Raw genomic sequence first — 81,815 nt, 5'->3', positions numbered from 1 at the left:
AATCTGCTAGGTAACAATATATTCACCTCGCGCTCACCCTTGTTAGTAGTTAAAAATTAAGTAATTACGGAAGTATTCCCAATGGAAAATAAAAAGAAATCCACAATTCAGATTAAAATAATCGCAGAAGAACATCCAGACGGGTGGGTGGCTTACCCCCTCGGTATTGAAGGTGTTGTTATTGGCGACGGTAATACTAAAGAAGAAGCTATAAATGACCTGCTCTCCGCAATTAAATTTCACATGGAAACATTCGGAGAGCAGACTTTGGGAATATTTGAGGATCCAATTATTAGCGCTTCGGTTGAGGAGGTCACTGTCCCTGTATAATGCCTAAATTCCCCGTTGATGCCCCTAAACGTCGTGTTTTGAAAGCGCTGGAATTGCTCGGTTTTCAGATTGTAAGAGAAGCCGAGCATATTGCGCTTGCAAGAAACAACTCTGATGGCAGCAAAACCACAATGACAATCCCTAATCATAGCGCCGTTAAATCCTCAACCCTTCAAACTATTTGTACAAAAGCCGGTATTAAAAGGGATGATTTTTTAACTGCATACGAGCGCTCAAAATAGGTCGCTACTTCCTCGGTCTGCCCCTCTTTTTCATTATCGCCCTTGTTGGTGGTGAAGCTCACTTTTGCAAATGGGCTAGTTTCGATATAGTCTTCATTTGCCAACCAGTTGAAGAATACCTTGACTACGCGCCCGTAGGAAGCGATAGAGGCGGGGGAGAGGTCTTTACCGCAATTGTTATTCGTGCGCTCGATGATGCCCCAACGTTCCGGTTGGTGGCTACGCAAGTACGTTACAAATTCGGTGGCATGCTCGATAGACACGTTTACCGGGTGTGAGCCGCTGGAATCGTAATACCCAGTGTGCTTATACCACCAAAGGAACTTGTTAGATTTATCTTCGTAATCGTGGAGGGTCTTTTCGGATAGCCCGTTGGCGCGGCAAAAATCTAGCCAACGGGTAATCATCCCGGCAAAAGGGCAAGCCTTTACGCGGTGTAATTTCGTAGTATCAGTGGTTTTAGGTTGCATTTTTCCCCCTGAAAATCAGTGGGAAGGGATGCGTTCTGACCTTTGCAATGGGCTTGGATGGGTCGCCAGAGAATCGAACTCTGAACCCACTGATTAAGAGTCAGTTGCTCTGCCAATTGAGCTAGCGACCCAAGCGAGATATATAGTAGCATATTCCGCCATACTCGTCAACCCTTTTCCCAGGGATTATGCGTTTGAAAATAGCTGCCCCCTCTAATGACCTTACAGTGAACCTGAAATTATTTTAAATTGATACACTTGCTGTATCTCGATACGAGAAGTTTGAGCTAAACGCATAATCCCTGGTCCTTGTCCCATATGGCGTTGACGTAGTCAAATATGCGTGTTATTATTAATGTTGTATAAACCTGCTGGCTTTGAATACCCGCAAGTTTATTCTTTTTTGATTTGAACAACTTATTTACTAGTTTACCCTCTCCTAACCTTTGCTATAGCTTTGGTCCGCGGAAGGGTATCTTGGCTTTAGATAATATCTTTTGAAGTTAAAAATTAGTCAGAGTACCAACTCGTGGTAGAGAAGTTACTCCGGCACGAAACGGTAAATTATCAGATTAATTAACCGTTATGCCAATACTATTAACTATCAGCAAATATTTGCCGAAAGGAGTTTTACTATTAGCAAAAATCTTCGCGTGAACGAGCGTATCCGCGTACCCGAAGTTCGCGTTATTGATGAAAATGGAGAGCAAGCCGGAATTATGCGTACCCGTGACGCGCTAAGCATGGCACGCCAACGAAATTTCGATCTGGTAGAAGTTGCCCCTAACGCTCAACCTCCTGTATGCCGTCTGCTTGATTATGGTAAATATCGATATGAACAGACCAAAAAAGAGCGCGATGCCCGCAAAACCCAGAAAGTTATTACTGTAAAAGAGATCAGGCTTGAGCCTAAAATAGCAGAGCATGACCTTAAAGTAAAAGCTCGCCTAGCGCGGGGCTTCCTTGAAGATGGTGATAAGGTTAAGATTACGGTGCGGTTCAGAGGGCGTGAATTGGCGCATACCGACATAGGTCAGGATTTGCTGGAACAGCTTATTGAAATGCTAAAAGACATTTCTATTCTGGATCAGTCGCCTCGAATGGAAGGAAAATCCCTTACCATGATTATGTCTAAGGCAACCAAATCAGAGAAGCCCGCTCGCCCAGAAGGCACTGCGCGTCCGGCTAGTGAAGCGGGAACTCCTCCCACTTCCACCGCTCCAGCAAATGTCCCGGCACAAACGCCACCGACCATTCTTAAATAAGAAGTTAAATTTAATACCACAGGGAACAGCGTTGGTTTTCCCTGTGGTATGATTTTGTCAGGTGTATATTTCGCTTTAGCCTACTTTGTTTTTTCCCAGAAATTATTGAGGGTTTCAATGAGGCGTTCCGGTATTTCCTGCATGGGGAAATGCCCACACTTTTGTAGTTCCGCATAATGCGAGCAGGGAGTCATCTCCACGAAGGGTTTTACAAACATCGGGGGGGCTACTTGATCGTATTTTCCTGACACATATAGGGTAGGAGAAGTGATTGCCGGACAGACTTCTTTGAATTTTACGGTGTAGCCGCTCCAAAGAGTTTTCTCAAGCGTTCGGTTATCGCTGCATATTACATCGTTCATCACCAGTTCAGCTTCCCGCTCCGGTAATGGTTGATAAGTATAACGGCGCACCGCAAATTTTCTAACACGTTTGTAACGCCGTAAAAGAGGTTTTACCGCTATAATCAGCCAAACCATCACCCAGCTAATCCACTTGAAGATAAAGTGAATCCAGTTGTGAGGGTCATAGTACGCCCCACCAATGACCACCAGTTCGCTGATTCGGTCGGGATAACGTGCTGCAAAACGCATCGCTACCACTCCACCCCAGCTATGACCTACTAGCCTTATCCGTTGCAACTTCAAATGATCCAGCAACGCCAGCAAATCTCCCATGTAGCGTTCAATGCTAAAGTCGGCGCGGCGCGATTCTATCTTGCTATCGAACTGTGAAATACCGAAACCGGGCGCATCATAGGCAAGACAGGTTATTCCTTGCTGGCAATAGTTTTCAAAAAGGGACAGCCAATCATCTTGGCTACCTGCCCAACCATGCACAAAAACAATGGGAGTAGCAGAGGCATCCCCTTTAAACAAGCGGTAGCGTATGTTCACGCCTGCACGCCGGAAAGTTTTAACTTCTATTTCGTCCCAGCACAATTACTGCCCCCAACACTCCAGACACTAGACCTAACCAGAAACCTTGAGTAAAATTGTTGTTTTTTGGAGCTTTATATACACGGTAATGGCGCATATATTAGCTCCTCTTGGTAAAAAGGGCGGAAACTGCGCCACGCAATGCCGCCAACAAGGACGCAAGTCGTACCATTGGAGATACTACACCCTCACCAACGTAAATAGCCGTACCACGCGCCGTATCGGCGGCTTCATTGACTTTATCAATTAGCGGGCTAACTTTATCACGGGTGAGGTTGTTAAGCACCTGTATCAAAGCAGCTAGGATTGCCACAAGCGCAGTAACAGCGATTAGTAAGCCGCATGCGAATATCGACATCATACTTAAGGATACATAGGAAAGTTTTCGCAGAAAATCGGTATCAACCCAAATTAACACCGCGACGAGAGCTGCAATTAATACTACTACCGCGATGCCGCTAAATATCGCGACTTTTTTCATTTAGAGAATGCTCCTTGTGATTTCGTTTTCACTTTTTATTGAGGCTTTACTTTACGAGCAGATTCAAATTTGCTAAAAAATAACGAGCTTAGTATAGCATAATTTGTATTGGATTGTGGAGGCGTAAGCTCAAATAAGCAGGGCTGTTGCAAGAAAGGAATTGTCCCCTATAAAAACTTTTTAATAGGGGGTTTGACAAAGAAATAGGTTCGGATTGGTAGGGGCGCAACGCGATGCGCCCTCGTTCAACTCCTCTTCCTTACACATAATTCGGGATTCCATCAATCTGAGGTAGATATAGTGCAGAGGCTTTCACACCGCAATCCTGAAAACCTGTATAATAAGCTTGTCGAAATAATGTGGAAAAGATAGAGTAGGCTAAAATATTAGCTCTTATAATCAATTCTAGCGAATACTTGTGAGATAAAATGGCAAAACTTAAAGATAGCGCAAAGGCGCCGGACAAAAAGAAGTCGCGGCGGGGTTGGTTTTTATTATTATTTGTAGCTTCGGCGTTGGTTGTAGTCTGGCTAAAACGGCGCAATGCTAAAACGCAGCAGCCTGAAAAACCAATAGAAGCCCCTCCTCAAACAACTTTTAAGCCAAAAAAGGATATACCAGAAATAGAAGAAGCGGAATAGTTGACCGCTGAACAGGATTAATTAAAAAAAGCCCCCTCTCAAAACGAGAAGGGGCATTTTTATAACTACTTTTTCACGGTAGAGTTGTACTCATCCAATTGTTCATTGGACTTTTTGGCAGCATCATCCAGCAATTGCTTGGTAGTGCCGCCTTTGGTCAGCAGTTGATCCATCGCAGCCTCGATATTTTGGCGAGTTGAGATGAAAGTGCCGAAAATTGCGCCAGCGGTCGGGAAACCGGAAGGCGAAGCCCGCAACTGGTCAACCGCAATCTGGAATTGCGGGTATTTAGCCAGCGTGTCCTTCATATCCTGTACATTGTAAGCAGCTTTGCGTATAGGATAGTATCCGGTATTGGCAGACCAATATGCTTGAGTTTCAGGCTGGGAAGTCCATTTAACAAAATCCCAAGCGGCTTCCTGCTGCTCTTTGCTACCTTGGTCGGTAATCCACAGTGAAGCTCCACCGATAATTACGCCACCGGTTGCACCTGTAGGGCGTGGCAAATAGGCAACCCCAACATCTACGCCTTTTCCGGCAGTTTGAGCGCTACTGAGGTAACCGCGTAGGTTAGCGATGCTGTTAAAGGTAATTGCGGATTCACCAGTTACAAAGGAGGAGTCGCGAGCGGTACTATTTGCGCCGCCATCACGTCCAAAATATTTGGCAGGAGCTTCATCTAACAACTTCTTCAGGAAGTTAGGCCAGTTGGCGCCGGTATCGGTGTTGAAAATGAGTTTGGAGCTACGAGTTTCACGTCCGTTATTAGGATCGGCGAAAAGGGCATTCTGAATCGCCAATTCTTGTTCGAACAACCAGCTATAGGCGGTAAAGCCCGCGCCATACTGGGTTACTTTGCCGCTGCTATCCTTTTTGGTGAGTTTCTTAGCAGCATCAAACACTTCATCGTAAGTCCAGATGCGTTTTTCAGTATCTAGCCCGGCTTCCTTGAAAGCAGCCTTGTTGAAGTACATTACCGGGGAAGAAGTGTTGAAAGGCATCGAATAGAGCTTGCCTCCAACGGTATAGTAGTTGCGAACTGCCGGTTCAATGTCGCTGACAACATCCAACTTATCGCGGTCAATAAAATCTTGCACCGGTAGCACGCGCTTGGAGTCAATCATACGCTGAGTACCGATGTCGTAAATCTGCACTACGCTGGGCAAACTGCCGCCCGCTTGTGAAGTATTGAACTTGTTTAGGGTAGCATCGTAATCAGGTTGTTGAATTGCTTCAACGTAATATTTGCTCTGGCTGGTGTTATATTTGTTAACAGTTTGCTGTACAACGTTACCCAATGCGCCAGTCAAACCAAACCACAAGGTTATTTTTAGCGAACCGGCAGGTTGCGCTACGGGCGGGATAGGAGTAATGGTGGGAGCAGGAGCAGCGGCAGCGGTTGTCGCACCAGCCGCAGTGGTGGCGGCAGCGGTCGTTGCAGCCGCAGTAGTAGCGCCAGCCGCAGTGGTGGTGGTAGCAGCGGTTGTTGCACCAGCCGCAGTAGTAGCCGCAGCGGTAGTGGCTGCTTTGGTGGTAGCAGCAGTAGTAGCAGGGACGGGAGTCGCGGTATTGTCACCGCAAGCCACCAGCATAGCAGCCAACATAATGATGACCATCGCCAGCGAAATCAATTTCCATGATTTACTGATTTTCAAAACCTTCTCTCCTTCTTGTATAAAATAACTTCAACGACAACCAACACGCCTATGCCGGATAAACTCAGGCGTATTACCCTTTAAGCGCACCGGCGGTCAAGCCCCGCACTAATTGGCGTTGACCGAAAACGAGCAATAGCAGTGTTGGTAACATCACGATAATTGTTGCCGCCATTTGTAAATTGAATACTGCAATTTCGGAAGATCTGAAAACCGTAATGCCGACCTGAGTGGTACGCCATTCAGGGGCATCTATTACTAATAGGGGCCAGTAATATTGGTTCCAGGTATTCAAAAACGCATAAACCGCCAGAGTTCCCAGTGCAGGGCGCGATAATGGCAGCAATATAGACCATAGATAACGAGTACGCCCACACCCATCTATAATAGCGGCTTCGTAGAGGTCACGCGGTATTGTCATAAAATACTGACGCATCAGGAAAATACCAAAGCCAGTTGACAGAAACGGCACAACCAAGCCTTGATAACTATCTTTCCAGCCCCAGTTTGAAATAGTCAAATAGTTGGTAATAATTGTAGATTCCCAAGGTATCATCAAAGTACCGAGGATAATAAAAAAGAAAATGTTCTTGCCCGGAAAATTAAGGGTTGCCAGCGCGTAAGCTGCCAGCGATGAAGTAAAAAGTTGTCCAAGTGTAACCAGAAGTGACACCACAAAAGAGTTGAGAATCCAGCGACCAAGATTTTTTTCTATTTTAAAGGCATCCCCGAACGCCGAGAAGTCTAATTTACTGAAATCTGGCAATAATGTTGGTGCAATTGTGGGTCCCTGCAATGCCAACGAAAAAGAAAAAAACAGCGGAAACAGCACAATCAATGAAGCTGCTACCAGCAAAATATAGGTAGCCACTTTCTTGATTAGGCGGATTGCCTGAAATGAGCCGTAGTATGAATCTGTTTTAACTAGACCGGTTTGTGCGCTCATTGATAATGCACCTTCCTGTCCAACGATTTGAACTGAATAAATGTCAGCACGAGTAAGACCACGAACAGCACCACCGATAGCGCGGAGGCAAAGCCGTAGCGGTTATCTTTCCAGAAGGCAGTAAAAATAGTGTAAACCAGTACGTTGGTAGTGCCATCGGGACCTTCATTACCTACTAATACGTTAAATTGGGTGAACGCTTGGAAACTGGAGATAACCGAAATGACAAACAGGAAAAGCAACGTAGGGGTTAATAATGGCAGCGTAATAAATCGAAAAGCCTTCCAACCACCTGCGCCATCTATGAGACCGCTTTCGTATAAATCCTGCGGGATTGCCTGAATGCCGGAAAGGGTAATGATAAAGTTAAAACCGAGCGAAGTCCAAATGGTCATAAAAGCTACTGCAGGTAACGCAGTTAGCGCATCGTTAAGCAAAGTGGTAGATTTGATTTGAAGTAAATCAATTAGCCATTGGGTTACTTTTACGTTTGGGCTATAGATTAAAGACCAAATAACCGCTGCACTGGCTACAGAAATCGCCACGCTGCTGGTAAAAATCGTACGGAAAACGCCGATTATCTGCACTTTAGCGGTTGCCAGCACCGCTAACGCCAGCGAAGCAATAATCCCAAGCGGTACTACCATAATGGTAAAAATAATAGTAGTCCAAATGCTACGTAAGTATTCGGATCGTCCACTATCGTCTAGGTTCAAGATGCGTGAATAGTATTTTACATCGTTAAATTTAACCGGGTCGCCTTTAGCATCGGTAATAAAAAAGCTAAGGTAGATCGCCCGGAAAAATGGAATATATGTAAAAGCTATAAATATTATCAAAGCAGGCAACATGTAAAGCAATGCCCAAGCAAACTCAATCCGGCGATTTCGCGCTACATTGCGTTTTTCTTCAGGAGTACGCTTAGGCACAATCATTACAGGCTCACCAATTGCGTTAGCCAATGACCCTTTTTCATACGCCTCAGTAGAAGTTTCCTGTTTTACACTCATTGAGGGTATCCCTTTTATTGATTACAATACGCCCAGATAAATAATTTTGAGAAAAGAATAAAAATTATCGCTCTAAGCTAAAGAATACTAGACTCTTCATGTAAAGAGCGGATTAAGGAGTTTTTAAAAAGATTTTAACATCTTGTTAGCATTCAGGAGCGAGGTGGAAAATCGTAGGAATAATCCAGTCTCACCAACGCTGCATGTATCCAGCTTTCCTCATGTTCATTGGCAATATGTAGCCAGTAAATACTACCCAACAATTCCGGACCGATTACATACCCATCGAATTGAAATCTGTTTCCTCGTTGAGCAGTTCGTAATACTGTCCCTTGCTCCATAGAAGGCGATTTGCGGATATTTGCCAACTCCACATTTATCATTCCGCTTCCAAGCTCTGCTCTGATAAAAGTAGCCACAACTTCTGTTTCAAAAACAGGCTTATTGGCAAATAACTCATTTTGGAAAAAAGATTCGAACTCTTTTTCAACATCAAAATTAGGCAACATAGCTGCCTGGGGTGGCGGCAATTCTTCGGGATGCGTAAGCGCGTGATTAAAAAACAAGGCGCGATCATCATCACCTATCATTGATGGTATTTCACCAGAAGGAGCTATTTCGTAATCAGCTTGTTCAAAATCCGCTTCTGTAACCTCATCTTGCTGCGGTTCTTGATAGAAATCTGCAAAAGTGAAGGGCTTCAAAGGTTCTTCGGGAGTATATGCTGGCATTTGGACTATATCATGCAGAACTGTTTCGGGTTCTATCTCAGAACTAGAAGAACTCTCTTTAGCCGGTATGAATTCTGACTCACCTATAAATAAATCGTTTAGCTCAAAGCTATGTTCCGTTGGAATCGCAGTTGGAATATCATCCATCCAAACTGGTAGTGGCTTTACTTCAGGCTCAGTAGCTATTTCTACATTATTCTGACCTGAATTAACGAGAGCTTGTAATAGATGCGCCCATGGAAAGCCTGCACCGGGGTCGGCGGCACGCTCTAGCCTGTCTAAATGAGAATGCCCGATAATATGCTGCTCATCGGCAAGTATGTTCCATTGAGCCAACAATTGGCGGTGTAATTCCAATGCCGCTTCATACTGTTCTTGAGTGAGTGGTTCCCCACTATAGCCCTCATATTCAATCGAAATGGTTATGGAATTCAGATTTACGCCCTCTCTTAACGCTTCAGTAACCCAATCAAGGGTAATATCATAATCTTGCACTATACCGTTAGCCCAAGCAGTATCTTCAACTGCCACAAATTGCCAGATACGCCCATCCCGTCCCACACCGTAGTGTGCCGAAACTGGGTAATTACCTAAATCGCCGTTAAAATACCGAAACGTATCTTCCAATGTCCCCTGCATGGTATGCTCAACTATAGCTACCGGATGCTGCTGTCCGCGCCCCTTCCAAAAATTCTTTACCGGATATAATTCAATGGAAATAGCAGTTGTTTGCATACTCTCCCTTAATTAGTGAATTCTATTTCTATAGATTTATGTATATGATTTGATTGCTGCGCGTTATTAGTGATGATTCCTAAAAAAGATTATAGCTTAAATTCCGAAAATTATCATAATCATAGCTAAAAGCATGCTTTTATGCAATCGTCAGGTTTGAAATTTGAAATATATAAATATATCGGCAACATTGCGCCTTGAAGCTCAAACTGTTAAAATCCTTCCTGTTTTGAGGCTTGCAGCAAATTTCAGAAAGCAGTGCTGGTTGGATAAAAACCTAAAACCCCTAACTTATAAAAGAATATTACTCACCAACCCATGGTTTGAACGTACACTGGGTTTGCTGGTATTTGCCGGATATATCTTGTGGCTGGCGCTACCAACCCGAATACCGGCTATTACACTTTTTGGGTTGGCGTTGGCGGGAGTAGCAGCGGCGATATATGCTAAACAACCTGCAAGAGCGAGAGAATGGGCTAAAATCCTTTTAAAGCCTAAAAACCTGTTGCTTGGCTTGATTTTAATAGTGGCGGTTGGAGTCAGATTGCCCGGTATCTCCCAGAGTTTGCCCTACCTCGATAACCCAGATGAGCCTACAACCGTAACTGCCGCAATCAAGATGCTGCAAACGGGTGATTTGAATCCGCATTTCTTTCGCTGGCCCAGCCTACCATTTTACACCCAATTTATTCTATCTTTACCTCAATTCCTGTCAGGGGTCGGTAGTGGGGCTTTTACAGGATTGAACCAAATTGTGCCGGATAATTTTTATCTGGCGGGGCGGCTTTTATCGGCTACGCTTGGTATTGCTACGGTGGGCTTAATCTATCTAATCGGGCGCATCGTCTATTCCTCGGCAGCAGGTTTGACCGCAGCTTTTATTCTGGCAATTATTCCACTACATAGCGAAAACTCACGCTATGTTACGCCCGATATTATGGTGGGCTTTTTTGCTACCCTGACTTTGTTGTTTGCAGCTTTGATTTACAAGACTGGACAGCTAAAGTGGTATTTATGGGCGGGGGTTGCGTCCGGTTTGACTATTGGCACAAAATACAATGTGGCAATAGTGCTGATAACAGTAGTTCTGGCGCATTTCCTGAGCGAGAAACGCAAGGGAATAGGCTTTGTCAGGCTTGGCGCAACAATAGGGTTAGCGTTGGGTGTATTCATCCTAACTACCCCCTTTCTAGCGCTGGATTTGAGCGGGTTCTTGAATGAAATGGCTTTCCAAGTGCGCCATTACACGCTAGAGGGACACGGCGCAAACTTTACGGGAGAGAGTTGGAAAGCCTACCTATCCTATATATTCAACGAGGCGTTTGTATATCAGGGTGTAGTGGCTTTGGGCGGTGGAATCCTGCTGGCGTTGATACGGCAGAGTCGCGCTGACTGGTTGATTTTATCACTCCCTGCAACAGGTTATTTCTTTTTCTCATCGGCATTGGTACACTTTCCCCGAAACCTGATTCCGTTATTGCCATCAATGGCGCTGCTTGCCGCTGAATTTATTCTGTGGCTGACAGTGCAAGGTTTCAAGCTGTTTCAGGGCAAAATGCGCGATAGCAATAGCCGGTTAGTAATAAAAACCTTTATTGTGGTAATATTAACTCTGGGATTTTTCTTCTTTGGCATACGAAATAGTATTTTAACAACGCGCTATAATTTGCAGCCCGATACAAGAATTCAAGCGGGAGCATGGATTACCCAAAACCTCCCGGTTGGCGCAAAATTGCGGCTAGAGCCTTTTACGCCATATCTTTCGCCTGAGCGTTTTCAGGGCGTTACCGAGCAACGTCCTATCGGCGGGAGAGGTCTGGAATGGTATCAGCAACAGGGCTACGATTACCTAGTAGCCAGTAGCTATGAATATAAAGAGCTTATTGCAACCGACCCGCAGGCTGCTTTGAACTACAGCGCAATTTTCCAAGAAGCGCAACTGGTAAAAGAATTTCCGGGGGATAGCGCAGAACGCCCCGGTCCGACAATCAGGATTTATAAGGTGAGATAATACCGAATGTTCAGTTTATCCTTCTCAGGTTCTGGTAGTGCAACTATTGGCGCGGATGTTAGCCCAATCATTCCCGACACTGAAGACAAGTTTATAATGGTAGTGGTTCCTACCTACAATGAAGCCGAAAATTTACCCTCTCTGCTAAAAGTTTTATTTGGCTTGGGCTTAAACCTACGAGTTCTGATTGTAGATGATAACTCGCCCGATGGAACAGGGCAGTTAGCAGCCCAATTAGCAGTGGATGATTACCCCGGCAAACTTGAGGTGCTTAAACGACCCGGCAAAATGGGCTTGGGGTCGGCTTATATCACTGGTTTCAAGCATGCCTTGAGTAGAGGGGCTAGTTTCATCGTTGAGATGGACGCAGATTTCTCGCATGACCCAAAGATACTCAAAGAATTTGCGCGGGTTATAAAGAAAGCCGATGTCACGGTCGGTTCTCGCTATGTAGCGGGCGGCTCAATTGATGAGCGTTGGAAACTTATCAGACGCATAATTAGCAAGGGCGGCTCAATATATGCGCGGGCGGTTCTGCGCTTGAAAGTGCATGATACTACCGCCGGGTTCAAAATGTTCCGTGCGGAGGTCTTGCGAAAATTGCCTCTGGAAAAAGTGCGCTCGAATGGCTATGCTTTTCAGGTTGAAATGGCTTATCTCTGCCAGAAATATGGCTTCAAAGTAGTGGAAGTCCCGATACATTTTAACGACCGAGAGTTAGGCAAATCCAAAATGAGCGCAAAAATAGCTTTAGAGGCTGCTTGGAGAGTCTGGCAAATAAAATTCCGCTATTAAGCATTTGCACTTTCTTTACATCTAACCGACGTTATTAACAAATATTCCGTGCTAAAATTACTTATTAGGTTATGCAAAATAACCTGGTAATTTTTCACGTTTTAAAATGTTGTTAAGGCAGGGGGGGAAATGTCTGCCATTTATCATAATTCCACAGCGTCGCGTCAGCAAGGGCATAAACAAAAACGAATTTTAATTGTTGAAGACGACCCTAGAATTGTGGATTACGTCTCAATCTATTGCCAATCCGAAGGCTATGAAGTTACGCATGCGCGGGATGGAGTAGAAGCGCTCGAATTATTTAAGCAGGTACAACCGGATTTTGTGCTGCTTGATTTGATGCTACCTCGTATGGATGGATTGGAAGTTTGCCGCCAGATTCGCATCACCAGCGAAGTGCCTATAATTATGGTTACAGCGCGTATAGATGAGGTTGATAAATTGTTAGGGCTTGAAACAGGGGCGGACGATTATCTGACCAAACCTTTTAGTCCGCGCGAGTTGATGGCGCGTATCAGGGTAATATTCCGGCGGTTGGAGAAAAGCCCTAAAGATGAGGTTGTCAATATTGAAACTGAAAAAACGCTTAATCTCGGAAGGCTTTTCATAAATTTTGATACCCGCGAAGTAGCTATTGATAATAAGATAATACCTTCGCTAACCAATAAAGAATTTGAATTACTAACTACGCTGGCGCAACAACCCGGTCGCGTCTTTACCAAAACTGAACTGGAAGAAGCGCTTTACGATTGTGATTCTTTGGTTGCCTCGCGAGCAATAGGGGTACATATATCAAATTTACGGGCAAAATTGCCAAATTCGCATTTGGTAGAAACGATACACGGTGTAGGTTATAAACTTTCGCGTGAGGCGGTGTAGTGCATGCGACTATCCCTGAATGTAAAAATCATCTTGAGTATGACCGGTATGGTTTTCCTTACATCTTTGGCTTGCTCAGTAGTTTTCCTTATAATTATAAATAATCAAACTCGTGAGTTTGAATCACGGCTCGAAAAGGTGATGTCCCAAACAGCTACCCCACCACCCGCTACCGATATAATTGATAAGCTCAAAACTATTATTAGTAACCCTGAGCTTACGGCGGAGGCGCAATTAGCGCAGGTGCGGCAAAGCATTCGTAGTCCACAGGTGGATCAGGATAGAATCCGGCAGGCGGCAGCCGATAGCGGTTGGCCCATCCAGTCGGGGGGGTTAGTTGTGTCAAACAACCAAAATCAGAATCCAAACACGGGAGTTGCGTATAAAATCAGAGATGATAGCCTTCCGGGCTATGTTACCAGCCCTATGTATAATTCAATTATGATTGCCTCTGGAATTTCCGCCCTGTTTGCAATTGTGCTTGGCTTTTTGCTTTCGCGCACTGTAATTAGTCCACTTCGCAAACTCGAACAAGCCAGCGAACGCATAGCGGATGGCAATTATAACCTACTAATAACACCTGAAGGCAAGGACGACTTAGGGAGGTTGGCAGCCAGTTTTAACAAAATGAGTAAAGCTTTGCGCTTGACTCAGCAAAAGCGTAAAGACCTAGTTGCAGATTTATCCCACGAATTGCGTACTCCTTTGAGTAGTGTGCAGGGCTATACTGAAGTTTTGCGGGATGGACTTGTTACCGATTCAGTCAGAAGAAACAATATTTATGACCATATATTGCTGGAAGTACAGCACATGTCGTCAATGGTCAACTCGATGCGCGAATGGATTAATAACGAGCAGTCATTGGAAACGGTCAGACCGGAAGAATTTGAAGTAGAACCTGAGTTACAACTCATTATAAATCGCTTCCGGCATGCGGCGAAAGAAAAAAACATCAGTCTTAGCCTCGATGTAATCCAACCTTCACCCCATGTGTATGCTAACCCCGAAGCCTTAAGCCATATCTTGAGTAATCTGATTGATAACTCATTGCGATACACTCCGGTAGGAGGGGAAATCCGAATCGAAGTCAAAGAATTGACAAAAGAACGACAGGTTTATTTTGAGGTACGCGATAACGGTTGCGGTATTGCTCATGAACACCAGCCATTCGTGTTTGAGCGGTTTTATAGGGTGGATAAGAGCCGCGATCGGGGAACAGGCGGAACAGGATTAGGGCTGGCAATCACGCGAGATGCCATTCAGGCGATGGGAGGCGAAATCCGCTTGGAAAGTGAAATCGGTCAGGGAACGCGGGTAATGTTCAAATTACCCTCTATACCCGTATCGCATGCTATCGCGGTTTAAGCTAATAGCGGATAACCTCTAGCTAGGAGCGCAACTTCAGCCCTCCCTACTTGCTACAAACGCAAATATTCATGGAAGCGTATTCAAGCAGAATAATTTGGCAAAAAGACTACGTGAATAATTTCAAATTATTTGCCCTTTTTTGCATGATGGATGTGATATACTTTATTGCGTTAATTACCATAATGTTATATTTTTATAGTTAAGTGGTGATAAACTACTATTCTCCTGACATGCCTATAGTGCGGCACGAAAGGGTGAATTGAGTTCTAATCATATGTTTTAGCATTTTGGTTCGGTTTATATATCTATGCCTCTCAAGGGAGTTGTTCGCAATCGATATCAGATACTAGAAGAAATCGGGCGGGGCGGTTTCGGGATTGCTTATCGCGCCCGCGATTTATTGGTAAATCGAGATGTGGTAGTAAAACAACTACATGAACAATTCTCCGCCGATGAGTCGAACCCCAAAGCGCGTCGCCTGTTTGAAACAGAATGGCAAGCGCTTGCCAGTCTTAGCGAACATCCCAACATTGTACATTTAACCGATTTGCTGCGTGACGAAAACGCTTATGTTATGCAATTTATTAGCGGCGGCAACTTGACCGAGCTAATCAAGAGCAAAAGTAAGCTTCCGCTATTGCAATCTGTTATCCTAATGGCAGAAGTATGTAATGGTCTTACCGCTGCTCACCGTCTCAGGATTGTGCATCGTGACGTGAAGCCCAGCAATATCCTGCTAACTTTCGATGGACATGCCAAGATAAGCGATTTCGGGATAGCCCACCAACCCCATGAAGGGCGCGAAGCCGATCTAACGGTTAGCGGCTCGAATTTGGGTACAATAAACTATATGGCTCCAGAACAAGCACGTGGAGATAATCGCATTACCCCTGCTGCCGATATTTATTCGGTTGGGGCAACCCTATACGCTGCTATAACTGGACGCTATTATCTGCCCTTCCGCGCCGTCAAAAGCGATTTTGACTACGATACGATGGCTTACAACTTCAAGCTCGTGCGCGAGCGTACTCCCGACAAACCAAGCAAATATAATTCCTACTGTCCGCCCATGCTAAATGCAGTGGTACTAAGATGCCTTGAAAAAGAACCAAAAGAACGCTATAGCAGCGCCGATGATGTGAGTACAGCCTTAAACAGGGTGCGTACCTTGCTTGAAAATGAGCGAGATAAAGCCTACGCTGAAGCTGAAGCTGCTTTCAATATTGGCAAATGGCTTGTCGCCATAAAAGCTTATGATAGAGTGTTGTCTATCGAAGATGCCTACCTTGAAGCTGTAGAACATCGAGAATTCGCGCAAAAATGGCTTAGTCCAGATGATGAAGAACTGGCGTATCCGGTAAAAGAACCTGATACCAGCAACCCTCCCTCCCAATCAAAACCCGCTATTTCGGATAGGGCAAAGGTGGCTGTAATTAACGCCGCATCACAGCAACCCGCGGATAAACCTATTGGAGCAGAGTTCTCCCGAAATGGGTCTGCTGCCGACTACGGGAATTTACCCCACTATGCTAACGCTCACTATCTGAACTCACAACGCGAACTAAACCCAACTCCAAACTCACAAATTTTATCCGGTAATGTTGAGCAAGGTTACGAGAATTTAGGGGGAAATGGCGCTGCAAATAATAGGATACCAACAGGGGAATTCGGTAAGGACGGCTATGCTAACCAGAACTCGCAAATTCCAGAAACCTTTGTACAAGAACATCCCTTAGAAAAAGATATTCCTACAATCTTGCCCCCCTATAAACCCAAATTGCAAATACAATGGGCGTTACTCGGTATAATTGCGATTTTTATTTTGGGCGCTGTGTTGGTCATTTCTGGCTTTTTCATTATCAACGGACAGAGCAATAACAAAACTGTGATTGCTTCAACAGCGGCGATTGCTACAAATACTGTTGGCGTGAGTTCTACTGCTCTGTCAGATATTCCGACCGTTACGCCAAATATAGAGGCGACTGCCGCGTTTTTTGCAGCATTAACAGCCACCGCTCAGCCCACAGCTACGCCACTTTCAACCGCTACGGCATTACCCCCAACTGCTACTGCCGAGCCAAAAATTCCGGTAGTGGTTAAATCGTTATTGGCAAAAAGTTATAGCGGTGGTTTGAACGGTACAAATATAGATACTTTCGAGCCAAGCGATACCCTGTACTTCATAATGCAAATCAGCGATGGCAAACCCGGTGAAGAATTGACACTGGAATTCAGGGTGCGTGGCGTGAACCAAGCTTTCCTAACAGATAAAACCAAACTTACGCAATCAGACGGAATTATCTCTTTTGCCAAGCCTTTGACTTATATTTTACCTGCTAATTATGATTTAGTGATAAAATTTAACGATAAAATCGTAACAGGTCCGATTCCTTTCAAAATAGTTGCCAAAGCTACCACTGCTGCGCCGACTACTACTACCGTTGTGCGAACTACTGCGATTGTCACTACCACTACGGTTGCCGCAACCACCGTTGTGACAACCACTCCTCCGGTTAGCGCCACGCCCTCTCCAACTACCGCCGTTGCCACCACCAGCGGGACTACCCCTGCCGCAACTACCGCTGCGCCTACCACAACAGTTGCGACTACTACAACTCCATCGCCAGCCACCTCTACTCCTTAACATGCCACCTATAAGCAGCAACGCGGATTTACAGGCGTGCGCTAACCGCTGGCTAAATTTGCTGTTAGGTAAGAGCATATCCGGCAGAATTCACCCTCTCTCGCAATTATCACCCTTAAAGAGACAGAAGCGGTTGCCGCAAGAGGCTGATAGAAACGACTCTGCCCATGTAGTGTTGGCGCAAATCGCACGGCGCGTGTTAGGGATTGCGTTGGAAGGCTATGAGCCTGAAGAAGTTTACCCGCTCGAATGTCTTAAAATTGCGAAGGCTTGCCCAGAAGAAATTGCGCTAGAGATAACGCAATTAAAGCCGCCGCTTTTAAATGCTAAGAGTCTCGCGAATCTACAAATGGAGAAAGCAGGAGAATCGAAGCGCAAACGGGCAGGGTCTTTTTATACGCCTCTGGCGCTGGCAGCTTATATTACCGAACAAACCATGCAGGATGCGCCGGTTGGGGCGATTATAGACCCGGCTTGCGGGGGTGGGGTGTTTTTGCTAACGGCTCTGGATAAGCTGTGCGAGTTAGAATCCTGTACAGCCCCCCATAAACTGGCGGAAAAGCTTTATGGACTGGATTTAAACCCCGATGCTGCCGACCTTGCCCGGCTTACCTTATTTATGCGTCTGTACGAACTGGAAGGGCAACAATCCCTCGAAACCCTGCTTATGTTAGCACACCATATTAGGAGCGGAAACGCGATAATTTCTGACTCGCCGGAGAAACTGAAAAACCTTGACCTTTTTGATAATCCCGGCGATGGCGCATATCTGGCAAGCTTAATGCCTTTCAATTGGCGTGAGGAATGGCTGGAAGTATTCGAGCAAGGCGGTTTTGCGGTTGCGCTTGGAAACCCGCCCTATATCGGTTTTAACGATTACAGCGGCGTTGAAAAAGCCTATTTCAATTACGCTTACCCGCAAGCGTATAACCTGAAAGCCGATATGCTCTATTACTTTTTATGTCGCGGTATTGATATTCTCAAAGCGGGTGGGCGTTTGGGCTTTATTACTGCCCGATTCTGGCAAGAAGCGGCTTTTGGGGCGCGTTTGCGAGAATGGCTGGCGCAAAGCGTGACGGTAATAAAGCTGGAAGATATGCGAGGGCAACGTCTTTTCAGCGAGGCAGAGGTGGATAATTGCCTGCTATTTCTGGAAAAGAAACCGCCCGCTCCTGCACATGAGCTTACCTATTGCGTGGGTGAAAATGAAAAGATGGTGGAGCAACGCAAACTCGGCAGCGCTCCTTGGGCATGGTTGCGCCGGATGCCACAGGAAGAAATGCTTTTGGCAAAAATTCGGGAGCAATCCGTTTTGCTAGAGCATGTTGCTGAGTGTCGCACCGGAGTGCAAACCGGACTGGATGCGGCTTTTATGGTTACGGCTGAAATTGCGCGTGGGTTAGAGGCAGAAGTGGTCAAACCTGCCATAAAGAACGGGCAGATTGTGCCACCCGGTATAGTGGAATGGAATGACGACCTGTTTTTGATATATCTTGAAGCGGGAGTGAGCCTACTAGATTACCCTGCTACTGCCTCCTATCTTATGCAATTCCGGCAGCAACTTGAGCAACGGTTGCGTTATCGCCAACCCTTCCCTTGGTATGAATTGCAATGGGCGAGGACTTGCGCTCTCTTTGAAGCCTCTGCCAAGTTGATAACGCCCTACAAAGCCCCTCGAAATCGCTTTGCGCTGGACACTCGCCAATTCTATTTCAGCACCGATGTGATTTCAGTAGTATTTAATGACGCGGCGAAAGAGGGAATCGCGCCGAAAGGGTTGCTATTTGAGCAAGCAGCGGCGCATTTTCTGAATACGTCCCTATCCACATGGCAATTTCGGAGTTATAGCAAACAGGTGGGCGGTGGGCAGTATGATTATTACGCCAACCCCGTTAAAAAATTAGCACTACCGTTCCCTGAAAGGTTCAAGCAATTCCCGCAGCTTTTCGAGGCTAAGCTTGATACAAGCACAACCGCCGAAATAAGCTATGCCCTTTATGAACTAACGCCCTCTGAAATCGAGACGATAGAGCAAATGCTCTAGCAGTTTGTCGGTACTAATAGCCCCGCTTAAACCCGCTTCCTGTGGGCTTTTCTGAATTTGAGGATAGTTCGCCAGCAGTATCAGCTTTTCACAAAAGGAGAAGAATTATTGACTATAAGAAGTATCTAGGGTAAAATGGAAGTATAAATTTACTGATTAGTAAGTAAATTTAAGAGAAAGGCGGTTTAAAGATGGCACGAACTGATAAGAATTTTGGGGAACGAAAAGCAGAGATTGTGCAAGCTGCTACCCAAGCCTTTGTAAAAAATGGGTATGAGGGTACGAGTAACCGGCTAATAGCGGAGGAAATGAAGCAAAAGGGCGGGAATTTTAGCCCTCAGCTAATTTACCACTATTTTGAAAGCAAGGAAGCTCTTTTTACTGCTGTTATGCAGCAAGCTGCCGGATTGGAAGACGTGGGAACCCACATTCGCGCCTCAATGCACCTGCCGCCTGAGCAATTCTTGCAGGTGGTAGCCAGTATCTACATGAATTTGATGCGAGACCGAGTGATTGCCAGTCTATTCCAGATAAATCTTACAGAGGGCTTCAAAAAACCTGAAATTACCCAGTTGGTGGCGCATGTTATAGTTTCTGCCTTTGTAATCCCTACTAATGACTATCTCTATGCAATGATGGAGCAAGGAAAGTTGCGGCGCTGCCATACCGGAGTAATCCTGACGCAATTTTTTGGTACGATGACGAGCTTGATGTTACCAATTGTTAGAGAATCCCAAAGAATTACACCCAATGAACCCTTGCATCGGGATCAATTTATCAAGGAAATGATTTCAAACCTTCTTTTTGGATTAAGTCCTGATAGAAAGTAATTCAGTCAAACCATGTACCGTGTGCTGCGGCAATGCCTAATCCGCTGGCAACACTGGCGAAAGCGTCTTGAAAACGTAGCGTGCGCCGTCCAAATTTCCTTTCCAGCAACTTTTGTACCGCCGGGATATTGCTACTACCGCCAGTTCGCAACACCGCCTGTATTTGCTCAGGCTTGATTCCGGCTTGTGTCAGCGTTTCATCAATACAATGTTCAATTTTTTTCAAATATCCGGTGATTATGGTTTCAAAGTTGATACGGCTGAGATATTCATCAATAGCAATTGCCTCCTCAAAGAAGGTGATACGGGTTTCCCATTCGCTCGAAAGTATAACTTTAGCTCGTTCAATTTCCTGATAAAGGGCAAAGCCGTAGTTTTTGCGTATCAGGCAATCCAACGCCTTTATCTGTTTACGTCCGTCAGTCATTCGGCTTATATCCTCCAGAAAAGCGTAAATGCGCTTGACCTGAAGGTTAGGAATTGTGTACCAATGTCGTAGCATACCGAAGATATAGCTAGGCAAACGTAAGCGCTGCTCACTCCAAAGCGCGTTCTCTCCGAAATATTTAAACAGGCGTTGCTCCATTATTTCTTCGTCCAGCGTATTACCGCCGATTACGCGCCCGCTGGTAGCCAAAATATCATCACGCCTGTTCCCCTCGTTTATACGCTCAGGGTTAACCCGAATAACAGTAGTATCGAGCGTGCCGCCGCCAAAATCGAAGACCAGCACAAATTCTTCCTGTTGTGCCATATCTTTCTCATAATGCAGGGCTGCTGCTACCGGCTCATATTGGAAATGGATTTCTTTAAATCCGGCAAGCTCTGCGCCCTTGCGTAAACGCTCCTGCGCGATTTCGTCACCTATGCCATCCGGTGAAAAGAAAACCGGGCGACCCAATACCACCCCATCTATCGCTTGTCCGTTATAGCTATCGGCACGTTTTTTTAACTCTCCTAGAAAGAGCGCCACTAATTCCTCAATGCTCATGAATTTACCCCAGATTTCAGTCCCAGAGTAAAATTCATCACCCAGAAAAGATTTGATGGACTGAAAAAAACGTCCCGGTATTCCGGCATCAACTTCAATTACAATAGACTCGGTTACTTCACCCATTACCGAAACATAGCTCTTGAAGGTTTCGCCTGTATTGACCATTGATTTGACTACTTCACGCCCAACGTTATCTTTAAAATAGGCATCGCTGGCTTCACGCCCAATCAACTGTCTGCCATCCCGCCCGATGTAAATTAAGGTGTTGATAATATCGGCGCGTTCATGCCTTTGCTCAACCGGTATTGTAATAATCCGCTTTTCGGCTTCGGAAAAGAGTGAAATGGTGGAGTTGCTGGTGCCAAAGTCCAGACCGTATAACATAAAATTTCCTTCCGGTGGGATGTTTGGTTTGCTAGTTATAGCATAGAAAAGGGTAGGCGAGATGTCAATCTTGAGTAAGATAGCAGTTAGAAATATAGTAGGCAAAACAAAAGCTCAAACCTATAGAAATTTACAAAGGGGGGATAGCCTTCTGCCAAAATTTGTACAGGTTCGAGCCAAATATTTCGAGAAAGAGCTAGACTCTATCTTTTACCATAGTACGCATGCACTGAGTGCAAACATTATGCCTGACCGGTGCGGTATCACCCTTTAGCTGAAGGGTCTTTACCTGTATATTTGGTCGCCACATGCGATTAGTTTTTCGGTTTGAGTGGCTAACATTATGCCCGAAACCGGGTATCTTACCACATACATCACATTTGCCGGACAATTGCGAATTACCCCCTTTACGAATCAATTTTTTTGCTGTATCATAAAGCCCGGATTCGACCCTTGACGGGTTGTCAGGGTTGACAGAAAATTTAGTTTATCACATCCTGCTCTGTTTAGCAAACTACTTAGCCTCATATGGAACTTTGCTTGAGTCAGGGACTCCTTGTAAAATCGAATATACTGAGTATAGCGCTTAGTACCTTGATTAAATTTGAGCTGAATAATTTATGAAGAACAAATCAGGGTTGGAGAGCTTTGGGGCGGCGACAGGACAAACACCACCAGCGCCGACGTTAGATAATCTTGGGAAAGTTGAGATTTCACCCGAAGCCATCGCAACGGTAGCCGCCAATGCGGTTATGGAAAAAGGTTATGGTGTTGTTGGCATAGCTGCGCCACGCCTAAAGAATGGACGCGCCGAAATGTTACCAACCCCTCGTTCTAAAGACGGCATTTTGGTAAGAATTGAGAATAATGAAATCATTATTGACCTCTTTGTTATCATACAATATGGCATCCGTATCAGCGAAGTAGCCCATAACATTATGCAAAATGTTAAATTCGAGGTCGAAAGCCACTTGGGTATGGCTGTATCCCAAGTAAATGTAAATGTGCAAGGCTTGCACAAGGAGTAAAATGCTGCTTTTTGGAGGAAAAGCGTTTGGACAGCGATAACACAACCACTGTAGAATCCAGGATTGCAGCACACCCCACGCATCTCTGGAATGGTTCAAATTTAAAAGATGCGCTTTTAGCCTCTAGTACATGGCTTAAAGAACATACTGATGCCATTAACGCGCTTAATGTTTTCCCTGTTCCAGATGGGGATACCGGAACAAATATGACTCGTACTATGGAAGCGGCAGTCGCTGAGATAGAACTTATTGCGGATGGCACAGCCGAATATGTAACTAAACGCCTTAGCTATGGTGCGCTGATGGGCGCTCGCGGTAATAGCGGGGTCATCCTGAGTCAGATTATTCGTGGGCTGGCAGATGGGATGGTTGGGAAGGATACCATTACCGCTCACGACTTTGCACACGCGCTGATAAAAGCAAAAGATATGGCTTACAAAGCGGTTATGAAGCCGGTGGAAGGTACAATGTTAACAGTTGTACGCGAAGCTTCAGAAGCGGCTACCAAAGCTGCCGATTTCAAGAATGATTTTTTGTATGTGCTTTCCGAAACGGTTGCTGCCGCCAAAGCCTCTGTACAACGTACCCCCCAACTACTGGCGACCTTGCGAGAAGCGGGGGTGGTGGATGCCGGGGGTCATGGTCTTTTCGTTATACTCGAAGGTTTCCTCAAACACTTGCGAGGCGAAAAACTGATAAAGACCGAACTCAGTGAAGTTGAAAAAGCCAAGCCACAATTTGCTGTCAATTCCGAAGAAGAACATGAAATGGATGAGTACGGATATTGTACAAACTTCATGTTATACGCAGAAAAGCCGATTGTTTTTGAAGAAGTACGCGATAAAATTGCTGCAATGGGCAATAGCGCTGTAATCGTGGGCGATGAAACAATGGTCAAGGTGCATATTCACACTGAAAATCCGGGAACAATTATTTCATTTGCTACTTCGCTTGGCTCATTAGGTCAGATTAAGCTGGACAATATGAGTCTTCAACACGAAGAAGCTTTTCTCAAGAATAAAGACGCAAAGCAGGAAAATGGGGTTGTACATACTGATGAATTTGTTGAACCTACTGGTTCTATTTCTATTGTAAGTGTAGTTCCCGGCGCGGGCTTGGTAGAAGTATTCCGTGCGCTCGGTACAAACGCTGTAGTTCACGGTGGGCAAACCATGAATCCTAGTACGCAAGAGATGTTAAAGGCAGTGGATAGCTTGCCAACCGATGAGGTTATTATTCTACCTAATAACAAAAATATCGTCATGGTAGCAAATCAGGTTCGTAACCTATCGAAAAAGAAAGTTGCTGTAGTACCTTCTGCGACTTTGCCGCAGGGAATATCTGCGCTTAACCGGTTTAATGCAGTGGATTCGCTTGAAGATAATGTTGAATCTATGATTTCCAGCTTGAAAGAAGTTCAAACCGGTGAGGTAACTCGTGCTGTTCGCACCGCTACCATCAACGGCATTCAAGTTAATGAGGGTCAGTGGATTGGTCTTCTAAATGACGAATTGAGCATAGCCGCCGAAAGCAAGGAAGAAACCGTATGGGGCTTACTCCTTCAAATGGAAGCCAGCCGATACGAGTTATTAACTTTTTATTTCGGAAGGGATGTCAGTAATGCTGAGGCAGAAATATTTCAAGTTCAGGTAGAAGCACGCTTTCCAAACCAGTCGGTTCAGATGGTTCCGGGAGGGCAGCCTCATTATCATTATATTATATCGGCTGAATAGCTCAGAACTAATGAGCGTTAGCTTACTATGGTAGAAAAATAGAGGAATACACCTCATAATTTACTACCGGATAACAAAAAGAGGTAACCAGAAACCTATGCCGGGCGTTAGAATCGTCACCGATAGTACCTGCGACTTGCCACCAGAATTGGCGCAACAATACGGCATACACGTAGTCCCAATCCAGATTCATATCAATGATGATGATTATCTGGATGGAGTAGATTTAAGTGTCGAAGAATTTCATCGCCGCTTGGCTACTTGGCCTTCAAACCTTCCCTTGCCGACAACCACCCATACCCGGCAGGAAGTTTTTGAGGATTTGTACAAGCAAATTCTTAAAGAAGGTGAAAGCGTCATTTCAATACATCATTCCGCAAAACTGGGAGGTACTTTTGCCTCAGCGGTAGCGGCTAAGAACAGTATTTTGGCGCCTACAACCCAAATTGCCGTGATAGATTCACTTACTGCCAGCTTCGGTTTAGGCATCATTGCTATCGAAGCCGCCAAACGCGCCCGCAAAGGGGCGCATCATGTCGAACTGGTGCGGTTAATTAACCGCATGATTTACCAGACTCATGTAATCTTCTTTACAGATACCCTGACTCATATCACTGCTGGAGGTCGTATCGGAAAGGCTCAAGCAGCGCTAGGAGCAACACCTTCCAATAATTTCCGTCCTCTTTTGCGTCTTGAAGATGGTTTGATTGTGCCATTTGAGCGCACTCGCACCCGCACTAAAGCCATTGAAGGACTTTGCGAGTTTATAGAAGATTTTCCGCACATTGATGAAATGGCGATTATGCATAGCAATAGCGCCAGCGATGTTGATGCTTTATTAACGCGCATTGCTCCGGTTTTCCCAAGAGAAAAAGTCTTCGTGGGGCTGTTTAGCCCGGTGCTTGCTACTCATCTGGGTCCGGGTGCAATGGGTGTAACCGTTTACGAAGGCGGCATCTTCTAACCTCTTTAATAAGTTATATATTTAGGTAGCCTTAATTTATTTGAGGCTACTTATGCTATAATGCGCCTAACTCACTCGCTATCCGCTATAAATCGAGCATAGAATAAAATAAAAAAGTGGAAAAGAGAGGAATATTTCCAGATGGGTCAAATGGTAAAAATCGTTACAGATAGCACATCGGACATGAGCCAAGAAGAAGCAGCAAAGTACGGCATTACAGTAGTTCCCCTTACTGTAAACATGGATGATGCAATTTATCGTGATGGTATAGATATATTACCCCCCGAATTTTACAAACGATTGCCGAATCTTAGCAAAATGCCCACAACTAGCCAACCTCCTGTGGGGTTGTTCCAGCAAACCTTCGAAAAACTAACTGCTGATGGTTCTCAGGTAATATCTTTGCATATCTCCGGTGACCTCAGCGGAACTTTCAACAGCGCTAGTTTGGCAGCACAAAGTTTTGCGCCCGGACAGGTGACGGTTATAGATACACGTTGGGTAACGGCGGCGCTGGCATTACCTGTGATTAAGGCGGCTGAGTTGGCGCGTATCGGTAAGGATGCACCCGAAATCATTCAAGTAATAAAAGATACACTCCCCTACATAAACCTTCTCGCAGTAGCCGATACTCTCGAATATCTCAAAAAAGGGGGGCGCATCGGTGGGTTAGCTGCTCTGGCAGGTACAATTCTGAGCGTAAAACCGCTTTTTACGATTCGCAATGGTAAGGTTGACCGTTTTGAAAATGTACGAACCAAGAGAAAGGCTTTAGAAAGAATAGCCGAAGTGGTAAAAACCCAGTGGGGTCCGCTAGAGCGCTTGGCTATATTGCATGCCGATAGCCCGGATGAAGCGGGCGAGTTGGCTTCTATGTTAGCTTCAGTTTTTCCTCTAAAGGATATTTATATTTCAATGATTGGTCCCGTCGTAGGAACTTATGCCGGTCCTAAAACTTTGGGTATTTGCGCCGAACGCAAGGCAATCTAAATCCTGTGTAAATAATAGAGGAGTTCGAGGTTATCGCACTCCTTTTTAAGTTTTTGTTCCTACGCATTTGGATAACAGTTCCAACATTATGAATCCACTTTATTGCTGCTATACTCCCTTGTTTGCCCGATGTCCACTTATTTCACCTACGCGGCAGATTATTTCCTTATAAACTAATAAAGCCCTACCATCTACGGTAGGGGCTTTACAGTGTTTCTATAGAGTTTATAGAAACTGTGTAAAGGGTGACGGCCATGCTCGCCATCCCTTTTTCTTTGGTTGGAATTAGTCGTTTATGATTGACTATGTAATACTGCTTGAAAAAGGATTAATTTCAGTTTGGCAATTGCTTCAATTAGCCTTTAGGTCTTAGTCTTAGCTCAAATGAAGCGACTGTTAAACTCTAGATTTAGCTCGGTAAGTATATCTTCCAACTTCTCTTGGGTGAGTAGCCCTAGCGAGACAAACACCTGCCCAATCTTTTCTTTAATACCAGATTTGGTCAGATACTTCTGGAATTTTAGAGCGGTAGCAAGTTGTTCTTCATTTATATAATTATGCGTCAGTAGGTAAGTACCAAGTCGCGGGAGGTCATCTTTATCAATGCCCTTGACCCATTTATTTAAAATCGCTGAATTTTTAAGCATGCCTTCAAGTTCTAGGCACCGAAAGTACACTTTATTGTAAAATATTCTAGCAGTTTGGTTTTCTGGGTTCTTCACCAGCAATTGCTTAAGATAATCTTTAGCAGCGAAAGGGTTGGAAGCTAAATAAGCTAGAGCGAACAAAGCAGTTTCATTTTCAGGCTCTATCTCATATACCTGTTCAAAACAAGCGTGGGCGCTTTCCCTATCACCCATTCGCGCTTTAGCTAAGCCATGTTTCAATAAGGTATTTATTGCTGTTTTATGGTCAATTTCTACAACTTTATACATATGCTGCCTTTCTTTCTTTTTTTCTTAGAAAGGTTTGCCCTTCTGCTTATAGATTAACAGCTTAATATTAAGTAATAATTGCAGTAATATTGCAATAACATTACAATTTGTTCTAAAGTTGGTGATATACTCAGAAAAATTATAGTTAGCTTAAGAAATGGTTACAAAATGTATTCATGCAAATTGGCATCTAAATTGTTGGTTGGCATTATGCTTTCCATACTCTTAATAGCGTGTGGAGATAACTCCCCAACTGTTTCTAAAGGCAAAACAACTCCTTTCGGCACTCCTGATGCAGCCGCGCAAGCTACAATTATTGCTGCATTAGCCGCTACTGAGGCAGCCCAACCGACTATTCCAATTGAGTTCTCCCAATCAAACGAGGATGAGGTTGCGCCAACTCCTACCCCTGCCCCTTCACCCTCATTAAACGGGAAAATCCCCGCTTTTAACAATATACTTGCGCCGGTATCACCGCTTTCCAAAGCTATAAGTATTGGGCAATTGTCCGGTGTACCGGGCGGTATTACCGCTGCTGCCTTATCTAATGACCGCAACTGGTTGGCGTTTTCGAGTCGCTTCCAAATCTGGTTAATGGAATTAGCAAGCGGTAAATTCCAGATATATTACATAAACGCCTCTGACCCGGAGGAGCGGGGCGCCGCTTCTATGAGTTGGTCGGCAGACGGGCGAAAATTTGTGGCGGGCGGGTTTCACGGTATTACCAATATGTGGCGTTGGGATAGTATTGACAATCGTTTGCGTCCCGGCGCAGCTAGGTTAAGACCGGATGCCTCATCGGTTAACTTCGGAGAGCAAGTAGAAGTGCGCTTTTCCCCCGATGGTAAATACATTGCCGGATTAGGAAACGAAGGTACACTGGTTATTTGGGATAGCGAATATTACACTCAGCAATATAGCTTTAACGCCGATTATGCTGGATTCTTTGCTTGGTCGCCCGATGGCAAGCTAATTGCAGACGAGTATTTAAAAGTGCATCAATTGGCAAATGGGCTTAGTTATAATGCTGTTGGGGCGGTGCGAGTTACAAGCGAAAAACCGCAAGGGGTGGCATGGTCGGCGGATGGCAAAATGCTGGCTGTTACCGCTGAAGATTTCAAAATGGCTCGTTTTGAAGCTCCGACCCAAACCTCTTTATCGATTAGTAAATTATTGGGAAAAGCGCAATATGAAGATTCTCTAAGTATTCCGCGTGACCAAATAAAGCTAGGCAAACGTGTTGCTTTTTCGCCCGATTCAAAATGGCTTGCTACCGCGAATGTGCCATCATCGGGGAAAATCAGTTTATGGAACGCAATAACCGGGCAATTTTTATTCGAGATAAATACCGGCAACAAGCCGATAAATGCGCTGTCATGGGGTAGTTTGGGGGTACTGATAGCAGGCGGCGATGATGGCTCCTTGCGTTTTTGGCAGATAGCTTAGAGAAAATACAAAATCCCTGAATAGAAAAATTAAAAGCCCGGAAGCGATTTAAATAATTCCTCCGGGCTTTCAGATATAAGCTAATTTTTTATGGCTGGAGAATATAAGTCGGTGTTAGTGATGATGTCAAAGCTATTATCCTTGCTATAATCTTTGCCCAACACTATCACCACATCCGGACCGGTGTAACCCTTAACAGGAGGTTCTCTCTGCGTTATCGGTACAGTCGGGAAGATGTTTCGCAAGGCTTTCAAACTGGCAACGCCTTTTCCGTTTGTATAATCCACAATCTCCGTAAAGAGTTGTGAAGTAGCCCATTGTGGCTCCAAAACCGTAAGACCCTGCCCCTTCAAAAGAGTTGTGGCAGTAACGCCCGGCTTTGATAAACCGGTAGCATTTTGTACTTGTAAGGTCAAATTTTCACGTTTAATCTCAGGATACAGAAGTGCAGTGCGAACCCATGCCTGAATCGCCTTGTAATTTCCTTCACCTTCAATCGGTTCTAGGTAATAAATACTCGGGTCTGAATTCGAGTCGGTCAAGTAATTAGTATTACTCAGCACCATTGGCACAAAAAACACATTGCTGGTTTGGCTAGAGCCTTCAGAGGAACGGAAGTAACTTGCCAATGCAGTAACCCTATCAAAACTGAGGCTGGTGCGTATTTTCCCCTGCAAAGCGTCCATAATCGGCAAGGCTTTAAGCAAAATATCAGGTTTTGTAACTTTATCCTTTACAGCCTGAATAACATTCATCTGCCGTTTGCTGCGCCCAAAATCGTTACCGTCTTGCAAAGAGTGACGGCTACGCGAATATTCAATTGCGCGTTCACCGTTCAAAGTTTGCCAGCCCGCATCAAAATGAATGTGCATATAACCGGGGTCAATGTTTGGGTCATCATTTCGAGGATATTCGTAATCATCGAAGGTCTTTTCGACATTTAGATAAACGCCGCCAATAGCATTTATGAATTGTCTAAAACCGTCAAAACTCACGACTGCCCAGTAGTCAACCGGAACACCAGTAATACTTTCAATAATATCTTTGGTGAGAATAGAAGCCGCATCTACCCGTGAATTAAGGTTCTCAGGATTATAGCGATAGCGGTTGGAAAGACTCTTGGTATCGTTAGTTTCCATTACATAGGAAAAAGCTGAGTTGATTTTGCCCCAATAACCTACTTTCGCGCCGCCATAAGGTACGAAAACCCACAAATCCCGTGGAATACTGACCATTGTGACCGCTTTTTTCGCAGGGTCAAATATTACCTGAAGTATTGTATCTGTGAGGTAGCCGCCATCATGACCGCCACCGCCATAGCCAAGCAGCATAAGGCTTATTTTTTCGCCACGCCTTATTTTCTGGACAATAGGGTCAGCAGGTTCTGGAGTAGCAGTAGGTACTATGGCTACTGTTGTCTGTACGGAAGAAGTGGTTAATGGAATTGCTGTGCTTGGTTGGAAACTTGAAGGAGTGGAGGTAGTATTCAAAAGAGAAGCTTCATCCCGACCACCAAAAGTATCATCCTTAAAGCTATTAAAACGAGTAAAGCCATAAATACCGATACCCAATAACACAATTAGGAGAGAACCTGCTATCCATACCCAGATAGACAAACCTTTCTTGCGGGCTTCATTTTTGTCAGGCAAGCTAGGATTTTTTTTCATTTTCTTTAAAATCGCTCTTCATTCTGGCTAATAATTAGTTCTATTTTAGCCTATAAAACTTGATAAACCATATTTGTGTTCTTTTTCCCGTACCTAATATGGCTTCGCTGCCAGTATCCAGTGTAAGCTACATTCCTAAATAATAATATAATATAGTAGCATGAGTTACACTTTATTGCATACAAATTTGGGAAATATTACTATAATTAAACCTATGTGTAACAAAAATAATTGGAGACTTATCAGAAGCGGGCATAACTCTGGCGCGTGGAATATGGCGTTGGATGAGGCTTTGCTCGAAAGCTATCTTGCCCAACATTTGAATAATGAGAAACCGTTGCCGATTATCAGGTTTTATAGCTGGCAACCAGCTTGTCTCACGTTGGGCTACGCTCAACGCGCCGAGCGTGAGGTGGATTTTGATGGTTGCAAAAACCTTTCGGTTGATTGGGTCAGAAGACCAACGGGAGGACGCGCAATTCTACATGAAAGCAGCGAGTTAACCTATAGCGTAATCGCAGCCGGAGATGAACCCGAAATCTTAGGCGGAATTCTTGAGTCATATCGTCGGATTAGCGCTGCTTTATTAGTAGGGTTGAAAAATCTAGGGATTGAAGCCAGCCTTGCCGGAAAAGAAAATGCTAAAGTAGTTGCCAATACCGCCGCTTGTTTTGACGCGCCAAGCGCCTATGAGGTGACCTATCAGGGGCGAAAAGTAATCGGCAGCGCACAAGCCCGCCGTGGCAATGTTATGCTACAGCAAGGCACAATATTGGTTTCAGTTGATATGGAAAGGCTCTTTACTGCCTTGAAGCCTCCTCCTAGATTAAATAGAGCAGAAGCAATAGAACAGGTTGGCGCAAGATTGTGTAGCATCAGCCAGATATTAGGTTATGAAATTGCTTTTGAGGAAATCGAAAGGACATTTATAAGCGGGTTTGCGGAAGGGTTGGGGGTAAATCTGCTGGAAGATACAGTTACCCCATCTGAAAATGAGCTTGCTGCAAGGCTGCTAACCGAGAAATACAACAATCTAACTTGGAATATGACCCGTCAACGACCTGCGCCCATTTTTCATTAATCATACCTTTACTTATCTAGCGTTGACGCTTCAACGACCTGATGTTAACATGCTATAAAAGTAATGTATATACAAATTCGCTCATTAGAAAGTTATAACACCACTGCTATGGATAATTCAACCGAAAAGCGGCAAACACAAGTTAATTCTAAAATTGGAAGCGAAGAGCAGAATCGGTTAAAACCCCCCTCAGGTTCAAAACAAAGCTCTCCACCTGCACCACCCGTTTTACGCTATATAATGCTAGGCTTACTTGCCTTAAGTGTAGGAGCGGGTAGTATTTTTGCATTTGTCCACCAAAATTCTGCAAATCCATCAAATGTGGCTTCTACCAGTCAAAGTTGTACCGACCCGGTAGAAGAAAACCGTTTGAGACAAGCGCTTCGTCAGAACCCTAATGATTTTGTTAATCAGATGGATTGGGGTACTTATAATCAAGATTGCAAATTGGATTATGCCGCCGCAATATCGGCTTTTGAACTATCGGTTACTATTGCTAATACTTCTACCGACAAGGTTTCTGCCGATGATCGCCACGTAGCCTATATCAGTCTCGGCACCGCTTACCTCCAAACCCAGAGACTAAAACAAGCCGAACAAGCTTTTCGTAGTGTTCTGAGTGATGATGGAAATAATGTGTCGGCATTGATATGGTTGGGTACAACTCTATATCTTAATGACCCACCACAGGCGGCAGTGGCATATCTGGAAAAGGTATTAACCCTCTCGCCTAATACTGAAGCTTCTAAATTGGCGCAGACTATGATTGATGATATTAAACAGGGTAAAGTTCGTGCTAAGCCGAGTCCAACTGTGACCAAATAATAGCTTCATTTAGACTTTTTTGGTAGTACGAATATAAAAGGTGAAATATGACCAGCGAACGTTTAAGTCGGGTACGTGAGTATCTGTCACAAAATAATGGTAATTTTGAGGCTGCCTTTGTAACTAAGCCGGAAAATCGGGCATATCTGAGCGGGTTTACCGGCAGTTACGGCTTCTTGCTAATTACTGCTACAGAAGCAATATTATTTACCGACGGGCGTTATACCGAACAGGCAACTGCTCAAGCGCAAGGCTGGAATGTAATCCGTATTCAACGCCCTTATGAAGAAAATGTAGCGGTTGAAATCAAACGGCTAGGAATTGAACGTATGGGGTTTGAGGCAGAACATTTAACCTTTGCGGAATACAAAAACTGGACTGATATATTACCCGGCATTAATTGGATACCAACTATCGGTGATATTTCCAAATTGCGGCGTTGCAAAGACCCGCAAGAGGTGGCGTTAATTAAAAGGGCGGTGGCAATTGCCGATGATGCTTTTGAGCATATTCTAGGCTTTATCAAGCCGGGTATAACCGAACGTGATGTGGCTATCGAACTGGAATTTACAATGCGCCGATTGGGTGCAGAGCGCAACGCCTTTGACACAATCGTAGCAAGTGGTTGGCGTAGCTCTCTACCGCATGGTCGTGCCAGCGAGAAGGCTATTCAGAAGGGCGAATTTGTCACTATTGATTTTGGAGCGCATTTTCAGGGCTATAATTCGGATATTACCCGTACTGTCTTTGTTGGTGAACCCGACTCGCGCCAGCGTGAAATTTACAATCTGGTGCTTTCGGCACAATTGGCAGGAGTTGAAGCGGTAAAACCGGGCGCAATATGCAAAGAGGTGGATGGTGTTTCGCGCCGGATATTCGAGAAAGCCGGAGAACTGGATTATTTCTTGCACAGCCTCGGTCATAGTCTAGGTCGGGAAGTACATGAAGCGCCTTTCCTGTCCATGCTAGATACTACGCCCCTCGAACCGGGAATGATAGTAACGGTTGAGCCGGGATTGTATTATAGCAATTGGGGCGGCGTTAGAATCGAAGATGATTTGCTGGTTACAGCAACGGGCGCAGATGTATTGCCGCGCTCTCCCAAAGAATTAATTTGCCTGTAACCGCAATTCTTGGCTTTATTTCGCTATGGAGTGTACTATATATGCGCTCGCACAAATACGATATGCCTAAAGTTTTCCCTATTTCTTTTGAGAATAAATCTGGCGCATTAGCAATTCAAGCTACCCATTTAGAAAATCTGAAAGACTATTTGCGCTTTCTAGGTTTGAATAAAACCGCGCCTGTCATTGTTCTGGTGGGAGGGGCAGGCAAGATGGAGCCTGCACAGTACGAAACCCAAAAGCGTTTTTTTTCAGAGGCGCTGGTGGAACTGGCTGAGCGATTAGGGGCAGTGGTAATTGATGGTGCTACCGATGCGGGCGTAATACGATTAATGGGAAATGCCAGAGCAGAACGAAACGCCTCATTTCCGTTGCTCGGAGTAGTCCCTGAAAAACTTGCTTATATTCCCGGCACAATACGTCCAGAATACACCACAGACCTTGAGCAAAACCACACTCATTTTTTGCTGATTCCCGGTTCAAATTGGGGTGACGAAATCCCATGGATGTCACAAGCGGCTATACAAATTTCTGCGAAGTTTCCAAGCCTCACAATTCTGATTAATGGCGGAGAGGTTGCTTATCGCGATGTAGCGCAAAGTGTAGAATCTGGGCGACATGTGGCAGTGGTACAAGGCAGTGGACGAACCGCCGATGTACTTGCTAGAACAATCGACGGAGAGCAATTGGAAGAAAGGGCAACAAAATTAGTGCAGAGTGGCTTGCTATTCAAGGTGAATTTATACGACAATAGGGATGTGGTTCTCCGGCGATTATTAAGTCATTATAAGCAGGAGTAATAAAATGGCAGAGAAAAAACCAAAAAATACAAGGTCAAGCGCTGAGAAACTCCTAGAACTTATCGAACAGTTAGAACTGACTCCCTTGCATAAAAATATTTTACGAGACCGTTGGCTTGACCAAGTTAATTATATGAGCCGGGAAGCAAGAAATACTAAGAAACGCTATAACGATTTCAGAATTTTCATCATAATCGGTAGCGCAATTGTTGCTACTCTCGTTAGCTTGAATACACAGGCGAGTGTATTTCCAGAGTGGGCTAAATATGTGCTAACTATTGTTACCGTTACTATTAGTTTAATGGTAACAATCGCCAGCGGCATTGACCAGTTCTTCAAATTTGGGGATAACTGGAGACATAATCGTCGTTTTTCTGAATTGCTTAAAATAGAGGGTTGGGAATTTGTTAGTCTTATCGGACCCTATTCAAAATTTAAAGACCACGATAGCGCTTTTCCGAAATTTTCTGAAAATGTGGAAGCTATCTTGCGTGCTGATGTAGATGAATTTGCGAAGCAAGGAGCCACCGATAAGAATGACCCCGCGCCAGTACCTACAGACGAAGTGCCGACAGAGGTTATTATTCAGCCGCCGCTACCGAAGTCTGTGCCGATTGTTTTTCCGGGTTCACAAAATGTTGTAGTGCCTAAAGTTATTCCGCCAGTTACTGTAGCTCCCAAAGTTATACAGCCTGTAGCCGCTCCTAGGGTTGCAAGCCCAACTCCTGTGCCACAAACGCCGCGTGTTATACCACCTGTAAACAACACAGAGGGGAAATAAATAGCAAACTAAAAGCAGTTAAGGTTTGGTTTTTTGAAATAGCTGTACAAATTCATTTTGCCAGATAATTTCGGAAGGGTAAAAACCGTAAGTTTGCGACGAAACCCAACGATAGATAAAGGCGTAATCATAAACGGTATTTGAAGTCGCCTGTTGTACCTGTTGCAAATCACTATAAATGCTGCGGTATGGCGTGTAAAATTTCACTCCAGATGGGTTGCCTAACAAACCCGGCAACGCATGTAAAGCTAGGTTTTTAGCCTTTGGGTCTTCCGGCAATAGCACCTTAGCTCCGGGTGGCAGTAGTATTGCCGCTCCTATGTAGCGTCCGCTCGGTTTCAAACGAACTAGCATTTGTTCGTTAAAGTCTTTCACCACTTCCAACCTGCCGTTTGCTCCATAAAAAGCGGGTAAGGCTTTTTTTGCCGCTTCAGTTAGCGCTGCTTTATGGATTACCGCAAATTTAACGCCCAAACCCTCTAGCATATCTATACTGCCGTCAGCGGGGAAATCGTTTAACTCATTTAGCATACGGCTATAGCCAGTGGGTAAAATATTGGCGCTGCCGTTGAGTAGGGGACGTTTAAGTTCTAACCCATAAACGAGGTAATCAGGGCGCGTGTTGACAGAATTAGAACCGCTCAAGGGAAGGTCAACCATCAAGGCATCAAGCGGAACTATCAAATTAGCCTCCGGCGCATTCGCAAACCATTTATATAGTTCAGGCGCATTTTCGTTCAAGCCAACTGTTATGGGAGGGCGTGAAAAGGGCCAACCGGGTGCAAAAAAATCTACTGTCACAAGCGATATTGCTATAAGCCCTACCAAAACGGGCGCAACTACTTTACTATTCCACTTTAATCGTTGTAAAGCGGCAACTCCATATCCGGCGCACACTGCCAAGCCTAACATCAGCAACTGAGCAAATCGGAAAGGCACACGCAATGAATCAAAGCCCGGCACTATCTGGTATAGCCAACTGTATGGTAGCGTAATATCGGTAGGATTTTGCCCATAGTTATCAAGGTTCAAAGCAGGTCCAAATGTAAGTAGCAAACCAGCCAACGCTACCAGCGCAAAAGCCCATCGTGCGCCGCCTTGCTTTCTTGCTAAGGCTAAGCCCAAAACTGCTAACGCTAACACCGACAAGCCCGGATACATTGCGCGTTCGGCGCTGGTTTGAAGGTTAAAAATGCCGCGCTCTATAGAGCGGTATTGCCAGCTTTGCGGATTGGTTTGTAAAAGACTCTGTGGGGCTGCGCTCCAATAGCGTGCTTCTTGCAAACTGCGTTTAAACTCATATTTCTGCTGGTTTTCCAGAAAGGGCAACACGAAAGGCAACACTGCCGCCAGAATAACAACGGCAATTCCAGCCAGCGATAGCAATTGAACAGCCAGTTTCTTATACTCAGGTGCGGCTTTTTTAGAATGGCTTCGCGCTATTTTAGCCAACAAATACCCAACTAGACCACTCTTAAAGCCAAAGTGATATAACAGGTAAATACTGAACATTATTGCTGCAAAAAAAGCCAGATAACCTGCCACCAAGATTTGCAGCCAGAAAAAGAGGGCGAATAAGCTAAGGTTGACAAAAGCTCGTCGGCTAAACGGGGATTTTTCAAGATAAAGCAGCAAGAAATAGAGGGCAAATATCATCCATTGCTGAGAAGTTATGCCAACATGTGCATAATGCGACATATGCCATGGAGAGAAAGCGTAAATCAAGCCTGCTACCAAACCGGCAGCTTTACTTCCGGTTAGCTTTACTACCACCAACCACATTGAAAACCCGCTCAAAACATAGGCTGCCAGAATCAAAAAATTAAACGCTAGTATCGGATTATTGGTTAGCCAAACCAACGGCGCAACCAATAGCGCGTTTCCGGTCAATAATTCATCCAAAGCAATGGCATTTGCCGCTGGATACAGCGCGTTAGTTTGATATAAATTGAGGGGATTATGCAAAAGATTGTTGGCAATAGCGCTGATGCGGTAGGTTGAATCTGCCGGGTCGCCGAGGTCAAAAAGAGTATTGGTAAGGTTGGTTGGCAATGGAAACAACTGAATGCAAGAAGTCACCAGAAAAAAACAAAATGAAAGCCAATTTGAATATCTTTTCAAAAAACGCTGCAACTTAGTTTTATCCAGTGTAGGTTCAATTGATGGGCTTAACCCAATCTCAGACCGCTTTTCTTCTTTGCTTTCTCTCAACTTCGCCCTGTTCCCTTTTCAATAGCTTTGGCTTTAGCCCTTTTCTACGGTAGGAGGCTAAAATAAGTGACGCTACCAAAATCAAAAAAGTTAAAATGCTTATCAAATTTCCGGCAACTCTTATCGCAGAATCTTGAAGCTTGATAGTAATTCGGTTTGTACCGTTTGGTATGTCCAGCGTTACCAGCGAGGTTTTGGCAGTTGGCTGTAACACATATTCACGCCCTTGCTCATCCACTGCTTTCCACCAATTATCATACCAGAAAAGCGGTATCGTTACGTTTGCAGGGGTTGAGGAAACCGCAGTCAAAAGGTAAGTATCGGAAGATTTAGACTCCCATTTAAGATTCTCATTTTGCCCGGTTACACGCTTATCATTAAAAGTCGGTTCAATATAGCGCGTCACGGCATTTATATCTACCAACTTGGAGGGTAGGTACATAATATCGCCCTTGTTTACCTGTTCGGTCAAAGCTTTCAGGCTGATAGAGCCATCAAAGGTAGGCGACCAATAGGCTACATTGAAATTATTAAAACAGCCATATGCCATCAAAGCTATAATAATAATCCCGCCCATACTTCGTGCAATTAGAGCTTGCCTTTTCTCTTGCTTATCGGCTAATTGTCGTGTAACTAACGCTGCAATGAGAGGTGAAGCGAATGCAGCAGCGGGTGATAGCAGCCGTGAAGTAAATTGAACTGAGCTAAAAAGTTGAAAGCTATCCCAGAAAAAAGAAGAGGAGGGCAACTGGAAGAAAAATGTTATCGCCAATAGCCCCAGTAAAATTCCCGCATTAAAACGCACTATTTTAGGAGTGCGTAAGGTTAACAAAAGAATAAAGCCACACAGCGCAAGTAAATAATGCAAAGTACCTAACAAAGCATAATTGGTCATGTTTGGAAATAGGGGTCGCCAAAGTGCCAGATTCTCAGGCAAACGGGCGTAAAAATCCCTGCCTTGTCCGGTGTAAGCCAACCCTGCTATACCTTTTTCGAGGAAAGCAGAAAGCAGAAAAAATGCGCTTAAACCAAAAGCTAATGCGCCAGCTAATACTAAATTGCCGATTAAAAGAAGAGGCTTGAATGGGTTTGCGGAAAAGCGGCATGCAAATATCAAACAAACAAGATAAATAAGCGTGAGCGGTATTGCCAATAATAATTGCGGCAAATTGCTAAGCGCAAGGGCAGCGCCAAATATGCCAGTACAAACGGCGTGACTGCGCTTCTCAGGAGATTGCACCGTTGCGCCAAGTTGCCAGAAAAACCAAGGAAACAACGCTCCGGCATAGCTATTACTTAGACCGCCGCCTTCATAAATGTATGCAATATTAAAGGGGAAATAGCCAAATGCAACCCCTGCCACTAAGGCAGCGCGTCTATCTCCAAGCAAAGAAGCAGCCCAGAAATAACTACCGAACATCCCAAAAACCAGTGTCGCATGTTGGGTAAACATTACCGCGCTATTGAAGCTCATGCCCTGTAGATGGAAAAGCTCCGGTAGGTAGCGTGCCAACGGCGGGTAAAAATTAAAAGTAGCATTACCAAGCCCCCATGAAAAACTGGAAGCCCAACGTGGGTATAGATTCCCCATTCTCATTAGTCGGTCAAGTTCATTTATCCAATAGAGATGATAATTTGGAATATCATCGCTACGGGGTAATTGCCCTTGCCACAACCCCCACGCTGTCCCTGCCGAAATACTAATTAGAAATGCGAGGTTTGGGGCATGCTGCCTGAAACCGTTTTTCCAACCTAAAACAAGAGATAGTAAACCTGCTGTTATCAGCAAAGACAAGGTGAAAGGAGCCAGCGTCATACCGTAGAAAACCAGCATGATACCGGCAATTTGCGTTAATATCAGCCATTCAGCTTTTTTATTTCCGGCAATCAGGTAAACAATCAAAGGAATCGCCACACCCCAAACAATTCCGGCTACGTTTACCGCATTCCATTCTGGCGCAATTATTCTCAATATTACCAGGCAAGCCAAACCCAAAACTGCCCCGATATATCGCCAGCGTTTCTCTTGAAAATGAGTAAATAGTAGGAAGAGCAAAAGCGGTATTAATGCGCTCCCAAACCACCATGCCAACGGAGGCAAAACCACCCCAAATCGTCCCGGCACAGGCTTTACATATACTTGACTGATAGCCAACCCTAGAGAGCGCGGGTCGCCTTTGGGCTGGAAAAGCTCTGCTGTAATATAAAGTTTGTTTGCGGTAAGGTTTAATGCCGGAGCCGCGCCCGAAGTTTCAAAGGTCAGGCGACCATTTTTATCGGGTGGGTAACTGGCTTTTTCCGCCGAAAATGAAAATGATTCTCCTGCACCGTTGGTAGAAATTTCAGAAAGTGGGCTGGAGTTATCCGGGCGAGGGGCAACCCCTACAACTCCGATTCTGCTGGGAAAGCCTACATCCGGGATTCTTAATTGAGCAGCGCTATCAATAGTCCAGCGAAAAGCGAAAAAATCGTTTTTTTCACGCTCACCAAACCCGCTGCGAATATTCCAGTTATCGTCTTGAGAACCTATCTCAACCTTATAGGTGAAGGGCAATTGGTGAAAAATGAACAGCAGAAACAGACTTGAAAGAAATATTATTACGCTTTGTTGGAATAATCCCGGACGTTTCAACCTAAGCTCCTGTCGAAAATGGCTTATCTGTTTGGCAGATTATACCAGACTACTCCATACCGATAAAATTGATAAAATATTGTTCAGCGGTGATAGACAATATGGAAGAATATTTGTATAGTTGATTACCTTTTAGATGTAAAATATCTGACAGCATAACGTGGATATTAAAATTATTGGGGAAAAGGAGTTCTAGCCAGACATGAGTAATCTTCATGAAACCTTCAAAAAATCATATTCCGATATATTACCAAATCAGGCTGCACAACTCATTAAAGAGTCTAATCCATTGATAGTGGATGTAAGAGAACCTAATGAATATGCGGATGGGCATATAAAAGATAGCGTATTAATCCCACTGGGTCAGCTTGAGATTCGCATCGCCGAACTTGGCGCAAAAGAACGCGAAATTCTTCTTGTTTGCCAAAGCGGTGGTCGGAGCGGTTACGCTGCCGGTATGTTATCGGCGCAAGGTTTTACCCATTTATCAAATCTTGTCGGCGGTATTATGGCATGGGTACGCGAAGGGCTACCACTTTATAAATAGAATTTGTTGCAGGATTTGAAAGCAGGTTCATAATGGGGGCATTGCCACCACTATATGCAAAATGGCTCAAGGAAATAATTACCGATGAAATAGAAGGTGAAAAACCTACTACCTGTGATAATTGTGCAATGTGTTCGGGAAGTAGCAGAGCCCAAGCTAAAGAAACAATCGGCTTCTACAACCCGCTAACCAAATGCTGTACCTATTTACCCGAATTGCCCAATTTTCTAGTTGGGCGAATCTTGCTTGACTCCGCTCCTCCAGCCGACTTCGGCAAGCAAGGAGTGGAAGCCCGTATCGAAGCAAAAGAAGCCATAACCCCGTTTGGTGTAGGCAAACCCGATAAATACACAAAACAGTATAGAGATAACCCGAAAGATTTCGGGCAGAACCTTGAAATGCGCTGCCCCCATTACATTGTAGAGGGTGGTTTGTGTGGTTTATGGACTAACCGGAACTCGGTTTGTACCACTTGGTTCTGCAAGCACCAACGCGGTCAGGTAGCGCGTGAGTTCTGGAAAGCTATGCACGAGTTCTTAAATGTAATCGAGACAACCGTTGTACACTGGTGTGTATTGCAACTTGACCCCGGTATCGAGTCGTTGGCTTATCTTTTTCCGCTTTCCTATGATAGTTTTTTACCACCCAGAAACACAATCGAACCGGAAGTGTATCAACAAGCATGGGGTACATGGTTAGGGCGCGAAAAAGAATTTTATATTGAATGTGCGCGACTGGTTGAAACCCTGAGTTGGCAACAAATAGCGGAAGCCGGTGGAGTAAAACTTGAAGCTTATCGCCGCTTGCTGGAAGCCGCTAATTTAAAACGCAACACTAAAACCTTACCGATTGCACTTTACAAAGCGAAATTCAAAGTAATAGAGCAACTAGAAGCCTCTATTATAGTTAGCGGTTATAGTCCCCTCGACCCGATTAATATGCCTGTTGCTTTATACGATACATTAGATTATTTTGACGGCAAACCGATTGAAAAAACGCTGGAACAAATAAAGCACGAAAAAAATCTCAAGCTCAATGAGGGTCTGGTACAAAAATTATTGGACTTTGGGATTCTGACAGAGAAAGACCCTGAGAAAGATACCCCCTACAACTCCTCATTTGGAGAGCTTTAAGCCTGCAATAATGCAAGCAAGCCAATAATTTGTAGAGGGTTTACCTCACTATCACGGTGATAGTGATGGAAATGACATGTGGACTTATGAAAAAACGGGTATAGCACTGAACAGGATGATTATGAACATCAAGCGATTTAAAGCGGCGGGATTGAATTGTGTTGAAGTATCGCCATTATTTGAGCGAGCAGATATGCCTATCGTGGTGATTTTGCATGGATGGGGCGAATGGGGCGAAACTTATTCTCTATATACCCCCTTGATTAATAGCCTTGAATATCGTTTTGTATTTCCATGCGCCCCGTTTAAAGTTCCCGGCGCGTTATTTAGCTGGTTCAACCTTAAATACGATGGGTTCTTTCTCTCAAATTTGGCGACACAAGTTGCTAATGCTCGTCCCTATGTCAATGCTTTGCTGGATGAACTCAAAGTGCGTTATAACTTACCCGCAAATCGTATAGCGCTGGGCGGTTTTAGTGTTGGTGCGATGGCAGCTTTAGATGCTGGTATTCGTTACCCGGATAAATTGGCAGGGCTTTTTTCTCTGAGCGGTTTTATGGTAGCCGATACCTCGTTCGACTCATCCAATATTCTGAATCTCGATAATTATTATGCAAATGACCGAGGCACGTTAGGAAAAGACCTTCGGGATTTTGCAGATAGCAACACGCCCACGTTGATTGCACATGGTATTTATGATTTTATGATACCGCCTCAAGCGGGACGTGCCGTATATAAACAGCTAAAAGCTGCCGGTATTCCGACCCAACTTTATGAATTTATCGGAAGTCACCAGTTTACCATTGATGAGTTTGTAACGCTGAATTATTTTCTGAAAAATGCTTTTAATGCTGCCCTACCGCAAGAAATCCCGGTAAAATAAAGCCGCGCATTCCTGATTTAGATTTCGTATAATGTTTTAGTAATTTTATTAATTAGGAAGCGTTTGCTACATTTTGCCTTTACAAAAATGCTATAATTCTCAGTATGCTTGTAAAAGCTATTAAAATAGATAACCTATATAGAGGAGAATATATAATAGATGCCTACTATAAATGAAGAAATTGTGCTAAAAGCGCTTAGTACCGTCCAAGAGCCTGAATTGGGCGGTGATTTGGTGAGCCGGAAGATGATACGTAACCTCAAAATCGAGGGGAACAATATCACCTTTACCATTATGCTTACCACCCCTGCTTGCCCTTTGAAGGGTGTTATGGAAAAACAAAGTACCGATGCCATTCGTAGTATGGTTCCCGGAGCAGGCGCTATAAAGATAAACTTTGACGCAGATGTTCGGATGGGTCGCCAGAACCCCAATGGTCAACAGGAACAGTTGTTGCCTAATGTCAAGAATATTATTGCAATATCGAGTGGTAAGGGTGGCGTTGGTAAATCTACGGTGAGCGTAAACCTTGCCGTTGCTTTGGCTCAGGATGGCGCGAGAGTCGGTTTGCTTGATGCCGACATCTACGGACCTAATATTCCCATGATGATGGGTAGCAGCGAAAAGCCAAAACAAGTTTCAGCTGATAAAATCGGCGCAATTGAAGCGTATGGCGTAAAAATGATGTCAATCGGCTTTCTTGTACCACCGGGCAGCAGTATGATTTGGCGCGGACCAATGGTTCACGGTGCTTTGCAACAATTAATGCGTGATGTGGAATGGGGTACGCTTGATTATTTTATCGTGGATATGCCGCCCGGAACCGGAGATGCCCAATTGACTATGACCCAATCGGTGCAACTGAGCGGTGCAGTAATTGTCAGCACTCCTCAAGACGTAGCGTTGGGTGATGCAGTGCGTGGAATTGCGATGTTCCAGCAAATGCACGTGCCAATTCTGGGTATTGTTGAAAATATGAGCTATTTCAACTGTCCTCATTGTGGTATGCGTACCGAGATTTTTGATCACGGCAAGGCTGAAATAGAGTCGAAAAAACGCAACATCCCATTTTTGGGTAACATCCCGCTTGATACCGGTATTCGAATCGGTGGCGATAACGGTGTTCCGATAGTAGTTTCTGAGCCTGATTCAGCAGTAGCGCAAGCCTTCAAGAACGCAGCGCGACAAATGGCAGCCCGTATTTCGGTATTGGCAACTCGCACCTTGCCTGTTATCAAGGGCTAATTCTAAACGCTGGTAATATTTGGCATAACATTTCCCAAAAAGCTTGGTAGTTTGAGAAAGGAACCTACAATGTCGCAGGTATTCAGCGCGTTTGTTGTGAACAAAACAGATGCCGGTTTTAGCTCAGGTTTGCAAGAAGTATCTACTGATCAGCTATCGCAGGGCGAGGTATTGGTTAAAGTAGCTTACTCTTGTGTGAATTATAAAGATGGGCTTGCTGCCAGCGAGAATGGCAAAGTTGTACGCAAGTTTCCAATGATTCCCGGCATTGATCTTTCTGGTACAGTAGTAGAATCCTCAGACCCTAACTTCAAAGCGGGAGATGAAATTATCGCAACCAGTTACGATATTGGGGTGGCACACGATGGCGGCTTTGGGCAATATGCCAGAATCCCCGCAAAATGGTTAGTTCCCTTGCCAAAAGGATTGAGCCTGAAAGAAGCTATGATGCTTGGTACTGCCGGGTTTACCGCCGGAATGGCAATTCACATGCTGCAATTGACCGGGATTAAGCCCGAAAGTGGCGCGGTTCTAGTTACGGGCGCAACGGGTGGAGTCGGTAGTATTGGGGTAAATATACTGGCAGGATTAGGTTATACTGTAGCTGCCAGCACCGGTAAGGAAACTGAACATGCCTACCTAAAGAGCTTGGGCGCTTCTGAAATTATCAGTCGCGCCGAGGCATCGGCAGAAAGTAACCGCCCAATGGAAAAAGAGCGGTGGTCAGGTGGCATTGATAATGTAGGCGGTAGTACACTTGCTTATTTGGCGCGAACTACCAAAGCTTTTGGCTCAATTGCAGCTTGTGGCAATACCGGGGGTATTGCGCTAAATACTACCGTATTCCCCTTTATCTTGCGTGGAGTAAATTTGCTAGGCATAAACTCGGCTGAATGTCCGATGGGGTGGCGGCGTGAGGTATGGGAGAAACTTGCAGGAGAATGGAAACCTGCCAAGCTTTCCGAAATTGCTTTTGATGCTAATTTGGATGAGCTACCGGGTATTTTGGAAAAAATACTTAAAGCGCAGACCAGAGGGCGAGCAGTAATCAGCCTCTGGTAAATACCCTATATCCTAAAGGAATAAGAGAAAAGGGCGCAAGAAAAGCGCCTTTTTTCATGCTTTGGGCTTGTCCTTTCCCAAATCAATCATTCTTCAAATATTTTGGGCGCAGTTTTACCAATCGCAGCAGTCAAGGCACGGGTTGGGTCAAGCACCCATGGACCATCGGGACTGAGTTGAATAATAAGGGTTTCCCCCGGTCTAGCAACAAGGTCACGCTCACCGTCAAAGGCTAGAGTCATTTGTTGCTCAATCACCAAAGGATAATCATCTCCCAGATTAAACCTTTGCACCCTGCTTACACTAACTTTAGAGAAAATACCGGGTGTTATGGGTGCTAACACTTCTTTGCCAGGACCTATAGAGATATGCAACCCAAAGGTATCGGTGGTGAATACCGGATGAATCGCTCCGCCGATTGCTGATAGACCTATACTCCATGGTTGCGCTCTCGTCAGCAATAATTCCCGCAAGTTTACACTATCCCAGACAGCCCTTGCCCCGATAAAGCTATCAATTGTAAGAGCGAGGTCAATGAGAGCAAGGTCTATTACCTGCCCCTCTTTCTTTACTAACAAAACCTTTGAACGCCAGCATGCCTCATCCCGGTTGATAACCCCACATGCCAGCAACCCGGCAGCAAAACCAGCGGTTGTACCTTCCTGAAATTCGGGGAAGACATTGTTCGTTCCGGTAGAAATCGGTAACAATGGCGCTTTGGAGCCACAACCTTTGAAAACCGCTCGATTTGTACCGTCACCCCCAAGTGTGATGATGCAATTCACGCCATCTTCGACCATTTTTGCAGCCGCTCTGGTTGAATCTTCCTGTTTGCCGGTAACGTAAACATCTACCACTTTGCCTATCAGCGCTGTACTACCTAAAGTGTTCAAGGCTTCCATGCATAAACCGCGTGGCTCAGGCATGAATAGCACCTCTTCTACCCCTGCCGCTTCCAAACCACGCAATAACCGGCGAACAATTGCCACTTTCTCCTGATTACTTACTACCCACGCTTCTGCAACGATACGGCGAATATCTTTGCCCGAAGAAGGGTTAGCAATGATGCCTACTTTGGTCATAGCCTCTCCGCGATATATCCTGTCATTGTGGCGGGCTGTTCCATCGGCGCAGCATGTCCGCATTCGGCAAGAAGCTGAAGTTTTGAACTCGTTATTCCGAATACTGCACTTCTGCTATACGACCTTGTTTTTCAGGAGAATAGGATGTCAGGTTGCTCAAGCTTCAACTTTACATCCTTGAGAAAAGCAGCCGCAGGTGCGCCATCAATCAAACGATGATCGAAGGTAAGGCTGAGCCACATGAGCTTGCGCGTGGCAAGCAGCCCGTTTATTACACCTGCGCGGTCAGCTATCCGACCAACACCAAGCACAGCCGCTTGAGGCGGATTAATAATCGGGGTGAAAATATCTATGTCATAACCGCCTAAGTTCGTTATTGAAAAAGAGCCGCTTTTGCTGTCTTCCACCGCCAAATTTCCAGAACGGGCAAGCTCAGAAAGGCGCTCAATTTCTCCGTTTATTTGTTTTGCCGATAGTTTCCCGGCATTCTTGATAACCGGAACCATCAGCCCTTTATCGGTGTCCATTGCGATACTAAGATTAATTGTGCTGTAGAGATGAATTTCATCGCCGTCCAATGTGGCGTTAAGGTAGGGGTGAGCAGGCAAGCTCAGTGCAACTGCTTTGGCTATCAGCGCAGTGTAGCCGAATGTTTCTCCCTTGCTCTTATAGTATTCCCTTATCTGCACCAGTTCGGTAACATCGCATTCGTTGGTTAGGGTTAGTTGCGCCAGTTCTTTCATACTGTGACTCATGCGTTCGCCGATTATACGCCGCAAGCCCGCGTATGGCACTACTTCTTCGCCGGATGATTGTGAAGCCTCAAACGCGGCTAGATACCGCCGCACTTCTTCTTCACCAATGCGTTTTACACCGCTACCCACAAAAGCCGCTACTTGCTCAAGGGTAATTCGATTATCGCGAATCAAGCGTTTGGCAATAGGCGAGGCAGAAGCCTCACTCGCGCCGGATGCCGCATGTGTGGGCGTTGCGCTTTGTGCAGGAGGGACTGTCGTTCGGTTTAGCTTCTCCCATTCAGCAACAGTTCCTAGAATTGCCAGAAGCGCACCCGGTGAGACTACCTGCCCGACTGGGGCTTTTATTTCAAGAAGAACCCCGTCATAGGGCGACTCCACTTCAAAACTAACCTTTTCTACAATCAACTCAACCAGCAAATCACCTGTTTTTACCGTTGCGCCGGGTTTTTTAAACCAGTTTGAAACGGCTGCTTCATTGGCATCGCTGTTTGCAGACCAATCCTCTAGTTTTACTTCAAGTGGCATCTAAGTTTCCCTCTTAACAGTTCCTGTCAAACCAAAATAAGTAGTAAGCGAGGCGAACCTCGCCCACATACTGAGCAGAGAATTGACAGTTGAGCCTAAAGTTGTACCAGCGAACGGGCGGCAGCCGCGATTTTCTCGGCGTTGGGCAGCACAAACTGCTCTAACGGGCGGCTGTAAGGAATCGGCACATCTGGTACAGCCAATCGTTTAATGGGCGCATCCAGATAATCAAGCGCGTTTTCCACTACGCGAGCGCAGATTTCACCGCTCATCCCGAAGCTCAAATAGTCCTCGTCCACAATCAACAAGCGGTGCGTTTTCTTGACCGATTCGATAATGGTAGCGTCATCCAGCGGAACGAGTGTGCGTAGGTCAATAACTTCCGCGCTGATACCTTCTTGCTCCAATTGTTTTGCCGCAGCCATCGCCCGATGAACCATAATGCCAAGCGTTACAATCGTAACCTGTTCACCGCTGCGTTTGATGGCGGCTTTCCCGAAGGGAATGGTGTATGACTCTTCAGGAACATGGGTTATTGCTTCTGGGAGTGGTGTCATCCAGCCCAAGCCCATAACCCCTTTGTGCATAAAATACATCACCGGATTGTCATCCCGAATGGCGCTAATCATCAAACCTTTGGCATCGTAGGCATTAGAAGGCACCACGATTTTAAGACCCGGTATATGGGCAAATAGCCCGTACAAAACCTGTGAATGTTGCGCTGCATCGCTATAGCCTCCGCCATAGGCAGTGGTTAGCACCACCGGGATTTTTAAAGTTCCGCCCGACATATAGATGTTTTTCGCCATATGGTTGTAAATCTGATCCATACAGACACCGAAAAAGTCCACAAACATTAGCTCTACAACCGGGCGCAACCCTTCTAAAGCTGCACCGGTAGCCGCGCCGATAAAGGCGGTTTCGGAAATAGGCGTATCCATCACCCGTTCCGCTCCAAATTGAGTAAACAGGTCGGCAGTACCACCGAAAATACCGCCATAAACCCCTACGTCTTCGCCCATCACAAATACGCGCGAGTCTCGCTCCATCTCCTGCGCAATACCTTCGGCTATTGCTTTGTGGGTGGTGAGCAATCTTTCAGTCTGAGTAGCTGTCATTGGTGTTTTCTCCCCTCTCAAACTATACAAATACGTGCTTAAGCGCATCTTCTGGCTTGGGGTAGGGACTCTGTCGGGCAAACTCGATTGCCTCCGCCACTTCCTGCGCCACCGCATTATTAATTGCCTCACGTTCGGAACTGCTCAAGATGCCTTGCTGTTCCAACGATTCACCCAACTTTTTGATTGGGTCGTTTTCACGCAAGCGCCCAACTTCGTTTTTATCGCGATATAGTTCGGGGTCGCCTTGGAAATGCCCCAGATAGCGATCTACTTTCACTTCCAGTAAACTGGGACCTTCGCCGCGTCTTGCTCGCGCTATCGCTTCTCCCGCTGCTTCATATATCGCCAGCACATCATTTTCTCTTACTTCAATGCCGGGGATACCGTAAGAGGCTGCCCTGTCGGCATTATTATCAATTGCGGTGGATTTGGCTTTGGGAACAGAAATGGCGTAGGCATTATCTTCACAAACAAATATTACCGGTAATTTCCAGAGAGCAGCTAGATTGAGAGACTCATGAAAAGAACCCTGATTAGCAGTGCCGTCACCAAAAAAGCTGACTGCCACCCAGTCTTTGCCCAATTTTTTGGCTGCCAATGCAGCCCCACAAGCAACAGGCAAACCAGCGCCGATAATACCGCTACAACCGAATTTTTTCTCAGAATCAAAAAGATGCATATGACCGCCCTTGCCGTGTCCTAAGCCGGTTTCTTTACCGAATATTTCGGCAGTCATTTTCTTTATATCAACGCCTTTAGCCAGAGCAATGTGATGAGCGCGGTGTGGACCAGTAACGGTGTCTTCATCACGGAGGTGCGTACAAACACCTACTGCGGCAGCTTCCTGACCGGCAGCCAAGTGCATTTCACCCGGAACCGTTCCGGCAGCAATGTCAAAAACAGGGGTTTTACCTTCCCAGTAAACGTTTACCATAACTTCTTCAAAATTGCGAATTAACGCCATTTTGCGATAAAGGTTTACAAGCGTTTTGTTGTCCAGGTTCGCCATCGAATCCTCCTGTCAACGGACATATTAAGCTATTCAGAATAGAGTATTTGGGTTAATTTGTGGTGTATAACGTTAAGAGGATTATAGATTGAATCCAACCATAACAATCTATACAATCATCTAACTAACATAAAACTTGCTAACAATTAGTGAGTATCAGACAAAGACTAAACAACATACTATGGTTTCAAGAAAACATTTAAGATTCTTCGGGAATAACTCGACTGAAAAATTGTTCGGAGTTGGGGTCTGCTGGGAAGAAGCTAATCGCTTGTAGAGTATTATACTGTTCAAAGCGGGTTACCACCAAGCGAATCTTAATTGATTCGGCGTTCTGAATTGAACCCATCCCTGCGAGCATTGTCCATTCGTATCCGAGATAACGTTCGCAAAGGTCAGGATGCGCCTCTTCCCACATCCGGGAAAATTGAGGTAAAAGACGCATGTCTGAAATTAAATTGGCATAATCATTATCAAGCTCAAAGCCAATGGTATTGCGTTGAAAATGCGCTACCTGTACTCTGGAAAATGTCTCCCAATCGACAAAACGCTCCTTGAAATTGTGCATAGGGTCAAACAGCAATCTTAATAAATTGCGGCGACGTGCCGGAATACTTTCGAGGGGAGTTCCAAAAGCGCTGGTTATGGCTCTGTTCCATTTCACGATATTCCAAACTTGATTTACCAGCAATGCCGGATAGGGCAGCATTTTGTTCAGATAGGCTTCTACCACTTTATACAAACGTGCCATTTCATTGCTGGTGAGGGACTGAGGTATTGGGGCAAACCCCGCTGCTATAAGCAGAAGATTAATTTCATTATTGCTGAGTTCAAGCCCTTTTCTGGCGATATTTAACAGAGTGTCACGAGAAGGTGAGCGATTACCTCGCTCAATTTCACCGTAATAATTATGTGCAATGTCGCTGGCACGTGCTACTTCTTCCTGAGAGCGGTTTTGCCTGAACCGCAGTTGGCGCAACAATTTGGCAAGCGCATTGCTTTTATTATCGAAAGTGTTATTCATCTTTTCTCTTGCTGGCTAACAATATGTTAGCATTATTGTAGCTTGCATTTGGATAATTGCAATACTTATGGTAAGATTAATTAAAATTCAAGCATTACCACTGTAACGATATAAAAATGGGTAAACTGGTCACGCTAGATGGCAAAAATGGAATAAAACCTGAAACCGAAGCGGTTATAATAAACTGGTTTGTGCGTCCGGGGCGCAAAGTTGAAAAACACCAACTGCTGGCTGAGGTTATGGTTGAAAAGGTCAGTATCGAAATTCGCGCCGAGTTGACCGGGATTCTCGAATCTATTATTGCGGCAGAAGGAACTATTGTAACGCCGGGTATGACCCTTGCCATAATTGAACCTGTCGAAAACTTGGAAAAACCCAATGCCGAAGGTTCTTTGCCGCTTGAAGCTACTAAACCCCGAACGCTTTCTATACTACCTGCTCTATATGTGGTATCTTCTCCGGCTGCGAGGAAACTAGCGCGTGAATTGGGGTTAGATTTATCCGAGATAGCGCATTCTCTTGCGCCGGGAAATCGCCTTAATGAGGCAGCCGTCCGCCGCTATTTGCAAATATTAACTCGGCAAAACCTCGATAATGAAGTTCCTTCACGGAGGCAGGCTCAATCCAGTTTACGCCGTCTTATCAGGAATAGAGTCTCAAGAGCAGGGCAACTCACTGCTCCCGCTACCATTACCACGCGCTTGTCGGTAAATTTTACTCTGGCGTGGCTCTATAATTTAAATATATCAGGGGTCAATCGAAAAACATCTTTGTTGGCTCTGGTTATTCGTGCCACTGCTCTAGCTTTACATAAGTTTCCAATATTTAACGCGAGCCTCGAAAATAGCGAAGTAATTTATTATCTTGATCATAATATAAGCCTGATGTATTCAGCCGAAGATGGTTTAGCTTTGCCGGTAATAAAACAGGCTGGTTTGCAATCTCTGACTGATTTATCAGATATGGCTGAGAATTTGAAAACTAGAGCATGTCAAGGAAATCTGACATTAAAAGATACGCTTGGTGGAACTTTTACTATTTGCGATTTGGGAGATTATGCTATTGACAGTTTTACCCCTATACTAAATCTTCCGCAATCGGCTGTATTAGGTATTGGCTGTATATACAGTTTATCTAGTACAACATTTTATCCAGCTGGTACTTACCAGATTCTTGAAGAGTGGGAAGATAATCGTCATATTGGTTGGGGTCTGACATTGAGTTTAACCTTTGACCATAGGCTTAGCGATGGTCCCAACGCTGCCGCTTTTCTCAAAACTATCCGCGATTATCTTGAAACCCCTGATACCTTGCGTTAATGCTCCCCTATTCTGGTAACTGTTGGGCAATCAAATCCGGTCAATGTAGTTTCGCCACACAACTTCTCGGGTAGCACGGCAAATCCCAACAACTTACCGTCGGAATTTTTACCAAAATTTAACTTGACAATGTTTATAGACTAGATTATCTTTATTATGTAATCTGAAACGGGTTACAAAAACTGAAAATTGCTCTTATCCAGAGAGGTGGAGGGTATGAGGCCCTGTGAAGCCCGGCAACCCGCGCAATGTAAGCGTAAGGTGCCAATTCCGGCGCTATCTGTTCTGCAGGTGGTCGCAAGATAAGGGAGTCCTGTTCAAAAAGCGTGTGAACGCAGAGAGAATAATGGAATTTCCGAACCCCTTATCTAAACTTGATAAGTGGGTTTTTTAATACCACACGCTATTAAGTTTTACTTATCAATTGAATTGAAGCGCATGCTCTAGGTGCTATTCTATTAGTGCTGTAAAACAAAGCCCTGTAGGTCTTTGCGCCTAGGTGGGGTCTAGTTTAGTATTGCCAGAAAAATGATTAGCAACTAATTCATTAGAAAAGACTCTCAGGAGGAGTTATGGCTAAGTCTGAAAAATGGAAACGAGTAGAAACTGCCCTGTCCGGCGGGCAACCTGATCGCGTACCCTATGCTTTCTGGAAGCACTTCCCGGTTATTGACAAGAATCCCGATGAACTGGTCAAGGCAACAGCCGAATTTCATCGTAAATTCGAGCAAGATTTTGTAAAGGTAATGTTCCGCAGTTCCTTTACCACTGAGGATTGGGGCTTTCGCCCTAACGGTTATCACCCTACCGCTGGTAATTTACTGATTACCGATTATGTTATCAAAACGCCTCAAGATTGGCGGCGGCTTGAATTGCTTGACCCCACACAGGGTACTTTGGGAGAGCAACTTATCGTGTTGCGGAAATTGGCGAAGGAATTAGACGGCGATGCCCCGATTCTTTCCACCGTTTTTTCACCTTCAATGATTGGTCTCAAGTTGGCAGGGGAAGAAGGCTTAGCTGAGCATCTAAAAGCTGACCCGGAAGCGGTAAAAGCTGGACTTTCCGCGATTGCTGAAACGGTTCTTAAATTTGGCGAGGCTACTTTGAAAAATGGGGCGGATGGTCTCTTTTATGCTATCCAAGAACCGGGACGCATTTTAACAGCGGGTGATGGTCAACCTAATCTGGGCGACCTTTTTGACCGCCCTGTGTTGGAAAAGCTCTTCCCATCAACCGGGTTTTTCTTCTTGCACGCGCATGGCGAGACTATTGCTTTTGAAGAGATTGTGAATTATTCCTACCATGCGCTGAACTGGCATGATCGTGGGGGTGGTCCTTCTTTGAAAGAAGCTCGCCGTTTTACCAATAAGACGTTAGCTGGTGGACTTAACAACCGCGAAACTTTACCCAATGGAACTCCGGCGGATGTTGCTGCTGAAGTAACTGATGCGGTTAATCAGTTAGAGGGTAGAGGATTGTTGTTGACTCCCGGTTGTGGCTTCCCGGTGAACGCTCCAGAAGATAATTTGTTGGCTGTTAAAGAGACCATACAGGGTCGGTTAGCCCTAGCTTAAGAGGAGACATTTATTTTTATGTTCAAGAAAAGTTTTAGTACCAAAACCCCCCGCCGCTATGCTTTAGCATTGATTGGGTTACTGCTTGCCGCATTGCTGGCAGCTTGCGGTGATGCTACCGCCACTACTACTTCGAGCGGTAAAACTACCGTATCCGGTACTACTGCTGCTGCAACAACTGGCGCAACTACTGCATCCGGTACTACTACCGCTGCTGCTACTACCTCGGCTAATTCTCAGCTTATCATCGGTACGCTGGTAGAACTGGCTGACCTTAACCCGCTGACAACTCTGGCAGACCATTTCCCAGAGCATGTGCCACAAACGCTTCTGTTCGATGGGCTTACTCAGTTTTTGCCTGACAGCACTATCGGTCCGCGCCTTGCCAGTAGCTGGGAAATTAGCAAGGACGGTAAGGAATATACCTTTAAGCTAAACCCCAAAGCCACTTGGTGGGACGGTAAGCCTGTGACTGCGGATGATGTTAAATTCACTTATGACTCCTTGATAGATGCCAATACCGGCAGCAGCAACGAAGGGGCTGAAGCGGTAGTATCTACAACCGTTATTGATGCACAGACTGTCAAAATTACCTTGAGCCAATCTGACCCCACTTTCCTTTCGAGAGGTTGCTCTCGTGGGATTGTGCCACAGCATATTTTGAAAGGTCAGGATTTGAACAAAACTGATTTTGGACGCAAGCCGGTAGGTAGTGGACCTTACAAGTTGGTTTCGTGGCAACAAGGCAGCAGCTATGTGCTGGAAGCTAATACCAATTACTTCTTGGGTGCGCCAAACATAGGCAAGGTGATTATTAAAATCCTGCCTAACCAAAATGTGTTGTTAACACAACTCAGAAGCGGTGAGATTAATTACGCTCCGGTAACGCCCCGTGACCTGAAGACAATTGAAAGTATTCCCGGCTCTAAAGTTCTGGAAAATCCAACTCCACGCTTTTATGACATTGCCCCGAATCACCAGAATTTCTTCCTGCAAGATGTGAAAGTGCGTCAGGCAATATTGTTCGCGATTGACCGTCAGGGCATTGTAGATAAGGTGCTGCTGGGTCATGGGGTGGTAATTGACTCAAACGCAACTCCGGCTTCTTGGGCTTATAATCCAGATGCGCCCAAACATCCCTACGACCCTACCAAAGCTAAGCAACTGCTAACCCAAGCGGGATTTACCGCCGGTTCGGATGGCATACTGGTAAAAGACGGCAAGCCCTTTAAGATTTCATTCTTGGTCAATACATACGACACTGCCTTGATACAGGCGTTGACAGTGGCTCAGCAAAATCTCAAGGATATAGGGATTGACCTGACCGTCAGTCCGGTTGATGCCGCCGTTTTCTCTGCCAAACGCAAAGCTAAAGAATTCGATGGTCTTAGCCGCGCTTGGAACCCGGTTTATGACCCTGACCAATACGCCGCGTTGGTTAAAACCGGCAATTTCTATGGCTATAGCAACCCTGAAGCCGACCGTCTTGCAGCAGCAGCCCTTAACACTACCGACCAAGCAGCCCGCAAGAAGCTCTACTATGATTTGCAGGTAGTGCTGGACAACGATGTATCCAAGCTTTGGCTCTACAGCGAAAACGAACTGCACGCCTTTAACGTGAACCTGACCGGACCTAAAACCCACCCGGTTAACATTTTCTGGAATCTGCGGGAGTGGCAGATTCAGAAATAAGTCAATTGCCTGAAATGGCAAAGGTTTGATAACAGATTAGACAAGCGGGGAGTCTTTGCTCAATCCTGAAAAGGAAAGAATACTGGCTTTCTCGCTTGTTTATAAGCAATGCTAGGTGAGAGAACTTCCGCCAGCTTAATATTAGGAATTGAAATGTTTCTATTCACCGTTAAACGTTTTTTCTATGCAGCTTTAACTCTAGCTGTTTTGGCAATAGTGGTCTTTTTTGCCCTAAGAATAGCGCCCGGTGGTCCGGTGGCATTTCTTATGGGACCAGATCAATCCAATCGTGAGCGGGAAGCGGCTATTGCTAAAAATCTTGGGCTGGATCAGCCGCTACTAATACAACTTTGGCGTTGGTTGGGTAATATGGCAAAGGGAGATTTCGGCTATTCCTACTTCCACCGACAGGATACATTGGCAGTTATCTCCGAGCGGTTTCCCGCTACGCTAGAACTGGCGCTGGTTTGTTTTACTCTTGCAATTGTATTAGGGGTTGGCGCGGGTGCGCTTGCGGCGTACTTTTCAGGAAGCATTTTTGACAAATTTGTCTCTAATACTGCTCTGATTATTTTGGCTGTACCAAGTGTATGGATGGGTTTATTGCTAATCGTAATTTTTGCCGCCACTTTGAAAATATTGCCCTCAGCAGGTCAGGAAACTTTGGGCAATTCCGGCAACATTTTGGATCACCTCGCTCACTTGATACTTCCGTCTCTCAGCCTAAGTTCTGGCTATATCGCTACTTTTGCCCTTAACACCCGTGAAGTGGTGGCAGAAACTCTTTCGGCAGACTATATCCGTACCGCTAGAGCAAAGGGCTTGAGTGAAAGTTGGGTGGTATTTCGGCACGCTATTCGCAATGCCCTGATACCCATAATCAGCCTAGGTGGAATGGCGCTGCCGGATTTGCTGGGAGGTTCAGCAGTGGTGGAAGCGGTGTTTGCTTGGCCCGGAATAGGGCAACTTATGGTGGATAGCTTCGGGCGGCGCGATTATCCGGTAGTGCTGGCAATAAGCATGCTAGTAGCGGTTACTGTGCTGTTTTGTAGCTGGTTATCCGATGTTTTGTATCATCTAGCCGACCCAAGGATTAAGTATGGTTGAAATTGACGAAAGAAATGAAAGCCTTGCCCCACTGGTGCGAGTTTTACCGGGGGGCGCTAAAGCGGTTAAAAATCGGCTATTACTTACAAACCGACTGCTAAAACGCCGTATTTCTATCCCGGTTATTTTAGGGTTACTGTGGTTTGTGTTACTCCTAACGGGTCCATTGTTTATTCGCATTGACCCCAACCGAATTGACTTATATCGTTTTGTAGAGCCTCCTAGTTTCAACGCGCTGCTTGGAACCGATGAAAATGGGCGGGATGTTTTAGCGCGGGTGCTGGCGGGTGCGCGAGTTTCGCTAATAATAGGTTTCAGTTCGGCAGCTATTTCCCTATTACTCGGTACTGCTTTTGGCAGTTTGGCGGGCTATCTAGGCGGGTGGCTGGATAACCTAATAATGCGTTTTGTAGATTTCAGCTTGGCAGTGCCAACTATAATAATCATACTTTTGGTGGCGGCTGTGTACGGCGCAGGAGAATTCCAGCTTATTCTAACCATTGGGCTTACCGGTTGGATGCCCGTTGCCCGATTGGCGCGTGGTCAGGTACGTGAGCTAAAAGAGATGCTTTGGGTAGAAGCCAGCCAATCGATAGGCGCTTCTGCTTCACGGATTTTGATTCGCGGTATAATGCCTGCGCTCGGTCCGGTGTTATTTATCGCGGGTGTTTCTGAGCTAAGAAGAGCGGTAATCTTGGAAGCAACTGCCAGTTTTTTGGGAGCGGGAATCCTATTACCCAATGCGAGTTGGGGGAACATGTTGACTAGCGCCCAAGTTTATTTGCTGACTGCGCCATGGCTGGCGTTAGCTCCCGGCTTTGCTTTGAGTATCACGCTATTGGTAGTAGGCAATTTCCGCGCGGTGGTGGCTGCTCCCCGTCTTAAAAAGAAAGAAAGAGTTGCCTAAAATTTTGCTACTTATGCAAATACTATAAACGAATTTTCAATACAAGAAGATGAAACTTGGTGCGGTGTCCGCATCGGGCAGAGCAAACTTAACAATAACTGTCACATTTTTGTGGCAGTCTTTTTTTTGTCAAATAACCGTTTAAGAAAAAGCTAAAATTTCCTTGTTGACAATTTGGAATCAATTGGTATGCTTATAATTAATATATAAACCCGTATCTCAAGCCTTAGAAAAAGAGGGGTAGTTGGCTTTGAGTAGTGGTCCCTATGAACCAACAGTGCAGTTTTCCCTTGAAAACCATGCTGGAGAATCTTTTAATTTTAGTTTGATGGAGCGGTTGCAAGCGCTGGCTAATGCCTCACTTATTATTTCCAGCGAATTAGATCTTACCACGGTTTTACAGCGTATTGCTGATACAGCCCGTGAATTTGCTAATGCCAAATATACTGCTTTGGGAATTGTCAATGAGCAGGGCGTTATAACCTCATTTATTACCAGCGGGATTCCTCAACAAGACCGGGAAAATATAGGACAGCCCCCGCGTGGGCATGGCTTGCTAGGTGTGTTGATTAAGCAGGGCAAACCTATTCGAGTGCGCGATATGGCATTAGACCCGCGCCGGAGCGGTTTCCCTCCCAAACACCCTGTTATGACCAGTTTGCTAGGCGTACCCGTTTCTATTAATGATAGGGTAGTCGGCGACCTTTACATGACCGATAAGCAGGATGCAACTGAGTTTACCTCAGAGGATGAATGGTGGTTGACTCTGTTTGCTCGTCAGGCAGCGGTGGCATTGATTAATGCCAGATTGTACAACACGGTTGAGATGGCGCATAAACGTGCTGAAATGCTCGCGGAGATGGCAGATATACTTAATCGTACTATTGACCCAGAGGAACTTTTTGGTCAAATTACGGGAGCGGCTTGCCGATTACTCGAATTGCCCGCCGCCGCTCTTTATGTATTTGAAGAAAAACATAATCGCTTCAACTTGAAAGCGCAAGTTGGGTTGAACCCAGAAACCTGCGTTCATACTTTTCAAGCAACGGAAAATTCGCCTGCTGCTAAATTGCTAGAGGCTGACGAGACAATTAGCTTGCATGAAAAAGCCGATCTCGAACACCTACAGCCTTTTCTTGATGGTGTAAAGCCCCACGCCATGCTAATTGCTCCTATTCGGCAATACGGTAAAATCAGCGGTGTGCTGGAAGTGTATTCCGCCACTGCTCGTGGATTTAGTCTTGAAGATAAAGCGTTGCTGGCAACCTTTGCCACCAAAGCGGGTCTGGCTCTGGAAAAAGCGCAGCTATACCGGGAGAAGGAAAGATTCCTATCTATGACGGCGCACGACCTACGCGCCCCGCTGTCTGCCATCAAGATGAGCGCGGGGTTGCTTGAAACTAGCTTGCCTCCCGACCTATCTCCTGCCCTTCTACGTTTGGTTGCGAATATTCGCCGTAATAGTGAGCGGTTGAATAATTTGCTTAGCGACTTGCTCGATGCTACCCGCCTTGAACAGGGTAGTATTCAGTTGCGGTTGGAGCCTTTGGAGGTGGTAGAAGCGGTGGCGGCAACCGCCCATACTTTGACCCCGCTTTTTGAAGAACGCTCTCAAAAGTTCAGCCTTGTAAAACCTGATCAGGAATATTGGGTGAAGGCTGACCGCCGCCGCCTTGAGCAGATTATGGTAAATTTACTTACCAACGCCATAAAATATACCTCAAATAGCGGTAATGTTACGGTGGGAATCTTAGTAGAAGAAAACTGGATTATTATTGAGGTCAAAGATAGCGGTAATGGTATCCCTGAAGAGGAGATGACGCATATTTTTGACCGTTTCTATCGTCGCCCCATCCATGAACAGAACGACACTACCAGCGGAACTGGGCTAGGGCTACCGATTGCTCGTTCGTTGGTAGAGTTACATGGTGGTCATATCTGGGTGGAGAGTGAAGTAGGTGTTGGAACTAGCTTTTTTGTGAAGCTACCGCGCTACATCCGCGAATAATCCCTCTGGTTTAAACGGAGTAAAAGCTAAATCAATTGCAGGATTGTAATTCGAATATTGCCAATTCTGGACGTGAGCCGAAGCGTAGCGGCCAATGTGTCACTCCTACTCCTCTGCCGGTGTACAGGCGATTGCCGTTTACATTGTACCAACCGGTAGGATAAAGCGAGTGGTGTTTGCCGGTGGAATAGCGCAGCCAATTCAGTTTGCGGTGTAGTGGTAGTGGGTTAAGCTGCCCACCATGTGTATGACCGGATAAAACAATTTCGGAGTAGTTTTCAGGCATGCGCCGGATATAGTTGGGATTGTGCGAGAGTGTTACCAGCGGCTTTGCTCCTTCAGGAAGATATTTTTTAGCTCTAATTGGTTCTGGCACGCCTTTCAAAATATCATCTAGTCCGATAAAGTATTGTGGGATACCCTGCCTTTCCATGCAGAAATCCTCGTTAATCAGAATTCGGATGCCCAACTGCTCGAAATGCGCTAGGTTTTTGTCAGGGTCGCGGCGATTGCCAAAATAATCGTGATTGCCCCAGATACCCACAATCGGAATCCCGGATGCCGCCAATTTGCCAAAAAGTTCATCGCAAACAGGCTTCCATTTTCCCCGATCCATATAATCTCCACCCAGAAGAATCAAATCGGGCTTCGCGGCAATAACCCGGTCAAAGGCGGCTCTAACCGGCTCATAAGAAGGTTTATAGCCCAGATGTAAATCACTCATCCACGCAAAGCGAAAGCCCTGCCATGCTTGCGGTAAGTTATGAATTTCGACTCGGTGATTGGTTACTTCAAGCCATTTACGCTCAAACATACGAGCATATAATAGCGCGGTTATTCCAGAAATTGCGCTTGCTATCGCAACGGCTTTGTTCAACTTCAATGTTACTTTGACGTTAGAGTGGTTATTCTCGGTTTTGATGAACATATCTTGGCAATCTATATCCTTGCGCTATTGTTTTTATCGCCTTTATAAGTATAACAGGTCGGGGAAGTATGCTTTTCCTTATTCGTAACTATTCACCCCTAACCCTTTAAGGGGGAAAAGAGAGTGAACACCAACCCCTTTTTGTCCTTGCTGTGCAGCTACCCTAAAATTAATGAATAACCTGTCTTACTACTTCCTCCAGCGTTGCCAAATTGTAGGGTTTTTTAAGTACGTCCACAAAGCCATAGTCCCCGTATTTTGCCAGCACCGGGTCGTTTGAATAACCGCTTGAGACAATTGCCTTTACTGATGGGTCTAGTTGCAGCAGCTTTTCGATAGTTTCCAGACCACCCATGCCGCCCGGTATGGTCAAGTCCAATATTACCAGTGTAAAGGGCTGCTTCCTATTTTTAGCTTCCCTGTATTTCTCAAGCGCTTCTTGCCCGTCCGCAGCTTCTTCAACCTCGAAACCTATCCTTTTCAGAGCTTTTGCCGATATCCGAAGCAGCATTTTTTCATCGTCCATCAACAACACTCGCCCTTTGACAAACGAGTGGGTCTGTTGTTTTTGCAGCGGTGGCGGTACTTCCTCATTTCCTACCGCCGGCAAATAAATGCTCACCCTCGTACCTCGTCCCCACTCGCTTTCTATTGTTATAGCTCCTCCATGTTTTTTTATGATTGAGTAAGCTATTGCTAAACCCAAACCACTGCCCAATGGTTTGGTGGTGTAATAAGGGTCAAATACCCGATTCAAATCTTCCGGCTTGATGCCGCTTCCCTCATCTTGAATAGTTATATGCACATAGTTACCGGGTTTTAAGTCAAATGTTTCGGTTTCATCCAAACTGACATTGAGGGCTTCTATGTTTATATTTCCGCCTTTAGGCATAGCATACATGGAATTTAAGGTTATATTTTGAAGCACTTGGCTGAGTTGGGTTCGGTCAACTTCCACCATCCACAGGTGAGGTGATAACTTGAAAATGCATTTCGTAGTGGAGCCACCCGTTAAAAACTGAACTGTATCAAGGATAATTTCGTGCAATTTGGCTTTTTCCCGTATGGGTGCGCCACCCTGAGCAAAGGTTAGTAATTGAGATACCAGCCCCGCTGCTCTAAAGGTGGCTGCTTCGGCTTCGGCTAAGGTTTGTTCAAGTATTTCTTGAGTCTCCAATTGGATTTTGGCAAGGGAGATACTACCCAGAATAGCAGTTAGGATATTGTTAAAATCGTGGGCGATTCTTCCAGCCAGCACTCCTAAAGACTCAAGGTTTTTAGCTTTGAGTTTCTCATCTGCCAAAGCCTCCTCTATTTTCCGCCGTTCGGTTATATCACGAGTTACAGAGATGATATTGAGCAGTTGACCAGTAACCGGATCGGTTATGGCCTGAGAGCTATTTTCCACCCAAATGTACTCGCCGTTTTTACAGCGGGCGCGACAGGTTATGAAAGACTTGTTATTTTGCTCTAACCGATTTGCCCGATTTTTTTGAAGAGCCTCCAGATCGTCCGGGTGAATATGTTCGTTGTAGTGATGCCCAATTAATTCTTCCGGCGTGAAACCTATTATTCTTTGGCAGGCAGGTGAGATATACTCGAAAACTCTTTCAGGTGACAGCATGCTAATCATATCGATGCTATTCTCGGCAAGGATGCGAAAACGTTCTTCGCTCTGACGCAAAGCTTCCACCGCATTTTTGCGTGCGCTGATGTCGTGAATTACGACACAAATCTGTTCCTGACCATTTTTATCCCGGTAAATACTGGTAGCATCCTCACACAGCAGCCTAGTTCCATTCTTATGAATGAAAACGGTTTCCCGCTGAATCTTACCAAAAATCTGCAATTGCTCATGGTCGCGCTGTATTTGTTCCGCACTCCGTTCAACCACACCGTCCCGACCCAACGCTATGATTTCTTGCTCTTCGTATCCCAACATCTGACAAACCGCCGGATTAGCCGCCAATATGCTACCATCTGCCTCCGCCAATAACACACCATAAAGATTGTTGTCATACAGAGAGTGGTAACGCTCCTCGCTCTCATAGATTGCCCGTGCAACTACATATTTTTCTGTTATGTCGCTAAAAGAAGCGACCACACCCCGTAAAGTGGTTCCGTCCGTCTGGTACAAAGGCTCGCTGTTTATCAAAATCCATTTCATCGTATCATCAGACCCGCGCAAGCCCATTATAATTTCTCTACAGGCTTTTCCGGTCTGCAAAGTTATCATCGCTGGGTGAGTTTCTCCCGGAAAAGGAGTGCCATCTTCGTGGAGAGCTTGCCAGCTGGAGTCAAAGGAGGTACGCCCTGTTATATGCGCCGTTAGAATACCCAATATACGTTCCGCGCTTGGATTAGAGGCTAGGATTGTGCCATCCAGACCGTGCAACACTACTATGGTATTAAACAGGCTCAGGTATAGTTCTTTAGTCTCTTGAAGTTTCTCCTCAGTCCTCTTGCGCTCCGCAATCTCGGTTGCAAGTGCCGCAGTACGCTTCTCCACCCGCATTTCCAATTCTTGATTCCAGCGCTGCATTTGTTCTTCAGCTTGTTTCTGCGCCGTTATATCTTGGAAATAAACCGAAATCCCTCCGTCTGATGGGTAAACTCTAACCTTTACCCACCGCTGAATGAAATTAGAATAGATTTCAAAACTAACTGTAACCTGCTCGGTTATAGCTTGTCGTAAAAGTTGGTAAGACAGAGAACCAATTGTTTGCGAAAATATATCCCAGATTTTTTTGCCGAGTAGTTCTTCCCGGCGCATATTCCATAGTTCTTCTGTTTTGCGATTCACATAAATGAACTTCTCATCCGCATCGAGGGCATAGAAAGCATCGCTGATACTCTCAAGAATCGAGGAATTACGAAAGTAGTATTCTTGTAACTTGCGCTGGTAGATTTGAAGGCTGGTTTGAACAGAGAGTTGGAGACTTTCGGGGGTAAGCGTATCTTTAACCAGATAATCATACGCCCCATATTTCATGCACTCGGTGGAAACATTCTCGTTACCTTGTCCGTTGAAGACTATTATTGGGCAGGGTAGTTCCCGCACCCGTTCGGACAAAGCTTTCAGAAATTCCAAGCCTGTCATATCAGGAAGTCGGAACTCCAACAGAATTAAGTCGGGCTGCCCGGTTAGACAAAGCTCAAGCCCGGTTTTTCCATGTTCGCTTTCTTCAAACAGGTAGGTGCGGTTGCGGTCTTGGCTCAAATAACCCTTTACGATAGCTCTATCTTCTGAAGAGTTCTCGATGATTAGAATTTTGCAAGAGTCACTCAGAACATCAGCGTCCATATTGCCTCCGGGGGAAACTTTATAGCATAATGTTTGCAGCAAGTTTAGTATTAATGGCTCCACCTCTTATATTGTTATTTTACAACATTAATTAAAATTATATCACGGGATATGGTTTTTCTTGTGATCTATTTAACAATGTGTCACAAATACCAGAAAACGGGTACAATTTATTTCGCAAGAAGAGTTCAAATCACTGCCCGGTGGTAGCCCGAATAGAACCCTCACTTGTACGGGTTGCTAGGGGTAATATTACAAGCTGTTTTTTCCCTTTCATAATCAAAGAAAGCTGGATATGCCTCGTAGAAATTCTAAAGAATACCAAAGAGAAGGTACGCCTCGCTCTCGCATGCGTTACAAGGCGTGGCAGCAAACCCATCTTACGATGTGGTTCAACGAACGCCTTGAAGTTCTCAGGAAAGAGGCAATAGAGGCTCTTTGTGCGGCACATTCTATAAAAGAGGGGGTGCTTCCCGCTGAATTTGCGGAAGAATTGGAGTCCCTCGAACAAAAAGCGGGCGCAACCGCTGGTCTGGAAGTTGAGATTTTTCAGTCAAGCGTATATGGTTGCTCCGCTTGTGCAAGCTATGCGGCTGCATCTGCTTGGGAGAACGAACCGACACGCTGCGAAGAAATCGCGCAACGTATTTTAGCCGAACTAGGCGAGTATCCTGCTGAGAAGTAGCGGTCTTTTGAGTAAATAAAAAAGATTTAAACAGGGGAAAGATTAAATTCGGCAATAGTAATTTATCATGAAAGAATGAACCGCTTTGCCAACTACAAGAGCGTAAGAATTGATAGGTTTCAGTTTGTCGATTCATTTGGCGATAGCAACGTTTTGCTTTCCCATATAAATATAAACAAGAAGGAGGCAACAAAGTGGTTATTGCTGATTTACAAGTATTACCGAATCCACTAACGAATGACCCATCTGCGCCTTATGCTTTTGTGGACAAAGCTATTGCGGTGATAGAGCAATCAGGACTCAAATATCAGGTAGGTCCGTTGGGAACGTGGGTACAGGGAGAGCTTGAAGCAGTGCTGGCATTAGTTCCGGCAATGACAAAAGCTATGCGTCTCGCCGGAGCAAGCAAAGTGATTACAATAATCAAAATCGCCGACAGCGGAGAGGAAAGCGAAAACCCACTGGCATACATGGACAAATGGCTTGGTAAAGACTAATCGCCCATGATTTGCTGCCATCATTGCCCAGTTAAGGGAGTGCCTAGTAATGCAGAGGTAGCACGCTATAATAGATTTTTGCTATTGTTAAGCAGCCTCAGATGTTTGGCAAAATTAAAATTCACCTCTTCCAAGATAGGCACTCCCCAGTTAATAACCTGTTGACAAACTCTGGAAATGGTGTTAATATAATTTCGTCGGGAGGAGGGCAGTCAGCAAACTCAAGGTTTCTGAATGCTCTTCTTTTTTTCATACGATTTTACTTGCAATTAATCAACCCCCTGCACCCATAATTAGAATCAAGCCAAATAATGATGGTTGTTTGCTATATATGGGAGTCCTTTAATGCCAAAATAGCTCTGAAAATTGTAAAAGTCAGAAACTTCCCCCTTTTTGTTTTTGAAAGGGGGGAAGCATTTTCAACGCCATTATAGCAGAGAATTTAAACGTTCCTGTAATTTAATGGCTCGTTCCTGCGCGGCGGCAAGTTTTTCGCGTTCTTTCTCGACAACCGGCGCGGGGGCGCGATCCACAAAGTTAGAATTTGAAAGCATTGCAAGGCTTTTCTCTGTTTCGCGCCGAGCATCTTCGATTTCTTTGGAGAGACGCGACCGTTCCTGTTCAAGGTCAAGCAACCCGCTCAGTGGCAAGTACACAGTTGCTGCAACGGTGACAAGCGCCATTGCTTGAGAGGGAGCAATAGGTAACTGGTCAACGATTTGCAGGTTGGCGGCATCTATTCCGGCAAGGCGAACAAGCGTGTCTTTTTCAGACTCGAATAGCGCCAGTTCTTCGGGTTTTGTCAACACGATGGCTGGTACACGTTTGCTCTCAACCTTTGCTTCCACCTTAGCATTCCGCACCGCTCGGATGACTTCTTGCAATTCTTCAAACGAGCGCACCGAGTCAGCGTCTTTTTCAAGTGCTGCCGGCCATTCGGCAATTATCAACGCCTCGCCAAAGTGCGGCAGGTTTTGCCACAATTCTTCGGTAACGAAAGGCATAAAGGGATGTAGCAAACGCAAAGAGCGTTCCAATACGCCAACTAATACCTTTTGCACCGCCAGTTTTTCTTCGGGGTTGCCACTGCTCAGGCGAATTTTGCAACTTTCGATGTACCAATCGCAAAATTCGCTCCACAGGAAGTCATAGATTAATCTGCCAGCCTCACCCAATTGATAGGTTTCCATTAAGCGATTCACATCTTGCGCTAGAAGGCTGTAGCGGCTAATCACCCAGCGATCTGCCAGTGGCATTCCCGGCGTAAGCTGTAAATCTTCATCTTGTACCGGAGGCATTTCCGCCTCTAGGTTCATAGTTATGAAGCGGGTAGCGTTCCAGATTTTATTGGCAAAGTTGCGACTGTCCACAATTCTGCTAAAGGAAAGCTTGGTATCCACCCCCGGTGTGCTGCTGGTAAGTAGGGTAAAGCGCAGCGCATCCGAGCCGTATTTATCAATAGTTTCGAGCGGGTCAATGGTATTGCCTTTGCTTTTGCTCATCTTCTCGCCTTTTTCATCGCGCACCAAGCCATGCAAATAGACGGTATGGAAAGGCGGTTCGCCCATTGCATAGATTCCCAACATTATCATACGCGCCACCCAGAAGAAGATAATGTCGTAGCCGGTTTCCATAACTGCGCCGGGATAAAAATAGGCTAAATCTTCGGTCTGGTCGGGCCAACCTAGCGTACTAAATGTCCACAACCCACTGCTGAACCAAGTATCCAGCACATCGGCATCTTGGGTAACTTTATCGCTGCTACAATGCTCACAAGCCTTTAAAGAATCGTTAGCAGTACAGGTTTGTTTGCCGCAATTTCCGCAGTACCAAACCGGGATTCGATGCCCCCAGAAAAGTTGGCGCGAGATATTCCAGTCGTGGATATTTTCAAGCCATTGGGTATAAACTTTGGTGAAACGCTCCGGCACAAATTTCACACGCCCATCCAACGCCGCCTGTAAGGCTGGTTCGGAAAGCGGTTGAATTTTAAGCCACCATTGCATCCGCACTAGCGGCTCAATCGGCACGTCCGCTTTTTCGCTGTAAGGCACAGAGTGGCGATAGGGTTCGGTTTTCACCAGATAGCCCTGTTCTTCAAGGTTTTTTACCACTTGCTTGCGTGCCGCAAAACGCTCTAACCCTTGATATTGTCCGCCATTCTCATTGATTGTAGCGTCCAGATTCATTATGGTGATGACCGGCAGATTATGACGCTGCCCGATTTCAAAGTCGAGCGGGTCATGACCGGGCGTAACTTTCACTGCACCTGTGCCGAACTCCTTATCCACACCCTCATCTGCGACAATCGGGATTTCGCGGTTCATGAGCGGTAGCATTAGCATTTTGCCATGCAGGTCTTTGTAACGTTCGTCTTCGGGATGTACTGCTACCGCTGTATCGCCAAGCATAGTTTCTGGGCGAGTGGTTGCCACAATCACATAACGCTCAGGCGCATCCTTCACCGGATAGCGGATGTGCCACAGAAAGCCTTCTTCCTCAATCATGTTCACTTCAAGGTCGCTGACCACCGTTTGCGAACCGGGACACCAGTTCACGATGCGCTCAGCCTGATAGATTAAGCCTTCGTCATACATTTTCTTGAAAATGGTACGCACCGCACGTTGAGGACCTTCATCCATCGTAAAGCATTTGCGAGTCCAATCGCAACTTGCTCCTAACACACGCAATTGGTTGACAATCACATCGCGATATTCATCCATCCATTGCCACATACGTTTCAGGAAAGCTTCTCTACCGATTTCATTTTTGCTCTTTTTAAATTCCTTCCGCACCTGTTTTTCTAACACCGTTTCGGCGCTGATTCCGGCGTGGTCGCTACCGGGCAGCCACAGCACAGAATCGCCGTTCATGCGTCGCCACCGCACTAGCGCATCTTCCACACCCACAAACATAGCGTGTCCCTGATGTAATGCGCCTGTCACGTTGGGAGGTGGCATGATTATTACGTAGGGGTTGCGATTTGCATCAATTTTAGGAGTAAACCAGCCGTTTTCTTCCCAGAATTTATAAAGCCGCTCTTCGGTAGTTTTAGGGTCATAGGCTTTTGGCATTTCTTTTTTGTTAGTATCCGTCATTGTAATTTCCTCTCATCTCTATGTAATCACAAAAAGCCTATAAAATAAAAATTCCCTTTCGTCTCCGTAAGGACGAAAGGGCAAAAGCCTTGCGTGGTACCACCCTACCTTCAGCAAGCCGAAAAGGCTGCTCTCAGCGCAGATATAACGGTCCTTACCCGCTACCCCCTACTTAGAAAATTTCAAGGGCAGAACTCCCAGGCTACGTTTGGTTCTCCTATTGCCTGTAAGGGCTTTCAGCCTCTGACCCTCACTCTCTAAAGGTAGTTAGAACTTACTCTTCCTGTTCCCAGTTTATAATATATACAGCTAACCGAATAAAATTGTATCAATAAATGCTATAAATGTCAAGCAAGTTAAAAGTTTGCACAGGGCTTTTCAGAGAATAATATTTTTGACATTCAAGAAATCCATCCGGGCTAAGACAGCATTGTTAATAGCACAGCCAGTACAATAGGTACTTACCCTCTTCTGGTCAAACAGGGAGCTTCTTTTAAGGTCACATTGAAAAGCCCTAACAAGGTGAGAAGTGCCTAGTAATGCAGTAGATAAAAATTAGTATGCGACATATCACGCTTAGAGCTTTCCGAATCGAAAATCATGTTGTATAATAATCAAAACTTTGACTAGGGCGAGTGATTTATAATTGTGAAAATAAGAGGAATCGGTGATACAACCGCGCGAGCTTAGTAGCGATACAAGTCCATCCGCGCGCCACTTCGGGAGAATGCTCGAAAGGCGCTGGCGAGATGGCTTTTTTCTATGTGTGGGTCTTGACCCCGAATACTCCCAAATGCCCGCTTTTCTCAAGCAAGGTACAGAAGAGGAAGCGATTGAGGAAAGCTATTATGCTTTCTGCCGCGCTATTGTAGAGGCTACTGCCGAATCGGTGTGCGCTTTCAAGCCTAATTTGGCTTTCTTTGAACAGATAGGTCCGCCCGGATTAAAGGCTTTGAAGCGGTTGGGCGACTACCTGCGTAGCCGCTTTCCTGAGATTCCATTGATTTTGGATGCCAAAAGAGGCGATATAGCTAGTACCAACAAAGGCTATGTCGCCTCTCTTTTCGATTATTTCGGAGGAGATGCGGTGACGGTGCAGCCCTATCTGGGCGGCGATGCGCTCGCACCATATCTGGAACGCGCCGAAAAGGGCGTGTTCATACTATGCCGAACATCCAACCCCGGTTCTGCCGAGTTGCAGATGTTGTCGGTTGGGGCTGAGGGTACACCACTCTATTTGAAAGTGGCGCAACTTGCCGCCAATGATTGGAATCATAATCGTAATGTGGGGCTGGTGGCGGGTGCAACTTACCCTGCTGAACTGGCGCAAATTCGAGCGATTGCGCCAGATGTGCCTTTGCTGGTGCCGGGAGTGGGGGCGCAGGGGGGCGACCTTGACGCAGTTTTGAAGTACGGGCGCGACTCTCAAGGCTATGGTCTGATAATTAACAGTAGCCGGGGCATTATTTACGCCGGAAAAGATGAAACTTTCGCCGAAGCTGCCAAGCTTGCCGCAGGCAAACTAGCTGAGGACATTAAAGCGAGGATAGACTAATGCACGATTACCCAATTGACCTGTCGGTGGCTGAAATTACGTCCGCTGAATATAATCGTTTGGCAGACCTATATTTTGAAATCGGGGCGGTCAAGTTTGGCGCTTTCAAGCTGAAACAGCATGAAACCGACCCAACCGCGCCTCTTTCGCCAATTTACCTGAACCTGCGGATTTTACGCAGCTACCCTAGCGTAATGTCCTACACTTGCGCTTTGTTGGATAAGATTTGTTGCCGCCTGAATTTCGACTTATACGCCGATATTCCCACTGCCGTAACGCCGTTGGTGGCGGTGCTGGCTTATACCACCTCGCGCCCGATGATTTCGCCTCGCAAGGATACCAAAGGCTATGGGCTTGGTGTAGAGATTGACGGTGATTTCAAGGCGGGGCAAACCGCGCTCTTGATTGATGATGTTGTTTCGTTGGCTTACAGCAAGTTTGAGGCGATTGAGAAATTGGAGCATGCCGGGTTGATAGTACACGACCTTTTGATGGTGGTTGACCGCCAGCAGGGCGGCGTACAGGCGTTGGAAGAAAAAGGCTACCGTACTCATACTGTAATCAATTTGTCGCAGTTGCTGGAGCGTTATTTGGAAACTGGCAAAATTGACCGAGCGCGTTACGATGAGGTGCGCCGTTACGTGGGGTTGTAAAACGCATGCTAAAATTGCCATCCTTTGCTGACCCGCACGTTCATTTGCGTGAACCGGGCAGCACCGATAAGGAAGATTTCTATACCGGCACCTGTGCCGCGTTGGCGGGCGGCTATACTGCCCTGCTAGACATGCCCAATAACCTCGTTCCCACCACCACTGAGGCGGCGTTAGAGGAGAAAATAGGGCTGGCAAGGGCGAAAATCGTGTGTGATGTGGGCTTTAATTTCGGGGCAACTCCCGAAAATGGGTCTGAGTATCCTCGAATCGTCCAGCGAGTGGCGGGGCTGAAAGCGTATTTTGGACACACACATGGAAATATTATTTTTGAGGGATTGCCGGCTATGCTGGCTATTTTTTTAAACTGGTATCCGGCAGAGCGTTACCCTCATAAGCCGATTATGATACATGCTGAGGGCGCGACTGTGGCGGCGGTTATTGGGCTGGCGACGCTTTATAACCGGCGTATCCATATTTGCCACCTTAGCAAAAAGCCGGAATTGGAAGTAATCCGGGCGGCTAAAGAAAAGGGCATTGCCATTACCTGTGAGGTTGCGCCCCACCACCTGTTTTTGACGGAGCATGCGGCTGCGCCCGATAAGCTCGGCGCTTATGCCCGGATGAGTCCGGCTTTGCAAACGGAAGAAGATGTACGCGCCTTGTGGCAAGGTCTGGCGGATGGCTCAATTGATATGCTCGCTACCGACCATGCGCCTCACACTCGCGCCGAAAAAAATAGCAGCAAACCGCCCTTTGGCGTGCCGGGTTTGGAAACCACCTTCGGGCTGATGTACCGCGAGGTGGCGGAAGGACGCGCCGGATTTGACCTTGCCCGCTTGGTGGAATTGTTGGCAATTGCGCCGCGCCGCGTTTTCGGACTGCCAGAAGGCGAGGGCGAGGTGGAAATTGATGAGACTGATAAATACGAATTTTCGAATGAGGGACTATATACAAAGTGTGGCTGGACTCCTTTCGTTGGTATGAAAGGACAGGGGCGCGTGCGGCGGGTTTGGCTGCGTGGGCAACTGGTCTTTGAGGATGGGAAGGTGCTGGCTGCGCCGGGGAGCGCAAATGTATTAAGTTTTGAGGGGTGAGTTTCCTGACAGATGCGGGGGATGTTCGCCCGAATGCAATTTCCGGCTTTCTGCTTAGGGGAATTGCATAACTCATCATAAAATTAAGGGGGTAGTATGCTAACATACGAGGAACGAAGCAAGCTATTTACTGTAGCAGAACCTATAAACGGTGTTTTAACCGGAAAAGCGGTGCTTTCAGTTGAGCAATTCAGTCGCACCGACCTTGACCGTTTTTTTGAAGAAGCCGACTGGATGAAGCGTATTAAAGAGCAGAACGGCTCAACCGATATTTTGCGCGGCAAAATCTTGGTCAATTTGTTTTATGAAGCCAGCACCCGCACTGACTCTAGTTTTAGCATTGCTATGAAGCGTTTGGGGGGTGAGGTTCACAACATCGTAGGGGTGCAGTTCAGCTCGGTTTCAAAGGGCGAGACTCTTTCCGATACCGTGCGGGTGCTGTCCGGGTATGCCGACCTTATTGTGTTGCGCCACCACCAGAAAGGCGCAGCCGCAGAGGCAGCCTTAGCAATTTATAAAGAGCGCACTAAGCAAGGCTTACCTAATATTCCATTGATAAACGCGGGTGATGGTGTGGGTGAGCATCCTTCTCAGGCGTTGCTGGATACCTACACTATCAACCAGAAATGTGGCGGTCTTGACGACCTGACGGTGGGTTTGGTGGGAGACCTGAAACATGGGCGCACCGTCCATTCGTTGGCAAAGCTGTTAAGCCTATACCGCAATGTCAAGCTTATATTTGTATCACCTGAATCTTTGAATATGCCAGAAGAACTGGTAGAGGAACTGAAGGCGAAGGGCGTTCAGATGAGTGTCGCTAAAGACATCAATGAGGTGGCTAATCAGGCAGACGTGTGGTACATTACTCGCGTACAGAAGGAACGCTTCGAGAGCGAGGAAGCCTATCAGGCGGTGAGCGGCTCTTACCGTGTCACGCTGGATACGGTGGCAAGTATGAAGCCCACTGCCATAATCATGCACCCGTTGCCGCGTGTCGGCGAAATTGACGAAGCGGTGGATGAATTGCCGCAAGCAGTTTATTTCGAGCAAGCTTCCAACGGCATGTATGTGCGTATGGCGTTGTTGTCCGGCGTACTGGGCAAGTGGTAAAGTAAAACGCGACGGGGGCAAGTAGCTAACTTGTCCCTTGTTCTCAAGGTTGGCTATGACACAGAAAATTTACGAGCCGCATCATCCTACTCGGAACAGCGGCTTTGTTATAATTGCAGTTTTTTCTCTGTTTATATTACTTTCTGTAGCATTTTTGGTACTCAGTACCATGAATCCGGGGTGGTCGGTTTGGCTTATTGTAGAACTGGTGATGGTGGCATTGTGGCTACTAATCCTGAAACTGCTTGCCAACGCCTTGAAAAATGAACCGCGCCGGGTTATTCTGGATGAAGCTAAACTGTGGGTTGAAACTGAAGATGGTAAGCGCGAACTGGAAATCCCTTTTGACAAAATTACGGCAGTCAATGAAGGGAAAGCTTTTATCGTGAATACAGACGACCCACAGCTTGAGAAATTCAAGACGTGGTATCGTGGGCTGGTAATTGATTGGCGCGAAGGCGAGACGGAAGTGCGTAGCGTGCTGGACGAGCGCAACACTCGCGAGTTCGATGAACTTATGGACGAGGTGTTTGCCCGTTCGCCCGAAGGTACTCAAGGTGAACGCTTTTACGAAAGATAGTTAGAACCTTCATATAAAACTGAAAAAAGAGCAATATAGATGAAAACAAATTCAACCTATAACATCGGTTTGAGCTATGACGAAAATTACGAGCGCGGACCGGAGTTTGCCGGAAAACTGCCCGTTCTGGCAGAAATCAATCGGGGGTTGCCAGCTTATAGCTTTTTCGGCAAAAAGCTCAACTCGCCGTTGGGCGTTCCGGCGGGTCCGTTGCTCAATTCTGCCTATATCAAACTGTACGCTGATTTAGGTTTTGATGTGCTGACCTATAAAACGGTGCGAACGCTGCGTATCCCTGTTCATCCTTTTCCCAACGTGCTGGCGGTAGCCACTTCGCCGGAACAAATGATGCCGCGTGGAGCTAAACCGGAACTGACCTGCCTTCCTGATGATAGCAGCCCGCTTGAACAGCTTAGTATTACCAACTCGTTTGGGATGCCAAGCCGCGACCCGCAAACATGGCAAGAGGATGTGGCGAAAGCTCGCGCTGCTATTCACGAAGGGCAAATGTTGGTGGTGAGCGTGGTTGGCACTGTTAAAGTGGGCGGAACGCTGCAAGAACTGGCGGAAGATTTTGCGCTGGCGGGAGAGTGGGCGAAACAGGCGGGCGCAGAAGCGGTGGAGGCGAATTTCAGTTGTCCGAACGTACAGAGCGGCGAAGGAAGTTTATACCAAAGTCCCGAAGCGGTGGGGCTAATCGCGGCGGCGATGCGGAAAAGGCTCGGAAGTACCCCATTAATCCTGAAGATGGGCTTTTTGGGCGATGACAACCTAACTCGTGAGGTGGTTTCGGCAGCGGTACGCGGTGGCGCAAACGCTTTGGCGGCTATCAATACTATTCCGGCAAATGTGCGTACTTCTGAAGGTGTTCAGGCTCTACCCGGTAATGGTCGCTTGTCCAGCGGAATTTGCGGGGCAGCAATCAAATCGGCAGGGCAGGCAATGGTAAAACGCTTGCTGGAAACCAGACGCGCGTTAGGCATTTCTTCAAGCGACCTTGCACTTATCGGGGTGGGTGGGGTAATGACTGCGCCCGATGCGTTGGAATATTTGGAACTGGGCGTGGATGGGGTGCAGAGCGGAACAGGGGCGATGTGGAATCCTTATCTGGCGCAAGAGTTCAAGCAATTCTATGCGAAGGTGGATTCCACCGTTTCTGCTAGGTAAACCAGATACCCCGCTTGCTCAAGGGTATTCACAATGTTGCGACCCTCTTCTTTGCTGCCAACTAGCGCATAGAGGGTGGGTCCGCTGCCTGAAACACGTACGAACTCTGCTCCGGCATTGACCATTGCGTTACGGTAATAATCTATTTCGGGAAACAGGTCATATACCAACCGTTCAAAACTATTGAATAATAACGATTCGGATAGAGGCTTTTCCGCCCGTATGGATTTTACCAGTTCGCGGGTGATTTGCCCTCCGCTGAAGTCGTTACGCGCCAAGCTACGATAGAGGGTGGCGGTTTTGTTAGCGGGTAAATTTACTTCCGGGTAAAGTAAAACCATCCAATATTTGCCTAACGGCGGTAAAGGGGTTAGTTTCTCGCCGCGCCCTTCCACCAGCGCAGTACCGCCTTTGATAAAGAATGGTACATCGCTGCCTAACCTCGCCGACATCTCCTCCAGTTTTTCCGCGCTAAGCCCTAGATTCCAGAACCAATTTATGGCGAAAAGCGCGGTAGCGGCATCGCTGCTGCCACCGCCCAAACCTGCGGCAACCGGAATAGCTTTTTCGAGATAAAGGCTCACGCCGCGTTTTTCTCCGAATGGCACCAACTCATGCAGCATGTTGGCAGCACGCCACACCAGATTGGTTTCGTCCACCAATTCGGGCAAATTACAATCGAACTCAATGTCGGCTGAGGGCGCAAGGTATAAGGTATCTGCCAGCGAAACGGTTTGCATAACCGAAGCCAAGTCATGAAATCCATCTAGGCGTTTGCTCAGGATTTCAAGGGAAAGATTTAGCTTGGCGTAAGCTGGAAAACTCTGCCTTTCCGGGTTGTCAGGATTTGCAGCAGCAATAGTTGGTGTATTTGCTTCGGCGTTTTCCGAAGCTTCAGTTTTAATAATTTCGCTCATTCTCGCCAAATATTCAAGGTGTCGCGCTTTTCTTCTTCGCTTTCCATTACTTCGATAAAGAAAATCTGGTTCCAAGGAAACATTATAACTTTTGCCCGTTTATCAATAAAGGTGACAGGGCGGTTATCCATTTTGCGTGGGTTGGAGATAGAGACGAAAGAATCTTTGGGGTCAGGGAGCTTATCCATTTCGCCTACAATCGCATCCTGATTTAGTACATGTAAAATTACTATAGCCACAACTACTCTCCGTATTTTTATAGATGCAAGGCATCCGGTTTATTTGAACGGATTATTTAGCATCCGGTTTAAATAACACTTTTAGAATGGCATTGCCCATTCGGATTTCATCGCCATCTTTTAGCATGCTAGGTTGTCCTCGCATCAGTACTTGCCTATTGATAAAGGTGCGGTTTGTACTACCGAGGTCGGTAAGAAAGGGGATACCCTCGCGAAAAGTAATACAAGCGTGCCGCCGCGATACCCCTAATTCTAAAGCATCATCAGGGCTAAGGTCAATATCAGGGGTTTCACCCGAAATTGCATCGCTTCTGCCGATGATAATATTAGAACGGTCGGGGCATTCCATACGCCTTCCGGTATTTAATACCACAAGCTTTAAATCCTTGCGTATCGGACCAGTAGCCACAGTAGGTGGCGTTACTAGAGGCATCTGCTCAGAAACAACGGGCATACTAAAGTTAGAAGGTGGAATATTGGCAGTGGTAAATTTACCTTCGCGGGAAGGGTCGTGACTTGAGTTAGCATCTTCTTCCAGATTGGTTAAGTCAATGCCACAATCGTTACAAAAAAGAGTGCCTTCTATTTGTTTTATTCCACAGTTTGGACAGATAATCATTAATATGACCTTTTTTCTCGCTTTAGCTAGGCTTCCTAATCTTCAAAAAGTCCGGTTAGACCTCTTGTCCCGTATTTTATCCGTTTTTTCCCTTCGGGGGTAGCGGAGCCACGGATTTCCAGATTATTCAATTCTTGCTCTACTTGTGAAGCCAGCAATGATTCACCCATATTTAGAAGCTTGGTACCAACTGCTGCCAACTTTTTTTTCCCGTTTTCAATATCGCCACTGCTCAAATCTTGCCATGCTTTAGCCTGAAGCTTGAAAGTAGTGATTTTTTCCAAAATGCTTTTAACTTCCGGATTAATCGGGGAACTATGTGCAGGGTCCGTTATGGTTATACCTATCGGAAGTTTTAAATGTGCTGTATTTTTTTGAGCTTCAATCGGGGTATATTGTACTGAGAAATCCCCTATATGAAAAACTCCTATCGGACAATTAGGCAATAGTAACTCTATTAACACTTTATATTCGTGTTTGTAGCGCATTACCCCTAATTTGAAATTCGATTCGCCTTTATTATTACCGGGAATAACTTCCATTTCGCTGATATTTGGCACTATTTTATAGGCATTTCTAACTTTTACGCCTTGCACAGCTTGAAATTTCAGGGTGGCATTATTGGTAAGAGTAGCGCGGAACTGCGTGATTTTCTGAAGGAATATTTTGGCAATCTGGTCGGAGTTATTAATAAATTCGGATGAACTGGCGGTCTTTGCAGCCACCGTTTCGAGCAAATCCTCATTCCAGTCTGTTCCAATGCCCATTGGGTGTATGCTAATATTATTACGCGCCGCTTCCATACCTAGATAGACACATTGCTCGGAGTCTCCATAGGTTTGCCCATCGGTAAAAAGCACTAGATGGTTTAATTCGGTAAAATTTGTGGCGCGTTTCATTTCCATAATGCCCAGATTAAGACCTTGCGCCAATTCAGTGCCGCCTTTTGCCTCAATAGAGTCAATCAACATTTTAATGTTTTCGCGGCTATCAACTCGTTGGCTATTTACCACCACCGTAGCTCTATCATTGAAGCTAATCAGGCTGAAAAAGTCTTCGTTGGCAAGTTGGTCAACCACATGTTTAGCGGCTGATTTCAAGGCAAATAGCTTTTCCCCACGCATCGAACTGCTCTGGTCTATTACCAAACAAATATTGAGAGGAATATTTCCGCTATTTGATAAATGCTCAAGGGTGGTGAGCGTGAAAAGCAGGTAAATAACTTTCTCTACTTTAGAAGCAGAGAAAGCCTGCTGTGAGGGCATATAATCAAGCGTGATAGGTTCATACCCCGGATTAACCGTTATTAGACGCTCGATGCTGTCTTCCTTTAATTTATCTTTATTATCGAGCGGAACTAAATTGCGTTCGCTCATAGCATAAGCCTCACCGGGTTACAGTTTGACAACAATAACACTAACGTTATCCTCACCGCCCGCAGAATTAGCAGAATTAATAAGTTCTTGGCATATGGCAGCCGGCTCATCGTATTTATTGAGGATATATGAGATTGACATGTCAGGTAGCATATCCCATAAACCATCAGAACACAATAGCAAGTGGGTATATTCAGAAATCCGAAAGAAATCGGTATCGGCTAACATTTCTAACCGTTGTCCTAATGAACGGTACAGCACGCTACGCTGTGGACTTTCCAACGCTTCCTGAACAGTAAGTGCGCCCGCTTCTACCAAACGCGCTACCAGTGAATGATCTTTAGTTATTTGCTGCAATTGCTGTGTTTCTTTGTTCACGCCGTACAATCGGCTATCACCAATATGCCCTACATAAGCCATTGAACCTAAAATTATAATACAGGTCAGGGTTGTTCCCATGTTATGGTGATTTTCCTGTCCTTGCTCAATTATTAGTTGATTGGCGCTTTCTATCAGGCGTACAAGTATTTCGCCCGGAGTTTCACTGGTTGCACCCGGTCTTAAGCCGGATAAAGCCCGTAAATAAAAGTCATTAACTACACCTTTCGAGGTAGTTCGTATCGCTAAATTACTGGCAACCTCGCCGTTTTCATGCCCGCCCATTCCATCAGCAACCGCAAAAAAGCCGAATAATTGCTCCGGCATATTTTCGCTTGCAGGAATAACACCCATAAAAACGCTCAAACTATCCTCGTTGTTGTCGCGAATCATGCCAACATGAGAAGCAAAAGCTGCCTCAATTTGTTGGCATTTAACCTTTTGAGGAATCAATGAGCTAACGCCGTTAACCGTTACATCAACAGATTTTGTCTCATATTGAGAAAAATCCATTGAGGAAAGTGGTTGTGTAGCCATATCAGGGTCAGGTCTTGTAAGTTCTTCGGTTGACGCTTCTAAGGATGGGTTTTCCTTTTCAGTCGGAACTACCGCGCCAGTTTCTTTACGAGTTTTACTACGGCTGCTTTTTCTTTTTTTCTTTTCGCCAGAACTAGTCATATCTTTATTAAACAAACTCATGTTCTCCAGCAACTATATTGCGATGGCATACAACCGGTTATCGAGAGAACCGATGTAAAGAGTATCATTAGTAATGGCAGGCGAGCATACAATCGCGTTACCAGTTGGATAGAACCATTTGGCATGTCCTTTATCAGCATCCAGCGCATAAATATTGCCGTCTGCCGCCCCGAAAAAAACAAGCCCATTTGCTACTCGCGGAGAGCTTACTATTTGGCTTTCGGTGTTAAAAGCCCATATTTTAGCGCCACGTTTAGCATCATAGCAGTACAGCATACCATCTCCTGAACCAAAATAAATTTTCCCATTGTGAAAAATAGGAGATGAACGGATTGGTTTACTTGTTTTTGCTTTCCACACCAGAAAACCGTTTTGGCTATCAATACAATAAAAATTGCAGTCATCCGAACCGATATATACATACCCGTCTGCAACCGCCGGTGTACTCACAATACTGTTCAAAGTATCGAACTTCCAGTTGATGTTGCCACGAGAAATTTCCAATGAGTAAAGCTTACGGTCTTCACTACCTATATAGATACAGCCATTGGCTATTGTAGGCGAGCTACGAACCCTGCCTAAAGTGCGCTGTTTCCATAGAGCTTTGCCTCCTCGAATGTCAACCCCATAGACATGGTTGTCATCTGAGCCAAAGAACACATAGGCTTGGTAGAGTCGTGGTGAACTGCGAATCGGTCCTTGCGCTTGGAAATCCCACATTTGCTGCCCTTTTTGGATTTCGAGCGCATAGAGCTTGTGATCCTCACTGCCTACAATTAGCAATTGAGTTATACCGGGAATTTCCGCTATGCAGGGGCTACTGCTGATTCCGGCGCCGGTAGGAGTTTTCCATAAAAATGAGCCGTTTTTCGCATCAAGGGCGTAAATGTTGGTGTCATAACAGCCAACAAAAATCGAGTTGCCATATACTAGCGGAGTTGAGCGGATTTCTTCTTCTAACTTGAAATCCCACAGTAATTTGGCTTGAGGCAAATACTCTGGAACAGTAAGAATCCCGTCTTTAGCAGATGCCTGTCCGGGTCGTGCTACAGGAACCATTCTTGTGCCATCAGGTCCGATATTCGGGCGTATTGTCGGATTGGTGCCGGATGTTGGCATAGCGGTGGGTTTGATTTCAGCAATCTGCGGCACATCTAAGTTAAGCGCATGTGTTCCATGGCTAGTAGCTTCTACAAGCCCGTTTATTTTGTACTGAAACCTTAAGAGCGCAGCCTTCATTTCCTCAACATTCTTCCAGCGGTCATTTATAGAAAACTCCAACGCTTTCATTACAATCGCTTCCATCTCAGGCGAGACTTTAGGATTAAGCGTTTTAGGCATGCGCTCATGGAAAGTAAAAGGAATTTCTAGGCGAGGGTCATTATTGGTAAGAAGGTGGTGCATGGTAGCGCCAAGCGCATAAATATCACCGGCAGGTTGCCCTATACCCTTGTATTGTTCGGGAGGTGAATAGCCTTCTGTGCCTATCATAGTCCCTTTTTTGTCATCCAAAAAGACTTTGGCAATACCGAAGTCAATCAACATCAAACGCCCATCACTATTAAGCATCACGTTTGAAGGTTTCATATCGCGGAAAATGATAGGACCGGGCTTTTGATTGTGTAAATAGCTAAGAACTTCGCAAAGCTTTATAGACCATTCTAGCACATCACGTTCGTCTAGCGGAGCTTGGGCAGTTTCGAGGATGGACTCAAGATTTTTACCATCCACATATTCTAGCACTAGAAAGAAGCGGTCATTATCTCCGAAGAAGTCATAAATTTTGGGAATCGAAGCGTGGTTGAGCTTGGCAAGAATATTGGCTTCCATTTCAAAACGCTGCATTTTATCGCGCCTTGCCGCCGGGTCGGTGGACATATCAAACATTTCTTTGATGGCGCATACCCTTACAGTTTGAGTAAACCGCATATCACGAGCGCGGTAAACGGTACTCATACCGCCATACCCAATTACTTGCTCTATTTCGTAGCGACCCTGTAAAACATGCGCACGCGGCATCGTGCTATTTGTGCCTAAACTATTGCGTAACGAATCCAACTGAGATGTCTGGTCGTCTCGCGGCTTAGCATCTTTGCCTAGTTGCCCGGTTCCTATTTTCTTTAATAATTTATTAGGTTGCACTTGTGCTGCTCTCTCTGATTAGCAACGCGGCTGGGGTATCCAAATAGTTTGAAGTGAGCGTTATACCCTCAGTCAATTTCTATGACCTAATTGAAGATATTTAACGTAACTTATGTTTAATCAGGATACTGGTTAGTCTTGGTATTAGCTGTTCTTGATTATAAAAGAGATACTAATTCAATGCAATATATATCGGAAGTACGAGCTTGCATGAAATTATTTGTCTGGTCTTTTAGAGTTTCCAAATGGTGTTATGTACGCTGGTTTCGACCCCACAGTAGGTACAACGGTCTCGCTCTAAGCCGGTAGAGTTAGCTTCTGTTTCGGTACGTGAGATTAACAGCCTATGACATTTATAGCAAAATGTATTGCCTCCGGCTGTATTATCGCTATTTATTGTCACGCCTGAAGTAGCCAACTGGATTTTTTGTTGCTCCACATTATGAAGATATACATACTTCAAACCGTTTTCTTCTGCCAGTGATTTAATATAATACAAGATGGCGGGGTTTCCATCGCCGGCAAGTGACAAATGCCAAGGGGTGGTTTCACCCAATGCCTGCTTGATCCATGCTGCAATAGTTTTCATTTCGGTAGCAGAATCATTTATTCCGGGAACAATCTTAGTATTTATTTCCACATGCACTTTGAATTTATGTTGTGCTTGGCTGGCATTTTCTAGAATTTGCTGGAATTGGGTTTGTCCGCTGAATACCTGAAAAGTTTCTTCGTTAAACGAATTTATTTCCAACAAAATGCCATCAAGGTAATCCCCGATATTGTTCAGCACTTCTGTAGTAAAATAGCCGTTTGTAACAATCGCAGTGAACATGCCGTTAGCTTTAACGAGCCGCATTGCATCGTAAAGAAATTCGTACCACATACTTGGCTCGTTATAAGCAAATACCACCCCTCGGCAGTGTTGCTCGATACTGAACTTAACGATTTTTTCTACGGGTAATACCCTGATATTACCGGCTGGGAAATCATCTGTATGTGCTACCTCGCCCACTTTGGGGTAATTTAACCCGTAACCGCCCACTGAGAAAACTTTTGTGCCGGGGAAAAAATGGTACAAATATTTGCGTTCTACCCGTTCAAGGTCGGCATGGCTAATAATTCCATAGTTCAGGGCGATGAGGTTTCCTGCACGGTTGGTACGTACTTTGCATACGCCGCTTTGCCCTTCTAACAGTTCGCAGCCTATTCCGCAAACTTTGCAACGTACAGCCCCGGAAGAAGTCGCCTCAAATAAAGGCACAGGCTTAATAGCGGTATCGGGTATATTTCCGCCAATCTGATTATTCTCGGTCACAAGCGCCTGCTTTTTAAACTGAATACCAAGAAATAATAAAACCAATTTTATAGCACTATTAAAATTAGTATATCACAGATACTTCTTATTTGTCAGTACAAACCAACAGGGCAGTAGGGAAAATGCGTGTAGCTAAAACTTCTCGCATCTATTTTCAAAAGCATTTTCCCCTGAGATAAGAAGTTCTTGCCTTGATTTTTCTAAAAAAAATCTGGCTTCTCCAATTGCTCAATAACCCATCGGCACCACTCGGCATATTCGCGTTCATAACTAATACCTCGCGCAAGGCTCAGGTATTTCCCAAACAAAGGGCTACTTTTACTGCGTTGTTCCTTTACCAAGTTTTCCTCTCCCCAAATGTATAACTGCTCATATTGAGCTAGTTGCTGACGATGGCGGAGTTCTTCTTGCTTGAATAGTTCAATTGCCTTTCCGGGATCGGCTAACCATATACAATAAGCTTTTAGTATCAATTCATCTCGCACCGGCGTTGATTCAGCCGGAGTAGTTACCCAATTCCGTAAAACCTCTAAGCCTGCTGACGTAATATGATACAGTTTCTTATGAGGTCGGTCTTGTTGCTCGATTACCTCGAAAGTTACGAAACCTTCGCTTTCCAATCGAGTAAGTTCAGGGTATATCTGGCTATGCTTGGCGCTCCAGAAATATCCAACCTGTTGTTTCATTAGTTGCGCCAAGTCATAGCCCGTTCGAGGTTCATATGCCAGCATTCCCAATAAGGCGTAGCCTAAATTTGTCATTTTTTTATACCTATGTATTAATTTACATATGAAAATATTGACATATTATATATTATGTTATAACATACATATGTAAGATAGTATATATT

68 protein-coding genes, 1 tRNA gene, 1 riboswitch and 1 other annotated feature are annotated in these 81,815 nt (G+C 45.5%); of the genes, 39 read left to right on the top strand and 30 right to left on the bottom strand.

Annotated features, from left to right (window positions below):
* Positions 1-81 precede the first annotated feature (81 nt).
* Positions 82-330 (top strand): hypothetical protein, encoded by a 249-nt coding sequence (locus tag WCK19_RS09890; RefSeq protein ID WP_342397208.1) that lies wholly within the window; start codon positions 82-84, stop codon positions 328-330.
* A 172-nt stretch (positions 331-502) separates the two neighbouring features.
* On the opposite strand, the gene WCK19_RS09885 is transcribed toward WCK19_RS09890, so the two are convergent.
* Entirely contained in the window at positions 503-1,042 is a 540-nt protein-coding gene (locus WCK19_RS09885) for a hypothetical protein (protein ID WP_342397207.1), read from the bottom strand.
* Positions 1,043-1,100: 58 nt separating this feature from the next.
* A tRNA-Lys gene (locus tag WCK19_RS09880) sits at positions 1,101-1,173 on the bottom strand.
* Positions 1,174-1,695: 522 nt separating this feature from the next.
* On the opposite strand from WCK19_RS09880, the gene infC reads away from it, so the two are divergent.
* Positions 1,696-2,307 (top strand): translation initiation factor IF-3, encoded by a 612-nt coding sequence (gene infC / locus WCK19_RS09875; RefSeq protein ID WP_342397206.1) that lies wholly within the window; start codon positions 1,696-1,698, stop codon positions 2,305-2,307.
* An 80-nt stretch (positions 2,308-2,387) separates the two neighbouring features.
* Here the strand turns inward: infC and WCK19_RS09870 are convergent, their stop codons facing one another.
* Together WCK19_RS09870 and WCK19_RS09865 are read right to left on the bottom strand one after the other, a co-directional pair.
* A complete protein-coding gene (locus tag WCK19_RS09870; protein ID WP_342397205.1) occupies positions 2,388-3,248 on the bottom strand; it encodes an alpha/beta hydrolase in 861 nt (286 codons plus the stop codon).
* A gap of 97 nt (positions 3,249-3,345) precedes the next feature.
* Positions 3,346-3,726, bottom strand: coding sequence for a hypothetical protein (locus WCK19_RS09865; RefSeq protein WP_342397204.1), 381 nt, complete (start codon positions 3,724-3,726; stop codon positions 3,346-3,348).
* Positions 3,727-4,154: 428 nt separating this feature from the next.
* Here WCK19_RS09865 and WCK19_RS09860 point away from each other — a divergent pair, with 428 nt between their 5' ends.
* The gene (locus tag WCK19_RS09860) at positions 4,155-4,367 is read left to right on the top strand and encodes a hypothetical protein (RefSeq protein WP_342397203.1); all 213 of its coding nucleotides are present in this window, start codon (positions 4,155-4,157) and stop codon (positions 4,365-4,367) included.
* A 65-nt stretch (positions 4,368-4,432) separates the two neighbouring features.
* Here WCK19_RS09860 and WCK19_RS09855 read toward each other — a convergent pair whose 3' ends face one another.
* The 4 genes from WCK19_RS09855 to WCK19_RS09840 all read right to left on the bottom strand — a co-directional run bounded on the left by WCK19_RS09855 (position 4,433) and on the right by WCK19_RS09840 (position 9,444).
* Positions 4,433-6,022 (bottom strand): ABC transporter substrate-binding protein, encoded by a 1,590-nt coding sequence (locus tag WCK19_RS09855; protein WP_342397202.1) that lies wholly within the window; start codon positions 6,020-6,022, stop codon positions 4,433-4,435.
* Positions 6,023-6,095: 73 nt separating this feature from the next.
* The gene (locus WCK19_RS09850) at positions 6,096-6,968 is read right to left on the bottom strand and encodes a carbohydrate ABC transporter permease (RefSeq protein WP_342397201.1); all 873 of its coding nucleotides are present in this window, start codon (positions 6,966-6,968) and stop codon (positions 6,096-6,098) included.
* A complete protein-coding gene (locus WCK19_RS09845) occupies positions 6,965-7,978 on the bottom strand; it encodes a sugar ABC transporter permease (protein ID WP_342397200.1) in 1,014 nt (337 codons plus the stop codon). The genes WCK19_RS09850 and WCK19_RS09845 overlap by 4 nt, the downstream gene beginning before the upstream one ends.
* Positions 7,979-8,130: 152 nt before the next feature.
* Positions 8,131-9,444: a peptidoglycan recognition family protein gene (locus WCK19_RS09840; RefSeq protein ID WP_342397199.1), complete on the bottom strand. Its 1,314-nt coding sequence runs from the start codon at positions 9,442-9,444 to the stop codon at positions 8,131-8,133.
* 265 nt (positions 9,445-9,709) lie between these two features.
* On the opposite strand from WCK19_RS09840, the gene WCK19_RS09835 reads away from it, so the two are divergent.
* The 7 genes from WCK19_RS09835 to WCK19_RS09805 all read left to right on the top strand — a co-directional run bounded on the left by WCK19_RS09835 (position 9,710) and on the right by WCK19_RS09805 (position 20,015).
* Positions 9,710-11,455: a glycosyltransferase family 39 protein gene (locus WCK19_RS09835; protein ID WP_342397198.1), complete on the top strand. Its 1,746-nt coding sequence runs from the start codon at positions 9,710-9,712 to the stop codon at positions 11,453-11,455.
* 6 nt (positions 11,456-11,461) lie between these two features.
* Entirely contained in the window at positions 11,462-12,250 is a 789-nt protein-coding gene (locus WCK19_RS09830; protein ID WP_342397197.1) for a polyprenol monophosphomannose synthase, read from the top strand.
* Between the two features lie 129 nt (positions 12,251-12,379).
* A complete protein-coding gene (locus WCK19_RS09825; protein WP_342397196.1) occupies positions 12,380-13,129 on the top strand; it encodes a response regulator transcription factor in 750 nt (249 codons plus the stop codon).
* A 3-nt stretch (positions 13,130-13,132) separates the two neighbouring features.
* Positions 13,133-14,494, top strand: a complete 1,362-nt coding sequence (locus WCK19_RS09820) for a HAMP domain-containing sensor histidine kinase (RefSeq protein WP_342397195.1) — start codon at positions 13,133-13,135, stop codon at positions 14,492-14,494.
* A gap of 310 nt (positions 14,495-14,804) precedes the next feature.
* Complete coding sequence (locus tag WCK19_RS09815; RefSeq protein WP_342397194.1) at positions 14,805-17,141, top strand: serine/threonine-protein kinase; 2,337 nt, start codon at positions 14,805-14,807, stop codon at positions 17,139-17,141.
* A gap of 133 nt (positions 17,142-17,274) precedes the next feature.
* Positions 17,275-19,185 carry an N-6 DNA methylase gene (locus WCK19_RS09810; protein ID WP_342397193.1) on the top strand — a complete coding sequence of 637 codons (1,911 nt, stop codon included), beginning with the start codon at positions 17,275-17,277 and terminating at the stop codon, positions 19,183-19,185.
* Positions 19,186-19,376: 191 nt separating this feature from the next.
* Positions 19,377-20,015 (top strand): TetR/AcrR family transcriptional regulator, encoded by a 639-nt coding sequence (locus WCK19_RS09805; RefSeq protein ID WP_342397192.1) that lies wholly within the window; start codon positions 19,377-19,379, stop codon positions 20,013-20,015.
* Position 20,016: 1 nt separating this feature from the next.
* Here the strand turns inward: WCK19_RS09805 and WCK19_RS09800 are convergent, their stop codons facing one another.
* Both WCK19_RS09800 and rpmB read right to left on the bottom strand, forming a co-directional pair.
* Positions 20,017-21,498 carry an Hsp70 family protein gene (locus tag WCK19_RS09800; RefSeq protein WP_342397191.1) on the bottom strand — a complete coding sequence of 494 codons (1,482 nt, stop codon included), beginning with the start codon at positions 21,496-21,498 and terminating at the stop codon, positions 20,017-20,019.
* Positions 21,499-21,589: 91 nt separating this feature from the next.
* The gene (rpmB, locus tag WCK19_RS09795) at positions 21,590-21,784 is read right to left on the bottom strand and encodes a 50S ribosomal protein L28 (protein WP_341469218.1); all 195 of its coding nucleotides are present in this window, start codon (positions 21,782-21,784) and stop codon (positions 21,590-21,592) included.
* Between the two features lie 229 nt (positions 21,785-22,013).
* On the opposite strand from rpmB, the gene WCK19_RS09790 reads away from it, so the two are divergent.
* The 4 genes from WCK19_RS09790 to WCK19_RS09775 all read left to right on the top strand — a co-directional run bounded on the left by WCK19_RS09790 (position 22,014) and on the right by WCK19_RS09775 (position 26,108).
* Positions 22,014-22,421 (top strand): Asp23/Gls24 family envelope stress response protein, encoded by a 408-nt coding sequence (locus WCK19_RS09790; RefSeq protein WP_342397190.1) that lies wholly within the window; start codon positions 22,014-22,016, stop codon positions 22,419-22,421.
* 26 nt (positions 22,422-22,447) lie between these two features.
* Complete coding sequence (locus WCK19_RS09785; protein ID WP_342397189.1) at positions 22,448-24,154, top strand: DAK2 domain-containing protein; 1,707 nt, start codon at positions 22,448-22,450, stop codon at positions 24,152-24,154.
* Between the two features lie 97 nt (positions 24,155-24,251).
* The gene (locus tag WCK19_RS09780) at positions 24,252-25,118 is read left to right on the top strand and encodes a DegV family protein (RefSeq protein WP_342397188.1); all 867 of its coding nucleotides are present in this window, start codon (positions 24,252-24,254) and stop codon (positions 25,116-25,118) included.
* Between the two features lie 141 nt (positions 25,119-25,259).
* Positions 25,260-26,108: a DegV family protein gene (locus WCK19_RS09775; protein WP_342397187.1), complete on the top strand. Its 849-nt coding sequence runs from the start codon at positions 25,260-25,262 to the stop codon at positions 26,106-26,108.
* A gap of 380 nt (positions 26,109-26,488) precedes the next feature.
* Here WCK19_RS09775 and WCK19_RS09770 read toward each other — a convergent pair whose 3' ends face one another.
* Positions 26,489-27,043 carry a hypothetical protein gene (locus tag WCK19_RS09770; protein ID WP_342397186.1) on the bottom strand — a complete coding sequence of 185 codons (555 nt, stop codon included), beginning with the start codon at positions 27,041-27,043 and terminating at the stop codon, positions 26,489-26,491.
* A gap of 168 nt (positions 27,044-27,211) precedes the next feature.
* On the opposite strand from WCK19_RS09770, the gene WCK19_RS09765 reads away from it, so the two are divergent.
* A complete protein-coding gene (locus WCK19_RS09765; protein ID WP_342397185.1) occupies positions 27,212-28,489 on the top strand; it encodes a hypothetical protein in 1,278 nt (425 codons plus the stop codon).
* Between the two features lie 80 nt (positions 28,490-28,569).
* On the opposite strand, the gene WCK19_RS09760 is transcribed toward WCK19_RS09765, so the two are convergent.
* Positions 28,570-30,156, bottom strand: coding sequence for an LCP family protein (locus WCK19_RS09760; RefSeq protein WP_342397184.1), 1,587 nt, complete (start codon positions 30,154-30,156; stop codon positions 28,570-28,572).
* 214 nt (positions 30,157-30,370) lie between these two features.
* Here WCK19_RS09760 and WCK19_RS09755 point away from each other — a divergent pair, with 214 nt between their 5' ends.
* From WCK19_RS09755 to WCK19_RS09735, 5 genes are all read left to right on the top strand, one after another.
* A complete protein-coding gene (locus tag WCK19_RS09755; protein WP_342397183.1) occupies positions 30,371-31,237 on the top strand; it encodes a biotin/lipoate A/B protein ligase family protein in 867 nt (288 codons plus the stop codon).
* A 63-nt stretch (positions 31,238-31,300) separates the two neighbouring features.
* On the top strand, positions 31,301-32,062 hold the full coding sequence (locus WCK19_RS09750) for a hypothetical protein (RefSeq protein WP_342397182.1): 762 nt from the start codon (positions 31,301-31,303) through the stop codon (positions 32,060-32,062).
* A gap of 47 nt (positions 32,063-32,109) precedes the next feature.
* On the top strand, positions 32,110-33,186 hold the full coding sequence (locus tag WCK19_RS09745) for a Xaa-Pro peptidase family protein (RefSeq protein WP_342397181.1): 1,077 nt from the start codon (positions 32,110-32,112) through the stop codon (positions 33,184-33,186).
* A gap of 41 nt (positions 33,187-33,227) precedes the next feature.
* The gene (locus tag WCK19_RS09740; RefSeq protein ID WP_342397180.1) at positions 33,228-33,986 is read left to right on the top strand and encodes a hypothetical protein; all 759 of its coding nucleotides are present in this window, start codon (positions 33,228-33,230) and stop codon (positions 33,984-33,986) included.
* Between the two features lie 4 nt (positions 33,987-33,990).
* Positions 33,991-34,767 carry a DUF4231 domain-containing protein gene (locus WCK19_RS09735; RefSeq protein WP_342397179.1) on the top strand — a complete coding sequence of 259 codons (777 nt, stop codon included), beginning with the start codon at positions 33,991-33,993 and terminating at the stop codon, positions 34,765-34,767.
* A gap of 18 nt (positions 34,768-34,785) precedes the next feature.
* Here WCK19_RS09735 and WCK19_RS09730 read toward each other — a convergent pair whose 3' ends face one another.
* A complete protein-coding gene (locus tag WCK19_RS09730; protein ID WP_342397178.1) occupies positions 34,786-36,819 on the bottom strand; it encodes a hypothetical protein in 2,034 nt (677 codons plus the stop codon).
* A gap of 127 nt (positions 36,820-36,946) precedes the next feature.
* A complete protein-coding gene (locus WCK19_RS09725; protein ID WP_342397177.1) occupies positions 36,947-39,610 on the bottom strand; it encodes a hypothetical protein in 2,664 nt (887 codons plus the stop codon).
* Between the two features lie 202 nt (positions 39,611-39,812).
* On the opposite strand from WCK19_RS09725, the gene WCK19_RS09720 reads away from it, so the two are divergent.
* From WCK19_RS09720 to WCK19_RS09700, 5 genes are all read left to right on the top strand, one after another.
* Positions 39,813-40,157, top strand: a complete 345-nt coding sequence (locus tag WCK19_RS09720) for a rhodanese-like domain-containing protein (RefSeq protein ID WP_342397176.1) — start codon at positions 39,813-39,815, stop codon at positions 40,155-40,157.
* Positions 40,158-40,189: 32 nt separating this feature from the next.
* Positions 40,190-41,290 (top strand): hypothetical protein, encoded by a 1,101-nt coding sequence (locus WCK19_RS09715; protein ID WP_342397175.1) that lies wholly within the window; start codon positions 40,190-40,192, stop codon positions 41,288-41,290.
* Between the two features lie 121 nt (positions 41,291-41,411).
* A complete protein-coding gene (locus tag WCK19_RS09710; protein ID WP_342397174.1) occupies positions 41,412-42,173 on the top strand; it encodes a hypothetical protein in 762 nt (253 codons plus the stop codon).
* 159 nt (positions 42,174-42,332) lie between these two features.
* Complete coding sequence (locus WCK19_RS09705) at positions 42,333-43,418, top strand: Mrp/NBP35 family ATP-binding protein (RefSeq protein ID WP_342397173.1); 1,086 nt, start codon at positions 42,333-42,335, stop codon at positions 43,416-43,418.
* 69 nt (positions 43,419-43,487) lie between these two features.
* Positions 43,488-44,480 (top strand): oxidoreductase, encoded by a 993-nt coding sequence (locus WCK19_RS09700; RefSeq protein WP_342397172.1) that lies wholly within the window; start codon positions 43,488-43,490, stop codon positions 44,478-44,480.
* A gap of 86 nt (positions 44,481-44,566) precedes the next feature.
* Here WCK19_RS09700 and WCK19_RS09695 read toward each other — a convergent pair whose 3' ends face one another.
* From WCK19_RS09695 to WCK19_RS09675, 5 genes are all read right to left on the bottom strand, one after another.
* Positions 44,567-45,562 carry an NAD(+)/NADH kinase gene (locus WCK19_RS09695; RefSeq protein WP_342397171.1) on the bottom strand — a complete coding sequence of 332 codons (996 nt, stop codon included), beginning with the start codon at positions 45,560-45,562 and terminating at the stop codon, positions 44,567-44,569.
* A gap of 131 nt (positions 45,563-45,693) precedes the next feature.
* The gene (locus tag WCK19_RS09690; RefSeq protein ID WP_342397170.1) at positions 45,694-46,845 is read right to left on the bottom strand and encodes a dihydrolipoamide acetyltransferase family protein; all 1,152 of its coding nucleotides are present in this window, start codon (positions 46,843-46,845) and stop codon (positions 45,694-45,696) included.
* 95 nt (positions 46,846-46,940) lie between these two features.
* A complete protein-coding gene (locus WCK19_RS09685; protein WP_342397169.1) occupies positions 46,941-47,963 on the bottom strand; it encodes an alpha-ketoacid dehydrogenase subunit beta in 1,023 nt (340 codons plus the stop codon).
* 22 nt (positions 47,964-47,985) lie between these two features.
* Complete coding sequence (locus WCK19_RS09680; protein ID WP_342397168.1) at positions 47,986-48,975, bottom strand: thiamine pyrophosphate-dependent dehydrogenase E1 component subunit alpha; 990 nt, start codon at positions 48,973-48,975, stop codon at positions 47,986-47,988.
* 199 nt (positions 48,976-49,174) lie between these two features.
* Positions 49,175-49,999 carry a helix-turn-helix domain-containing protein gene (locus WCK19_RS09675; RefSeq protein WP_342397167.1) on the bottom strand — a complete coding sequence of 275 codons (825 nt, stop codon included), beginning with the start codon at positions 49,997-49,999 and terminating at the stop codon, positions 49,175-49,177.
* A gap of 116 nt (positions 50,000-50,115) precedes the next feature.
* On the opposite strand from WCK19_RS09675, the gene WCK19_RS09670 reads away from it, so the two are divergent.
* From WCK19_RS09670 to WCK19_RS09645, 6 genes are all read left to right on the top strand, one after another.
* Complete coding sequence (locus tag WCK19_RS09670; RefSeq protein WP_342397166.1) at positions 50,116-51,318, top strand: dihydrolipoamide acetyltransferase family protein; 1,203 nt, start codon at positions 50,116-50,118, stop codon at positions 51,316-51,318.
* A gap of 192 nt (positions 51,319-51,510) precedes the next feature.
* A riboswitch (SAM riboswitch) is annotated at positions 51,511-51,627 on the top strand.
* 263 nt (positions 51,628-51,890) lie between these two features.
* A complete protein-coding gene (locus WCK19_RS09665; protein WP_342397165.1) occupies positions 51,891-52,895 on the top strand; it encodes a uroporphyrinogen decarboxylase family protein in 1,005 nt (334 codons plus the stop codon).
* A gap of 18 nt (positions 52,896-52,913) precedes the next feature.
* On the top strand, positions 52,914-54,587 hold the full coding sequence (locus WCK19_RS09660; protein ID WP_342397164.1) for an ABC transporter substrate-binding protein: 1,674 nt from the start codon (positions 52,914-52,916) through the stop codon (positions 54,585-54,587).
* Between the two features lie 153 nt (positions 54,588-54,740).
* Positions 54,741-55,694, top strand: coding sequence for an ABC transporter permease (locus WCK19_RS09655; RefSeq protein ID WP_342397163.1), 954 nt, complete (start codon positions 54,741-54,743; stop codon positions 55,692-55,694).
* Positions 55,687-56,601 (top strand): ABC transporter permease, encoded by a 915-nt coding sequence (locus WCK19_RS09650; protein WP_342397162.1) that lies wholly within the window; start codon positions 55,687-55,689, stop codon positions 56,599-56,601. Before WCK19_RS09655 ends, WCK19_RS09650 begins: the two co-directional genes overlap by 8 nt.
* Before the next feature lie 244 nt (positions 56,602-56,845).
* Positions 56,846-58,609, top strand: coding sequence for a GAF domain-containing sensor histidine kinase (locus tag WCK19_RS09645; protein WP_342397161.1), 1,764 nt, complete (start codon positions 56,846-56,848; stop codon positions 58,607-58,609).
* Positions 58,610-58,640: 31 nt separating this feature from the next.
* Here the strand turns inward: WCK19_RS09645 and WCK19_RS09640 are convergent, their stop codons facing one another.
* Complete coding sequence (locus tag WCK19_RS09640; RefSeq protein ID WP_342397160.1) at positions 58,641-59,537, bottom strand: metallophosphoesterase; 897 nt, start codon at positions 59,535-59,537, stop codon at positions 58,641-58,643.
* A gap of 169 nt (positions 59,538-59,706) precedes the next feature.
* Entirely contained in the window at positions 59,707-62,841 is a 3,135-nt protein-coding gene (locus WCK19_RS09635) for a PAS domain S-box protein (RefSeq protein ID WP_342397159.1), read from the bottom strand.
* Positions 62,842-63,136: 295 nt separating this feature from the next.
* Between WCK19_RS09635 and WCK19_RS09630 the strand changes: the two genes are divergently transcribed.
* On the top strand, positions 63,137-63,526 hold the full coding sequence (locus WCK19_RS09630; protein ID WP_342397158.1) for a hypothetical protein: 390 nt from the start codon (positions 63,137-63,139) through the stop codon (positions 63,524-63,526).
* Between the two features lie 194 nt (positions 63,527-63,720).
* On the top strand, positions 63,721-64,023 hold the full coding sequence (locus tag WCK19_RS09625; RefSeq protein WP_342397157.1) for a thiamine-binding protein: 303 nt from the start codon (positions 63,721-63,723) through the stop codon (positions 64,021-64,023).
* 428 nt (positions 64,024-64,451) lie between these two features.
* Here WCK19_RS09625 and WCK19_RS09620 read toward each other — a convergent pair whose 3' ends face one another.
* Positions 64,452-67,121, bottom strand: coding sequence for a valine--tRNA ligase (locus tag WCK19_RS09620; RefSeq protein ID WP_342397156.1), 2,670 nt, complete (start codon positions 67,119-67,121; stop codon positions 64,452-64,454).
* Positions 67,122-67,186: 65 nt separating this feature from the next.
* Positions 67,187-67,421, bottom strand: a binding site (T-box leader).
* A 367-nt stretch (positions 67,422-67,788) separates the two neighbouring features.
* Here WCK19_RS09620 and pyrF point away from each other — a divergent pair.
* The 6 genes from pyrF to WCK19_RS09590 all read left to right on the top strand — a co-directional run bounded on the left by pyrF (position 67,789) and on the right by WCK19_RS09590 (position 73,280).
* Positions 67,789-68,676 (top strand): orotidine-5'-phosphate decarboxylase, encoded by an 888-nt coding sequence (gene pyrF / locus WCK19_RS09615; RefSeq protein ID WP_342397155.1) that lies wholly within the window; start codon positions 67,789-67,791, stop codon positions 68,674-68,676.
* Positions 68,676-69,329 (top strand): hypothetical protein, encoded by a 654-nt coding sequence (locus WCK19_RS09610; RefSeq protein WP_342397154.1) that lies wholly within the window; start codon positions 68,676-68,678, stop codon positions 69,327-69,329. The genes pyrF and WCK19_RS09610 overlap by 1 nt, the downstream gene beginning before the upstream one ends.
* Before the next feature lie 5 nt (positions 69,330-69,334).
* The gene (locus WCK19_RS09605) at positions 69,335-70,423 is read left to right on the top strand and encodes a dihydroorotase family protein (RefSeq protein ID WP_342397153.1); all 1,089 of its coding nucleotides are present in this window, start codon (positions 69,335-69,337) and stop codon (positions 70,421-70,423) included.
* A gap of 96 nt (positions 70,424-70,519) precedes the next feature.
* Positions 70,520-71,533, top strand: coding sequence for an aspartate carbamoyltransferase (gene pyrB, locus WCK19_RS09600; protein ID WP_342397152.1), 1,014 nt, complete (start codon positions 70,520-70,522; stop codon positions 71,531-71,533).
* 55 nt (positions 71,534-71,588) lie between these two features.
* Positions 71,589-72,113, top strand: coding sequence for a hypothetical protein (locus WCK19_RS09595; protein ID WP_342397151.1), 525 nt, complete (start codon positions 71,589-71,591; stop codon positions 72,111-72,113).
* A 39-nt stretch (positions 72,114-72,152) separates the two neighbouring features.
* Complete coding sequence (locus tag WCK19_RS09590; RefSeq protein ID WP_342397150.1) at positions 72,153-73,280, top strand: hypothetical protein; 1,128 nt, start codon at positions 72,153-72,155, stop codon at positions 73,278-73,280.
* On the opposite strand, the gene ispE is transcribed toward WCK19_RS09590, so the two are convergent.
* The 8 genes from ispE to WCK19_RS09550 all read right to left on the bottom strand — a co-directional run bounded on the left by ispE (position 73,244) and on the right by WCK19_RS09550 (position 81,726).
* Positions 73,244-74,197, bottom strand: coding sequence for a 4-(cytidine 5'-diphospho)-2-C-methyl-D-erythritol kinase (gene ispE, locus WCK19_RS09585; protein WP_342397149.1), 954 nt, complete (start codon positions 74,195-74,197; stop codon positions 73,244-73,246). The genes WCK19_RS09590 and ispE overlap by 37 nt on opposite strands.
* Positions 74,194-74,436, bottom strand: coding sequence for a hypothetical protein (locus WCK19_RS09580; RefSeq protein WP_342397148.1), 243 nt, complete (start codon positions 74,434-74,436; stop codon positions 74,194-74,196). The genes ispE and WCK19_RS09580 overlap by 4 nt, the downstream gene beginning before the upstream one ends.
* Positions 74,437-74,488: 52 nt before the next feature.
* A complete protein-coding gene (locus WCK19_RS09575) occupies positions 74,489-75,055 on the bottom strand; it encodes an FHA domain-containing protein (protein ID WP_342397147.1) in 567 nt (188 codons plus the stop codon).
* A 35-nt stretch (positions 75,056-75,090) separates the two neighbouring features.
* A complete protein-coding gene (locus WCK19_RS09570; protein WP_342397146.1) occupies positions 75,091-76,431 on the bottom strand; it encodes a VWA domain-containing protein in 1,341 nt (446 codons plus the stop codon).
* Between the two features lie 18 nt (positions 76,432-76,449).
* Positions 76,450-77,502, bottom strand: a complete 1,053-nt coding sequence (locus WCK19_RS09565) for a protein phosphatase 2C domain-containing protein (protein ID WP_342397145.1) — start codon at positions 77,500-77,502, stop codon at positions 76,450-76,452.
* Positions 77,503-77,520: 18 nt separating this feature from the next.
* A complete protein-coding gene (locus WCK19_RS09560; protein WP_342397144.1) occupies positions 77,521-79,650 on the bottom strand; it encodes a serine/threonine-protein kinase in 2,130 nt (709 codons plus the stop codon).
* Between the two features lie 232 nt (positions 79,651-79,882).
* Entirely contained in the window at positions 79,883-80,965 is a 1,083-nt protein-coding gene (locus WCK19_RS09555; protein WP_342397143.1) for a radical SAM protein, read from the bottom strand.
* 200 nt (positions 80,966-81,165) lie between these two features.
* Positions 81,166-81,726, bottom strand: a complete 561-nt coding sequence (locus tag WCK19_RS09550) for a PadR family transcriptional regulator (protein WP_342397142.1) — start codon at positions 81,724-81,726, stop codon at positions 81,166-81,168.
* Positions 81,727-81,815: the final 89 nt, after the last annotated feature.

It is taken from the genome of Candidatus Chlorohelix sp., assembly GCF_037138995.1.
Taxonomy (GTDB): Bacteria; Chloroflexota; Chloroflexia; order Chloroheliales; family Chloroheliaceae; genus Chlorohelix.
This window is presented reverse-complemented; position numbering and strand designations above follow the sequence as displayed.

Excerpts from the sequence above, each read along its gene's own strand:
- WCK19_RS09610 (WP_342397154.1), top strand. The coding sequence starts at position 68,676 with ATGCACGATTACCCAATTGACCTGTCGGTGGCTGAAATTACGTCCGCT.
- WCK19_RS09860 (WP_342397203.1), top strand. The coding sequence starts at position 4,155 with ATGGCAAAACTTAAAGATAGCGCAAAGGCGCCGGACAAAAAGAAGTCG.
- pyrB (WP_342397152.1), top strand. The coding sequence starts at position 70,520 with ATGCTAACATACGAGGAACGAAGCAAGCTATTTACTGTAGCAGAACCT.
- WCK19_RS09720 (WP_342397176.1), top strand. The coding sequence starts at position 39,813 with ATGAGTAATCTTCATGAAACCTTCAAAAAATCATATTCCGATATATTA.
- WCK19_RS09890 (WP_342397208.1), top strand. The coding sequence starts at position 82 with ATGGAAAATAAAAAGAAATCCACAATTCAGATTAAAATAATCGCAGAA.
- WCK19_RS09630 (WP_342397158.1), top strand. The coding sequence starts at position 63,137 with ATGCCTCGTAGAAATTCTAAAGAATACCAAAGAGAAGGTACGCCTCGC.
- WCK19_RS09760 (WP_342397184.1), bottom strand. The coding sequence starts at position 30,156 with ATGAAAAAAAATCCTAGCTTGCCTGACAAAAATGAAGCCCGCAAGAAA.
- WCK19_RS09650 (WP_342397162.1), top strand. The coding sequence starts at position 55,687 with ATGGTTGAAATTGACGAAAGAAATGAAAGCCTTGCCCCACTGGTGCGA.
- WCK19_RS09775 (WP_342397187.1), top strand. The coding sequence starts at position 25,260 with ATGGGTCAAATGGTAAAAATCGTTACAGATAGCACATCGGACATGAGC.
- WCK19_RS09750 (WP_342397182.1), top strand. The coding sequence starts at position 31,301 with ATGTATATACAAATTCGCTCATTAGAAAGTTATAACACCACTGCTATG.
- WCK19_RS09885 (WP_342397207.1), bottom strand. The coding sequence starts at position 1,042 with ATGCAACCTAAAACCACTGATACTACGAAATTACACCGCGTAAAGGCT.
- WCK19_RS09865 (WP_342397204.1), bottom strand. The coding sequence starts at position 3,726 with ATGAAAAAAGTCGCGATATTTAGCGGCATCGCGGTAGTAGTATTAATT.
- WCK19_RS09595 (WP_342397151.1), top strand. The coding sequence starts at position 71,589 with ATGACACAGAAAATTTACGAGCCGCATCATCCTACTCGGAACAGCGGC.
- WCK19_RS09845 (WP_342397200.1), bottom strand. The coding sequence starts at position 7,978 with ATGAGTGTAAAACAGGAAACTTCTACTGAGGCGTATGAAAAAGGGTCA.
- WCK19_RS09790 (WP_342397190.1), top strand. The coding sequence starts at position 22,014 with ATGAAGAACAAATCAGGGTTGGAGAGCTTTGGGGCGGCGACAGGACAA.
- WCK19_RS09705 (WP_342397173.1), top strand. The coding sequence starts at position 42,333 with ATGCCTACTATAAATGAAGAAATTGTGCTAAAAGCGCTTAGTACCGTC.
- WCK19_RS09780 (WP_342397188.1), top strand. The coding sequence starts at position 24,252 with ATGCCGGGCGTTAGAATCGTCACCGATAGTACCTGCGACTTGCCACCA.
- WCK19_RS09710 (WP_342397174.1), top strand. The coding sequence starts at position 41,412 with ATGAACATCAAGCGATTTAAAGCGGCGGGATTGAATTGTGTTGAAGTA.
- WCK19_RS09715 (WP_342397175.1), top strand. The coding sequence starts at position 40,190 with ATGGGGGCATTGCCACCACTATATGCAAAATGGCTCAAGGAAATAATT.
- WCK19_RS09620 (WP_342397156.1), bottom strand. The coding sequence starts at position 67,121 with ATGACGGATACTAACAAAAAAGAAATGCCAAAAGCCTATGACCCTAAA.
- WCK19_RS09655 (WP_342397163.1), top strand. The coding sequence starts at position 54,741 with ATGTTTCTATTCACCGTTAAACGTTTTTTCTATGCAGCTTTAACTCTA.
- WCK19_RS09825 (WP_342397196.1), top strand. The coding sequence starts at position 12,380 with ATGTCTGCCATTTATCATAATTCCACAGCGTCGCGTCAGCAAGGGCAT.
- WCK19_RS09680 (WP_342397168.1), bottom strand. The coding sequence starts at position 48,975 with ATGGCGAACCTGGACAACAAAACGCTTGTAAACCTTTATCGCAAAATG.
- WCK19_RS09830 (WP_342397197.1), top strand. The coding sequence starts at position 11,462 with ATGTTCAGTTTATCCTTCTCAGGTTCTGGTAGTGCAACTATTGGCGCG.
- WCK19_RS09605 (WP_342397153.1), top strand. The coding sequence starts at position 69,335 with ATGCTAAAATTGCCATCCTTTGCTGACCCGCACGTTCATTTGCGTGAA.
- WCK19_RS09820 (WP_342397195.1), top strand. The coding sequence starts at position 13,133 with ATGCGACTATCCCTGAATGTAAAAATCATCTTGAGTATGACCGGTATG.
- WCK19_RS09590 (WP_342397150.1), top strand. The coding sequence starts at position 72,153 with ATGAAAACAAATTCAACCTATAACATCGGTTTGAGCTATGACGAAAAT.
- WCK19_RS09575 (WP_342397147.1), bottom strand. The coding sequence starts at position 75,055 with ATGATTATCTGTCCAAACTGTGGAATAAAACAAATAGAAGGCACTCTT.
- ispE (WP_342397149.1), bottom strand. The coding sequence starts at position 74,197 with ATGAGCGAAATTATTAAAACTGAAGCTTCGGAAAACGCCGAAGCAAAT.
- WCK19_RS09850 (WP_342397201.1), bottom strand. The coding sequence starts at position 6,968 with ATGAGCGCACAAACCGGTCTAGTTAAAACAGATTCATACTACGGCTCA.
- WCK19_RS09745 (WP_342397181.1), top strand. The coding sequence starts at position 32,110 with ATGACCAGCGAACGTTTAAGTCGGGTACGTGAGTATCTGTCACAAAAT.
- WCK19_RS09765 (WP_342397185.1), top strand. The coding sequence starts at position 27,212 with ATGTATTCATGCAAATTGGCATCTAAATTGTTGGTTGGCATTATGCTT.
- WCK19_RS09675 (WP_342397167.1), bottom strand. The coding sequence starts at position 49,999 with ATGAATAACACTTTCGATAATAAAAGCAATGCGCTTGCCAAATTGTTG.
- WCK19_RS09550 (WP_342397142.1), bottom strand. The coding sequence starts at position 81,726 with ATGACAAATTTAGGCTACGCCTTATTGGGAATGCTGGCATATGAACCT.
- WCK19_RS09635 (WP_342397159.1), bottom strand. The coding sequence starts at position 62,841 with ATGGACGCTGATGTTCTGAGTGACTCTTGCAAAATTCTAATCATCGAG.
- WCK19_RS09735 (WP_342397179.1), top strand. The coding sequence starts at position 33,991 with ATGGCAGAGAAAAAACCAAAAAATACAAGGTCAAGCGCTGAGAAACTC.
- WCK19_RS09690 (WP_342397170.1), bottom strand. The coding sequence starts at position 46,845 with ATGCCACTTGAAGTAAAACTAGAGGATTGGTCTGCAAACAGCGATGCC.
- WCK19_RS09665 (WP_342397165.1), top strand. The coding sequence starts at position 51,891 with ATGGCTAAGTCTGAAAAATGGAAACGAGTAGAAACTGCCCTGTCCGGC.
- WCK19_RS09770 (WP_342397186.1), bottom strand. The coding sequence starts at position 27,043 with ATGTATAAAGTTGTAGAAATTGACCATAAAACAGCAATAAATACCTTA.
- WCK19_RS09570 (WP_342397146.1), bottom strand. The coding sequence starts at position 76,431 with ATGAGCGAACGCAATTTAGTTCCGCTCGATAATAAAGATAAATTAAAG.
- WCK19_RS09640 (WP_342397160.1), bottom strand. The coding sequence starts at position 59,537 with ATGTTCATCAAAACCGAGAATAACCACTCTAACGTCAAAGTAACATTG.
- WCK19_RS09840 (WP_342397199.1), bottom strand. The coding sequence starts at position 9,444 with ATGCAAACAACTGCTATTTCCATTGAATTATATCCGGTAAAGAATTTT.
- WCK19_RS09755 (WP_342397183.1), top strand. The coding sequence starts at position 30,371 with ATGTGTAACAAAAATAATTGGAGACTTATCAGAAGCGGGCATAACTCT.
- WCK19_RS09695 (WP_342397171.1), bottom strand. The coding sequence starts at position 45,562 with ATGACCAAAGTAGGCATCATTGCTAACCCTTCTTCGGGCAAAGATATT.
- WCK19_RS09685 (WP_342397169.1), bottom strand. The coding sequence starts at position 47,963 with ATGACAGCTACTCAGACTGAAAGATTGCTCACCACCCACAAAGCAATA.
- WCK19_RS09700 (WP_342397172.1), top strand. The coding sequence starts at position 43,488 with ATGTCGCAGGTATTCAGCGCGTTTGTTGTGAACAAAACAGATGCCGGT.
- WCK19_RS09805 (WP_342397192.1), top strand. The coding sequence starts at position 19,377 with ATGGCACGAACTGATAAGAATTTTGGGGAACGAAAAGCAGAGATTGTG.
- WCK19_RS09740 (WP_342397180.1), top strand. The coding sequence starts at position 33,228 with ATGCGCTCGCACAAATACGATATGCCTAAAGTTTTCCCTATTTCTTTT.
- WCK19_RS09815 (WP_342397194.1), top strand. The coding sequence starts at position 14,805 with ATGCCTCTCAAGGGAGTTGTTCGCAATCGATATCAGATACTAGAAGAA.
- WCK19_RS09660 (WP_342397164.1), top strand. The coding sequence starts at position 52,914 with ATGTTCAAGAAAAGTTTTAGTACCAAAACCCCCCGCCGCTATGCTTTA.
- WCK19_RS09670 (WP_342397166.1), top strand. The coding sequence starts at position 50,116 with ATGGGTAAACTGGTCACGCTAGATGGCAAAAATGGAATAAAACCTGAA.